Genomic DNA, 114,726 nt, shown 5'->3' with positions numbered 1-114,726 from the left:
GTCGGTTCGCGAAACGCAGACCGATGATGTTGAGGACCGTCGTGCGACCGAGGAAGTGGTCGGTGCGGTGCACGCGCTCCTCGGGGACGAGCTTGAGGACCGTCTCGTTGAGGGCCCGGGCGCTGGCGACGTCGGTGCCGAACGGCTTCTCGAACGCGAGGGTGGTGCCCTCGGGGAGCTCCACCTGCTGCAGGGCCTCGCAGATGTCGGACGCGATCTGCGGCGGGAGCGCGAAGTAGAGGATCGGCTCCGACTCCGCGGCGTCGAGGAGCGCCTCGAGGTGCTCGGGGTCGGTGGGGTCGCCCTGGATGAAGCGGGTCGACTCGAGGGTCGCGTCGACCTCGGCGCCGTGCACGTCCTGCGAGGCGAAGGACTTCGTGACGACGTCCTTCCACTGCTCCTCGCTGCGGGCGCTGCGGCCGGTGCCGATCAGCTGGACGGGAACCGCTCGACCGCTCTGCAGGAACGTGCCGAGGCCCGGCAGCAGCAGGCGGGAGGCGAGGTCGCCCGTCGCGCCGAAGATGATGAGGGTGCGCTTGTCGGTCACCGGAGGTGACTCCTTTCGCTGGTGGGAGGGTCCGCTCGGGCTCAAGCCGCGTGCGGGCCGGTTGATTCCCGGGATACCCGGTCCGGACCGAGTGTTCGGTCGGGGTGGGGTACGGGTGCCGGGACGATGAGGGGTGCTCGACCTGCTCCGGACACACGTCGGGCGGCACCGGATGAGGTGCCGCCCGAGGGTGTCAGGTGCGCTGCAGCGTGGAGATCAGTGTCCGAAGTTGCCGCGGTAGTACTCGTAGACCCAGCCCACGAGGGTCACGGTGACCATGGCGAGCCCGATCGGGACGATCCACAGACCGGCCGCGAGACCGAGGAAGCACAGGGCAGTGGAACCGGCGAGCAGGATCGGCCACCACGACCACGGGCTGAAGTGCCCGAGCTCGGCGTCGCCGTCCTCGATGTTGGCGTCCGGACGGTCCTCGGGCAGCACGCCGCCCTGCGAGGACATGACCTTGCCGAGGTAGAACGCGATGAACGCGGACATGATCCCGGTGAGGCCGATCGCGACCGTGCCGACCCACTCCGGGCGACCGTAGTAGATCAGTGCCCAGATCGTGTACGCGGCGTCCGCGAGGATGAAGAACCCGAAGAGGATCCAGAACAGGTTGGTGTTGGCGCGCATCGGCTTACTTCACCTCGCCCTTCGCGGCGTCGTAGGTCGGAGCGTCCGGTGCGTCCTTCGCAGGACCCACACCGATCGGCACACCCGCTTCCGGGTGGTTCAGGTCGAAGGCCGGGGATTCGGAACGGATCCGCGGGATCGACGTGAAGTTGTGGCGGGGCGGCGGGCAGCTGGTCGCCCACTCGAGCGAGCGGCCGTAGCCCCAGGGGTCGTTCACCGCGACCTTCGGAGCGTTCCGAGCGGTCACGTAGACGTTGAAGATGAACGGCAGGAACGAGATCGCGAGGATCATCGAGCCGATCGTCGACAGCTGGTTCATCCAGGTGAAGCCGTCGTTCGGCAGGTAGGTCGCGTAGCGACGCGGCATGCCGATGACGCCCAGCCAGTGCTGGATGAGGAACGTCGTGTGGAAGCCGATGAACAGCAGCCAGAAGTGGATCTTGCCGAGACGCTCGTTGAGCATCTTGCCGGTCCACTTCGGCCACCAGAAGTAGAACCCGGAGAACATCGCGAACACGACGGTGCCGAAGACCACGTAGTGGAAGTGCGCGACGACGAAGTACGAGTCGGACACGTGGAAGTCGAGCGGCGGCGACGCCAGGATCACACCGGTGAGACCACCGAACGTGAAGGTGATGAGGAAGCCGAGGGCCCAGAGCAGCGGCGTCTCGAACGTGACCGAACCGCGCCACATGGTGCCGACCCAGTTGAAGATCTTCACGCCGGTCGGGACCGCGATGAGCATCGTCATGAGCGAGAACCACGGGAGCAGGACGCCACCGGTGACGTACATGTGGTGCGCCCACACCGTGACCGAGAGGGCCGCGATGGAGATGGTCGCGTAGACGAGGGTCTTGTACCCGAAGATCGGCTTGCGGCTGAAGACCGGGAAGACCTCGGAGACGATGCCGAAGAACGGCAGCGCGATGATGTAGACCTCGGGGTGCCCGAAGAACCAGAACAGGTGCTGCCAGAGCAGGGCACCGCCGTTGGCCGGGTTGTAGATCTGCGCGTCGAACACGCGGTCGAGGCCGAGGCCGAACAGCGCCGCGGCGAGGACCGGGAAGGCCATCAGCACGAGCAGCGACGTCACGAGGGTGTTCCACGTGAAGATCGACATGCGGAACATCGTCATGCCGGGGGCACGCATCGTGATGATCGTCGTGATGAAGTTCACCGCGCCGAGGATCGTCGAGAAGCCGGTCATGCCCAGGCCGAAGACCCAGAGCGTCCCACCGAGACCCGGCGTGAACGTCGTGTCACTCAGTGGCGCGTAGGCGAACCAGCCGAAGGACGCGGCACCCTGCGGGGTGAGGAAGCCACCGACGGCGATCAGCGAGCCGAACAGGTAGAGCCAGAAGGCGAACCCGTTCAGACGCGGGAACGCGACGTCCGGAGCACCGATCTGCAGCGGCATGATCGCGTTCGCGAAGCCCGAGAACAGCGGCGTCGCGAACATCAGCAGCATGATCGTGCCGTGCATGGTGAACAGCTGGTTGTACTGCTCCTTCGTGGCGACGACCTGCAGGCCGGGCTCGAAGAGCTGTGCGCGGATCACGAGCGCCATCACACCTGCGAGCAGGAAGAAGACGAACGAGGCGATCAGGTACATGTACCCGATGGTCTTGTGGTCGGTGGAGGTGATCCACCGGACGATGATGTTGCCCTTCCGACCGACCTTCGACGCCTGGAAGTCCGGCGTCGAGGGCCTGGTCGGCTGGCCGACGAGTGACGTTGTCATCTGACGAGCCCCTACTTCTTCGCGCTGGACGCCTCTGCCGGCGCCTGGTTGTTCGGTTCGTTCGTGTTGGTGTCGTACTCGTTGCCGAGCAGACCGACCTTGCCCTGGTCGCGGAGCGTCTCGAGGTAGGCCTTGTAGTCGGAGTCCGACACGACCTTGACCTGGAAGAGCATCAGCGAGTGGTACTCACCGCAGAGCTCGGCGCACTTGCCCTGGTACGTGCCGATCTTCTGCGGGACGAAGTACTCGTAGTTCGTCTTGCCCGGGAGCATGTCCTTCTTGTAGAGGAAGTCGATGACCCAGAAGGAGTGGTCGACGTCGCGGGACGACAGCTCGATCTTGACCTTCTTGTCGACCGGCAGGTAGAGCGTCGGCAGCTGCGACTCGTCGATCGCGCCCTTGCCGTTCTCTTCTTCCTGCGCCTGGATGCCCTGGTAGTAGACGCTGTCCTCGGGGTTGGACTGGTCGATGTAGTTGAAGTCCCACGCCCAGCGCTTGCCGTACACGTGCACGGTGGCGTCCGGGTTCTCGAAGGGCTTCTCGATGGCCGACTGGTCCTTGGCGGTGAAGGCGAAGAAGCCCAGCACCAGGATGAGCGGCACGATCGTGTAGAAGATCTCGAGCGGCATGTTGTACCGCATCTGCACCGGGAGGCCGGTCTGGCCCTTGCGGCGGCGGTAGACGATCGCGGCCCAGATGATGAGGCCCCAGACGATGAGACCCACCGCGAGGAGGACGATCCAGCTGGTGGTCCACAGGCCGACGATGCGGCTCGTGTGGTTCGTGACGTCCTTCGTCTGCTCCGTGCCGGGGAGCCATCCGTTCATCTGCTGCTGCGTGCAGCCAGCCAGTGCGATGACCAGACCGACGGCCACCGGGACGGCCGCCCAACGTATACGGCGATTCGAACGCACTGTTACCTCTCGGAAGACGTGGCAGGGAGCCGGCGGCACGAAGGCCGCACATTGCTGGCTCCCAGCTTGGTTGGAACACTCCTAGCTTACTCGCAGCTCACCGACACTCGCGCACACGACCCCCGGTTCGGGTCGGTCCACGCGTCGGTTCCCGCCCTCGAGCGGGGCGGAGGACGAGCCTTTCCCCCGGTCGTGCGGGTCCGCCGACGACGAGGAGTCGGACGGACGACGAGCGGGGAGCGGCCAGATCGGCCGCTCCCCGCTCGCGTGTCGGTCGGGTCCGTGCAACGGACGCCGTGCGCTCCCCCGTGGCGGAGCGCTCGCTCCTAGTGGAAGCTGTCGCCGCAGGCGCAGCTGCCCTGCGCGTTCGGGTTGTCGATCGTGAAGCCCTGCTTCTGGATCGTGTCCTCGAAGTCGATCGTCGCGCCGTCCAGGTACGGGACGCTCATCTTGTCGACGACGACCTCGACGCCGCTGCCGAACTCGGCCGTGGCGTCGCCGTCCATCAGACGCTCGTCGAAGTAGAGCTGGTAGATGAGGCCGGAGCATCCGCCGGGCTGGACCGCCAGGCGCAGGCGCAGGTCGTCGCGGCCCTCCTGCTCGAGCAGGCTCGCCACCTTCGCCGCCGCGGTGTCGCTCAGTGCGACGCCGTGGGTACGGGCGTCCGTCGACGGTGCGTTGTCGGTGATGGTGTCGCTCATCCGCGCGTCTCCCTCCGGGCGGTGTCGATCACCGCGCCTGTCGTTGATTGTAAGCACTGCCGCCGACGGAGTGGGTGGTGCTCCACAGGAGACCGCGCTCCACGGGTGACCGCGCGCGCTGTGGGCGACCGCGCTCACAGCACGCGACCGCGCTCGCCCCAGGGGACCGTCGACGCGACGGGAGGCGCGGTGCCGACCGGCACCGCGCCTCCCGTCCGGATCGCGCCGTCAGGCGCGCGTCGCGAGCCGCGCGAGCAGGATCGCCTCGGCGGCGATCGCGCGGTGCAGCACGCCGAGGTGCTGCGACTCGTTCGGGCTGTGTGCGCGGGTGTCGGGGTCCTCGACGCCCGTGACGAGGATCTGCGCCTCGGGGAACTCGGCGGCCAGGTCGGAGACGAAGGGGATGGACCCGCCGATGCCCTGCTCGACCGCGGGGGCGCCCCAGCCCTCGTGCATGGCGGTGCGCGCCTCCTGGACGGCCCAGCCGGCGGTGTCGACCAGGAAACCGTCGCCGGTGTCGACCTCGGTGATCTCGAGCTGCGCACCGAACGGCACGTTCGCACGCAGGTGCCGCTCGACGGCGGCGTACGCATCGGTGGCCGACTGCCCGGGCGCGACGCGCACCGAGATGCGGGCCGCGACCGAGGGCAGCAGCGTGTTCGAGGCGTTCGCGACGCTCGGGACGTCCATGCCGGTCACCGTCAGCGACGGCTGGAACCACATGCGCGACAGCACCGGGCCGGTGCCGACCGGCCGGACCCCGGGCAGCAGCGCGGCGTCGGTCGCGAGCTCGGCCTCGGAGCGCTCGGGGACTTCGGCCTCGTACGCGGTGAGGCCCTCGACGGCCACCGACCCGTCGTCGTCGTGGAGCGACGCGAGCAGGCGGACCATCGGGATCATCGCGTCGGGGGCCGCGCCGCCGAACATGCCGCTGTGGCTGGCGTGCTCGAGCGTCGTCAGCGTCGCCTTGAACGTGACGTTGCCGCGGAGCGAGACCGTGATGGACGGGACGTCGACCGACCAGTTGTCGCTGTCCGCGACGACGATGACGTCGGCGGCGAGGTGCTCCTTCTGCTCGCGCAGGAACGTGCGGAACGAGCGGGAGCCGAACTCCTCCTCGCCCTCGACGAAGAGCACGACACCGAGGTCGAGGTCGTCGCCGAACTGCGCGTGCAGGGCCCGGAGCGAGGCGATGTGCGTCATCACGCCCGCCTTGTCGTCCGAGGCGCCACGGCCGTACAGCCGGTCGCCGCGGAGCGTCGGCTCGAAGGGCGGGGTCTCCCACAGCGCGTCGTCGCCCTGGGGCTGCACGTCGTGGTGGGCGTAGAGCATCACCGTCGGCTTGCCGTTGCGCGCCGGGCGGACCGCGAGGACGGCGGGCTGGCCGAGCTCGACCCCGGCGGCGGCCGCGGTGTCGGAGGGCGCGGCGTCCGTGGCCGCGGCGTCGCCGGACGGGGTGTCGCTGACCGCGGTGCCGGCGGCCGGGGCGTCGGTGGTCGGGGCGTCGGTGGCCGGGGTGTCGCCCTCGACCGCGGACCGGACGATGCGCACGGCATCGTCGGCGAAGACGCCGGTCGACCGGGCGAGGTCGGCGACGGCCTCGGCACTGGCCTGCACGTTCGCCGGGTCGAAGGCCGACCACGACACCGACGGCAACCGGACCAGGGCGGACAGGTCCGCGATCGTCGTCGGCAGCGCGCCCTGCACGTGTTCGCGCAGGGCGTCGAGGAGCGCGGGGTCGGTCGCGGGGCTGTGCTGGTCGGTGTCGGTCATGTCCCGTAATCTAGAGGACGATCCAGCACGCAACCGCAGTCAGGAACGCACCGTGGCGAAGGCAGCCCCCAAGACCAACACGACCGTGAACCCCTCCGAGGAAGAACTCCTCGAGCAGGGCAAGGGTCGTCCGACGCCGTCGCGTCGCGAGCGCGAGGCCGCCAACCGCCGCCCGCTCGTGGGCAACAGCCCGCAGGACAAGAAGGCCGCCCGCGCCCGTCTGACCACGGAGCGCGAGAAGGCCCGCGTGGGCATGGCGAACGGCGAGGAACGCTACCTCCCGGCCAAGGACAAGGGCGAGCAGCGCAAGTTCGTGCGCGACTGGATCGACGCCCGCTGGAACGTGGGCGAGGTCATGATGCCCGTCCTCGTCCTGTTCCTGGTCGTCGGGTTCGCCGCCGCGCAGACTCCCCTGGCCTCGTACTCGCTGCTCATGGTGTGGGCGTTCGTCGCGCTGTTCGTGCTCGACTGCGTGATCCTCTGGTTGTCGCTCCGCAAGAAGCTCACCGCGAAGTTCGGGAGCACGCAGCGCGGGACCTTCCTCTACATCCTGACCCGGGCGTGGCAGCTGCGCTTCCTGCGCCTGCCGAAGCCGCAGGTCCGGCGCGGGCAGTACCCGACGCTGTAGGGCCCGCTCCAGTCCCTCGAAGCGCCACCCGGCTCGCCGGGTGGCGCTTCGTCGTTCCTGGTGGCGGCGCGGCGCGAGGGCCGCGCGCGGGCGCGGGCCGCGCGCGGGCGCGGGCCGTGCGCGGGCGCGGGCCGGGCGCGGGCGCGGCCTCGCGCGGAGTCGCGAGCGGGCAGGACGCGCCGCGTGCGGAGCGCCGAGGGAGCACGATCCGTCACGCTCGCGCGCCCGGAACGACAGGAACGGCCCACTCGGCGTCAGCATCCGGGCGCGCCGTCCGGGGCGCCCGCCCGCCGGACGGGAGGCACGGTGCCAGCGGGAGCCGCGCCTCCCGTCCGACGCTTCCTCAGTCCGGCCCGCGCACCACCGGCGGCCAAGCGCGGACCAGACAGGGGCGCGACCTGCCCGCGCACAAGGGAAAGCACGTCGCACCGCGGCGAACCGCGGCGCGACGTGCCCGCGGTGGTGCGGAGGACGGGAGGCACGGTGCCAGCGGGAGCTACACCTCCGTCCGACGCTTCCTCAGTCCGGCCCGCGCACCACGGGCGGCCAAGCGCAGACCAGGCGCGGCGCAACGTGCCCTCGCACAAGCGGAAGCGCGTCGCGCCACGGCGAAGCGTGGCGCGACGTGCTCATGGTTGGGCGGAGGACGGGAGGACGGGAGGCACGGTGCCAGCGGGAGGCGCGCCTCCCTTCCCGCGGTCCCGCCGGCCCGGCGGCCGCCGCCGCGGCGGTACCGCGGCGTCGCCGAGGCACGACCTGCCCCCGCACAACGGAAAGCACGTCGCACCACGGCGAACCGCGGCGCGAGGTGCCTCGCGTTGTGCGCCGCCACGACACCGCCGCATCAACCGCCGACGCAACAGGCACCGCGTCGACCGCCGACGCAACAGGCGCCGCGTCAACGCCGGCGCGACAGCACCAACGTCACTGCTCGGCCGGCGAGGTCAGCGCGCTGCGCGCCGCAGACGCCGCCGCCGCAGCCGGTTGATCCGCGTTGCCCAGGTCGGCCCCTCGTAGAGGAACGCGGTGTAGCCCTGCACGAGCGTCGCACCCGCGTCGATGCGGTCCTGGACGTCCTGCTCCGAGGTCACTCCCCCGACGGCCACGACGCAGAAGTCGTCGGGCACGGCAGCACGGACGCGGCGCAGGACCTCGAGGGACCGCTCCGCGACCGGCGCACCGGAGAGTCCGCCTGCGCCCATCGCCTCGACCTCGGCGGCCGGGGTCCGCAGTCCGGTCCGCGCGATCGTCGTGTTGTTCGCGATGATTCCGGACAGCCCGAGGTCGACCGCGAGCCCGGCGATCGCGTCGATCTGCTCGTCGGTCAGGTCCGGGGCGATCTTCACGAGCACGGGCGTCCGTCCGGCGGCGTCCCGCACGGCCGACAGCAGCGGACGCAGCTGGTCCAGCTCCTGCAGTCCGCGGAGTCCGGGCGTGTTCGGCGAACTGACGTTGACCGCCAGGTAGTCGGCGAACGGCGCGAGCAGCCGCGTGGACTCGAGGTAGTCGTCGACGGCGTCCTCGACCGCGACGACCCGGCTCTTGCCGATGTTGACGCCGATCACCGGGCGACCCGGGTTGCGGCGCGCACGTTCGAGGCGACGTGCGGCTCGGGCGGCACCGTGGTTGTTGAAGCCCATGCGGTTGATCAGTGCCCGGTCGGCGATGAGGCGGAACAGACGCGGACGTTCGTTGCCCGGCTGCGGCTTCGCGGTGATCGTCCCGACCTCGACGTGTCCGAAGCCGAGGAGCCCGAGCCCCGCGATGCCGCGCGCGTCCTTGTCGAACCCGGCGGCCAGGCCGAAGCGCGAGGGGAAGTGGATGCCCATGGTCGTGACGCCGTCCTCGGCGGCCGGGCGGGAGTACCGCTCGACCGCGCCGCCGAGGACCGGGACCTTCGGGAGCGCGCGGATCACGGCGAAGGCGATGTGGTGCGCCCGCTCCGGGTCCATGTTCGCGAACACCGACCGGAACACGACCGCGTACCCGGCGCGGACGAGCCGCTCGGCGACGCCGCTCATGCGCCCGAGCCCGAGGCGCCGGAACCGGAAGAGCCAGAACCGGAGGAGCCCGACCCCGAGGAGCCCGAACCGGCGGTGCCCGACCCCGAGGAGCCCGAACCGGCGGTACCCGACCCCGAGGCGCCAGCCCCGGCCGTGACCGTCCCGGCTGCCTGCGCAGCGTCCCGGTGGTCGATCCGCAGCTGACCGATGGCGTCCTCGAAGTCCTCGAGCGACTCGAACGCCTGGTACACGCTCGCGAAGCGCAGGAACGCCACCTCGTCGAGCTCGCGCAGCGGCGCCAGGATCGCCAGGCCGATGTCGTTCGCGTCGATCTGGCTCGACCCCGAGGAACGGACCGTCTCCTCGACCCGCTGGGCCAGCACGGCGAGGTCGCCGTCGGTCACCGGCCGGCCCTGGCACGCCTTGCGCACACCGGAGACGATCTTGTCGCGGCTGAACGGCTCGGTGACGCCGTTGCGCTTCACGACGTTCAGCGAGGCGGTCTCGGTCGTCGAGAACCGCCGTCCGCAGTTCGGGCACTGACGACGGCGACGGATCGAGGTCCCGTCGTCACTGGTGCGGGAGTCGACGACGCGGGAGTCCGGGTGGCGGCAGAAGGGGCAGAACATGGCCGTCCCAGGCTACCGGCTCCCGCCTGCCGTCAGGCCCGGCCGGTGCGTTCCGTCACCGCGGCGGCGTGACCGGGGAGCTGCTCCTCGGTCGCCAGCGCCACGATGTGCGGAGCGACCTCGGCCAACGCTGTCGGCGAGTACCGGATCACCTGCTGCGGGCGGAGGAACGTGGACGCCGACAACCCGGACCCGAAGCGCGCCTGACCCCCTGTCGGCAGGACGTGGTTCGACCCCGCCAGGTAGTCCCCGAGGCTCACGGGCGTGCTCGGTCCGACGAAGACGGCACCGGCCGCGTCGATGTCGGCGAGGACCGCGTCGTCGTCGGCGGTCTGCACCTCGAGGTGCTCCGGCCCGTACGCGTTGCTCACGGTCGCGGCGTCGGCGAGCGAGTCCACGAGCACGACCGCCGACTGCGGTCCGTCCAGGGCGGTCTGGAGGCGCGCAGCCGTCCCGAGCGCAGCCACCCGTTCCGGGATGGCCGCCTCCACGGCGTCGGCGAACGCCTCGGACGTCGTCACGAGCACGCTGCCGGCCTGCTCGTCGTGCTCGGCCTGGCTCACCAGGTCGGCGGCGACGAAGCCCGGGTCGGCGGTGTCGTCGGCGATCACGAGGATCTCGGTCGCCCCGGCCTCGGAGTCGATGCCGACGACGCCGCGCACGAGGCGCTTGGCCGCGGCGACGTAGTTGTTGCCCGGACCGGTGACGAGGTCGACCGGCTCGAGGCCGATCGACGCGACGCCGTACGCGAGGGCACCGACCGCGCCGGCACCGCCCATGGCGTAGACCTCGTCGATGCCGAGCAGCCCCGCCGCGGCGAGGATCGTCGGGTGGACCCGGCCGCCGTGGTCGCGCTGGGGCGGCGACACGAGCGCGATGGAGCCGACGCCGGCGACCTGGGCCGGGACGACGTTCATCACGACGCTCGACGGGTAGACGGCCTTGCCGCCGGGGACGTAGAGCCCGACGCGGCGCATCGGCTGCCAGCGCTGGTGCACCTCGGCGCCGTCGGCGAGGGTCGTCACCGATCCGGCGGGCACCTGCGCGGCACTCGCGGCACGGACGCGGCGGATGGCCTCGTCGAGCGCGGCCCGGAGCTCCGGCGTGAGTCCCGCGACGGCCGCGGCGATCTCGGCGGCGGGCACCCGCACGTGCTCGGGCGCTCCCCCGTCGAACCGCTCGGCCTGGTCGCGCAGTGCGTCGGCTCCCTGGTGTCGGACCGCGTCGACGAGCTCGCGCGCGGACGCCACGGCGGACGAGACGTCACCGGCGGCGCGCGGCATGAGACGGAGGAGTTCGGCACGGGCGGGCAGACCGCCGCGGAGGTCGATTCGCTGCATCATGAGGGGTCCAGCGTACCGGCGGCACCCGACAGGAGCGCGTCGACGACGGGCCCGTGCCGGGCGGTCGATCCGGCGTCCCAGGCGCCGAGCAGGTGCAGCGTGACGACCCGGAACGCGAGCGCACGGACGAGCAGCTGCGGCCACTCGGGCGCGGCGGCGAGTTCCCCGAGCGGCCCGAGCCGTCGGAGCGGGACACCGTGCCAGCAGACCGCGTCCACGGCGGCGACCGCGGCACCGTACCCCGCCGGTCGCCAGTAGGGCGCCCAGTCGAACACCGCGGGCGGCTGCCCCGGCGCGAACAGCACGTTGCCGAGCAGGTCGCCGTGCACCGGCTGCTCGGGCGTCCGGACGGGCCGGAACGATCCGGCCAGGCGGCGCAGCAGCGGATCGGTGCGGAGCAGCCGGTCGGTGCGCGGTGCGCGGTCCCCCGGGGCGTCGGGCCGTGCTGGCCCGGCCTCCCACACCACGCGGTCGGCGCGGCTCCACGGGTCGTCGACCAGGTCGAGGAACGCGGGCCGGTCGAGACCCGCCAGGGCTGCCTCGAACGCCGACCCGGCGCGGACGACGTCCTCGACGCGCGCCGGGTCCGTCGCACCGTCGAGCCACTCCCACGCCTCCCACCCGTCGACGAACCAGGGACCGGCCGACCGCACGTCGCCCGACCCGGGTTCGACGGGCCTCGGGTCGACGGGCCCCAGTTCGACGGGCCTCGGGTCGACGGGCCCCAGTTCGACGGGCTCCGGGTCGACGGGCTCCGGGTCGACCGGCCCCGGGTCGACGGCCCGGCGGTCGACGCCCGCGGGGCCGACTGCGACGGCCCCGGTGCCCACGGACCTGCCTCCGCCGACCGCAGCCGCGACCGGGCGGGGCGTCCGGAACGCGGCCGTGTGCGGGAGCCGGGCCAGCGTGTCGGACCGCCACCGCGCCTCCCGGACGTCACCGTGCGGACGCAGGACGACGTCACCGGCGCGCCACGTCTCCCCGCGCCCACCGTCGAGGCGGACCGGCGTGCGGCCACCGGCCCCGAACGCCCGGAGCACCGCGGCCGACGGCCGTGGTGCTCCGGGGGCGGTCACGCCGTGCCTAGACCAGACAGCGCGGGCCGAGCAGGCTCTTCAGCTCGCCGAACAGGTCTGGCGTGAGGTTCACCGGCATCGGCAGCTCGAACGTGCGCGCCACGGAGTCCTTCACGAGCTTGAGCCGCACCTCGGTCTCGCCACTGTGCCGGCCGAGCACCGCGGCCAGCTCCGTGACGATCTCGGTGGTCGCCTGACGCTCCGGCACCGACAGCGTCAGCGGGCCGGAGCCCATCGCGTCGCCGACGTTCGGCTGGAACATGCTCACCGCGTGCAGCGCCTTGCCGTCGTCGCGGACGTTCACCCGGCCGCGCAGCACGACGATCGAGTCGGCGACGAGGGACGGGCCGAACTCCTGGTACGTCTTGCCGAGGAACATGACCCCGATCTCGCCGCCGAAGTCCTCGATCTGGACGATGCCGTACGGGTTGCCGCTCGACTTCGCGACGCGGTGCTGCACGCTCGTGAGCAGGCCCGCCACCGTGACGGTCTCGCCCTCGATCGAGTCGTCGGCGCTGAGCAGGTCGGCGATGGTGATCGACTGGTGCTTCGCGAGCTCGATCTCGAGGCCGGCCAGCGGGTGGTCGGACACGTAGAGGCCGAGCATGTCGCGCTCGAACGCCAGCTTGTCGCGCTTGGACCACTCCGGACGGTCCGGGACCTGCGACACCGGGGCCGAGGACGGCTGCTCCTCGGCGACCTCGGCGAACAGCGAGTCGAAGTCGAAGCCGACGTTGCCGTGGGCCTCGTCGCGCTTGACCTTGACCGCGCCCTCGACCGCGCCCTCGTGGATCTCGACCAGGGCGCGACGGGTGTCGCCGAACTCGTCGAACGCACCGGCCTTGATGAGCGACTCGACGGTCCGCTTGTTCGCCGACGAGATCGGGATCTTGCGCAGGAAGTCGTGGAACGACTCGAACGCGCCCTTCTCGGTGCGCGCCTGCACGATGTCGTCGACGACGTTGAAGCCGACGTTGCGGATCGCGCCCATGCCGAAGCGGATGTCGTCCCCGACGGCCGCGAAGAAGCCGATCGACTCGTTGACGTCCGGGGGCATGACCTTGATGCCCATGCGTCGGCACTCGTTGAGGTACAGCGCGAGCTTGTCGCGGGCGTCACCGACGCTCGTGAGCAGCGCCGCCATGTACTCGGCCGGGTAGTGGGCCTTGAGGTACGCGGTCCAGAACGACACGACGCCGTACGCGGCGGAGTGCGCCTTGTTGAACGCGTAGTCGGAGAACGGCAGCAGGATGTCCCAGAGCGTCTTGATGGCAGCGGCCGAGTAGCCGTTGTCCTGCATGCCCTTCTGGAAGCCCGCGTACTGCTTGTCGAGCTCGGACTTCTTCTTCTTGCCCATCGCGCGGCGGAGGATGTCCGCCTGGCCGAGGGAGAAGCCCGCGACCTTCTGCGCGATGGCCATGACCTGCTCCTGGTAGATGATCAGGCCGTAGGTCGTGCCGATGATGTCCTGGAGCGGTTCCTCGAGCTCCGGGTGGATCGGCGTGATCGGCTGCTCGCCGTTCTTGCGGAGCGCGTAGTTCGTGTGCGAGTTCGCACCCATGGGGCCCGGACGGTACAGGGCGATGAGCGCGGAGATGTCCTCGAAGTTGTCCGGCTTCATCAGGCGGAGCAGACCGCGCATCGGGCCGCCGTCGAGCTGGAACACGCCGAGGGTGTCGCCGCGCTGCAGGAGCGCGTAGGCCTCTTCGTCCTCGAGCCCCATCGTCTCGAGGTCGAGGTCGATGCCGCGGTTGCTCTTGATGTTGTCGAGGGCGTCGCTGATGATCGTGAGGTTCCGGAGCCCCAGGAAGTCCATCTTGATCAGGCCGAGCGACTCCGCGGCCGGGTAGTCGAACTGCGTGACGATCTGGCCGTCCTGCTCGCGCTTCATCACGGGGATGATGTCGATGAGCGGCTCGCTCGACATGATGACGCCGGCGGCGTGGACGCCCCACTGGCGCTTCAGCCCCTCGAGCCCGAGCGCGGTGTCGAACACCGTCTTCGCCTCGGGGTCGGTCTCGACGACCGTGCGGACGTCGACGGCTTCCTTGTACCGCGGGTGGTCCTTGTCGAAGATCCCGGTCAGCGGGATGTCCTTGCCCATCACGGGCGGCGGCATCGCCTTCGTGAGCTTCTCGCCCATGCCGAAGGGGAAGCCGAGCACGCGGGAGGAGTCCTTGAGCGCCTGCTTCGCCTTGATGGTGCCGTACGTGACGATCTGGGCGACGCGCTCCGACCCGTACTTCTCGGTGACGTACTTGATCGCCTCACCACGGCGCCGGTCGTCGAAGTCGACGTCGAAGTCGGGCATCGAGACGCGGTCCGGGTTGAGGAATCGCTCGAAGATGAGGCCGTGACGGATCGGGTCGAGGTCGGTGATGCGCATCGCGTACGCGACCATCGAGCCGGCACCGGAACCACGGCCCGGTCCGACGCGGATGCCGTTGTTCTTCGACCAGTTGATGAAGTCGGCGACGACGAGGAAGTACCCCGGGAAGCCCATCTGGTTGATGATCCCGACCTCGTAGTCGGCGCGCTCCTGGACCTCGCGCGAGATGCCCTCCGGGTACCGGTACTCCAGACCCTTCGCGACTTCCTTCTCGAACCACGAGTGCTCGGTCTCGCCCTCGGGCACCGGGAACTTCGGCATGTAGTTCGCCGCGGTGTCGAACTCGACCTCGCACCGCTCGGCGATGAGGAGCGTGTTGTCGCAGGCCTCGGGGTGGTCGCGGAAGACGTGGCGCATCTGCTGCGGGGTCTTCAGGTAGAACTCGTCGGCGTCGAACTTGAAGCGGTTCGGGTCGTTCAGCGTCGACCCGGACTGCACGCAGAGCAGCGCCGCGTGCGACTTCGCGTCGTGCGCGTGGGTGTAGTGCAGGTCGTTCGTCCCGATGAGCGGGATGCCGAGGTCCTTCGAGATGCGGACGACGTCCTCGATCACGCGGCGCTCGATCTCGAGGCCGTGGTCCATGATCTCGGCGAAGTAGTTGTCCTTGCCGAAGATGTCTCGGTAGTCGGCGGCGGCCTTGAGCGCTTCGTCGTACTGGCCGAGACGGAGTCGGGTCTGGATCTCGCCCGAGGGGCAGCCCGTCGTCGCGATGATGCCGTCGTGGTACTGGTCGAGGAGCTCGATGTCCATGCGGGGCTTGAAGTAGTAGCCCTCGATCGAGGCGCGGGACGACAGCCGGAACAGGTTGTGCATGCCCGCGGTGTTCTCGGCGAACATCGTCATGTGCGTGTACGCACCCGAGCCCGAGACGTCGTCGCCCCCGCCGTCGCCCCAGCGCACACGCGTCTTGTCGGTGCGGTGCGTGCGCGGCGTGATGTACGCCTCGGTCCCGATGATCGGCTTGACGCCGCCGGCCTTCGCGGCCTTCCAGAACTCGAACGCGCCGAACATGTTGCCGTGGTCGGTGACGGCCACCGCCGGCATCCCCTGCGCGGCGGTCTCGGCGACGAGGTCGGTGAGTCGCGCGGCGCCGTCGAGCATCGAGTACTCGCTGTGCACGTGCAGGTGGACGAAGGAGTCGGTGTCCGACACGGTACCTCCGGTTCGACGGTCTGCTGCGGGGCGGGAACAGCCTAACCGCGACCGGCGACGTTCCCGCGCGTGTCCGACGTGACCGCAGACGTTCCCGCGCGTGTCCGACGCGAGCGCAGACCGGCGTCCGGCGCTGCCCGCCCCGCGAGCGGGCAGGACACGCCACGGGCGTTGCGCCGATCGGGCGGTTCGCGTCGCTCGATGCCGCCCACCGTGACGGAGAAGGCCCGCTCGGCTCGCCGGGCGGGCCGGCCTCGCCGCTCGGCTCGCCGGGCGAGCCGGCCCTGCCGAGCGGACAGGACATGCCGCGCGCGTTCCGCGGAGCGGGCGGTACACGTCGCCTGATGGCGCCGATCGAGACGGAACGTGCGCGCTCGGGGGCCGACGGTGGACGTGACCCGGTGCCGGACGGGAGGCGCGTGGCGGCGCCGCAACGCGCCTCCCGTCCGGGCGTGGACTGGCTCGGCGCCGAACGAACGCGCGGGACACGCCGCGCGGTGTTCGCCGAGCGGATGCGGACCGTCGGGCGGACGCACCGAGTGGGACGGATCGGGCCCGCTCGGCCAGGGCGGCGCCGCCACGCACCACGCGCCGCCCGCCCGGCGCCGCCCGCCCGGCGGCGCGTGGCCCGGCGGCGGTCGCCCTCAGGCGGACGCGGCCCGGATCCGGTCGAGCGCGACCTGCAGGTCCTCGGGGTAGGACGCCTCGAACGACACCCACTCCCCCGTGCGCGGGTGCGCGAAGCCGAGCCGGACCGCGTCGAGCCACTGCCGCGTCAGCCCGAGCTCCCCGGCGAGCACCGGGTCGGCGCCGTACGTGGTGTCCCCGACGAGCGGGTGACGGGTGGCAGCCATGTGCACGCGGATCTGGTGGGTGCGCCCGGTCTCCAGGTGCACCTCGAGCAGCGACGCGGCTCGGAACGCCTCGAGGGTCTCGTAGTGCGTCACGCTCGGCTTGCCGTCCGCGGTGACCGCGAACTTCCAGTCGCTCGACGGGTGCCGTCCGATGGGCGCGTCGATCGTGCCGGAGCTCGGGTCGGGGTGCCCCTGCGCGAGCGCGTGGTAGACCTTCTCGACGGTCCGCTCCTTGAACGCCCGCTTCAGGTGCGTGTACGCGGTCTCGGTCTTCGCGACGACCATGAGCCCGGACGTCCCGACGTCGAGCCGGTGCACGATGCCCGCGCGCTCGGCGGCGCCGGAGGTCGCGATCGTGAAGCCCGCGGCGGCGAGCCCCCCGGGGACGGTCGGGCCGTCCCACCCGGGCGACGGGTGCGCGGCGACACCGACTGGCTTGTCGACGACGACGATGTCCTCGTCGTCGTGGACGATCGTCATGCCCGGCACCTCGACCGGGACGATCCGCGGCGGCTCCTTGGGCGACCACGACACCTCGAGCCAGGAGTCGGCGTGCAGCCGGTCGGACTTGCCGACCGTCACGCCGTCGACGCTGACGCCGCCAGCGGCGACGACGTCGGCCGCGAACGACCGGCTGAAGCCGAGCAGCTTCGCGAGGGCGGCGTCGACGCGCTCGCCCGCGAGCCCGTCCGGCACGGGCAGGGACCGGGACTCGACGCTCACGTCGCGTCGTGTCCGAGCGCGTCGCGGAGGTCGTGCGGCCCGCGCGGGTCCGTGGTGCGGTCGGCCGGCCGGGAGGCGCGACCCGCGTCCGCAGCGTCGGCCGCGGTCGTCGGGACGGCTGCGTCACGGGCGGCGGTCCCGTCGTCCGCGACGCGGTGCGCGGAGCGCTCGACGTCGTCGGACGACGTGGCGGTGGCGGCCGCGTCGGCGCGCTGCTGCTTCGCCGACGGCGTGCGCGTCCCGTCGAGGTTGACCCCGAACACGACGAGCAGCACGAACACGACCATGCTGACGCAGATGAACGCGTCCGCGATGTTGTAGATCGCCGGCATCATCCACGGCGTGGAGATGAAGTCGACCACGTGCCCGCGACCGAAGCCGGGCTCTCGGAAGAGCCGGTCGAGCAGGTTGCCGAGCGCGCCGCCGAGCAGCATGCCCAGGACGAGCGCCCACCACATCGACCGGATGCGCCGCGCGAAGACGATGATCGCCACGACCACGGCCGTCGACACGATCGAGAACACCCACGTCATGTTGACCGCGAACGAGAACGCGGCGCCGGGGTTCCGCACGTAGAAGAACTGCAGGGCGTCCCCGAGGACGGCGACGGGCTGGCCGTACGGCAGGTTCGCGACGACGAGGGCCTTCACGCCCTGGTCGAGCGCCACCACGACGACAGCGGCGAAGGCCAGTGCCGCGATAGCGCGGACACTGACCTTCGCCGATGGTGCTGGTCGGACCAACGTCAGTTGCCGAAGCCCTGCGCCGATGCCGGCGCGGGGGTGAGGCCGGACTGCTCGGAGCCCGAACCGTCGAGCTCGGCGAGCTGCCCCTGGATGTAGCTCTTGAGCTGCGCACGGTAGTCGCGCTCGAACGTCCGGAGCTCGTCGATCTTGCCCTCGAGCTGGCGCTGCTCCTGCTCGAGCACCTGCACGCGCTGGCGGCTGGTGTTCTCGGTGTCCGCGATGATCTGGCGCTGCTTCGCCTCGGCCTCGGAGACCAGGCGGGCGGCCTGCGCGGTGCCCTCGGCGATGAGCGCGTCACGCTTCTCGACGCCCTCGCGGACGTGCTCCTCGTGCAGACGACGAGCGAGCGTGAGGAGGTTCGTGGTGCCCTCGGTGTCCTCGTCGGCGGGGACCGTCGACGGGGCCGGCGCGGCGGCGGCGACCGGAGCGGGCTCCGGTGCTGCGGCGACGGGGGCCGGGGTGGGCTCGGGCTCCGGAGCGGAGGCCGGTGCCGACTGCTCGTCCTTCGCCAGCTTCGGCGCGGACTCGGCCGACTGCAGGCGCTGGCGCAGCTCGTCGTTCTCGGCCGTCAGACGACGGAGCTCGACGACGACCTCGTCCAGGAAGTCGTCGACCTCGTCCTGGTCGTAGCCCTCACGGAACTTCGTCGGCTGGAACCGCTTGTTGACTACGTCTTCCGGCGTCAAAGCCATTGCCGTCACCTCGATAGAACTGCTGAACGTGTGGAACCACTTGCGTCACGACCGAACCTACCAGCCGTGCCGAGTGGTGCGGAGGCCTGCCGGAGCGGGCCTCGATCCCGACCACCGTACACCGACACCGTGCCCGGAACGGTGTCCGGGCCCCGGCGTGGCGCGTGTCGGGACCGATCCGGTCAGAACGACCGGGCGAGCGTGCCGACGATCACCCGGAGGATGATCACGACGAGCATGACGATGGTCCACCCGAAGTCGAGTGCGACCGGCCCCATCCGCAACGGCGGGAGGAGCTTGCGCACGGCCCGGATCGGCGGGTCGGTCACGGTGTACACGAACTCCGAGAGCACGAGCACGCCGCCCCGGGGACGCCACGACCGGTTGTACGCCTGCACGATGTCGAGCGCGAACCGGCCCCACATCACGAAGAAGTAGAGGAGGAGGGCGAAGGACAGGATCCCGAAGACCAGTGACACGATGGGGCTCGCTCGGCTCGGGTGCGCCCGTCAGACCGACGGCCGCACGGGGGCGGGTGAACCGGGGGCCGGCTCAGGACTGGGCGAAGAAGGACGCCTCGATGTCGGACTCTACCTCAGCCGGCTCGCCGCTCACCGCGACGTGGGCGGGCGACAGCAGGAAGACCTTGTTGGTCACGCGCTCGATCTTGCCGTACAGCCCGAGGGACAGCCCCGACGCGAAGTCGATCATGCGACGGGCGTCGGTCTCGGTCATCTGCGAGAGGTTGATGATGACGGGGATCCCGTCGCGGAAGCTCTCGGCGATGGACTGGGCGTCCTTGTACTCGCGCGGGTGGACGGTGAGGATCTCGTTCATTTCCTGGACCGGGGTCGCCTTCTGTGCGGTCGTGTGCGAGCGGCGGAGCGGGGTGACCTGGGCGCCGCGCTGGTGGGTGTGCGTCTTGGGCTCCGCGGGTGCCGCTGCCGGAGCGGCCGCGGGTGCCGGGGTCTCCTGCACGGGCGCCACCGACGGGGCTGCGGCGGGGGCGGGAGCGGCGTGCTGCCGCTGCTGCGCGGGAGCTTCCTGCTGCTCGTCCTCGTACAGTTCCTCGTCGGCGAGGCCGAGGTAGACCATCGTCTTCTTGAGCGGGTTGGCCATGGTTCCTCCGGTCGTGCTTGCTCGTGGGTGCCCTGCCACGAGGCTAGGGCGCGACCGGTCGGTTTCCCGTGATTGCGGTCCCGATCCGCAGGTGTGTCGCGCCCTCGGCGATCGCCTCGGCGTGGTCGCCGCTCATCCCCGCGGAGATGTCGGTCGCGCCGGGCGCCAGCGACGCCACCCGCTCCGAGATCGTCCGCAGTCGGGCGAACGCGGCGCGGGGCGACCCCTCGAGCGGCGCGACCGCCATCACACCGCGCAGGCGGACGGTCCCGGTCGCGAGCACCCGCTCGACCATCGCCTCGACGGCGTCGGGCTGCACGCCGCCACGGCCCGGGTCGTCGGTGAGGTTCACCTGCACGAAACCCTCGACGACGCGCGGGTCGGGCTCGGCCTCGGTGGGCGCGAAGGCGTCGACGACGGAGTCCCGGTCGAGCGAGTGCACGACGTCGGCGTAGCGGCGGACCTGCCGCGCCTTCTTCGACTGGAGCTGGCCGACGAAGTGCCAGGTCAGCCCGAGGTCGGCGAGCTCCGCGGCCTTCGCCTGCGCCTCCTGGTGGCGGTTCTCCCCCACGTCGGTGACGCCGAGTGCCGCCAGGTCGCGGACGAGCGACGCCGGGTGGTACTTCGTGACGACGACGAGCGTCAGCTCGTCGACGCTGCGTCCCGCGACACGTGCCGCGTCGGCGATGCTGCCGCGCACCGTCGCGAGCCGCGTCGCGAGCGCGTCGTCACCACCGGACGCAGCACGCGCCTCCCGTCCGTCGTCGGGTGACGAGGCGGACGGGAGGCGCGTGTCGGCTGCCATCGTTCCTTACTTGAGGAAGTCGGGGACGTCGAGCTCGTCGTCACCGTCGAAGGCCGGGTCGGCGGCGCGCTGCGCCGGCGCCTCGTGCTGCTGCGAGGCCCACGACGGCGTGCTGGTCGCGGTGTCCTCGATCGAACCGGTCGCACCGCTGGACGCGGGAGCGGACGAGCCGCCCTCGGGGTCGACCCAGCTCGAGCGACGCTCCTTCTGCTGTGCGCTCGGCTCGCCGCCGTCGAAGCCGGCGGCGATGACGGTCACGCGGACCTCGTCGCCGAGGGTGTCGTCGATGACGGCACCGAAGATGATGTTGGCCTCGGGGTGGACCGCTTCCTGCACCAGGCGCGCGGCGTCGTTGATCTCGAAGATGCCGAGGTTCGACCCACCCTGGATCGAGAGCAGCACACCGTGCGCACCGTCGATCGAGGCCTCGAGCAGGGGCGAGGCCACGGCGAGCTCGGCGGCCTTGATCGCCCGGTCGGCCCCGCGGGACGAACCGATGCCCATGAGCGCGGAACCGGCGCCCTGCATGACCGACTTGACGTCGGCGAAGTCGAGGTTGATCAGACCCGGGGTCGTGATGAGGTCGGTGATGCCCTGCACGCCGGCGAGCAGCACCTGGTCGGCGGTCGCGAAGGCCTCGACCATGGAGATGCCGCGGTCGGAGATCTCGAGCAGGCGGTCGTTCGGGACGACGATGAGCGTGTCGACCTCGTCCTTGAGTCCGGCGACGCCGTTCTCGGCCTGGGACTGGCGACGCTTGCCCTCGAAGCTGAACGGCTTCGTGACGACGCCGATGGTGAGCGCGCCGATCGACTTCGCGATGCGCGCGACGACCGGCGCACCACCCGTACCGGTGCCGCCGCCCTCGCCTGCGGTGACGAAGACCATGTCGGCGCCCGCGAGGGCTTCCTCGATCTCCTCGGCGTGGTCCTCGGCGGCACGACGGCCGACCTCGGGGTCCGCGCCGGCACCGAGGCCGCGCGTGATCTCACGACCCACGTCGAGCTTCACGTCGGCGTCGCTGAGCAGGAGCGCCTGGGCGTCGGTGTTGATCGCGATGAACTCGACGCCGCGGAGGCCGAGCTCGATCATGCGGTTCACGGCGTTCACGCCGCCGCCGCCGACGCCGACGACCTTGATGACGGCGAGGTAGTTGTGGTTCGTGGTCACGTCAGTCGGGCCTCCGGTCGAAACCCTCAACCTCTACTTGAAGTTCAGGGGTCTTGCTGGTAGATGTGGTGCTCCGACGACGCTACGGGTGCCCCGGGAGCCCTGTCGCCCCGCCACGCCGCGTGTCGTCATTCGGGTTCCGCAATTCCGGCACCCGGACCAGCCGCCAGCGGTCGGTCCGCCGCACGCCCCGACACCCGGGCCGTGCGGCCCGGCGCACTGCTCCGCGCGGACGATCCCGTCGCCCGGCTCACTGCTCCGCGCGGACGATCCCGTCGCCCGGCTCACTGCTTCGCGCGGACGATCCCGTTGTCCGGCGCGGACACGTCGTACTCGACCGGCGTCCCCGGGGCGCGGCCCTCGTGGTCCTTGACGAGCGCGGCGAGCAGCGCCGCCTTCGCCTCGGAGTCCTCCGGGCTCCCCCACACGACGTTCGACCCGTCGCGCAGCGTGAGCGTCACGTCGTCGGCCGTCGAGGCGCGCAGGTCGGTCACCTGCGACCGCACCGCCGACGGCAGCGCGAGCACCACCTCGGTCATCGTGCGGAACACCGGCGACCCGAGCTTCGCGCGCGACACGTCGGCGAGCGGCACCCCGTCCGGCCGCGAGGGCGACGACTGCACGACGATGCCGGCCGGGTCCACCAGGTCGAACGCGCTGCCGGACTGCACCGCGACGACGGGCGTGCGCTCGGTCACCGTCACCACGAGCGTGTGCGGCGGGACCTCCTCGGTCACGTAGCTCTCGATGAGCGGGAACCCGGCGACCTCGCGCTTGACCTCGCCGAGGTCGAGGCGGGCGAGCGGCGTGCCGAGCTGCGCGGACAGCGCCTGGCGCAGCGCGGTCTCGTCGACGCGGTTCGTCCCCTTGATCTCGATCGTCTGCAACGCCATCAGCGGCGAGTAGACCGCCACGAGCAACGAGGCGCCGAAGACCACGACGACCGCGGCCGCCGTGGTCCAGGCGGCGCGGCGGTGCCGGGAGCGCCGGGTGAACCGGCGCACCTCGTTGCGCTCGAGCAGCCGGCGCCGACGCTTCGCGACGCGCGCCTCGCGCGCCGTCTCGGCGGCACGGACACCGGCACCGATCGGGGTCGCGTGGTCCTCGTGGTCGTCGGACGGCCGGGAGGCGCGGTGCGCGTCGAGCACGTCGGTGACGGTCGCGACGTGGTCGCGTCCCCCGTCGCCCCGGTCGTCGTCGGCGTGCTCGGCACGGCCGGACCCAGCGGGACGGTGCTCCTCGTCGGGAGCGTACCCGCGGAGTCGTTCGGCGACCGAGGACAGCCCGGCGCCGAGCCGGCGGCCGGCGACGCCCGCGGCGGCACCGGCGCGGTCCCGCACCGACCCGCCGTCGGCCGACGCCTGCTCGTCGTGCCCGGCGTCGGGTGCGGCACCGGGCGGTCGACCCGCCGTCTCGGGGACCGCGGCTGACGGGGCGGGAGCGGGCTGCGCCTCCCGGCCGTCCGCCGGCACCGCGCGGGACGCACGCCGCGGGATCCGGGGACCACGACGCTGCCGTGGCGCGTCGGCACCGTCGGCCGGGGCGTCCGGGTGGTCCGGACGCTCGTCGAAGCCCTCGGGACGCTTCACTTGCCGAGCGCCTCGAGCACCTGGGGGATGATCCGGTACACGTCGCCGCAGCTGAGCGTCATGATGATGTCGCCGTCACGGGCGACCGCGGCGGCACGGGCCGCCGCCTCGTCCCAGTCGGGCAGGAACTCGACGCGCGACTGGTCGGCGAAGCGCTCCTGCACGAGGGCACCGGTGACGCCGGGCTCCGGGTCCTCGCGGGCGCCGTACACGTCGAGCACGACCGTGTGGTCGGCGAGCTCCTCGTAGACCCGCGCGAAGTCGCCGGCCATCAGGCGGGTGCGGGAGTACAGGTGCGGCTGGTGGATCGCGATGATCCGGCCGTCGCCCACGACGTTGCGCGCGGCACGGAGGGCCGCGGCGACCTCGGTCGGGTGGTGCGCGTAGTCGTCGTACACCGACACGCCGCGCTCGACACCGTGCAGCTCGAAGCGCCGCTCGGTCCCGCCGAACGCCTCGATGCCGCGGATCGCGTCGGCCGGAGCCACCCCGAGTCCGGTGAGCACCGCGAAGGCGCCGACCGCGTTCACGGCGTTGTGGCGACCCGGCACGCGGAGCGTCAGGTGGTGGCTCCGGCCGTCGGCACGGAGGTCCACCTCCACGCTCGCGGCCTCGACGATGCGTTCGATCCGGACGTCGGCGTCGGCGGCCTCGCCGAACGTGACGACCTCGGGGGCGTGCTCGAGCGCTCGGACACCCTCGGTGACCCGCTTCGCGCCCGCATCGTCGCTCGACACGACGATGCGCTCGCGCGCCTTGCCCGCGAAGGTGACGAAGGCCTCGATGAAGGCCTCCTCGCTGCCGTAGTGGTCGAGGTGGTCCGCGTCGACGTTCGTGATGAGCGCGACCGCGACGTCGTAGAGCAGGAAGGAGCCGTCCGACTCGTCGGCCTCGACCACGAACAGGTCGCTGCTGCCCGGAGCGGAGCTCGTGCCGAGCGACTGGATGACCCCGCCGTTGACGAAGCTCGGGTCGAGGCCGAGCTCGACGAGCGCGGTCACGATCATCCCCGTCGAGGTGGTCTTGCCGTGCGCACCCGCGACGGCGACGAGGCGGTGCTCGGCGATCAGCGCCGCGAGGGCCTGCGACCGGTGCAGCACCGGCAGGCCGCGACGCTGCGCCTCGAGCAGCTCGGGGTTGTCCGGCCAGAGCGCACTCGTGACGACGATCGTGTCGGCAGCGCCGACGTTCGCCGCGTCGTGGCCGATGTGCACCTCGGCGCCGAGGTCGCGCATCGTGGCCGTCGTCGCGGTCTCGCGGGAGTCGCTGCCCGTCACGCGGTGCCCGGCGGCCAGGAACATGCGGGCGATGCCGCTCATGCCGGAGCCACCGATGCCCACGAAGTGGACCGTACCGAGGTCGTCCGGGATCGGCTGGGTCAGGTCCGGCTTGATGGTCATCGTTCCTCCGTGGTGCTGGTGGTGCTCGGGGCGCGCTCGGCGTCCCGGACGAGGTCGGTCATCCGGTCGGCACCGTCGCGGTGTCCGACGCTGCCCGCGCGGACCGCCATGTCGGCGATCCGTGCGCGGTCCTGCAGGATGCCGAGCAGCTGGAACGTCACCCAGTCCTCGTCGAATTCCCCGTCCGCGACGAGCACCGCTCCCCCGGCCCCGACGACGTCGGCCGCGTTGTGCCGCTGCTCGCCGTTGCCGACCGGGTACGGCACCAGGACGCTCGGCAGGCCGACCGCGGTGAGCTCGCACACCATCCCGGCACCGGCGCGCGAGACGACGAAGTCCGCCGCGGCGTACGCCAGGTCCATCCGGTCGCAGTACGGCAGCACGTGGTAGCCGTCGAGGTCGCTCGGCCCGATGTCCGACTTCCCACCGACGACGTGCAGCACCTGCCACCCGGCGCCGACGATCGTCGCCGCCGACCGGTTGACCGTCTGGTTGATGCTCCGCGCCCCGGAGGACCCGCCCGTGACGAGCAGGACCGGGCGGGCCGGGTCGAGGCCGAACTCGGCGAGGCCCTCGTCGCGCCGCGCCCGTCGGTCCAGCGACTCGATCTCGCGGCGGAGCGGCATGCCGACGACCCGGCCGTGCCGGAGCCGGGTGTTCGAGAAGGTGAGCCCGACGTGCGACGTCAGGAAGGCCGCGAGGCGGTTCGCCAGGCCGGGCTTGGCGTTCTGCTCGTGCACGACGATCGGGGTGCCGGTGCGCTTGGCCGCGACGTACGCGGGGGCGGCCGCGTACCCGCCGACACCGAGGACCACGTCGACCCCGTGCTCGCGGATGTAGCGCTCGGTCTGCCGCACGGCCGCGGCGAACCGGCCCGGGAAGCGCAGCGCCGCGGCGTTCGGCTTCCGCGGGAACGGCAGGCGCGGGATCGTGAGCAGCTCGTAGCCGCGCATCGGGACGAGCCGCGACTCGAGGCCCTCGGCGGTCCCGAGCACGAGCACGCGGGCGTCCGGGTCGCGCTCGGTCAGGCGGTCGGCCACGGCGAGCAGCGGGTTGACGTGCCCGGCGGTGCCGCCGCCGGCGAAGAGGTAGGTGCTCACCGGAGCGTTCCGTTCTGTGGTGCGAAGCCGTTCGACGGCAGGGAGCGGTCGGTGCCGCTCGCCCCGGTGCCACGGCCCTTGCCGGGCAGGTCCCGCGCGAACGACAGCACGACGCCGATGGCGACGAGCGTCATGATGAGCGCCGACCCACCGGCCGAGATGAGTGGGAGTGGCACGCCGAGCACGGGGAGCAGCCCGAGCACGACGGCGATGTTGACGAGCGCCTGGCCGATGATCCACGCGACGATCGCACCCGTCACCGTCCGGACGAAGGGGTCGTTCGACTGGCGGATGACCTTGACCATGCTCACCGCGAGCACCACGAACAGGGCCAGCACGACGACCGCGCCGACGAGCCCGAGTTCCTCGCCGATGATCGCGAAGATGTAGTCGTTGTCCGCCTCGGGCAGCCAGGACCACTTCGCCTTCGAGTTGCCGAGCCCGACGCCGAAGACGCCACCGGAGGCGAGCGCCCACATGCCGTGGACGGGCTGCCAGCACAGGTCCTGGTACTGGTTCGAGTCGGTGCAGCCGGAGAGCCACGCGCTGATGCGGGTCTGGCGCGAGGCCGACGCCATCGTGACGAACGGCAGCACGACCGCGATCGAGCCGAGGATCACGAGCAGGTGCCGCGCACGGGCGCCGCCGATGTAGAGGCCACCGAGCACCAGGATGAGCATGATCATCGCCGTGCCCTGGTCGCCGCCGAGCAGGACCATGCCGAGCGGCAGCACCGTGGCGATGCCGACCGGGACGAAGATCTCCTTCCAGTCCTCGAGCTTGTCGCGCTTGACGTACATGATCGCGCCGATGCCGAGGGCCAGCGCGAGCTTGATCGCCTCGGAGGGCTGCGCGGTGAACGAGCCGAAGCCCACCCAGTTCCGGTTGCCCTGCACCTCGATGCCGAGGGGCGTGTACACGAGCAGCTGCAGGGCGAGCGCGGCGCCGAGGATGCGCATCGCCCACTTCCGCCACAACCGGGCCGGGACCCTGCTGGCGACGAGCATGAGGGGGACGCCGAGCACCGCGTACAGGCCCTGGCGCGAGGCCGCCCCGAAGAAGTCGTGCGTCTTGGCGTACTGCTCGACGCTCGACGAGGACAGCACCATCACGACGCCGAAGACGACCAGGAAGAGCGTGATGCCGAGGATCGTGTAGAAGGTGCTCGACTCGGCGACGAAGACGTTCTTGACCGCGACGACCGCGCCGTTCGGGCGCCGGGACGCACCGGTACCCGCGGGCCGGGACGCACCCGTCCCCGTGGCCCGACCGGTCGTGCCCGGCGTCGTCGTCTGCCGGCCGCTACGCCCGTTCGGGAGATCCGTGGTCGCCATCGGCTGTGCCTCCCAGGTGTTCGTGGACCGCCGCCGCGAATCGGCGCCCTCGGTCGGCGTACGACTCGAACTGGTCGAACGACGCCGCAGCCGGGGCGAGGAGGACCGTGTCGCCCGGTCGCGCGACCGATGCGGCATGCCGGACCGCCTCGGGCATGACCTGATCAGTGTCCGTCGCCTGGACCTGCAGGACCGGGACCGCGGGCGCGTGTCGCGCGAATGCCTCCAGCACGGGGGTCCGGTCGGTGCCGATCACGACGACCGCACGGACGTCGGGGCCGAAGCGCTCGACGAGCCCGTCGACGTCGACGCCCTTGAACAGACCGCCGACGACCCACACGACGGTGTCGAACGACGCGAGCGACGCGGTGGCCGCGTGCGGGTTCGTCGCCTTCGAGTCGTCGACCCACGTGACGCCGTCCGCGGTCGCGACGTGCTCGGTGCGGTGGTGGTCGGCGTGGAAACCCTGCACCGCGGCCCGGATGTGCGCCGGCTCGACCGAGGCCGCGCGGGCCAGGGCCGCCGCGGCGAGCACGTTCATGGTCATGTGCGGGCTCGCGAGTCCGGCGGCCTCGAGGTCGGCGACGGTCGCCAGCTCGAGCGCGCTGTTCCGCCGGTCCTCGGTGAAGGCCCGGTCGCAGAGCACGTCGTCGACGATGCCCACGTCGCCGGCTGCGGGGAGCCCGGGCGTGAAGCCGACCGCACGGCAGCCCTCGACCACGTCGGCCTCCTCGACCATGCGACGGGTCGCGGCGTCCGCGGTGTTGTAGACGCACGCCATCACGGAGCGCTCGTAGACCTTGGCCTTCGCCGCGCGGTAGGCCTCGGCGGAGCCGTGCCACTCGAGGTGGTCGTCGGCGATGTTCAGGCAGGCGCTCGCGAGCGGGACGACCGCGCCGTCACCGGTCGTCGGCATGTAGTGCAGCTGGTGGCTCGACAGCTCGACCACCAGGACGTCGAAGCCCTCGGGGTCGCGCACGACGTCGAGCACCGGCACCCCGATGTTCCCGCACGCGACCGCGCGCAGCCCGGCGGCCTGGAACATCGCGGTCGTGAGCTGCGTCGTCGTGGTCTTGCCGTTCGTGCCCGTGATGGTCACCCACGGCGCGGCGATCGGACCGCGGACGACCTTGTCGCGCACGCGCCAGGCGAGCTCGACGTCGCCCCAGACCGTGCTGTGCTCGACGGCCCACCGGACGGTGGCGTTGTGCGGCGGCAGGCCCGGCGAGACGACGACCAGGTCCGGCGCCTGCTGCTCGAGCGCGGCGGGCACGGCGTCGAGCGGGGTGCGCTCGAAGCGCGCCCCGATCACGTCGAGCAGCTCGACCGTGTCGGCGGGACCGTCCGGCGCGTAGACCGTCACGGCACTGCCGAGCTCGACGAGCGTGTCCGCGACCGAGAAGCCCGTGGCGCCGAGCCCGAGGACCGCGACCCGCAGGCCCTTCCACCCCTCGGCGTACCAGCTGTCGAGACCTTCCGTACGGGCGTCAACCAACTCGTGCGATCCATTCCAGGTAGAAGAGTCCGACCCCGGCCGCGACGCACAGCCCCGCGATGATCCAGAAGCGGACGACGACGGTGACCTCGGCCCAGCCCTTGAGCTCGAAGTGGTGGTGCAGGGGGCTCATCCGGAAGATGCGCTTGCCGTGCGTGATCTTGAAGTACGCGCGCTGCAGGATGACCGATCCGGTGACGATGAAGAACAGACCGCCGATGAGGACGAGCAGGAGCTCGGTGCGGCTGAGGATCGCGAGCCCGGCAAGGGCACCGCCGAGGCCGAGCGAGCCGGTGTCACCGAGGAAGATCTGCGCGGGCGAGGTGTTGTACCAGAGGAAGCCGATCAGGCCTCCGCACACGGCCGCCGCGACGACCGCGAGGTCGAGCGGGTCCGAGGTGCTGTAGCAGGCGGCGCGCGTCGTCTCGTCGAGCCGGATGCCGCCGCAGATCTGGTTCGACTGCCAGAACCCGATGATGACGTAGGACCCGATCGCGAGGATGCTCGACCCGGTCGCCAGGCCGTCGAGCCCGTCGGCGACGTTGACGCCGTTCGAGGTCGACACGGTCAGCAGGACGATCCACGCGAGGAACAGGATCGTGCCGATCACGGTGCCGAGCGCCATGAAGTCGAGCCACGGGACGTCCCGGATCGCGGAGATCATCGTGGACGCCGGGGGCTTGCCGTTGCCGGTCGGGACGACGAGCGCGATCGTCGCGAACACGACGCCGACGATCACCTGCCCGAGGACCTTCGCCCAGCCACCGAGCCCGAGGCTGCGCTGACGGCGGACCTTGAGGAAGTCGTCGATGAACCCGACGAACCCGAGCCCGACCATGAGGAACAGCACGAGCAGCCCGGACAGCGTGACCGAGTCACGGCCGACGAGGTGCCCGACGAAGTAGCCGAGCACCGCGCCGAGGATCAGGACGATGCCGCCCATGGTCGCGGTGCCGCGCTTGGTGTGGTGCGACTGCGGGCCGTCGTCGCGGATGAACTGCCCCCACCCGAGACGGTGGAACAGCTTGATGAACAACGGCGTGAGCAGCAGTGTGAACACCAGCGACACGGCGCCGGCGATCAGGAGCGCGATCATTCGGTGACACCTCCGAGGCGGTCGCCGAGGAATCGCAGTTCCGCGGACTTCGAGGACTTGACCAGGACGACGTCACCGGGACGCAGCATGTCCTGCAGGGTGCGGACGGCCTCGTCGACGTCCTCGGCGTACACGGACTCGCCGTCCCACGATCCCTCGAGGGTGGCGGCCTGGTGGATGGGCAGCGCGCCGCGGCCGACGACCACGAGCTGGCCGATGCCGAGCCGCACGACGAGCCGACCGATGCGGTCGTGCTCCTCGACGGAGAACTCGCCGAGCTCGGCCATCTCGCCGAGCACGGCGACGGAGCGCTCCCCCGGTCGCACGACCTGCGCGAGGGTCCGCAGTGCAGCCGCCGTCGAGTCGGGCGACGCGTTGTAGGCGTCGTTGATGACGGTCACGCCCTCGGGGCCGCCCTGGAGCAGCTCCATGCGCCAGCGCTCGGCGCGCGTCATCGACGCGAGCGCCGCAGCACCCTCGGCGAGCGGCACGCCCCACAGGTGCGCGACGGTCAGGGCGGCGGACGCGTTCATCGCGTGGTGCTCGCCCAGGATCGCGAGGCGGACGTCGACGGTCTCGGGGACCGGCGCCGTGTCCGCCGCGTGGTCTGCCGCGGCCTCCGACGGGACGGGAGGCGCGGTGAGCGTGAAACGGGTGCCGCTGCGGTCCGTCTCGATGCCGCCGATGCGGTAGTCCGCGCCGGCGGAGGTCCCGAAGCCGACCACACGGGCGTCCGTGACGGCGCACATGGACGCGACACGGTCGTCGTCGACGTTGAGCAGGGCCGTCGCGGTGGCCGGTAGGTCGGTGACCATCTCCGACTTGGCGCGCTGGGTCGCCTCGATGCCGCCGAACTCACCGGCGTGCGCGAGTCCGACCTTGAGGACGACCCCGACGTCGGGCTCGGCGATCGTCACGAGCTTCGCGATGTGGCCCTTGCCGCTCGCGCCCATCTCGACCACGAGGAAGCGCGTGTCGTGCGTGATCCCGAGCATCGAGATCGGCGCGCCGACGTGGTTGTTGAACGACCCCTGCGGCGCGACCGTCTCGCCCTGGGTGGCGAGGATCGTGCGGAGCATGTTCTTCGTGCTCGTCTTGCCGTTCGAACCGGTGATCCCGACCACGCGGAGCGGTGCCGGGGCGCCGTGCTCGTCGGTCCGGTCGGCGCTCGAGGCGCGCACGCGGGCGACGACCTCGTGCGCGAGCGCGGCGAGGGCGGCGTAGCCGTCGGCCACGACGACCTGGGCGGTGTCGGAGCCCTCGGGCAGCTCGACGGCGCGCTCGGTGACGACGAGGGCGGCACCGGCGGTCGCGGCGGCGGGGACGAAGCGGTGGCCGTCGGTCTCCTCGCCGAGCAGCGCGAAGAACACGCTGCCCGGTCCGACCAGGCGGGAGTCGGTCTCGACGCTGCCGTCGACGACCTGCTCCGGGGCACCGCTGACGAGCTCGCCGCCGATCGCGGCGGCGATCTCGGCGAGGGTCAGGGCGATCATCGGATCTCCTCCGAGGGGCCGCTGTTCGGCTCCCAGCCGGCCTCGCGGAGCGCCTGGCGGGCCTCGTCGCGGGCGGAGTACGGCGTGCGGACGCCCTGGATGTCGCGGTAGTCCTGGTGGCCGGGTCCGGCCCACAGGATCGAGTCGCCCTCGCCGAGCAGGCTCACGGCCTTGCGGATCGCGGCCTCGGGCGGGCTGACCTCGTAGGTCTCGTGGTCGGGGAACGCCTCGCGTGCGGCGTCGACCAGGGTCTTGCGGATGCTCGCGGCGTCCTCGAAGCGCGGGTGGTGGTCGGTGACGACCAGGATGTCCGACCCGGCTGCGGCGACGCGGGCCATGGCGGCGCGCTTCGTCGTGTCGCGGTCGCCGTCGGCGCCGAACAGCATCAGGACCCGGCCGGGGGTGAACTGCCGGACGGCCGCGAGGGTGTTCTCGAAGGCGTCGGGCGAGTGCCCGAAGTCGACGTACACGCTCGGGCCGTGCTCACCCGAGACGCGCTCGGTGCGGCCCGGCAGGTAGCACTCGATCGCGCTGACGCGGGGGCCGTCCTCGGTCTCGTCCGGGTAGCGGCGGTGGCCCGACTCGAGCGCCTGGGCGATCGCCCCGAGCTCGAAGCCGCCCTCGACCAGCATGACGATCGCGAGCGCCGCGTTGGCGGCCATGTGCCAGCCGATGAGCGGCACCCGCGTGGTGAGCGCGCGGCCCTCGGGCCCGGTCAGGCGGAACTCGGTGTACGCGGCCTGCGCCGAGACGATGTCGACGTGCCACTCGGCCTCGACGTCCGGGTGCACCGTGATCGTGGTGACCGGGATGCGGGAGTCCTGCACCACGCGGCGGCCCCAGTCGGTGTCCAGCGAGACGACGCCGCGACGGGCGTGCTCGGGCTGGAACAGCGGGAGCTTCGCTTGGTAGTACTCCTCCATGTCGGCGTAGTCGTCGAGGTGGTCGTGCGACAGGTTGGTGAACCCGGCGACGTCGAAGACGATGCCGTCGACGCGGTGCCGGCTGAGGGCCTGGGCGCTCACCTCGACGGCGACCGCGCGGACCTCGGACTCGCGCATCCGGGCGAGCAGGGCGTGCATCTCGCTCGCCTCGGGCGTGGTCAGCCGGCTCGTCACGCTGAGCGACCCGATGTGGCGCTCCGCGGTCGAGCTCAGGCCGGACACGAGGCCGAGCTGCTTGAGGATGCCCTCGAGGATGTACGACGTGCTCGTCTTGCCGTTCGTGCCGGTCGTGGCGAACAGCTGCGGCAGGTCGGTGGCCTCGTCCGGGTGGGTGCGGTAGACCCAGGCCGAGACGTCGCCGAGTGCGGCACGGGGATCCTCGACCACGAGCACCGGCAGGCCCGCGGGCTCGGCCAGTGCCACGCCCTCGGCGTCGGTCAGGACGGCGACGGCACCGCGCTCGGCGGCCTCGGCGGCGAACTGCGCGCCGTGCCGGTTCGCACCGTGCACACCGACGAACAGGTCACCCGGCTGCACCTCGGCGGCGCTCAGGGTGACGCCCGTCGCCTCGACGGCGTCGACCGTGCCGACGACGCGCATGCCGAACGCGTTCGCGAGTTCGGCCACGCTCCTCGGGGTCGGGTGTTCGGGTCGGAGGACCGGGGGGATCCGTGCGGACAAGTGCTCCTTCTTCCTCACCACGTGGACGGGTACAGCTGCGCCTCGGCCGTGGAGGGGGCTACTCGGTACTTCTCGAGCACCTGGGACATGAGAGTTCGGAACGCCGGAGCCGCTCCGCTGGACCACTTGTTGGTCTGCGGCTTCGTGAACGTCACCGTGACAACATACTGGGGGTCCTCGGCGGGTGCCATTCCGGCCACCGACGTGATGCGCTGACCGCCGTAGCCCTTCGAGCCCTCGGCGACCTCGGCCGTACCGGTCTTCGCGGCCACGTTGTAGCCCGAGATCGGCTTCATGCCGACGAGCGTGCCGCCCGTGACGACGCTCTGCAGCATCTTGACGGTCTGGTTCGCGGCCGCGGGCGAGACGACTTGCTGGCCCTGCACGTCGGGCGCGTCGATGGTCTTGCCGTCGGCCGTCTGGCAGCCCTTGACCATGTGCAGCGGGATCCGGACCCCGTTGTTCGCGAGCGTCTGGAACACGCTCGCCACCTGGACCGCGGTCGTCGAGATGCCCTGGCCGAACATCGAGTTGATGTTCGTCTGGCTGCTCCAGTCCGGGCTCGCGCCGTACTGCATGGACGGCTGGCCCGGGTACTGGATGGCCGACTCGGGCTCGAACAGCCCGAACTTCTTCATGTACTCGTAGCGCTGCTGCTGCGACAGGCGCTCACCGAGCTCGGTGATGCCGACGTTCGACGAGTTCTGCAGGATGCCGGTGAGCGTCAGGTTCTCGGTGGGGTGGAACTCCGAGTCCTGGATCTTGCCGCCCCACGGGAACGAACGCGAGTAGGGGACGACCGCACGGTCGGTCGGGCTCGACTTGCCCTCGTTGATGAGCGCCGCGGCGATCGCGGCCTTGATGGTCGATCCCGGTTCGTACGTGGCGGTCAGCGCGCGGGAGCCGTACGCCCCCGTGTCCTTCGTCGCGTCGACGTCGTTCGGGTCCACCGTCGGGTAGTCGGCGACGGCGAGCAGCTCGCCGGTCTTCACGCTCGTGACGGTCGCGGTCGCCGACTCGGCCTGCAGGTCCTTGGCGGCGGACGCGATCGTCTGCTGGGCCATGTACTGCAGGTCACTGTCGATCGTGGTCTGCAGCGTGCCGCCGTCCTTGGCCTGCGTCTTCGTCACGGTGCTGCCGGGCAGCTGGACGCCGTCCTCACCGCGCTCGTAGGTCTCGGAGCCGTTGCGCCCCGCGAGGCACGCGTTGTAGGAGTACTCGAGCCCGGCCTGGGCGCCGTCGGTCCCCATGAACCCGGTCAGGGCACCGGCCGTCGCGCCGGTCGGGTAGATGCGGGCCGACTGCTGCTCCGGGTAGACCCAGGGCACCTCGAGCTCGCGCACCGCCTCGTACCGCTTCACGTCGAGGCCCTTGACCAGGTAGGCGAAGTCGGACCGCGGGTCGGCCGCGACGTTCTTCTGCATGGTCGCGACGTCGCCGCCGGACGCCTTCGCGATCGCGCGCAGGGCCTCGTCGACCGTGACGTCCTTGACGCGGGTGCCGCCGAGGGTCCCCCGGAAGTCCTTGACGAGCCGCGGCGCGGTCGTGATGTTGTAGCGGTTCACGCTGTCGGCCAGCTCGACGCCGTTGCGGTCGACGATCTCGCCACGCGTGCCGTAGATGGTCACCGGGATGCTGCGCTTGGCCTTCGACTGCTCGTTGAGGTCGGCGGCCTGGACCACCTGGATGTCGACCAGCCGGATCACGAAGACCGCCACGAGGGCGATGACGGCGATCATCACGACGCTGTAGCGCAGTCGTCGGCTGCGGATCGTCTTGGTCACGCGGTGCGGTCCTTCCCGTGTGGTGCGTCAGGGTGCCCGGGGTCCACGTCACGGCGTGTCCCGGGCCGCAGGTCACCGCGTCGAGGGCGCCTGGAGCTGGTTCGGGTCGGACTCTACGTCGGGCGCGGACGATGCCCCGCCCGACGCGCTGGCGCCTGCGGTCTTCCCAGCGGCACCGCTCGTGGCGCCGGGGCCGGAGGCGGTCCCGGCGGCGGAGCCCGTGGTGCCCGTCGACGCGGTGTCGGTCGGCGCCGGTGCGGCGTCGCCGTTCTCCTTGCTCGTGGCGGTGTCGCCCTTGCCCGCGGCGAGCGGCACCGGGTCGAGCAGTGCGTTCGGCACCTGGTTCGCCGTGCTCGCGGTCGCCTCGTCGGGGGCGGCCGGGGTCGGCGTCCCGTAGACCTGCCCGGTCTTCGGGTCGAGGTACACCGGCGTGGAGTTCGCGATCATCCCGAGGGCCTGCGCGTTGCGGGCGAGGTTCTGCGGCGAGTCGAGCACCCGGAGGTCCTCGGACAGCGACTGCTGCGTCCGCGAGAGCTTCGTCTGCTCGGCGCCGAGCGAGGACAACGTGTAGGCGCCCTGGCTGAGCACCATGCTGATGCCGAGCTGCGCGAGCAGCAGGATGCCGAGCGACGCCACCGCGACCACGGCGTACGCGATGCGCGGCCGTGCCCGGCGCTGGGCCTTCGTGGGCGCGACCTCGACCAGTTCCGGCCGGTCGTGGCGGGACGGGCGCGGGGCACGCGACGGGGCGACGACAGGGTCGACGAGTGCGAGGTTCGTGCTCATGTCACTTCCGGATCCGCTCGGCCGCACGCAGGCGCACGGGGATGGCACGGGGGTTGGCGGCGCGTTCGGCCTCGTCGGCCAGTTCCGCGCCCTTGACGACCAGGGAGAAGGTGGGGGCGTGCTCGGGGAGCTCGACCGGCAGGTCGGCCGGCGCGCTCGAGGTGGTGCGGGCGACGAGCGCTCGCTTCACCAGGCGGTCCTCGAGCGACTGGTACGACTCGACGACGATCCGACCACCGACCGCGATCGTGTCGAGCGCCGCCGGGATCGCCCGCTCGAGCACGGCCAGTTCGGCGTTCACCTCGATGCGGAGCGCCTGGAAGACGCGCTTGGCCGGGTGTCCCTGGCGCTGCACGGCCACCGGGGTGGCGTCGTGCAGGACTTGGACGAGGTCACCGGACATCTCGAACGGCCGCTCGGCTCGACGGGCGACGATCGCCTTGGCGTACCGCCCGGCGAGCTTCTCCTCGCCGTAGCGCTGGAAGATGCGGCGCAGCTCGCCCTCGTCGTAGGTCGCCAGGACGTCGGCGGCGGTCTGCCCCTCGGTCCGGTCCATGCGCATGTCGAGCGGTGCGTCCTGGCTGTAGGCGAAGCCGCGCTCCGCCCGGTCGAGCTGGAGCGACGAGACGCCGAGGTCGAACAGCACGCCGTCGACCTCGCGGAACCCCTCGCCCTCGACCGCGTCGACGATGCCGTCGTAGACCGTGTGCACGAGGCGCACGCGGTCGCCGAAGCGGGCGAGCCGCTCCCCCGCGATGCCGAGGGCGTCGGTGTCGCGGTCGAGCCCGATCAGGGTCAGCTCCGGGAAGCGCTCGAGGAGCGCCTCGGAGTGTCCGCCCATGCCGAGCGTGGCGTCGACGACGACCTTGCCCGGCCCCTCGAGGGTCGGTGTGAACAGGTCGACGATGCGCTGCAGCATCACCGGCGTGTGCGGGAACTTCGGCTGGTCTTCGACCATGTGCAGCCCCTCGGCCTCCTGGGCCACGCACCCGGATCCCCATCCATGCGACCTGACACCGGGGAAGGTGTGTCAGGGCACCACGGCTGGGAGTCCCGATCCGCGGATCAGAAGATCCCCGGGATCACCTCCTCGTCGTTGTCGGCGAAGCCCTCTTCGACCTCTGCGTAGTAGGCCTCCCACGCGGGGGTCGACCAGATCTCGGCACGGTCACCGCTGCCGATGACCGTGAGGTCCCGCTCGAGCCCCGCGTACTCGCGGAGGTTCTGCGGGATCGTGACGCGGTTCTGCTTGTCCGGGGTCTCCGCGCTCGCTCCGGAGAGGAACAGGCGCATGTAGTCCCGGGTGCGCTTCGACGTCATCGGTGCGGTGCGGATCCGTTCGTGCAGCTGCTCGAACGTGTCCGCGCTGTAGACGACGACGCAACGCTCCTGTCCACGGGTCATCACGAGCCCGCCGGACAGTTCGTCCCGGAACTTGGCGGGGAGGATCACGCGACCCTTCTCGTCGAGCTTCGGGGCATGGGTACCGAGCAACACGTCGGGGCCTCCCCTCCGCTCCACCGGACCGTCGTGTTCCCCACTTTACTCCACTTCGCTCCCCGCGGAACGGTCAGGGCTCCCCGATCTGCCCGGATCCCCCGTTCTGGGGGCCCCTGGAGCGCCCATGATGTCGGGACGGGCGGCACCGATCCGCGCAGACACGGCGATCGGGCGCGCGGTGGCGCGCGTGGAGGGAAGTGGAGGACTTCCACAGGTCGGTGGCGGTCGGAGGGCGCGCCGGACGGGAGGCGCGGGTCGGCCCCGCCCGCGCCTCCCGTCCGTCACCCCACCCCCGGGAACGACGAACGGGGCCGGTCCCGAAGGACCGGCCCCGTGGAGGCGTGTGGAGGAGCGGCTACTGCTGCCCGGGATCGTTGCGCTTGTCCCAGCGCTCGTTGAGCCGGTCCATGAAGGACCCGCCCGACGATGCGGGACGCGCGGGGCGACCCGGCGCGGAGGACCCGGCGCGGGGCGCCCCGGCACCGGTCTTCGGCATGCGCATGCCCGGACGCAGCGCGTAGAGCACGCCGGCGAGCATCACGACGAAGCCGGGCAGACCGAGCAACGGCTGCTTGAGGACGAGCGCGAGGACGAGGACGGCGATCCCGACGAGGGCACCGAGCACCCCGATGGTGATCGTCGTGTAGCTCGGACGGCCCTGGCGACGCGTGACGCGCGCCACGAAGTCGGAGTCGTTCTGGTAGAGGCTGCGCTCCATCTCCTCGAGGAGGCGCTGCTCTTGCTCCGAGAGTGGCATCTTGTTTCCCTCTGTTCCTGGGGATGCTGTCCTGGTGACCGCGGGTCGTGCTCGCACCGGTCGTGACGGGCACTGGTTGCTCCGGCTCGACCGAGGTCACGGCCCGTTCGTGCGGGTCGGTGGAGTCAGGTCGGCACCACCGCCGGAAGTGGACCGAGTCTACGTCTCAGCCGCTCCACTAGGGTAGGGACCGTGGCTGAGAGTACGCGATTAGTGGACCTCGTTTCGGCACGGGTGGAACGGGCCCTCGACGAGCAGCGTGAGCGGCTCCTCGCGATCAGCCCGGACCTCGCGCCGTTCGACCGGTACGCGCGGGACCTGCTGTCCGGCGGCAAGCGCTTCCGGGCGCTGTTCTGCTACTGGGGATGGCAGTCGGTCGCGGGCCGGTCGGGCTCGTTCGACCCCCTGGCCGAGGGGTCCCGGCAGACCACCGCCGAGGCGATCGTCACCGTCGCCGCCGCGCTCGAGGTCTTCCACGCCGCAGCTCTCGTGCACGACGACATCATGGACCGCTCCGACACCCGTCGCGGGCGCCCCGCGGCGCACCGCCGGTTCGAGTCACTGCACGCCGAGTCCGGCTGGGCCGGTGACCGTTCCCTCTACGGCACGAACTCCGCGCTCCTGCTCGGCGACCTGCTGCTCTCCCTGAGCGACGCGGTCTTCGACGAGGGCCTGGCCCTGCTCGACCCCGCCCGTGCCCGGATCGTGCGGCGAGAGTTCCACGCGATGCGGCTCGACGTTACCGCCGGTCAGTACCTCGACGTCCACGAGGAGACCGCCTGGCCGTCGATCGACGAGTCCGAGCACCTCGTCCGCGCCCAACGCGTCATCGTCTTCAAGTCGGCGAAGTACTCGATCGAGGCCCCGCTCGTGATCGGCGCCCTGGTCGCCGGTGCGTCCGAGGCCCAGCTCGAGGGCCTCCGCTCGTTCGGCCTCCCCCTCGGCGTCGCGTACCAGCTGCGGGACGACCTGCTCGGCGTCTTCGGTGACCCCGAGGTGACCGGCAAGCCCGCGGGCGACGACCTCCGCGAGGGCAAGCGCACCGTCCTCATCGCCTCGGCCCGCAAGGCGCTGTCCCCCGGCCCGCGGCAGCTCCTCGACGAGCTCCTCGGCGACCCGGAGCTCGACGAGGCGCAGGTGCAGATGCTCCGCGCGACGCTCACCGAGTCCGGCGCGGTCGCCGCGGTCGAGCGTTCGATCGAGCGGCACGTGCACCGCGCGAAGACCGCGCTCGAGGCGACCCCGCTCACGCCGTCCGCGCGCGACCAGCTCCTCGCGCTGGCCGACACGGTCAGCCGCCGGGTCGCCTAGCGACGCACGCGCAGCCCGGGACGCGACCCACCGACGGACGGGAGGCGCGTGGCGAGGTCGCCACGCGCCTCCCGTCCGTCTTCGGTCGGTCCGTCAGGGCAGCGACTGCCCGTCAGGGCAGCGACTGCCCGTCAGGGCAGCGACTGCCTGTCAGAGCAGCGACTGTCCCTCAGAGCAGCGACTGGGCGACGCGGCGCACCTCGGCCTTGCGGCCGGCGCGCAGCGCCGCGATCGGCGAGGTCCCCAGGGCGGGCTCCTCGGACAGCATCCAGCGCACGGCCTCGTCGTCGGTGAAGCCGTTGTCGCCGAGGACGACGAGCGTCCCGCGCAGCTCGGGCAGGGGCTCGCGGCCGTCCAGGAACTCGCTCGGGACCCGGAGGACACCACCGACCCGGGCGGCGAGCAGGGTCTTCTGCTCGAACAGGCGGTGGATGCGCCCCGGGCTGGTGCTCAGCATGTCCACCAGGTCGGGGACCGTCAGCCAGCGCTCGGAGAGGGTCGTGTCGTCGATCGGTGCAGCACTCACGGACCCATCGTGCCAGAGGAGACGCCCGGTGCCGTCGGTCTCGTTCGTCACACGAGTCACATGCACCCCACTCGACTCTCTGGTTGACTTGGGAATCACGCCATGCCAGCGTGGAGTCACCTGTGAGTGCTCGCACGCGCGAGGACGGCTCACCCCAGACAGGAGAAACCCGTGGACAACGCTGCAGACGAAGTCGCCCGGCGCGCACGATCCGCCCGGTTCGCCACCATGCCCATCGTCCTCGCGGGCACGATCGCGGTGACGGCCGGCCTCACCGGTCCGATCGCCCACGCCGAGCCCCGGCACGACGACGACTCCGCGAAGAAGCGGCAGGTCGACCAGGACCGCAACGTCGGGGACCGCCCGGTCTTCGGCACCGCGGTCGCGCGCCCCGGCCAGGCCACCGTCACCACGGTCGCGTCGGTGTCGGCGGCGCCGACCACGTACACGGTCCGCCAGGGCGACACCATCTCCGGCATCGCGTCCCGCTTCGGGCTGTCCGCGCAGGACGTCCTCGTGCGCAACGGCCTCGGCTGGAACACGATCATCCACCCGGGCCAGACCCTGCACCTGGCGTCGCAGCCCGCGGCCCCGGCAGCAGCGCCGGCCCGCCCGGCGTCCACCGCGACCGCGAGCGCCACGGGCAGCTACCACGTCAAGCAGGGCGACACGGTGTCCGCGATCGCCGCGCGCGTGGGGGTCTCCACCTCGGCGCTGCTCAGCGCGAACAACCTGTCGCAGCGCTCCACGATCTACCCCGGCCAGACCCTGACCGTCCCGGGCGCGTCCGCCCCGGCGCCGGTCTCGGCCACCCCGGCTCCGGCGGCGACCGCAGCACCGGCCGCCGCGAGCGCTCCGGCGCGGGCCGGCAGCGTCCAGATCCGGACCGGCGACACCATCGCCGCGATCGCCACGGCGAACGGGGTGTCGGTGAAGGCGCTCCTGTCGGCGAACGGCCTGACCTACACGAGCACGATCTACGCGGGCAAGACCCTCGTGCTCCCGGCGTCCACCGTGACGGCGTCCGCGCCGACGACCGTCGCCGTCGCCGGCCCCGTCCAGTCCAGCGTCAACGGGGTCGCGCTCTCCGCCGAGCAGCGCGCGAACGCGGCCACGATCGTCTCGGTCGGTCGGTCCATGGGGGTGCCGGAGCGCGGGATCGTCATCGCCCTCGCCGCCGCGCTCCAGGAGTCGAGCCTGCGCAACCTGCCGAACGGCGACCGCGACTCGGTCGGCCTCTTCCAGCAGCGTCCGAGCCAGGGCTGGGGCGACAAGGCCACGCTGCAGGACCCGGCTTCGGCCACGCGCCTCTTCTTCAAGGGCAACCCGGGCAAGACCCGCGGCCTGCTCGCGATCCCGAACTGGTCGGGCATGGCCCTGACCGACGCGGCGCAGGCCGTGCAGGTCTCCGCGTACCCGGGCGAGTACGCGAAGTGGGAGCAGACCGCGAAGTCGCTCCTGGCCACGCTCTGACCCCGACGTCCGTAGCGGACACGCGCAGCCGGTCGGTCGGCCGACCCGACTCATCCTCGAGATCGAGATCGGGTAACGACCGGTGCGTCAGCGCGGGCCCGACCAGGACGGCTTCGTAGAATGCCGCCGATGACCACCAACGCCACGGACCCCATGATCGGTCGCATGATCGACCAGCGGTACCGCGTGCGCTCGCGGATCGCCCGCGGCGGCATGGCCACGGTGTACCTCGCGACCGACGTCCGGCTCGAGCGCCGGGTCGCGATCAAGATCATGCACGGACACCTGGCCGACGACCAGGCGTTCCGGGAGCGCTTCATCCAGGAGGCCCGGTCGGCCGCCCGGCTCTCCCACCCGAACCTCGTCGGCGTCTACGACCAGGGTGCCGAGGACGACACCGCGTACATCGTCATGGAGTACATCCCGGGCATCACGCTCCGGGACCTCCTGCAGGAGCACCACGCGCTCACGCCCGAGCAGGCGACCGACATCCTCCGGGCCGTCCTCGCCGGTCTCGCCTCGGCGCACCGCGCCGGGATCGTGCACCGCGACCTCAAGCCCGAGAACGTCCTGCTCGCCGACGACGGGCGCATCAAGCTCGGCGACTTCGGGCTCGCCCGTGCGACGACCGCGAACACCGCGACCGGCGCGGCGCTCCTCGGCACCATCGCCTACCTCTCCCCCGAGCTCGTCACCCGCGGGTCCGCCGACTCGCGCAGCGACATCTACGCGCTCGGCATCATGCTCTACGAGATGCTCACCGGCGAGCAGCCCTACAAGGGCGACCAGCCGATGCAGATCGCCTACCAGCACGCCAACGACACCGTGCCGGCCCCGAGCGCGTCGACGCCCGGGATCCCGCCGGAGCTCGACGACCTCGTGGCCTGGTCGACGGCCCGCGACCCCGAGGACCGACCCCGCGACGCCCGCGAGATGCTCGACCACATGTCGGGCGTCCAGCAGCGCGCGACCGGGCAGTACCGCACGGCCGTGCTGCGCCCCGAGAACGCGACCGCGATCCTCCCGGCCGGTGCCGTCTCGCCGTCCTCGATCGGCTCCGCGCCGGACTCGGGCGACGCGACGAGCGTCATCCCCCGCGCCACCGCCGACGCCCCGTCCGCCCCGTCCGCCCCGGTCCGTCGCGGTGCTCCCGGCCCCCGCCGCACCGGCTCCCAGCCCGGCGCGCTCTCCCCCGCAGGACAGCGCCTCGCCGACAAGTCCGCCAAGCGTCGACGCCGCGGGTGGATCGTCCTCACGATCGTCGTCGTCCTCGCGGTCCTGGCCGGCGTCGTCGGCTGGGCGTTCGGCCCCGGCCCGTGGGGCAACGTCCGCATCCCCGAGGTCGCGGGCAAGTCCGTCTCCCAGGCCCGGCAGCTGCTCGAGGCGCAGGGCCTCCGGACCGCAGCGGCCACCGCGAGCCGGTTCGACGCGGTCGTCACGCGCGGCCAGGTCTCGACGACGAAGCCCGCAGCAGCACGCGAGGTCCGCAAGGGCACCTCGGTGCAGATCGTCGTCTCGGACGGCCCGCGGATGATCACCCTGCCGGCGATCGTCGGCCAACCGGTGTCCACCGTGACCGCGGCGCTCGACGACGACTTCCAGCTGCAGGACGACCGCTACGAGTTCGCGGCCGACGCGCCGAAGGACACCGTCATCGCCGCCACCGGGGTGGGGACCGACGGCCAGACCGTCGACCTCGCCCAGGTGCCCGAGTACGGGGAGCGCGGCCCGGTGACCCTCACGGTCTCGCTCGGCCCGGTGCCGGACGTCCGGGGCAAGACCGTCGCCGACGCGTCGACGACGCTCGAGAGCGTGGGACTGACCCTCGGCGAGCAGACCCAACGGTACGACGACTCGGTGCCGAAGGGGCAGGTGATCTCGGCCGAGGCCGAGGGCTCCCCCGTCGTGCAGGGCAGCGCGGTGAACGTCGTCGTCTCGCGCGGTCCGACCCCGATCACGCTGCCGAACGTCGCCGGAAAGACGATCGACGAGGCCACCGCCACGCTCGAGAACCTCGGGCTCGAGGTCTCGGTCCCGGAGTGCACCAACCTGCTCTGCCGCATCGGCGACTGGAAGTCGGTCCTGCCGGTGTCCTCCACCGACCCGGTGCAGGGCACGACCGTGCACCGCGGCGACACCATCACGCTCCGCTACGACCTCTAGCCACCGGCTCGCGCGGGGCGCGGCGTCGGGCGCCGCAGCGTGGCGCGGGTGCGCCGCCGTGCGGCGCGGGGTGCGCCGCCGTGCGGCGCGGGGTGCGCCGCCGTGCGGCGCGGGGTGCGCCGCCGTGCGGCGCGGGTGCGCCGCCGGGCGGCGCGGGTGCGCCGCACGGCGGCGCGGGTGCGCCGCACGGCGGCGCGGGTGCGCCGCACGGCGGCGCGGGTGCGACGGCGCGCCGCTCGACCGTGCTGCGAAGGCGACAGTCCTCGTCCGCCCGGCGCCGACGTGTCCGCGGAAGCGACAGATCACCGCGGACCATCCGCGGTGATCTGTCGCTTTCGCGAACAGGCGGGCGGGGTGGGCCTGGCGGGCGAGGTGGGGCGGGCGGGCCGACGGCCGACGCGTGGGGCGTGACCACGTGACGGACGGGAGGCGCGGTGCCGGCTGGCACCGCGCCTCCCGTCCGTCATCGGGTCGCGTCGGGACTACGCGCGCACGTACGGGTGCGCGCCGAGCTCCTCGGCCACGAGGAACGCGAGCTCGAGCGACTGCATGTGGTTCAGGCGCGGGTCGCACAGCGACTCGTAGCGGGTCGCCAGGGTCGCCTCGTCGATCTGCTCCGAGCCGCCGAGGCACTCGGTGACGTCGTCACCCGTGAGCTCGACGTGCATGCCTCCCGGGTACGTGCCCACCTGTCGGTGCGCCTCGAAGAAGCCGAGGACCTCGTCCACGACGTCGTCGAACCGGCGGGTCTTGTAGCCCGTCGGGGTGGTCAGACCGTTGCCGTGCATCGGGTCGGTGACCCAGAGCGGGTTGGCGTCCATGCCCTTGATCGCCTCGAGCAGCTTCGGGAGCTCGTCACGGATCTTGCCGGCGCCCATGCGGGTGATGAACGTCAGGCGCCCGGGCTCGCGCTCGGGGTCGAGCTTCTCGACGAGGGCCTGCATGTCGGCGACCGAGGTGGTGGGGCCGAGCTTCACGCCGATCGGGTTCCGGACACGGGACAGGAAGTCGACGTGTGCGCCGTCCAGGTCGCGCGTGCGCTCCCCGATCCAGATGAAGTGGCCGGAGGTGTCGTACGCCTGGCCGGAGCGGGAGTCGATCCGGGTCATCGGGCGCTCGTAGTCCATGAGCAGACCCTCGTGCGAGGCGTAGAACTCGGTGTGCTTGAGCGCCTCGAAGTCGGCACCGCAGGCGTCCATGAAGCGGATCGCGCGGTCGATCTCCTTCGCCAGGTGCTCGTACCGGGCGTTGGCCGGGTTCGACGCGAAGCCCTTGTTCCAGGAGTGCACCTGGCGCAGGTCGGCGAACCCGCCCTGCGTGAAGGCGCGGACGAGGTTCAGGGTCGACGCGGCGGTGTGGTACCCCTGCACGAGGCGGCGCGGGTCGGCGCGGCGGCTCTCCGGCGTGAAGTCGTAGCCGTTGACGATGTCGCCGCGGTAGGCGGGCAGCGTGACGTCGCCGCGGGTCTCGAAGTCGCTCGACCGGGGCTTGGCGAACTGTCCCGCCATCCGGCCCATCTTGATGACCGGCATCGAGGCGCCGTACGTCAGCACGACCGCCATCTGCAGGATCGTCTTCACGCGGTCGCGGATCGAGTCGGCGGTGGCACCGGCGAAGGTCTCGGCGCAGTCGCCGCCCTGGAGCAGGAACGCCCGGCCCTGGGCCGCGGCGGCGAGCCGGTCGCGCAGCTTGTCGACCTCGCCCGCGAAGACGAGCGGCGGGAGCGTGGCGATCTCGGCCGAGGCGGCCTCGGCCTCGGCGGCGTCCGGCCACGTCGGCTGCTGCTTGATCGGCAGGGTGCGCCAGTGGTCGAGGCCCTCGATGACGTCCGGATCGTGCAGGGCGACGGGGTCGAGCGTCTCGGGCAAGGCGGTACCTCGGAGTTCTGGGTTCCAGACCTGGTGGGACAGGTCGTCCGGCGGGTGCCGGGGTCCTCAGATCCTAGCGGGCGGCCGGACCCCGACGGGTCTGCATGACCTGCTCGCGTGCGGAGCTCGCGCGCTCCTTGACGCTCGTGGCGTAGACGTCGACGTACTCCTGGCGGCTCAGGCCGGCGAGCTCGTGCATGACCTCGTCGGTGACGCTGCGCAGGATGAAGCGGTCGGTCTCGAACCCCTCGAAGCGCGAGAAGTCGAGCGGCTTGCCGAACACGACGCCGACGCGCTTCGGCTTCGGGAACCGCTGCCCGATCTGCTGGACCTCGCGGGTGCCGATCATCGCGACCGGGACGACCGTGACGCGGCCCTCGAGGATCATCCGCGCGATGCCGGTGCGCCCGCGGTAGAGCTTGCCGTCGGGGCTGCGCGTGCCCTCGGGGTAGATGCCGAGCTGCTCACCCCGGGCGAGCACCTGGAGGCCGGTGTGCAGCGACGCCTCGGACGCCTTGCCGCCGGACCGGTCGATGGGCAGCTGACCGATGGCGTTGAAGAACGTCTTCGTGGCCCAGCCCTTGAAGCCGCGGCCGGTGAAGTAGTCGCTCTTCGCCAGGAACGAGATGCGCCGGTCGAGCACCGCGGGCAGGACCACCGAGTCGATGAACGAGATGTGGTTCGACGCGAAGATCACGGGCCCCTTCGCGGGGACGTGCTCGCGGCCGATCACCCACGGGCGGAAGAGGGTGAGGATGAGCGGGCCGAGCAGGAAGTTCTTCAGCAGCCAGTAGGTCATCATCGACTCCAGTTCGCGACGGACGTGCCGGTGGGACCCTACGCCGTGCGGGCGTGGATGCGGGCGAGGTCGGCGGCACCGACGACGCCGGCGTCGTTGACCAGCTCGGCGATGACGAAGTCGGGCTCCGGGTGGTACCCGCGGGCCGGGAGGTTCGCGAGGTACGCCTGCTTGATCGGCTCGAGCAGCCGGTCCCCCGCGCTCGCGACGCCGCCGCCGAACACGAAGAGCTGCGGGTCGAGGACGGCGGAGAGCGAGGCGCACGCCTCGCCCAGGTGCCGGCCGAGGCGGCGCAGGGCAGCGAGGGCGCCCGGGTCGTCGGCGAGGATGAGGTCCCCGACGATGCCGCCGTCGAGCTGCCCGCCGTTCTGCTCGCGGGCGTCGGCGAGGGCCGAGCCGATGCCGCCGGCGTCGGCGACGTCGTTCGCCATGCGCTGCAGGGCACGACCGGAGCCGTACTGCTCGATGCAGCCGCGCGCACCGCAGCCGCAGGGCAGGCCGTTCGGCACGATCCGGAGGTGACCGATCTCGCCGCCGGTGCCGAATCCACCGCGGAACAGGCGGTCCTCGGTGACGATGGCCCCGCCGACACCGGTGCCGATCGTGAGCATGGTCATGTCCGACACGAGCCGACCGGCGCCGAAGCGGAACTCCGCCCAGCCCGCCGCGTTGGCGTCGTTGTCGACCGTGATGTGCAGGTCGCCGAGCCGCTCCTGCAGCTTCTGCCGCAGGGGCTCGTTCCGCCACCGGATGTTGGGCGTGTAGTAGACGATCGACTGCGAGGCGTCGATGAAGCCCGGCGCCGCGACGCCGACCGCTCCCACGTCGTGGGCGGCGCGGAGACGCGTGACCATCGTCACCACGTCGTCCAGCATGGCGTCCGGGTCAGCCGCGTTGGTGGCGACGCGGTCCTCGGCGAGGATCTCGCCGAGCTCCGTGACGACCGCTCCCGCGATCTTGGTGCCCCCGATGTCGATTCCGATGGCATGCACGAGCACCGAGCCTACCGCCTCCCTGCACCCGACCGGGACGGCGGCGGACCGGGCCGCCGGGCTCCACGGCGACCACCCGCCCGGTTCGCACCGGATCCCCGGCTGCTCGCCATATGCTGATCGGGACACCTCGTCGCTGAGGCGTCCTCGAATCGAACCGGCCGACAAGGGAGTCAACCGTGAACGATCAGCGGCAGCCCGCACCCACCTCCGCACCCGACCACGGGTCCGCGGCCCGCCTGCTCTCGGAGCGGGCCCGTCGCACGCCCGACCGGCACATCCTGGCCGAGCGCCACGGCGACACCTGGACGCCGATCACCGCGGCGGACGTGCTCGCACGCGTGCGCGGCATCGCCAAGGGCTTCGTCGCCGCCGGCCTGCAGCCCGGGTCGCACGTCGCGATCCTGTCCCGCACGCGGCTGGAGTGGACCCTCGTCGACTTCGCGGTGTGGACCGCCGGCCTCGTGTCGGTCCCGGTCTACGAGACGAGTTCGCCCGACCAGGTGCGCTGGATCCTGTCCGACTCCGAGACCGTCGCGATCGTGGTCGAGCAGGAGGAGCACGCGCGCCGGGTCGCCTCGATCGCGCCGGACCTGCCGCACCTCGGCCAGCACTGGACGATCGACGGCGGCGGACTCGACGACCTCGTGCGGCTCGGCGAGACCGTCACCGACGCCGAGCTCGACGCCCGCACCGCCGACGTGCACGGCCACGACGACGCGACGATCATCTACACGTCGGGCACCACCGGGCGGCCCAAGGGCTGCGTCCTGCGGCACGACAACTTCACCGCGACCGTCGAGGGCGCCACCGAGGCCATGCCCGAGGTCGTCGCCGAGGGCTCGTCGACGCTGCTGTTCATCCCCCTGGCACACGTCTTCGCGCGCTTCATCGCGGTGATGTCGGTGCACACCGGGGTCCTCGTCGGCCACGAACCGGACACGCGCGACCTCATGCAGGCGGTGTCGACGTTCCGCCCGACGTTCCTGCTGGCGGTCCCGCGCGTGTTCGAGAAGATCTACAACTCGGCCGAGCAGAAGGCCGACCTCGGCGGCAAGGGAAAGGTCTTCCGCGCGGCCGCCGCGGTCGCGGTCGCGCACTCCGAGGCGGTGGCCGCCGGCCGCGTGCCGTTCGGCCTCCGCGCCCGCTACGCGCTGTTCGACAAGCTCGTCTTCTCGAAGCTCCGCGCGGCGATCGGCGGACGGGTCGAGTACGCGATCAGTGGTTCCGCGCCGCTCTCCCCGCGGCTGTCGCACTTCTTCCGGTCGATCGGCGTGAACATCCTCGAGGGCTACGGACTGACGGAGACCACCGCGCCCGCCACGGTCAACCGTGCCGCCGAACTCCGGATCGGCACCGTCGGACGGGCCCTGCCGGGCGTCGAGGTGCGGATCGCCGACGACGGCGAGATCCTCATCCGCGGCGTCGACGTCTTCGACCGGTACTGGCACAACGAGGAGGCCACCGCGAAGGCGTTCGCCGACGGCTGGTTCCGCACCGGCGACCTCGGACGACTCGACGCCGACGGCGTGCTCACGGTCACGGGTCGGGCCAAGGAGCTCATCGTCACCGCGAGCGGCAAGAACGTCGCCCCCGCCCCGCTCGAGGACGGCATCCGCGAGCACCCGCTGGTCGGCCAGGTGGTCGTGGTCGGCGAGGGCAAGCCGTTCGTCGCCGCCCTCGTCACCCTCGACCGGGAGATGCTGCCCGGCTGGTGCCGCTCGCGCGGCATCGACCCCGTGCTCACCGCGCGCGAGGCCGCGTACGACGAGCGTGTCCACCAGGCCGTGCAGGAGGCGATCGACGCCGCGAACCAGCGCGTGTCGCGCGCCGAGTCGGTCCGGTCGTTCACCGTGGTGGACACCGAGCTCACCGAGGCGTCCGGGCACCTCACGCCCAAGCTGACGATCAAGCGCGCGGTCGTGATGAAGGACTTCGCCGCGGAGGTCGAGCACATCTACTCGGGGTCTGCGGTGCAGACCACCGCGACGCCGGTCGTGACCTCGCGGCGGCGACGCGGCTGACGGCCCGTCAGGGCCGGGGCGACCGCCTGGAGGCCCGGTGCCGGTCCGTCGGGCCGGCACCGGGCCTCCAGGCCGTCACCAGCACGACCGGCGGCCGGTCCCGGGACCGGCACCGGGTCGCGCGGGCGGTCCCGCGGACGACCGGCGGCCGGTCCCGGGCCGGCACCGGGTCGTGCGGTCGGTCAGGCGGACGACCGGCGGCCGGTCCCGGGACCGGCACCGCGCCTCCCGGCCTGCGCCCGGACGGGCTGCCGGACGGCAGCGGACCCGGTGCCGCTCGTGGGAGGGGCACCGGGTCCGGTCCGTGCTGGGCTGTCCGCGGGGCACGACCCGCGCGGGGTCAGCGCTGCGGCTCCTGCGACGCGTCGGCGACGTCGAGGACGGCGATCGAGGAGGTCGCCACCGGGGTGGGGTCTGGGCGACGGTTGGTGCGGGTGCGGTGCGAGCTGAGCTCGTCGTTCTGAACGGTCATGCGGGGTGTCCTGATGGGGGTGGGGTGACGCGTCGGTGGGTGCCGACGCGGACACCGTACCTCGCGTCGGGCCCCCCGTGGCAATCCCGCGAAGGGGTGTCACGGTTCCCCGCACGCGAACGTGCGGTGTCGGTGCGCCCTCGGCTCCGCCGGGTCACCGGCACGCGGTCAGTGGAACCAGTCCTGCGACCGGATGTCCCGCAGCGCCTGCCGTCGGAGCTCGGGGTCGAGCGTCATCACGTAGACCGTGCCGTCGAGGTGGTCGACCTCGTGCTGCAGCGCCTCCGCCATGAGGCCGTCGCCCTCGAGCACGACCGGCTGGCCGTCGACGTCGACGCCCTCCACGCGGGCGTGCGGGTGGCGCCGGGTCGGGTAGGCGAGGCCGGGCACCGACAGGCAGCCCTCGTCCATCAGCTCGGGCTCGCCGGAGACTGCGACCACCTCGGGGTTCAGGACGTACCCCACCACGCCGTCGACGTTGTACGAGAACGCCCGGAGCCCGACGCCGATCTGCGGCGCCGCGACACCGGCCCGACCGGGCTCGCGCACGGTGTCGAGGAGGTCCTGGACGAGGTCGCGGATGCCCTGCGAGCCGAGCGCGGCCGGCGCGATCGGGTCGGCGGGCGAACGGAGGACGGGATCACCGAACAGGCGGATGGGACGGACGGTCACGTTGCTGCAGCACCACCAGGAGGTCGTCGACGGGCGCGCACGGCACCGTCGGGGTCGCGGGACGGCCGTCGGTACCGGTCGGCGGCCGCGTGTTCCTTCACCTCGACCACGCCCGGACGGACCGGTCCGTCGGTGGCCGTCGGGACCCGGTGCAGACCCTGCCGGACGGCGGCCGGGACGGCGATCCGCCCTCCGTCGCGCGACGGGGAACCTGCTGGACTCGACGACCCTCCCAGCGCGGGTTGAGGTGTCACAACCCTAGTGGCGGTAACGTGGCTCACCGTGCATGTACTCAGCGTGAGCTCCCTCAAGGGTGGTGTCGGCAAGACGACGGTGACGCTCGGCCTGACTTCGGCCGCGTTCGCCAGGGGACTGCGCACGCTGGTGGTGGACCTCGACCCGCAGTCCGACGTCTCGACCGGCCTCGACATCGACATCTCCGGCCACCTCAACGTCGCCGACGTCCTCGAGAACCCGAAGGAGAAGATCGTCCGTCAGGCGATCGCACCGTCGGGGTGGACGAAGGGCTCGCAGGGCAAGGTCGACGTCCTCGTGGGCTCCCCCTCGGCGATCAACTTCGACGGGCCGCACCCGTCGATCCGCGACATCTGGAAGCTCGAGGAGGCACTCGCCAACGTCGAGCAGGACTACGAGCTCGTCCTCATCGACTGCGCGCCGTCGCTCAACGCCCTCACGCGCACCGCGTGGGCCGCGTCCGACCGCGTGACCGTCGTCACCGAGCCGGGCCTGTTCTCCGTTGCCGCCGCCGACCGTGCCCTCCGCGCGATCGAGGAGATCCGCCGCGGTCTCTCCCCCCGCCTGCAGCCGCTCGGCATCATCGTGAACCGTGCCCGCGTGCAGTCGCTCGAGCACCAGTTCCGCATCAAGGAGCTGCGCGACATGTTCGGGCCGCTCGTGCTCTCCCCGCAGCTGCCGGAGCGCACGTCGCTGCAGCAGGCGCAGGGTGCCGCGAAGCCGCTGCACGTCTGGCCCGGCGAGTCGGCGCAGGAGATGGCGCGGAACTTCGACCAGCTGCTCGAGCGCATCATGCGCACGGGCAAGATCGGTCCCTACGCCGACGGTGGCGGGGCCGGGGCTGCCGCGGGGGCCGTCACGGCGTAGGGCGCGCGGGGGCGGCCTGTCGGCCGTCCTGCGGTCGTCTGGCCGGCTTGCCGGTCGGCGTCGGTCGACAGCGCCGAGCGGGCATCTTCCGTCACGCTCGCGGCCCGCGGGCGACGTACCGCGCCCGCGGCACGACACGCACACGGCACGTCGTGCTCGCTCGTGCCCGACGGCGGACGACGGCCGGGGCCCAGCTGAACGAGCCGTTCCTGTCACGCTCGCGGCCCGGCAGCGACGCGAACCGCCCACGCGACGACGCGCACGCGGCACGTCCTGCTCGCTCGCGCTCGACGGTGCGTCCGGGAGGCACGACCTCCGTTGCGACGGCGGGTCACGACCGCGGGTGCTCGGCTCGCAACCGGGTCGCCTCGATCGCCCGGCTCACCACCGGGACGCCTCGATCGCCCGGGTCGCGTTCCGGCTCGCCCGGGCGGCGTCACTGGCTGATCCAGCTCGCCCGGGCGGCGTCACTCACTGATCCGGCCCCCAAGGTCCTGGACCCCGATCCCGACCGCGTACTGCCAACGCCGTCGAGCGAGCAGGACGCGCCGCACGGGTTCCGTTGAGCGCGCGGAATCCGGCGCGTGCGCACGTCCAGGGTGACGGATGTGGCCCGCTCAGGAACGTGCGTGCGTCCAGGGTGACGAATATGGCCCGCTCAGGAACGTGCGTGCGTCCAGGGTGACGGACGTGGCGCGCTCAGGAACGTGCGCGCTTCGGGCGCAACGGACGTGGCACTCGCGGACGGGCGCGGGGCGGGTGACCCGGTCGGGTCAGGAAGCGCGCGATGCCCGGCGGGCGGCGAGCTCGTCGTCGGGGTCGGCAGCCGGGGTCGCGTCGAGCTCGACGAGCGAGCTCTCGACCTCGCGCAGGACCTTGCCGACGGCGATGCCGAACACGCCCTGCCCGCGCGAGACCAGGTCGATGACCTCGTCGTCCGACGTGCACAGGTACACCGAGGCGCCGTCGGACATGAGCGTCGTCTGGGCCAGGTCGGAGACACCGGACTCACGGAGCTGGTTCACGGCGGTGCGGATCTGCTGGAGCGAGATGCCGGTGTCGAGCAGTCGCTTGACGAGCTTGAGGACGAGGATGTCGCGGAACCCGTAGAGCCGCTGCGAACCCGACCCAGCGGCACCGCGGATGGTGGGCTGCACGAGCTCGGTCCGGGCCCAGTAGTCGAGCTGGCGGTACGAGATGCCGGCGGCTCGGGCGGCGACGGTGCCGCGGTAGCCGTTCTGCTCGTCGTGCTCGGGGAGACCGTCGGTGAAGAGCAGACCGAGGTCGTACCGAGTCATGTCGGACTCGGTACCGGGGGTGTCAGTCCCACTCATGTGCATGCCTTCCACGACGTTCGAGCTCCCACCCGAAGGTTCAACGACGGGTTGAGAGTTGTTCCGGGGTCCACGGTAGCGACTCGGGTGCTCCGCACGCGGCACATCCGGCTCGGCGCGTCCGGCGTGTCGAGGATACGCCCCGACCACCGACCGCCGACAGGGGCGGGAGCAGTCACGACCGGCGCGGATCCGCTGCTCATGCGTCGAGACGACCGATGGCCGACCGGATGAGACTCGACCGGATCACCTCGAGCTGCGCGGCGATCTCGCGGGCCATCTCGGTCGCCTTGGCGCGCGACGTGGCGTCCCCGCGGCGGGAGACCGGCATGAGTGCCGACTCGATGAGCCCGACCTCGCGCTCCGCGACGCCACGCATGCTGCGCAGGTGGCGCGGTTCGATCCCGGTGCGCTGGAGGTCGACGAGCGCCTTGAGCACCGCGACGGCGTCGTCCGTGTAGGTGTCGGCCGCGGGCAGCAGCGACGCGGAGACGGCGTCGGAGAGCAGCATCGGCGACGCCCCGGCGGCACGGACGGTCTCGTCGCGGGTGTACCGACGCTCGCGGCCCAGGATCGAGGGCTTCGGTGCGTCTCCACCGCCCGGCAGCACCGGGTCGCGCCCGGCGTCGAGGTCGGCCAGGTAGTCCTTGATGACCTTGAGCGGCAGGTAGTGGTCACGCTGCAGCCCGAGGACGATCCGCAGCCGGTCGACGTCGGCCGCCGAGAACTTGCGGTACCCGCTCGCCGTGCGGACGGGCGTGACGAGCTCGCGCTCCTCGAGGAAGCGCAGCTTGGAGCTCGACAGGTCGGGGAACTCGGGCTTGAGGCGAGCGAGGACCTGCCCGATGGTGAGCAGGTCCGGGACCGCGGCACCGGAGAGGGCCGCGGCGGACCGCCCGGCCACTACGCGTTCGCCAGGCGCGCCAGGTCGACCCGTGATGCGTAGAACGTGAGGCGGAACTTGCCGACCTGGACCTCGGCCCCGTCGGTCAGCAGCGCTTCGTCGATCCGGACACCGTCGAAGTACGTGCCGTTGAGCGAGCCGTTGTCCTTGACGCTGAAGGCGGTGCCGTGGCGGAGGAACTCGGCGTGCTTGCGGGACACCGTGACGTCGTCGAGGAAGATGTCGGCGTCGGGGTGCCGACCGACCGTCGTGACGTCGGAGTCGAGGAGGAACCGCGCACCCACGTTCGGACCGCGTCGGACCACCAGCAGGGCGGAGCCGGAGGGCAACGCGTTGATCGCGTCGCGTTCCTCGACCGACACCCCGGACTCGGGGGTGAGTGCCGCCCCCATGTCCATGCTGAAGGTCAGGGTGGTGTCGACCAGCCGCTGCTCTGGGGTCTTCTGACCGCCGTGCTGCGGGACCACTGGATCTGGCATCGTGGACCTCCTCCTCTTGGCGCCCCAGCGTATCGGAAACCGGTGACCGTGCGGGAGCCCCGAACGAGGCTGTGGAGAAAGCGACAGCCGACGCCCAGGGAACGCATCGAAGATGCCCGCCCCGCACACCGACGACGGACAGGTACCCGCCCGCTCCGACCGGTCGGTCAGCGCCCCCGCGCGAGCAACCAGAGCAGGTACGGCGCGCCGACGACCCCGGTCACGACGCCCACGGGCAGCGCGTTGCCCGGGATCGCGAACTGCGCCACGAGGTCGCTCGCGAGCGTGACCACGGCGCCGACGGCCGCGATCGGCCCGAGGGCGACCCGACCGTTGCCGACGAGCCGCCGGGCGATCGGCGCGGCCATGAGCGCGACGAAGGACACCGGCCCTGCGGTCGCGACCGCCCCCGCCGTCAGGCACACGGCGGTGAGCAGGAGGAGCACCTTCGCGCGGTCCGGCCGCAGCCCGAGCGCGGCGGCGACGTCGTCCCCGAGCGCGAGCACCGTGAGCCGGGGGGACTGCAGCAGGGCCGCCGTGAGCAGGACGACCACCGTGACCGCGAGCACGCCGACGAGCGTCCGGTCGACGGCGTTGAGGCTGCCCGAGAGCCAGAGGAGCGCGGTCCCGGCCTGCTGCACGGACCCGGAGGTGAGCAGCCAGCCGGTGACGCTCAGGCAGACCGCGGCGACGCCGATGCCGACGAGGACCACCCGGTTGCCGGTGATCCCCCGCCGCCAGGACAGCGCGGCGATGACGACCGCGACGAGCACGGCCCCGACCACGACGGCCGCGAACAGGGTGCCGCCGCTCGCACCGAACAGCACGATCGCGGTCAGCCCGGCGGCGCTCGCCCCGGACGTCACCCCGATGACGTCGGGGCTCGCGATCGGGTTCCGCACGACGCTCTGCACGATGCCGCCCGCGACGCCGAGCGCCGCGCCGACGAGGACCGCACCGGCGACCCGGGGCCCACGGAGCTGCCCGACGACGAAGTCCGACACGGTGTCGCCGTGCCCGACGAGCGCTCCGGCGACCTGGAGCGGGGACAGCGGGATCTCCCCGACGCCGAGACCGACGAGCACGAGGGCCACTAGGAGCAGGAGGACCCCGCCGAGGACGGCGACCTCGCGACGGACGGCGGTCACAGGCCGGTCACCACCCGGGAGCGCACGAGCCAGATGAACACCGGGGCACCGATGAGCGCGGTCACGATGCCGACCTGCAGCTCCCCCGGGTACGCCACGAGACGGCCCACGACGTCGGCGACGAGCAGGGGCGCGGGCGCGACCAGGGCGGACAGGAGGATCGTCCAGCGCTGGTCGGATCCACTCAGCCGACGGACGGCGTGCGGCACGGCGAGGCCGACGAACGCGATCGGCCCCGCGGCGGCGACCGCCGACCCCGCCAGCAGGACCGTCACGACGCCGCCGACGACGCGGACGAGCACCACACGCTGTCCGAGCGACGCCGCGAGCTCGTCGCCGAGCGCGAGGGTGTTCAACGAGCGCCCGAGTGCGGCGGCGACGACGAGTCCGACGAGCACCGGCACGGCGATCACCCCGGCGGTCCCGAGGTCCTTGCCCGCGAGCGCCCCGACCTGCCAGAACCGCAGCTGGTCGAGCAGGCTCTGGCTCGTCACGAGCACCGCGGTGGTGACCGAGGACAGGGCGGCCGCGACGACGGCCCCGGCGAGCGCGAGGCCCACGGGCGACAGGCCCCTTCGGGCGACCGCGGCCACGCCGTACACGAGCAGCGCGGCGAGCCCGGCGCCGACGAACGCGAAGGGCAGGTAGGCGGCGGTCCCGCTGATCCCGAGCACCGCGATGCCGACGACGACGGCGAGTGCTGCACCGGCGTTGATGCCGAGCACGCTGGGGTCGGCGAGCGGGTTCCGCGTGACGCCCTGCATGACGGCGCCGGCGACCCCGAGCGCGGCACCGGCGAGCAGCCCGACGACGGTGCGGGGGACGCGGTTGCCGAGGACGATCAGCCCGACCTCGTCCTGCCTGCCGGGGTGCAGCAGGGTGTCGACCACGGTCCCGAGCGGGATCGGACGGGACCCGAGGGCGACCGACAGTGCGACGGCGACCAGCAGCACGACCACGGCGAGCACGGTGGCGAGGACGAGACGACTGCGCGACGCCGGTGCGGATCGCGGGCGGCGTGCGGGGGTTCGGGAGGAGGACGTGCGCATGGGCGGTGTCGTCAGCCTAACCGCGGCCGCCGAGCCGGACCGGTGGGGCGGGTCCCCCGACCGCGCGGGCACGGACGACGACGGCCGGGGACGAGGTGCCCGCACGGTCGTCGCCGCGTGCGGCCTCCTCGTGGCGAGCGCGGAGGTCACACGTGGCTCGCTCATAGGGTCGTCATGGGTTCGGCTCCTGTACTTGCTCCATCGACACCCGCCCGGGTCGTCGAGGACGGATCGACACCGGCGGCGCGAGCCCCGGGTCGGCGACGGACCACCGGAGAGCACCGATGAACGAGACCACGAACCCCGCACCGGCCGACGACCAGCACGGCCTCGGTCAGCACGACGCCGACCGCTCCGCGACCGCACAGCCGGCCCCCGGTGCGGCGGGCGGACCGTGGTCCGGACCGGAGGCGCCGCACGCCGACCGGGCCTCGCTCCGCTCGGCGTACGCGTTCGACGGCAGCGGCCCGTGGCTGTACGGCCAGGACGGCTCCGGCCCCTACGCCTACGCGTCGGACGGCCGCGGTCCCTTCCTCGTCGGGAGCACGGCGCTCGGCGGCGTCGGCGGGCCCGGTACGGCCGGCTCCGGGACCACGACGCCCGGCACGGCCGCGGGCTCCACGTCCGCGGGGTGGGCGACGGCGGCCGCGAGCGCGGACCACGCCTCCCCCGCGTGGGGCGGCACCGCGGACCGGCGTGGCCGGAGGCGCCGCCTCGGCCTGGCGATCGGCTCGGGCGTCGCGGCCCTCGCGATCGTCGGTGCGGCCGGCGGCACGGCGTTCGGCCTGTCCTCGCAGCACACCACGACCACCTCGAGCCAGTCGCAGGGGTCGACGACCCTGCCCGGCACCGGCTCCGGCACGAACGGCTTCACCGTCCCCGGGGGCGGGAGCGGCACGGGCGGCAGCTCCGGCACCGGTGGCAGCACCGGCAGCGGGACCGGCACCGAGTCCGCCGCGACCCCGGCCACCGCGGCGCAGCAGCGCGGCGTCGTCACGATCGACACCGTCGTCGGGTACGACGACTCGTCCCGCGCGGCCGGCACGGGCATGGTGCTGACGGCGGACGGCACGGTCCTGACGAACAACCACGTCGTGCAGGGCGCGACGAGCATCACGGCCACCGACGAGACGACCGGGAAGCAGTACACCGCCCAGGTGGTCGGGACCGACGCCACGCACGACGTCGCCGTGCTCCGGTTGCAGGGCGCCTCCGGCCTGTCGACGGTGACGCTCGACGACGACGGCGAGCCGCGGACCGGCGACACCGTGACCGACGTGGGCAACGCGGGTGGGACCGGTGACCTCGTCGCCGCGCAGGGCACCGTGACCGCACTCGGTCAGGACATCCAGGTGCAGAGCGAGTCCGGCACCGGGACCGAGTCGCTGCAGGGCCTCATCGAGGTCGCCGCGGACATCGTGCCCGGCGACTCCGGCGGCCCGGTCGTCGACGCCGAGGGCGAGGTCGTCGGCATGGCCACGGCCGCGTCCTCCGGCTCGGCCGACGTCACCGGCTACGCCATCCCGATCGCGACCGCCAAGGCGATCGCCTCGCAGATCCTGTCCGGCGAGGCGTCCGACACCGTCACCATCGGCCTGCCGGCGTTCCTCGGCGTCGAGGTGTCCTCGGCGCAGGGCACGGGGACGGGCGTCGCAGTGGCGGGCACCGTCGAGGGCTCCGGCGCGGCCGCTGCCGGTCTCGTCGCGGGCGACACGGTGACGAGCCTCGACGGCACCGCCGTGACGAGCAGCGACGCCCTCACCGCCGCGGTCCGCACCCACGCCGTCGGTGACCGCGTCCAGGTCGGCTACACCGACGCCACCGGTGCGGCGAAGACCGTGACGGTGACCCTGACGGCCGGCCCCGCCGCCTGATCCCAGAGCGACGGCCGCCCCGGACCGGGACGACCGCCGCCGACCCGGTCAGGGCGTCAGGCGGTCAGGACCGCGCGCACCACGCTCCGGTACACGTTCGCCGGGGAGTCCGTCCGGAAGGCGGTCTCCCCGGCGACCGTGCGTCCGACGCGCGCGAAGCCGTGACCGGCAGCGTGCACGATCGTCACGGGCTCCGGGCGGCCGGGACGGCGCAGGTGCGACACGGTCCACGGAGCGGCCCAGAAGCGGGCGAGGCGGGGGTCGCCGTCGGCGACCGCCGGCGGCAGGTCCGGCACGTCGGGTCCGCCGCCCGCCCTGCGGGCGAGCAGGTCGGCCCGGAGCGACCCCGTGCGGAACGGGAAGGTCCACGTCGGACCGATGCCGAGCCTCCCGGCCAGGAGCGCGACCGTCCGCTCGGGCGGCAGGGACGCGACCACGACGTCGTCGGCACCGTCGACGACGGTGTCGGACCAGGCCTGGAGGCGCGTCCTGCGCCCGTCGGGCAGCTGCTGTTCCAGGGTGACCGGCTCGGTGCCGTCCTGCCAGGGCACGAGGAGCGCCTGCGTCGGCTCCGGCAGGGTGCCGAGCCGGCCGACCAGGCCGGCCTCGACGAGTTCGCGGCCCGCCTCGGTGCGGAGGACGGTCGGGTTCCAGCGTCGGCCGACGAGCCCCTGGAGCGTCCCGAGCGCGGCCGCGCTGATGCGCGGACCGGCGAGGGGCGGCTCGGGCGGGGCCTCCGGGAGCGGTTCGAGCTCCCGCTGCGGTCGTGCCGGAGCGGGCTCGGTGGCCCGCACGCCGTCGAGGACCGCGAAGACGAGGTCGTCGGTCGCGAGCAGGCGCGCGAGCGGGCGCTCGACCGTGACGTCGACGCGGTGCCGACCGGTGACGAACAGCAGGTGGGCCCCGGCGACGTCGCGCTCGTCGTCCGGGCGCACGTACTCGACGAGGCGCGCGGGGGCACCGGCGGCCGTCCAGGCGTCGCAGCCGACCAGGCGGAGGCCCTCGACCGAGCCCGGGAGCCGCTCGAGCAGACCGGTGTGCTCCTCGGCGATGGTGCGCTCGCTCGGGCGGGACCGCACGGTGAGCACGACGTCGTCGCCGGTGAGGCGGAGGTCCGCCTGCGGGTGCTCCTCGCGGCGCCAGTGGTCGGGGCGGCGGAGGGTCAGCCGGGCGGTCCGGTCCTCGGTGCCGAGGGGGACGGGAGCGGGCATGCCCCGAGGCTACGGGTGGGGTGCTGCGCGGACGGACGCGGCTCGCCGGGAGCGTCCGGGACACGAGGTCGGGCGGTGGTGGCTCACGGTGCCCGGCGGGGTCGGCGCTCGGGTGGCGGTGGCACGGGCTTCGCGGCCACGACGTCGTCGAGCGGGACCTCGACCGGGCCTCGGCGGTTGTCGACCGTGACGGTCGACGCCGTCCGGGCCGTCAGCACCCCGAGGGCGTCCCGGGCGCCGTCACCGTGCCGGGCGCGCACGACGAGCCGGTCGCCGAGGGCCGCGGCGCGGAGCACCGCGAGGGCGCGGGACCGGGCGAGGGCGTCCTGGTCGGTCGCCGCCGGGGGTGCGACGGGACCGGTCGGTGCCGGCGGGCGGGACGCGGCGTGGTCGACCCCGCCGCCCGTCGCGCCGCCCGTCGTGCCGCCGGTCGTGTGGTCGCTCGGGTGGTCCTGCACGCTCCGACGGTAGCGGGCGCGGTCCGGGTCGCGCCGGGTCGGCACGCCTAGGGTGGACGGATGGACAAGGCACGCGTCGACAGCTGGATCTGGGCGGTGCGGATCACGAAGACCCGCTCCGCGGCGACCGCGGCGTGCAAGGCCGGCCACGTCCGGGTGAACGGCGAACGCGCGAAGCCGGCGCAGACGGTCGGTCCGGGCGACGAGGTGCGCGTGCGCCAGGCCGGGTTCGACCGGATCGTCGTCGTGACGGGGATCATCCTCAAGCGCACGAGCGCGCCCGAGGCCGCGAAGCACTTCGAGGACCGCACGCCGCCGCGGCTCCCCCGTGAGGAGGCCGGGTTCGTCCCGATGCGCGACCCCGGGACCGGGCGGCCGAGCAAGCGGGAGCGCCGCGACCTCGAGAAGCTCCGCGGGTACTGAACCCCCGCAGTCCGGTCAGCGTAGCCCGGTCGGTCCGGTCCGGTCGGTCAGACGAAGCGGACGGTCTGCTGCATCCGGTCGCGGACGTCGAACACGTCGACGCTGCCCTCGGGCGACCACACGCCGCTGAGCACCTGACCGAGTGCGCTGCGCCGGACCACGAACGCCGTGGGCTTCCGCGGGGAGCCGACGACCTGCACGTCCTCGTCGACGGCGCCGTCGGGGACGACCAGGAGACGCCCGGTGAAGCGGACCCGCGTCTGCTTCTGCACGGCTCGGGCCGCGCGTACGAGTTCCTTGACCGGCCGCTCCCCCGGTGCGAGCGTCTCGCCGACGACCTCGCCGTGCTCGATGCGCACCGGACCGCCCCAGTCGATCGACTCGACGGCCCAGAGCCCGCTCGGGGTGAGCACCGCGTGGTCGAGCTTGCCCTCGGCCCCGGCGTCGAGGTCGTGCCACACCGTCACGCCGATGCCCATGCCGGCGACGATCGCGGCGGTGGCCTCCTCTGCCAGGGCCTCGCCGAGGAGGCGCCGGACGTGCCGCGGGGCGGAGCGGACGAGCGCGGGGTCGTACGGGTCCTCGATCGGGTCGCCGAGGCCGACCCACTCCCGCTCGGCCTGCAGGAACACCTCGCGCGACCGACCGCCGGGGTGTCCGTGGGACCGCGCCCGGGGGCGGGAGTCGCGACGCGCTGCCGGAGGTGCGTACTCGTCGCGACCGGAGCCGTCCCTCCAGACCGAGGAGCCCGACGGACCGGACGCGCCCTGCCCGCTCGTGGCGCGCGATCCCGCGTCGTAGGCCCGGCGTGCCGCGGGCGTGCCGATGCGTTCCCAGGCGAGCTGCACCTGGCGGAAGCGTCGGGGGTCGCCGCCGAGGTCGGGGTGGGACTCGCGGGCGGCGCGACGGTACGCGCGGCGCAGGTCGTCGTCGTCGGCGGTCGCGGGGACGCCGAGGACCTCGTAGGGGGTGGTGTTGGCCGGGCTGTCGGTCATGGCCCTGCGACAGTACCCGAGGCGGGGTCGGAGCCGGCCGCGTGCGGGCTGCACGGCGGCTGGACGCCTGCCGCCGGTCAGGGCGCGGTGACGGCGTCCCGGATCGCGTCGGCGTTCGCCTCGAGGTACGCCACGTCGGCGCGGTAGAGCTCCGCGTGCCCGTGTTCCAGGTCGCTGACGAACTTCGGGTTGCCGGCGGCGGCCTCGGTCTCCATCGTCGTGACGAGGGCGACGAGGGACGCCGTCATCGTGTCGACGAGGACACCGCGCGACCGGTCGTCCAGGCCGTAGGCGCGGCAGAACTCCGCGGCGCGGGCGAGCCGCTCGCCCAGGGACGGTGCGGTGCTCCCCTCGACGACGCCCGTCGTGAAGGGGGCGAACCGGTAGACGGCGCTCGCGACGTCCCAGACCCGCGGGCCGGGGTGCGCGGTGTCGAAGTCGATGAGGCCGCTCGCGGCGATGCCGTCGTAGACGCAGTTGTAGGGGGCGAAGTCGCCGTGCACGATCGTCTCGACCGGCAGCCGCTCGGCCTGCGACCACACGTCGGCGGCGCTGCGCGGGTACGTGGCGGCGGCGTCGTGGTACTGCCGGAGCAGCCGGGCCGAGGTGACGAGCGCGGCCTCGCTCGCGATCTCCGCGGTCCACGGGTAGTTGCCCGCGGTGCCCGGGACGAAGGTCACCGTCTCGAGGACGTCGCCGAGGGCGATCGGTTCCGGTGCGGCGACGAAGCCCTGCTCGTGCAGGTGCGCGAGCAGGTGGTGCACGGTCGGTGTCCACGGCCCCGCAGGACGGTGGACACGGTCGTCGGCTCTCGTGACGCGTTCCATCGTGGACCTCCTGTCGGCACGTCTCCGTCGACGTGGGGGCCAGCGTACCGGCGACGGGGCCCCGGTGGGCGATCTGGTCGCGATCCGCGGACAGGGCGTCGCGGGAGCACCCTGCTGCCCCCGCCCGCGATCGCGGTCAGGGCGTCGTCGGAGCGCCCTCGTGGTCCTGCTCGCGGAACCACCCGGGGCCGCGCACCTCGGCACCGAGCGCCTCGACGCGGGACCGCAGGCCACGGTCCGCCGTGACCACGACGACGGGCGCGTCGCCCGCGTCGACGGCGGCTCCGGCGGCCGCCACGATCGCGTCGTCCCCTGACCCCTCGGCACGCACGACCTCGACCGTGCCCGCGGCGTCGGCAGCGGCACGGGCCTCGCCCTCGAGGACCACGGTCCACCCCGGCCACCACCGGGTGAACCCGAGCCCGAGCGACGACGCCGGCAGCCCGGCCGCGGCGAGCGCCGTCACGGTGTCGAGCAGCCGTCCGGCCGCGCCCGCCCGGTCGCGCCACCACCCGTCCGGCACGCTGCCGACGACGTTCGCGGCGTCGACGACGACGTGCGGGGTGGTCGGCACCGCGGCGCGGAGCGCGGGCCAGGAGGCGCCGAACCCGGGGTGGAGCGGCAGGTCGTCGACCTCGTCGACGGGCACCCAGGACAGCGCGAGGCTCTCGCGGTCGGCGATCACCGGTTCGAAGGGCCGGGAGGCGCGCCCCACGACGGTCGTGTAGGTCCAGAACCCCAGGTCGAGCACGGACGTGTGCCGCAGGGTGACGCCGTCGGCCGGCACGCCGGCCTCCTCGGCGGACTCGCGGAGCGCCGCGCGCACGGGGTCCTCGCCCTGGTGGCGGGCGCCGCCCGGGATCCCCCAGGTGCCGCCGTGGTGGCTCCACTCGACGCGGTGCTGCAGGAGCACCCGTCCGGCGCCGTCGTCGACGAGCAACCCGGCGGCGCCGAAGCGGCCCCAGGCCTTGGTGCCGTCGGGTCCGACCGCCCAGGCGTCCCCGGGGTCGCGGGGGCCGGGTGGCGGTCCGGGAGGCGTTGCGCGCTGCACCCGTCAACCCTGGCACAGGGTCCCCCGGGTCCGTCCGGCGAGGTCGCTGGACGTCACCGGGCGGCCCGTCCCCCGACCGGAGGACCGGGCGAGGACCGGGCGGCGGGCCGGGCGGCGGGCCGGACCACGGGCCGGGTGCCGGACCGGTGGTGGACGCTCGCCGACGCCCCTCCCGCAGGGCCCCGGAGCTCGTGTACGGTGACGCTCGAGACACGGGGTGCCGCCACCGGGCGGCTGAGATCACACCCGTCGAACCTGCTCGAGCTCGTACTCGCGAAGGGATCGTCCATGGAGAACGCTGCGCCCTCCCCTGCCTGGGCACACCGCACCGCCGAACTGCTCGAGGCCGTCCGCGCCCGGGCACCGCTCGTGCAGTGCATCACGAACACGGTGGTGCAGAACGTGACCGCGAACGTGCTGCTCGCGCTCGGCGCCTCGGCCGCGATGGTCGACGTGCCGACCGAGGCCGGGCCGTTCGCCCGCGTCGCGGACGCCCTGCTCGTGAACACGGGCACGCCGCACGCGGAGCCGCGGGTCGCGTCCGTCGAGGCCGCCACCGCCGCCGTCGACGCCGGCACCCCCTGGGTGCTCGACCCGGTCGCGGTCGGCTCGCTCCCGGTGCGCACCGCGCTCGCCCGCGAGCTCCTCGCGCTCCGTCCCACGGTGCTGCGCGGCAACGCCTCCGAGGTCCTCGCCGTGCTCGGCGCCTCGGCCGGCGGGCGCGGCGTGGACAGCACGGTCGGCCCCGACGACGCGCTCGCGGCCGCCGTCGCCGCGTCGGACGGGAGGACCGTGGGCGCGCTGGCCGTGTCGGGTCCGGTCGACCTGCTGGTCGCGCCCGGCACCGGGACGGTGCGCGTCGCGAACGGCACGGAACTGCTCACGCGGATCACGGGCGGCGGGTGCGCCCTCGGCGCCGTCGTCGCCGCCTTCACCGCGGTCGCCCCGGACGACCCCGGCGCGGCCGCCGTCGCGGCCACCGTGGTGCACACGGTCGCGGCCGAGCTCGCCGCCCGGGACGCCGGCGGTCCGGGCACGTTCCAGCCGCTCTTCCTCGACCGGCTGGCCGCGCTCACCCCGGACGACGTCGTCCGCGAGGCCCGCGTCACGGTCACGGCCGCCCCGGTCGGTGCCGGCACGACGGACGGCGTCCGGTCGTGACCGCCGACCTCGGCGTGTACCTGGTCACCGACGGGGCGCTCTGCGACCGGCACGGCGTCGGCGTGCTCGGCGTCGTCCGCGCCGCGGTACAGGCCGGCGTCCGGACCGTGCAGGTGCGCGACAAGACGGCCTCGGCACGGGACCTGCTCGCGCTGACCGCGGCCGTCGCCGACGCGGTGGGCGACCGTGCCACGGTGGTGGTCGACGACCGCCTCGACGTCGCGCTCGCCGCCCGGGTCGCCGGACACCGGGTCGCCGGGGTGCACCTCGGACAGTCCGACCTGCCCGTGACGGCCGCGCGGGCGCTCCTCGGCCCGGACGCCCACGTCGGCCTCACCGCGAACACGCCGGCGCACCTGGCCGCCGTCGACCGGCTGCCCCGCGGCACCGTCGACCTGCTCGGCGTCGGGGTCGTGCACCCCACCTCGACGAAGCCCGACCACCCGGCACCGCTCGGCCACGCGGGGGTCGCGCGGATCGCGGCCGCCACCGACGTGCCGTGCGTGGCGATCGGCGGCGTGGGCCTCGACGACGTCCCGGCGCTCCGCGCGGCCGGCGTCGCCGGGGTGGCCGTGGTGTCCGGGATCTGCGCGGCGGCCGACCCCGGCGCGGCGGCGGTCGCGTACCTGGCGGCGTGGGCCGGCGTCGCCGACCTCCGCGACGGGGTCGGAGCCGTCCACGGGACGGAGCCGGACCCGACCGCGGGCGGCGATCCGCGCCTCCAGGCCGGTGCCGTGCCGGACGGGGGCCGACGGTGACCCGGCCGACGGTCGCGGGCGGGGACCCGCGTCCGGTCGTGCCGCGCGTGCTGGCGATCGCGGGGACCGACCCGACCGGCGGCGCCGGGCTGCAGGCCGACCTCAAGGCGATCGCGGCGCACGACGGCTACGGGATGGGCGTGGTGACCGCGCTCGTGGCGCAGAACACGCACGGCGTGCGGTCGGTGCACGTGCCCGACGTGCGGTTCCTGCGGGAGCAGCTCGACGCCGTGTCCGACGACGTCGAGGTCGACGCCGTGAAGGTCGGGATGCTCGGCACCGCGGCCGTGGTGCGCGAGGTGACCGCGTGGCTCCGCGAGCACCGGCCGCCGGTGGTCGTCGTCGACCCGGTGATGGTGGCCACGAGCGGCGACCGGCTGCTCGACGAGGACGCCACCGACGCGGTGCGCGCGCTGCTCGGCCTCGCCGACCTCGTGACGCCGAACCGACCGGAGCTCGCCGTGCTGGCGGAGCTCGCCGGGGACGCCGACGCCGCGGACCCGGCGCTCCTCGTCGCGCGGACCTGGGACGTCCGGGTGCTGGCGAAGGGCGGGCACGACGACGGACCGACCGCGGACGACGAGCTCGTGTCGCCGTCCGGCGAGCGGCGGACCTTCTCGGCGCCGCGGGTCGCGACGACGAACACGCACGGGACGGGGTGCTCGCTGTCGAGCGCGGTCGCGACGCTCGCGGCCGCCTCGGGCGACTGGGAGCTCGCGGTCGGCGAGGCGAAGGACTGGCTCGGGCAGGCGCTCGGCGGGGCGGACGCGCTGCGGGTCGGGAGCGGGAACGGGAACGGACCCGTCGACCACGGCGCCGCCGTGCGCGCGCTGCTGCCGGAGCGGCGGTGGACGGACCGCTGGTGGGCCGACGTGGCGGGGGTGCTTCAAGAGACGCTCGCGACGCCGTTCCTGGTCGGGCTGCGGGACGGGTCGCTGCCGGCGGACGTGTTCGCGGGGTACCTGGCGCAGGACGTGCACTACCTGCGGGCGTACCAGGGGCACCTCGAGGCGCTGGCGCGGGCGGCGGGCGGGGACGGGTCGGGGGCGGGGTCGGGGCTGGAGCCGGTGGGGTCGGCGGGCTCGGCCGGGTCCGGGGTGTCGGCGGAGTCGGAGTCCGCCTTCTGGGCGGCTGCGGCGCAGGGCTGCGCGGACGAGGCGCGGGACCTGCACCACCGTCGGCTCGCCGGCACGCACGCCGACGACCCGGTGCACCCCGTGTGCGCCGGGTACCTCGCACACCTGCAGCGGGCGGCCGACACCGGCTCGGCGGCGGTGCTGGCCGCCGCGGTCCTGCCGTGCTTCCGGGTCTACGCCTGGGTCGGGACGCAGCTCGGCCGGGCGCCGGAGGGGCACCCGTTCGCCGACTGGCTCGGAGCGTACGGCGACCCGGGGTTCGCGGCGGCCTCGGCGGAGGCGACGGACCGGGTCGAGCGGCACGCGGTCGCGGCGAGCGCCGAGGAGCGCGGCCGCATGGCCCGGGCGTTCCGGGTGTCGACGGCGTGGGAGCTCGCGTTCTTCCGGATGCCGACGGGCTGATCCGTCGGCGGCGTCAGCGCGGCGGCAGCCGCACGAGCTCGACGGACAGGTCGGCGCCGGACACCGTGCCCCGCATCCACGTGTGGTGCGGCTGCCGGCGCCGGTCGGTCGGCGACCCGGGGTTGAGCAGCCGCATCCCCGACGGGGCGACGGTGTCCCACGGGATGTGCGAGTGACCGAAGACGAGCACGTCGGTGTCCGGGTACGCCGCGTCCGCCCGGCGCTCCCGGCCCGTCGACGTGCCGGTCTCGTGCACGAGGGCCCAGCGCAGGTCCTCGACCGCGAAGCGCGCCACGAGGGGCAGGCGGTCGTCGAACTCCGGGCCGTCGTTGTTGCCGCGGACGCCCGCGAACCGCCGCGCACGCCCCTGCACCGCGTCGAGGGTCGCCAGGTCGACCCAGTCCCCCGCGTGCACCACGAGGTCGGCGGCGTCCACGTCCGCCCAGAGGCCCGGGGGCAGGTCCTTGGCGCGCTTCGGCAGGTGGGTGTCTGAGAGCAGGACGAACGACGTCGTCACCGGCGGCTCACGACTCCGCGCGTCCGGGCATCGGCAGCCCGGCCTCGTCCGCGGCGCCGAGCCGTTCGAGCAGGCCGGCGAGCAGTGCGACGTCGTCGTCGGACCACTCGGCGAGCCGCTCCTCGAGTGCGTCGCGGTGCAGGCGCACCGACCGTTCGAGGGCATTCCGTCCGGCCTCGGTGGCCTCGAGCGGCTTGGCGTTGCCCGAGCCGCCGTCGGTGGTCCGCACGAGCCCGGCCGCGAGGAGCCCGGAGAGCTGCCGCGAGATCGTCGACCGGTTCAGGCGCAGGTAGCGGGCGATGTCGATCGCCATGCACCCGGGGTGCTGGACGACGAAGTCGACGAGGGACTGGTCGACGATGCTGAGGACCTCGTCGTCACCGCGCGCCCGGATGCTCGCGCGTCGGGTGATGCGCGAGAGCTCGGTGTACGCGCGGCCGATCGAGGCGTCTCGGAGGTCGGGCCCGGGGCTGCTCATCGCCGTCTCCAGCCTGTCGCTGACGGCGCCGGCCGCTCGGCGCCGTTCGGTCCCGTCACCCTACCGGCGACCATCTCCGACGATCCCTCAGCGACCCGCCGCCGCGGCCTGCAGCGCGGGGATGTCGAGCTTCACCATGTCGCGCATCGCGGCGAACACCCGGGCGTTCGCCTCCGGGTCACCGTTCCCGGTCATCAGGTCGCCCATCATCGACGGCGTGACCTGCCACGACAGACCCCACCGGTCGACGAGCCACCCGCACGCGACCGGCTTCCCGCCGTCCGCGAGCAGGGCGTCCCAGACGCGGTCGAGCTCCTCCTGGGTGTCGACGTCGACCTGGAAGGACACCGCGTCGGTGTGCGGGTGCCCGGGGCCGCCGTTCATCGCGCGGTAGGGCTGGCCGAGCAGCGTGAACTCGACGACGAGCGCGGTGCCGTCGGGCGTCCGGGCGACGCTGTCGACCCGACTGTCCGGGAACAGGCTCGTGTAGCTCTCCGCGGCCTCCTCGGCCTGGTCGTCGTACCAGAGGAACGGGGTGATGGACGGCATCGTCGCCTCCAGGTCGGGCTCAGTCCGCGGCACCGCGGCTGAGCAGGGGTGCCTTGTCGGGGTGCTCGTCGAACCACTTGCCGACGAACCAGCACATCGGGACGATGCGCTTCGTGGTGCGGCGCTCGACGTCGGCCACGGCGTGCTCGACGAGCTCCGCCGCGTAGCCGTGTCCGCGGTGCGCCGGCACCGTGTACGTGTGCGGGAACGACACCGCGTCCTCGCCGACCCGGTAGTCGAGCACGCTCACGAGCACGCCGTCGACGTACATCGCGTAGCGGTCGCGGTCGGTCTCGTCGCGGAACTCGTGGGCCATGCGGCCATCATGCCCCTCGTCCCGCCGTCGGTGTCGCAGCGTCGGCGACCGGCAAGCCCCACCGACCGCCGCGGCCCGCCGGCGGGAATGGCCGGGCGCCGCTCTGGTTGCACACCGCATGACAGTCATCGGCATCATCGGAGCAGGCAACATCGGATCCCAGCTCGCACGCCTCGCGGTGCAGCACGGCCACCAGGTCGTCATCGCGAACTCGCGCGGACCGGAGACGCTGCAGGACCTCGTGGCGGAGCTCGGCGACGGCGCTCGCGCGGCCACCCGCGACGAGGCGGCGTCGGCCGGCGAGGTCGTCGTGGTCACCACCCCGCTCGCGGCGATCGAGACCATCCCCGTCGAACCGCTCGTCGGCAAGGTCGTCATCGACACGAACAACTACTACCCGCAGCGCGACGGACACATCGCGCAGCTCGACGACGAGACCACGACGACCGCCGAGCTCCTGCAGGACCACCTGCGCGGCGCGCACGTCGTCAAGGCGTTCAACCACATCGGAGCCGACGCGCTCACCGGCGACGCCTCACCGGCCGGCACCCCGGACCGTCGTGCCCTCGTGGTCGCCGGTGACGACGAGGACGCCAAGCGCACCGTGGCCGCGATCATCGACGAGTTCGGCTTCGACGTCGTCGACGCCGGGCCGCTCGCCGAGGGCTGGCGCATCCAGCGGGACACCCCCGGCTACGGCCCCCGCTTCACGGCGGACGAGCTCCGCGGCAAGCTCGCCGAGGCGAAGCGCTACCGGGACCAGTAGCCGGCCCGGCACCGCACACCGAGGGCGGTCCTCCCCAGCGTCACGGCGCGGCGGAGGGCCGCCCTCGTGCGTCCCGGCGCGGCGGAGGACCGCCCTCGTGCGTCCCGGCATCGCCGACGACCCCGGAACTGGGGCTCGTCCGAGACCATGCGTCCGGATAGAACTGACGATGGATCAGACAACGCGAAGGAGCACGAGTGGCGTCGCACCGCATGTCGGACCGGGACCGGCCCCGCCGCCCGGTCCCCGCCTGGGTCACTGCTCCGCCCCTCGACGAGGTCGCGTCCGGCACGTCCCCGGCACCCGGCCTGGAGGCCCGCCCCACCCCCGGTGGACCGGCCCGCCCCTCCGGTGCCCTCGCGGTGACCGCCGTCGTCACCACCGCCCCGGCCGTCACGTCCGGCGCCCCGGTCGACGCCCCGGCCCGCGACGGTTCCGCGCCGCACGCCGTGCTGTCCGGTCCCGCGCACACCGCTCCTGCCCTGGCCGGCACGGTCCCGGCCGGCGCCGCCGTCTCCGCGCACCTGCCGTCCGGCACCGGTCCGTCCGTCGAGCACGCCGTGCCGACCGCGATCGACGCAGCGGACGGTCCCGCCGCTCCGCACGGGACGGTCGCGTCGAGCGGATGGCCGGTCCCCGGCGCCTCCGAGGCGTCCGTCCGGGGCGCCGGTCCGGCCAGCCCGGCGAGCGACCTGGCTGCCCTCGCCGGAGCGGCGCCGGGTGCGCTGCCCTCGGCCGATGACGTGGTCGTCCCGGACTTCCCGCCGCAGCAGGACCTCCTGCCGCCGGCCCCGACCTCGCCCGCGGTGCGGGTCCCGCCCACCGACAGCGTCCCGGTCGCACCGGGTCCGGCACGGGAGCGCTCGGCACCGGCTCGTGCGGCGACGGCGGCACCGGTCCCGGTCGCCGTGCCCGACAGCGGGCTCGACCCCGCGGTCGGTCGACCGCGGTTCTCGGTCCCCGGCCTCGAGCACGTCCTCGTGGAGGGCACCGAACCGGAGCCGACCGGGCCGATCGGCTACCGCACCCCCGCACGCTTCGCCCGACAGCAGGCCCCCATCGCGCCGCAGGCCCCGCGCGACCAGCAGCAGTCGGCGCCGTCCTTCGAGGCCGTCCTCGCTCCCCCGACGAGCACCCCGACCACGGCCGACACCGCACCCGACGGCGGCGCGGCGCACCGGAGCGTGCCGCACACGGACGCGTCCGGTGCCCTCGGAGCGGCGGTCCCCGGCGACGAGGACGGCCTCTCCGTCGCGACGATGCCCCTCGAGACGATCGACCTGCCCGAGAGCGAACGTGCGGCGCGGTCCGCTCGACCCCGACGAGGGCGTGGACGGTCCGGGCCACGGGCCGGCCGGACGTCCGCTCCCGAGGCGCGCAGCCGGGCCCTCGGTGCGCGCGCGGGAGCGGGCGAGCGTCCGAGCACCGGTGACCACGCGAGCACCGGTGACCGTCCCGGCCACGCGGGCCGGACCGACGGACGTGCACCGCGCCTCCCGGCCGGTTCCGCGACCACGCGCACCGACCGGCGGCCCGCGGTCTCGCCGACCACGGGCGGCCTGCTCGGTGCCCTGACCGGCGGCGCGACCCTCGCGCTCGCCGCGTGGTGGTTCACCGCGCCGGCGACCGTGCACGCGACGGGGATCGCCCTCGGGATCGTCGCGCTCGTGCTGTCGACGACCGTCCTGCGGGACCCGACCACGACGTGGCAGCGGCCGCTCGCGCTCCTCGGTGCCGTGCTCGGCGGGGTCGGGACGCTCGTGCTGCTCTGGGCCCTCGCGGCGGCGCTGGTCGGTGCTGGTGGGATCGCGCTGCCGGACGTGACCGGGACCGGCGTCGTGCCGGGCGTCGCCCCGTAGGGCGGAGCGCCCGCCGTCAGACCGCGCGGACGACCCCGCGCGAGGTGATCGCGTTCGTCAGGGCCTCGATCGGCTCCCGCTGCACCGTCGGGTTCGCGATGAGCACGTAGTCGACGGCCGGCAGGTCCGGCAGCGCGAGCCGCTGCGAGACCTTCACCAGGTCGGCGGGGATGAGCGAGTGCGGGAACACCGCCACCCCGATCCCTGCCCGGACCGCGGCCAGGACGCCGTTCACGTCACGCGTGTTGCAGGTGATCCGCCAGGTGCGACCGGCCGCCTCGAGGGCGTCGATCGCCATCTGCCGGCTGATGCTCGGGGCCTGGTACGCGATGAGCGGGACCGGTTCGCCGGGCTCGAGCGCGATGCCGTCCTGCGCCATCCACACCATCTGGTCGGTCGCGACGCGGGTGCCCTCGGCCGACTCCCCCGCGGTCTGCTTGATGAACACGAGGTCGAGCTGCCCGGCGTGCAACCGGCGCAGGAGCGGGGCGGACTGGTTCACCGTGAGCTCGAGGTTCACCTGCGGGTGCAGGCGCCGGAAGTCCCGGAGGATCCGCGGGAGCTGCGTGATCGCGAGGTCGTCGGCCGCGCCGAACCGGAGCCGACCGCGGGTGGCCGCCCCCGAGAAGTACGCGTCGGCCGTCGCGTGGGCCGCGAGGATCGTCCGGGCGAAGCCCGCCATCGCGTCGCCATTGTCGGTGAGGGCGACCCCACGGGTGTCCCGGGCGACGAGGGTGCGCGACACCGCGGTCTCGAGCCGCCGCACGTGCTGGGAGACGGTCGGCTGGCTGATGCCGAGGCGCTGACCGGCGACCGTGAAGCTCCCGGTCTCGGCGACCGCGAGGAAGGTCTGCAGCAGGACGGGGTCGAGCACGGGGGCTCCATCTGGTCGGGAGGGTGGGTCGAGGTCGCTCCGGTCGGGCGGCGCGGGTCGGCGGTGCGCCGGTCGTTGCGTTCCGCGATGGCCGGCGCTGGTCGACGCTGCGCCGGTCGTTGCGTTCCGCGATGGCCGGCGCTGGTCGACGCTGCGCCGGTCATTGCGTTCCGCAATGGACTGATAGTCACCATACGGGGATCGAATGGGCCGCGGTGACGTAGTTTCGAACGGGTACGAATCCGCCCCCGACGATCCGGAGCCCCACCACCGTGAGTGCGTCACCGACGACCCTCCCTCCCCCCACCGAACCCCTCCCGATCCAGGCCGAACGGCCGCCGTGGCGCCACACCCTCATCGCGCTCTCCGTCCCGAACTTCCGCCTGTTCACGGCGACGAACCTCGTGGCGATGACCGCGGGGTGGATGCAGCGCATCGCGCAGGACTGGCTCGTGCTCCAGCTCACCGGGTCGGTCGCGCAGGTCGGCATCACGGTCGCGTGCCAGTTCGCGCCGATGCTGTTCTTCGGGCTCTGGGGCGGCGTGCTCGTCGACCGGTTCTCGAAGCGTGCGCTGATGATGATCACGCAGGGGGCGTTCGCGGTGCTGTCCGCCCTGCTCGCCGTGCTCACCCTGACCGGGGTGGTGGAGGCGTGGCACATCTGGGTGATCGCGTTCCTCGTCGGCATGGTGACCGTGATCGACAACCCCGCGCGCCAGGTGTTCGTCACCGAGATCGTGGGGCACCAGCACCTCCGCAACGCCATCAGCGTCAACTCGAGCGTGTTCCAGCTCGGCGGCATGATCGGGCCGGCGCTGTCCGGCGCCCTGCTCGTCGCGGTCGGGGCCGGGTGGTCGTTCGGCGTCAACGCGATCGCGTGCGTCGCCGTGGTGGTGACGCTCGGGTTCCTGCGGGTGTCCGAACTGCACCGGACACCGCCGGCTCCCCGCACGAAGGGACAGCTCGTCGAGGGGCTCCGCTACGCCGTGCGGAAGCCGACCATCCTGGTGCCCGTCGTGCTCATGGTGTTCTTCTCGGTGTTCGCCCTGACCATGCCCGTGCTGCTGTCGGCGTTCGCGTCGAAGGTCTACGACGTCGGCGCCGCGGGCTACGGCGCGTTCAACTCGGCCGTCGCGGTCGGTGCCCTGGTCGGTGCGCTGCTGTCGACCCGTCGAGCGGTGGTGCGGCTCCGCACGATCGTCGGCGGGGTGTTCTGGACCGGGGTCCTGCTCGTGGTGTCCGGCTCGATCCCGGTGATCGCGCCGTTCACGGTCGCGCTCGTCGCGGTCGGGATGTCGCAGCTGCTGTTCATGACCGCCTCGAACTCGCTCGTGCAGCTGTCCTCGAACGTGGCGATCCGCGGCCGAGTGATGTCGCTGTACGTCCTCGTGCTGCTCGGCGGGCAGGCGATCGGCGGCCCGCTGATGGGCCAGGTCGTGGACCACTTCGGCGCCCACGTCGGCATGGTCGTCGCCGGGGGCGTCCCGGCAGCGGCGGCGGTCGTCGTGGGGCTCGTCCTCGCCCGGCGGGGCGGTCTGCACCTCGCCGTGCGGATGCGCCACCACCTGCCGATGCCCGCGATCGTCGGGCAGCGGTAGGGCGGCGCGCGGTCGCGGCGGGCGGCGCGGCGCCGCAGGCGCGCGATCGCCGCGCGCGGTCGCGCTGGCCGGGGCGGGCGCACAACGGGAAGCACGTCGCACCACGGGATCACGTGGCGCGACGTGCTTTGCGTTGTGCGGGAGCAGCCCGCACCACACGTCGGACGGGAGGCACGTGGCCGGGCCGCCACGGGCCTCCCGGCGGACGCGGGACGGACCGACCGGCCGCGCGAGCGGGCGCGGCGCAGCCGCCGTGCGCGCGGCGCACAACCGGAGGCGCGTCGCACCACGGAATCACGTGGCGCGACGTGCTTTGCGTTGTGCGGGAGCAGCCCGCACCACACGTCGGCCGGGAGGCCCGTGGCCGGGCCGCCACGGGCCTCCCGTCCGACGCGCGCCTCCCGGCCGACACGGGGCGGCCCGACCGGCCGCGCGAGCGGGCGCGGCGCAGCCGCCGTGCGAGCGGGCGCGGCGCAGCCGCCGTGCACACGACGCACAACCAGGAGCACGTCGCACCACGGAATCACGTGGCGCGACGTGCCTCCCGTTGTGCGGGAACAGCACGCACCACACGGCGGACGGGAGGCGCGCGGCCGGACCGCCACGCGCCTCCCGGCCGACACGAAGCGGCCCGACCACGAAGAGCACGCCGCACCACGCTGATGCGTGGTGCGGCGTGCTCTCGACTGTGCGCGGGCGCTGCGCGCCACGGTTTCCCGCGGCGCGCCGTGCCTCAGTACGCGACGCCGAAGCGGGCGCGGTGGTGCGCCGGGCGCTCGACCTCGTCGACGATCGCGATGGCGTAGTCCTCGCCGGAGATGTCCGAGTTGCCGTCGGCGTCGGTGAGCAGCAGGTCGTCCGTGGTGCGGTAGGTGCCCTTCCGCTCGCCGGGGTTCCAGCTGCCGAACGCCGCCGCCGGGCTCACGTAGAACCAGTCGACGTCGCCCGTGTAGGCGCCCGACCGCAGCCCCTCGAGGATCTTGCCGTGGCTCTTCGCCTCCGGCTTGACCTCGTCCGGGAACTCGGCGGTGTCGACCAGCGCCGGGCCACCCTCCGCGACGAGCAGCGAGCCGGCGCCGCCGACGATGCCGAGGCGTGCGCCGGCAGCCGCGGCCGCGTCGACGAAGTGCTGGAACTTGTCCTTGAGCTCGCTGCCGTCGGCCTGGACCGCCTGCAGCGAGACGATGACGACGTCGGCGCCCTTCGTCACGTCCGCGACGAAGTCGGCGTCGAAGGCGTCGCCCTGCGCGAGGGTCAGGCCCTCGGCGGCGTCGAGCTTCGAGGTGTCGCGCGCGACGGCGGTGACGGCGATCCCGCGGGACAGGGCCTCGCGGACGATGGCGGAGCCGGCGTAGCCGGTGCCGCCGAAGACGACGATGTTGGTCATGAGTGTCCTTCCGTGACTGGTGACCCCGACCGTACTCGCGTTACTCTCTTCTGGGAAGTAGGCACCTGATGGTGCGTAACGGAGGATGCGATGTCAGCGCTCGAGTACAGCCCCTACGCCGCGGACTGCCCGTCGCGGCAGCTCCTCGACCGGATCGGCGACCGGTGGAGCGTGCTCACGATCGGGTCCCTCGTGGACGGTCCCCAGCGGTACTCGACGCTCGCGGCGCGGGTGCAGGGCGTGTCGCAGAAGATGCTGACGCAGACCCTCCGTGCGCTCGAGCGGGACGGCCTCGTCACCCGGACGGTGTTCCCCGAGATCCCGCCGCGGGTGGAGTACGAGCTCACCGAACGCGGCCGTTCCCTCCGCACGGTGCTCGCACCGCTCGAGGACTGGGCGACCGACCACATGGCCGACGTGCAGGAGTCACGCGACGAGTACGACGCGCGCACCCCGCGCTGAACGGCACCGGTCGCGCGCCGCACGGAACGGCGCGCGACCAGCCGCGCACCGGCGCACCGGCGCACCGGCACACCGCGCTGAACGCCACCGGGAAGACCCCGCACCCCGCGGTGGTTGCCTGGACACATGCGATCCATCGTCTACACGAAGCCCGGTGACAGCAGCGTCCTCGACCTGGTCGACCGCGAGGTCCCCCAGCCCGGCCCCGGCGAGGTCCGCGTCCGCGTCGTCGTCTCCGGCGTCAACCCCACCGACTGGAAGGCCCGCGCCGGCGGCACGTACGGCGACGGCCTGCCCTTCCCCGAGATCACCCCGAACCAGGACGGCGCCGGCGTGGTCGACGCCGTGGGCGAGGGCGTCGAGGACCTCGCCGAGGGCGACCGCGTCTGGCTGTACATGGCCGCCGCGAGCCGCCCGACCGGCACCGCGCAGGAGTACACGGTCGTCCCCGCCGCACGGGCCGTCCGGCTGCCCGAGGGCACGAGCTTCGACGTCGGCGCCTCGCTCGGCGTCCCCGCGATGACCGCGCACCGCGCCCTCACCACGCACGAGCACGGCCCCTCGCGGCTGTCCCCCGGTGCGCTCGCGGGCCGCACGGTCCTCGTCGCCGGTGGCGCCGGAGCCGTCGGGCACGCCGCCGTGCAGCTCGCACGCTGGGCCGGGGCGACCGTCGTCACGACGATCAGCTCCGACGCCAAGGCCGCCCTCGCGACCGCCGCCGGCGCCCACCACACGGTGAACTACCGCGACGAGGACGCCGCCGCCCGCATCCGCGAGATCGCCCCCGACGGCGTCGACATCGTCGTCGAGGTGTCCATCCCGCAGAACGCCGACCTGGTCGCGGACGTCCTGGCGAACCACGGCGTCGTCTCGATCTACGCGAACAACGGCGGCGACCACGCGACCCTGCCGATCCGTCCGAACATGAGCGTGAACGCCCGCTACCAGTTCCTGCTGCTCTACACGATCGGCGACGACGCGCTGACGGCAGCCGCCGAGGACGTCGCCGCGGCCCTCCGCGACGGTGTGCTCCCCGTCGGCGAGGACGCCGGCCTGCCGCTCGTGCGCTTCGCGCTCGAGGACACCGCCGCCGCCCACGACGCGGTCGAGGGCGACGCGGTCGGCAAGGTCCTCATCGACGTCGCGTCGGACTGACCCCGCACCTCTCGCGAGACGGGGTCGGTCCGCGCCGGACCGGCGGTGACGGGTCGGCCGAGCCGACACCGGACGGACGGGAGGATCGTGGCGGGCCCGCCACGATCCTCCCGTCCGTCCTTCCCCCACCTGGTAAGCAGGTCGCATGAGCGAACTCGCCACCCCAGCCCCCGGTACCCGCGCACTCGTCCTGGGCGGTGGCGGCGTCGCCGGCATCGCGTGGGAGGTCGGGGTCCTGTCCGCGCTGCAGGAGGCCGGGGTCGACCTCGACGCGGCGGACCTGGTGGTCGGGTCGAGCGCCGGCAGTGTCGTCGGGACGTTCGTCCGGTACGGCGCGGTCGCGCCCGCGTACGAGCAGCTGCACGCGCCGGTGCCCTCCACCTACGAGGAGCCGGCGCCGATCGCGGGCGAGGACTTCCAGGAGCGCCTCGCGCAGGTGCTGGCCGGCTCGACCTCGGAGCAGGACGCCCGCGCCCGGCTCGGCGCCGTCGCGCAGCAGGTCGTCACCGGGCAGACCGACGAGGAGCGCATCGCGACCTTCGCCGAGACCCTGCCCGGGACCGAGTGGCCGGAGAAGCCGCTCGGGGTCACGACGATCGACGCCACCGACGGCACGTTCAAGGTGCTCACCGCAACGACCGGCGTGCCCCTGACGCGTGCCGTGGCGGCGAGCTGCTCGGTGCCGTTCGTGTGGTCGCCCGTGCACATCGACGGGGTGCCGCACATCGACGGCGGGCTCCGCTCGGCCACGAACGCCGACGTCGCCGCCGGGCACGAGCGCGTGCTCGTCGTGGCGTGCGGACCCGAGGGCGCATCGCCGCTCGGACCGTGGCTCGACGTCGCGGTCGAGTCCCTGCGCGCGGGCGGCAGCTCGGTCGAGGTGATCGTCGCGGACAGTGCGTCGCAGCACGCGTTCGGCGCGAACTCGTTGTCGCTGTCGACCCAGGCACCGGCGTCCGTCGAGGGGCGGCGGCAGGGGGCGGGGGTCGCGGAGGCGATCGCGGCATTCTGGGCGTGAGCTACGGGCGGGGGTAGCGGGCCGGGCGGGGTAGCGGGCGGTGTCGCGTGGTGGGGTGCCGCTGCGGAACGACATCGCCGCTGTCGTACGACGTCCACGATGACGCCTCCGCCGCTCGGGCTTCCGTGCGCGCGCATGATGCGACATCGCGGCTGTCGTACGACGTCGGAGATGACGCACGCAGCGCCCGGCGGTCGGTGCGGGCACATGATGCGACATCGCCGCTGTCGTACGACAGCGGCGATGTCGCCCGGCAGCGGCGGACGTGAGACGCACCCGCCCCGCTACACGAACGCGGCCTGGCCCGTGATCGCCCGGCCCACGATGAGCGTGTTCACCTCGCGCGTGCCCTCGTACGAGTAGATCGCCTCGGCGTCGGCGAAGAACCGCGCGACGCCCTTGTCGAGGACGATGCCGTTGCCGCCCTGGACCTCGCGGCACCAGCCGACGGTCTCCCGCATCCGAGCGGTCGCGAACGCCTTCGCCATCGCGGAGTGCTCGTCGCCGCCGATGCCCTCGTCCTGCATCTGCGACGCGCGCGTGCACAGGGCGATCGACGCGGTGATGTTCGCGAGGGACTTCACGAGGAGGTCCTGCACCATCTGGTGGGACGCGATGGGCTTCCCGAACTGGACGCGCTCGCGGGCGTAGTCGAGCGCCGCCTCGTAGGCGCCGACCGCGATGCCGATCGCCTGCCAGGCCACCTCGGTGCGGGTGAGGCGCAGGACCTCGGCGGTCGCCCGGAACGAGTTCGCGCGCTGGAGCCGGCGCGACTCGGGCACCCGCACGCCCTGCATGACGATGTCGGCGTTCTGCACCCCGCGCAGGGCGATCTTGTCCTCGATCTTCGTCGCGGTGAAGCCTGGGGTGTCCGTGGTGACGAGGAAGCCCTTGACCTGCTCGTCGGCGACGTCCTTCGCCCAGATCACGACGACGTCCGCGAAGGTCGCGTTGCCGATCCAGCGCTTCTCGCCGTCGAGGACCCACGTGTCGCCCTCGCGTCGCGCGGTCGTGCGGAGCCCGCGGGCGGAGTCGCTGCCGGAGAGCGGTTCGGTCAGGCCGAAGGCACCGACGACCTCGCCGGTGGCCATGCGCGGCAGCCACTCGCGCTGCTGCTCGTCACTGCCGCCGACCGCGATCGAGTTCATCGCCAGACCGGACTGCACGCCGATGAACGTCGCGACGCTGGCGTCCACGCGCCCGAGCTCGAGTGCCGCCCAGCCGCGGTACACGGCCGAGTTCTCGAACTGCCGCACGAGCGGGATGCTCGGGCCGTACATGCCGAGTTCCGCGAGCGGCGCGATGGTCTGCCGCGGGAACTCCGCTCGGGCCCAGTACTCGTCGGCGATCGGACGGACCTCGGCCTCGAGGTACGCACGGAGCTCACCGAGCGAGGCGCGCTCACGCTCCGTCAGGCCGTCCTGGAACCGGTAGAAGTCGGATTCGAGGAGGGGGGTCACCACGGACGTCGTTGACATACCTCCGAGCGTGCATCATTCTCGAAAACGTTGCAAGGGAGGATCGTGCCTTCACAGGAACGCACAGCACACGACACGGCAGCGCTCGGGGCGGCGCTCGTCCCGAGCGCGCTCACCATCAGACTGGAGGCCCACCCCGAGTCACGACGCGCGTTCCGTTCCGCGCGGCGCACCTTCATCGCCGGCTCACGGATCGACATGGGGTCGCTGGCGTCCTCGCTCGGGGTCGACCGCACGTCGTTGTTCCGCTGGGTCGGCAACCGCGACCAGCTCCTCTCGGAGATCCTGTGGTCCCTCGCCGTCCCCACGCTCGACGCGGCGTCCCGCGCGGCGACCGACCTGACCGGGGCCGCCAGGATCGCGGCCGTGCTCGACCACTTCACGGCGGACCTGATCGAGGCGCCCTACTTCCGGACCTTCCTGACGCGCGAGCCCGCGCGGGCGCTCCGACTGCTCACCACCACGGACAGCGACGTGCAGCGGCGGTTCGTCGCCGTCGTCACCGCGCTCGTGCAGGAGGAGCACGACCACGGGGCGTTCGACCCCGCGCCGCTGACGGCCGAGGAACTCGCACGGCTGCTCGTCCGCATCTCGGAGTCGTTCACGTACGCCGACCTGATCAGCGGCGACCGACCCGACCCCCGCCGGGCACGCACGACCTTCGAGTACGTGCTGCGCCCGTGAGCCCGATCGGTCCGACGCGCCCACGAGGTCCTTCGCCCACACCGAGGTCGGCGCGAGAGGATGGCAGACGAAGGAACGGAGTTCGATGACCCTCGACGAGTACCCCTTCCACCGCACCTACCCCACGCGGTGGAACGACAACGACATGTTCGGCCACGTCAACAACACGATCTACTACAGCGCGATGGACAACGCGTCGACGTACTGGTTCCGTGAGGAGGCCGGGCTCGACCCGTTCTCGTCGGACTGGATCGCGGTGCTCGTGACGTCCAGCTGCCACTTCGTCGAGTCCGCCGTCTGGCCGGACGTGATCGAGGTCGGCATGCGCTCGAAGCGCATCGGGAACACCAGCCTGACGTGGGAGTTCGGCCTGTTCCGGCTGTCCGACGGCACCCTGCTCGCCACCGGCGAGTTCGTGCACGTCATCATCGACCGCGAGGGGGCCCGCCGGCCGATGCCCGTGCCGCCGGAGCTCCGCACGCTCGTCGCGGACACGATGGCGGTCCCGGTCGACGCCTGAGCGCCGATGCGCGACACCCGGCGGGGACGCAGGCCGCGCCTCCCCTGCCGGGCGCCGGACGTCACTTCCGGGCGGCGAGCTCCAGGTTGATGTCGTCCGGGTCCTGCACGGACAGGATCACCATGCCGGCGTCGCCGAGGTCGGTCACCTCGCCGTGCTCGACCCCGGCGGCGTCGAGGCGCTCGGCGGCGGCGTGTAGCTCGTCGACCGAACCGACGACGAAGCTCACGTGGTCGAGCCCGACCGTGTCCGGGTCGAAGCGCTGGCCGCTCGGTGCGACCGGACGCAGGCCGAAGAGCTGCTCGCCGACCGGGAAGATGCACCCGCCGTACAGGCGCTCCCGGTCGTCGGCGATGCCGGGCTCGTCGATGTGCTCGCTGAAGTCCATCGCCGGCGCCGTGCCGAACAGCTGCTCGTAGAAGGCCTTGCTGCGGTGGATGTCGGTGACGGTGACCCGCACGTGGGCGAGGCCGAGGGGCTGGGCGATCTGGTCGGTCATGGTGCCGAGCCAACGCGCGGGCCCTGGGCGGCGGCGGGGTGAGCGCGGCTACCGGCCAACGGGCGACCCGTGCCGGATCAGGCGGCGGACGGCCTCGGCGCGGTGAGATCGAGGTTGATGTCGTCCGGGTCCTGGAGCGACAGGACGACGACGCCGAACGGTTCGAGGTCGGTCACTGCGCCGTGCTCGATCCCGGCGGCGTCGAGGCGTTCGACGGCCCGGTGCAGGTCGTCGACGCTCTGCACACGCAGGCTGAGGTGGTCGAGGCCGACGCGGTCCGGGTCGAACCGGTCCCCCGGAGCCGCGACGGGACGCAGGCCGAGTGTCTGCCCCTGGAAGGTGAACGAGCAGCCGCCGTACGTGCGCCACGGGTCGTCGTGGATCGTCGGGTCGTCGATCTGGTCGCTGAAGTCGCTCCCGGGCGGCCTGCCGAGGAGCTGTTCGTAGAAGGCCTTGCTCCGCCGGATGTCGGTCACGGTGAGCCGGACGTGCGCGAAGCCCTGCGGGTCGACGATGCCGTCCGTGCCCGCACCACCGGCGGCCGACGCCGTCCCGCTCACCGGAACCCGGCGCCGTCGAGCATGTGGTGCGGGACCCCGTGGCCGCCGCACCGGTCGCGGCGACGGGTGCCGCGCAGGACGTCGCGGACGTGGTCACCGCACCCGGTCCACGAGGTCTTGCCGCACACGGGGCACTGGACGGACTCGCACATGACGCCGACGGTACGCAGCCGTGGTCCGGACCGGTCCGGGAACGCGCGACCGGTACGGACAGTGGACAGTCGGGACGTCCGGACCTCGGTGGGACGGAACGGCAACGGCCCCCGACCGAGGTCGGGGGCCGTTGCCGGTCGGGCTCGTCGACCTAGATCAGGTCGTCGGTGAGGTGGTTCGGCGTCCCGAAGCGGTGCGCGGTGATCGACACCGCCTGCTCGCGGAGGAACGGCAGCAGTTCGATCCGACCGGCCTCGGTGACGGGTCCGCCGTACACGGCCACGTCGGGCCGACCGCCCACGGCACGGGTGAGTTCCGCGGCGTCCCCACCGACGAGCCGCACGCGCGTGGACGACCCGGCGGCGATGCGCTTCGCGAACGCGGCGTCGCTCACGCCCTCGGCCACGGACCGCACCACGGGGAGCGCCCGCACGGCTGCCGCGACCGCCGTGGGCAGACCACCGGCGACGGACACGTCGACGGTGGTCCCGGCCCGGAGCGCCGCCGCCACGACCCGCACGAGCGCGGGCACGTCGTCGTCGGCCAGGCGCACGTGGACGCCCGGGAAGGGCAGGTAGCGCGCGACGTTCCGCTCCGCCGAGAGCGCGGACACGTCGACCGCGGTGCCGAACAGCGTCGACCACGCGTGCTCGTCGGACGCGACGGCGCGCTCGAGCGAGGCGTCGTCCATGCCCGCAGCGCGGACGAACTCCTGCACGGCACGGCTCGCCGGGACCCCCGCGGAGGCCTCGGTCGGCGTCCAGGACCCGAGACCGAGCAGGTAGTTCAACCCGCCCGCCTTGGTCCCGGCACCGACCGCCGACTTCTTCCACCCGCCGAACGGCTGGCGCCGCACGATCGCGCCGGTGATGCCGCGGTTGACGTAGAGGTTGCCTGCCTCGATCCGGTCGAGCCAGGTGCCGATCTCACGGGTGTCGAGCGAGTGCAAGCCCGACGTCAGGCCGTAGTCGACCTCGTTCACGATCGCGATCGCCTCGTCGAGGGTCTTCGCCGTCATGATGCCGAGGATCGGACCGAAGTACTCGGTGCGGTGGAACGCCGAGCCGCGTGCCACGCCGTCGCGGACGCCCGGGCTCCAGAGCCGGCCGGTGTCGTCGAGCTTCCGCGGCGCGACCGCCCAGGACTCACCGGCGCCGAGCGTGGTCAGGCCCTCGAGGAGCTTGCCCGCGGCGGGCTCGATGACCGGGCCCATCTGCGTCGTCGGGTCGGTCGGGTAGCCGACGGTGAGCGACGACACGGCGTCGAGCAGCTGCGACCGGAACCGACGCGAGGTCGCGACCGAGCCGACGAGGACGACCAGGGACGCGGCGGAGCACTTCTGTCCGGCGTGCCCGAACGCCGACGCGACGACGTCCTTCACCGCCAGGTCGAGGTCGGCCGACGGCGTGACGATGATCGCGTTCTTGCCCGAGGTCTCGGCGAGCAGCGGCAGGTCGGGGCGGAACGACCGGAACAGCTCCGCCGTCTCGTAGGCGCCGGTGAGGATCACGCGGTCGACCTGCGGTGCCGTGATGAGCTGCTGACCGAGCTCGTCCTCCGCCACCTGCACGAACGCGAGGACGTCCGCGGGCGCACCGTGCGCGTCGAGCGCGGTCTCGATGATCGAGGCGAGCACCGCACCCGAACGTTCGGCGGGCGGCGCGGGCTTCAGCACGACGGCGGACCCGGCGGCCAGGGCGGCGAGCGTCGACCCCGCGGGGATCGCGACCGGGAAGTTCCACGGCGGCGTGACGAGCGTCAGCGCGGCCGGCGTGAACGCGGCACCGTCGACGGCGTCGAGCTGCGCCGCGAGTTCGCCGTAGAAGTGCGCGAAGTCGATCGCCTCGGAGACCTCGGGGTCGGCCTGGTCGATGGTCTTGCCGGCCTCGGCTGCCATGACCTCGACGAGTGCGGCCCGGTTCGCCTCGAGCGCGTCGCCGACGGCGTGCAGGACCGCGCCGCGGGCGGCACCGGACCAGCTCCCCCAGGCCGCCCCTGCGGTCCGGACGCGGTCGAGGACCGAGGTGAGCTGCTCGGCGGCGGTGATCCGGGCCTCCTGGACGCCGCGCTCGCCGAGCGTCGACGAGGCGACCCGGCCGGTGATGCCGGCGCCCCACTCGCGGATCGCGGCGACCGACGGGTCGCTGTCCGGCGTGTTCTCGAAGTGGCCCGGCCGGGGGCGCTCGACGGCCGCGTAGCGGTCGGCGACACGGTGCGGGGCAGGGGCGTCGAGGCCACCGGGCTCGCCGAGCGGGACGAGGGAGTCGCGGAAGCGGGACTCCTCGCGGGCGAAGAGCTCGGGCGAGGACGCGAGCGAGAACACCGCCGACATGAAGTTGTCGTGCGACGCGCCCTCCTCGAGGCGGCGGATGAGGTACGCGATCGCGACGTCGAACTCACCGGGGTGCACGACCGGCGTGTAGAGCAGCAGCGAGCCGACGGTCCGGCGGACGGCCTCGGCCTGCCCCTGGGCCATGCCGAGCAGCATCTCGAACTCGATGCCGTCGCGGACCCCGCGCGCACCGGCGAGCAGCCAGGCGTGGGCGACGTCGAACAGGTTGTGGCCCGCGACGCCGACCCGGACGTTCGCGATGCGCTCGGGCGTCAGCGCCCAGTCGAGCACCCGCTTGTAGTTCGTGTCGGAGTCCTGCTTGGTGTGCCAGGTCGCGAGGGGCCAGCCGTGCACGGACGCCTCGACCTGCTCCATCGGCAGGTTCGCGCCCTTGACGAGCCGGACCTTGATGTCGGCCCCGCCCCGGGCACGACGGGCGGCGGACCACTCCTGCAGGTGCTGCATCGCGGCGAGCGCGTCGGGCAGGTACGCCTGCAGGACGATGCCGGCCTCGAGCGCGGTGAACTCGGGCTCGTCGAGGAGCTTCGTGAAGACCGCGATCGTCAGGTCGAGGTCCTTGTACTCCTCCATGTCGAGGTTGATGAACTTCGCCGGGCTCGACGCGGCCGCACGGCGGAACAGCGGGCGGAGCTTGGCGATGATGTCCTCGACGGCGTGGTCGAAGGCCCACGGCGAGTGCGGGTGCACGGTCGACGAGACCTTGATCGACACGTAGTCGACGTCGTCGCGGGCGAGCAGGCGCTCGGTGCCCTCGAGCCGTCGGGCCGCCTCCTTCTCGCCGAGCACGGCCTCGCCGAGCAGGTTGACGTTGAGGCGGACGCCTTCGCGCTTGATCTTCGCGATCGCCGGCCCGAGCTTGGCGTCGGTGGCGTCGACGATGAGGTGCCCGACCATCTCGCGCAGCACGCGGCGGGCGATCGGCACGACGACGTTCGGCAGCACGGGCGCCATGCCGCCACCGAGCCGGACGAGCCCGCGGAGCGCTGCGGGCAGGAAGCCGGGGGCGTCGGGTGCGATGGCACGCAGCCGCCGGGCCGCGACGCCGAGGTCCTCGGGGCGGACGACACCGTCGACGAACCCGACCGCGAACGCCAGGCCCTTCGGGTCGGCGAGCACGCCGGCGAGCTGCTTGGCGGAGCCGTCGGCCGGGTATGTCTCGGCCTCGGCCAGCCACTGCCGGACGAGCGCGACGGACTGGTCGGCGAGCGCGTCGGCGGGGGCGTCCGGCGCGGACGGAGCGGGAGCTGCTTGCGCGTCGGTGCGCGGCTGGACGTCGGTCATGGCCTCAGTGTGGCCGCGCCGAACCGGTAGCGGAAGCAAAACGTTCTGACGGGTACCGTGAAGAAGAACTACTGTTCGATCATGCTCGACGTCCGGCGCCTGGTCCTCCTGCGGGAACTCTCGATCCGGGGCACGGTCGCCGCGGTGGCCGAGGCCCTGAACCTCACCCCGTCGGCGGTGTCCCAGCAGCTCGGGGTGCTCGAACGCGAGGCCGGCGTGCAGCTCCTCCGGAAGGTCGGACGGCGCCTGCAGCTCACTCCGCAGGCCGAGGTGCTCGTGCAGGCGGCCGGGCACGTGCTCGACGTCCTCGACACCGCACAGGCGCAGGTCGAGTCCTCGCTGCCGACCGTGCAGGGCCGTGTCCGGGTCGCCGTGTTCCAGTCCGCGGCGCTCGCCCTCATGCCGAACGCGCTGCGGGAGATGACGACGACGCACCCGGACGTCCGCATCGAGATGGTGCAGCACGAACCGGAGGCGGCGCTGCACGAGACGTGGGCGCGTGAGTTCGACATGGTGATCGCGGAGCAGTACCCCGCGCACGCGGCACCTCACCTGCCCGGGCTCGTCCGCTCCGACCTGACGACGGACGAGGTCCGTCTGGCGCTCCCCCCGGTCGACACCGCGCTCGCACCGGTGTCCAGCATCGAGGACGCCGAGGCGCTGCCGTGGGTGATGGAGCCGCGCGGGACCGCGTCCCGGCACTTCGCGGAGCAGGTCTGTCGCCGCTTCGGCTTCGAGCCGGACGTCCGCTACGAGACCGCCGACCTGCAGACGCAGATCCGACTGGTCGAGTCCGGCAACGCCGTGAGCCTCATGCCGGACCTGATGTGGACCGGGCGGACGACGACGTGCCGACTCGTCGACCTGCCCGAGCGACCACGGCGCACGATCTTCACGACCGTCCGCGCTGCCGGGTCGTCCGCGCCCGCGGTCCGGGCCCTCCGGGACGCACTCGAGCGGGCCGCGGAGACCGTGCACCGGGACCGCGAGGAAGCCGCCACCAGGACGTGACCGGCCCGTGGCCGATCGGGCGGCGCCGGGGCGCCCCGGCTTGCCCGGCGGCGACGGCCCCCGCTCGGCGTGACGGCCTGGAGGCGCGCCACGGCCCCGTCGCACCCCGCACGGTGCGACGGAGCCGGTCGCGGCCCCGACCGGTCCGGTCCGGCGTGGGTAGCGTGGGCCCATGCCCTCCCTGCTGCACATCGACTCGTCGGCCGACCTCGCGCACTCCCGCTCCCGCGACCTCACCGCGGCGTTCGCCGACGCCTGGCGTGCCCGCGGCCCCGAGTACACGGTCATTCGCCGGGACCTGCACACCGACCCGCTCCCGCACCTCGAGACCTCGGCGCTGCACTGGGCGGCCGCGGACCGTCGCCCGGACGAGGCCGTCGCTCCCGAGGCCGAGCGCCTGCGCCAGGAGGTCGTCGACGAGCTCATCGCGGCCGACGCCGTCGTCATCGGGGCGCCGCTGTACAACTACACCGTGCCGTCGACGCTCAAGGCCTGGATCGACCGCGTGCACGTCCCCGGGGTCCTCGCCGGGGCGGTGCAGCCACTCGCCGGTCGACCGGTCGTCACGGTGGTGAGCCGCGGGGCCACCTACGACGTCGGCACCCCGACGGAGACCTGGGACCACGGCTCCCCCGTGCTCGACATCGTCCTCGCGTCCGCGCTCGGCATGAAGCACTACCCGGTCACGGTGAGCGCGACGCTCGCCCACCGCGTCCCGGAGCTCGCACCGCTCGCCGACCACGCCGCCGCCGAGGTCGCCGACGCCCGCACGACGCTCGAACGACTCGCCGCGACGATCGTGTGACGCCGCGCCTGCCGGCGCCGCCGCCAGCAGGACGGTGCCAGCGGGCGCGGCGCTGACGGGCGGTGCGTCAGGCGGGGCGGACCTCGTCGCCGCGACCGAGCAGGTCCGCGTGGAACCGCGTCTGCGTCAGCGCGCTCGCGAGCAGGAACCCGGTCATCGAGCCGATCCCGCCGCTGAACGGCACGCGTGAGGCGACCTCGTACAGCGTGGGGTCGGTCCCCGCCCGGGCGTCGAGCGCCGCCGCGACGTGGCGGGTCCGCTCCTCCCGGTGCTGCACGAGGGTGCGTGCCCGGGTCACGACGTCGCGGAAGCGGTACTCGTGCCCGGGGCAGACCTCGAGGTCGGCGTACGGGTCGAGTCGTCGGAGCGACGCCAGGTAGTCGGCGAGCGGATTCGTCGCGGTGCGCCCGCCGAGCCCGATGCCCGGGTTGATCCGCGGCAGCACGTGGTCGCCGGTGAACAGCAGCCCGTCGGCCTCGTCGACGAAGCACAGGTGCCCGCCGGTGTGCCCCGGGGTCCCGAGCGCGGTGATCGTCCGTCCGGGCACGGGCAGCACGTCGCCGTCCCCGAGCAGGAGGTCGGCGTACGGCGGCTCCCCCGCGGAGCGACCGATCCGACGGCCGGTGCCCCACGCCGCGACCACCCCCATCTGCAGGTCCTCGGGCAGCCCCCACGTCGCGATGTCGGCATCGTTCGCGGCAGCGTCCGCCCGCTCGTGCTCGAGGGCGTGCACCTCGGCCGCGTGCATCGCGACCCGTGCGCCGGACGCCGCACGGACCGCAGCGGCGGCACCGAGGTGGTCGGCGTGCAGGTGCGTGACCGCGACGAGGGCGACGTGGTCGAGGGACCGGCCGATCGACCGCAGACCTGCGCGCAGCTCGGTGAGCGACCCGTCGCCGCTCCACCCCGGGTCGATGACCGTGAGGTCCCCCGCGGCGTCCTCGACCACGTACGCGAGCGTCGCCGCGGGCACCCCGCCGTGGAACGGCACCGCCAGGGTCCACACCCCCGGCCGGACCTCCTCGACGGGCGGCAGCTCGCCCGCGCGGAGGGCGGCGGCCTGCACGGGACTGGTCGGTTCCGGTGCCGGCGCTGCCGGCGGGGGCACGGTCGTCACGCGACCACCCTAGTGAGGCGCGACGACGCGACCGGCCGCACCGCGCCTCCCGGCCGCTCGTCGGGCGACCACCCCGCGACGCGCGCCGACCCGACCGGCCGCACCGCGCCTCCCGGCCGGTCGCACCGCGTCTGCTCCGCCCGCCCGGCCCGCCAGCCCGTGCCGGGTAGACAGGGCGCATGGAGATCGCACCGATGCTCGCCAAGGCGGTCGCCGCCGTCCCCGACCCGGACAGCGTGCGCGGCGGCCTGCGCTACGAACCGAAGTGGGACGGCTTCCGCGGGATCGTGACCGTCGACGGCGACGACGTCACGATCGGCAGCCGCGGCGCGAAGCCGCTGACCCGGTACTTCCCCGAGCTGGTCGAGGCGTTCCGCGCGCAGTTCGGCGGTCGCGACCACCCGGTCGTGCTCGACGGCGAGGTCGTGGTGCGCGCCGGCGAACCCGGGGCCGAACGCCTCGACTGGGAGGCCCTGTCGCAGCGCATCCACCCCGCCGCGTCACGCATCCGGACGCTCAGCGTCGCGACCCCGGCGCAGTTCGTCGCGTTCGACCTGCTCGCCGTCGACGGGTCCGAGCTGCTCGACCTGCCGTTCGACGAGCGGCGTGCCCGGCTCGAGGACCTCGGTGCCGACCTGGTGGACCCACTGTTCGTCACGCAGACGACCCTCGACGTCGCGCTCGCCCGCGAGTGGCTCACCACCTTCGAGGGAGCCGGCCTGGACGGTGTCGTCGCGAAGCCGCGCACGAAGCCCTACGAGCCGAACAAGCGCACCATGCTCAAGGTCAAGCACCACCGCACCGCCGACGTCGTCGCGATCGGGTACCGCGTGCACAAGAGCGGGACCGGGGTCGGCTCGCTCCTGGTCGGGTTGTACGACGACGACGGGGAGCTCCGGCAGGTGGGCGGCGTGTCCGCCTTCACCGACAGGACGCGGCTCGCGTTGGTCGAGGAGCTCGACCCCGTCGTGCTCCGCGATGCGGACGGGAGGCCCGTCACCGGTGACGGGGAACGGTCGCGGTTCTCGTCGGGTCACGACACGTCGTTCGTCCGGCTCGCGCCGGAGCGCGTGCTCGAGGTCCGGTACGACCAGATGGAGGGCGACCGGTTCCGCCACACGGTGCAGTTCGCGCGGTGGCGGCCGGACCGGGACGCGCGGTCGTGCGGGTTCGACCAGCTCGAGGTGCCGACGGCGTACGACCTGCGCGAGGTGCTGCGCTGAGGTCCGCCCGACTCCGCACGCCGTGCCCGGCGCGCCGCCCCGAACGGGGGACTGCGACTTCTGGCCAGTCCGCTTGCGAGGGTCGACGACCCCTCATATGCTGCGGGAGTAGTTAGGCTAACTAGTGACTTGGGAACGTGGCGGGGGACGCCACGGGACGGGAGCGGGACATGATCATCGACGGCATCAGCGACGCGAACCGCGGCACCTGGTCCCGCCTGACGCGCCTGCACACCGCGAGCGTCACGCTCCCGATGCACACTACGCGCGTGGTCGACCCCGACCGGCGCGAAGACCTCTCCGCCGTCTGAGACCGATCGGTCCGGTCGGTCGACCGGACCCGCTCCTGGGTCAGGACTTCCTCGCGCGGGACGGCTGCACCCGCGGCGGCTCCCCCGGCATCTTCGGGAAGTCCGGCGGGAAGGGCAGTTCGCCCAGCCCGGCCGCCAGGTCCCGCTCCCACCAACCGAGCAGCGTGGACAACTCCCCCGGCTCCTCGTGCATCGTCTCCCACGGGTCGCCGACCGTCCGGAGCCGCTCCGGCACGGACAGCACCGTGAAGCGCGTCGGGTCGACGTCGTCCAGCTCGTCCCAGGAGACGGGCGTCGAGACGCTCGCGTGCGCCAGGGCGCGGGGGCTGTAGGCACCGGCCATCGTCCGGTCGCGGTTCGCCTGGTTGAAGTCGACGAACACCCGCTGCCCGCGCTCCTCCTTCCACCACGCGGTCGTCACCCGGTCCGGCATCCGTCGCTCGAGTTCGCGGGCGGCGGCGATCACCGCGTGCCGCACGTCGAGGAACTCGTGTTCCGGGCGGATCGGCGCGAACACGTGCAGGCCGCGGTTGCCGCTCGTCTTGGCCCACGCGGTCAGGCCGGCCTCGGCGAGCACCTCGCGGAGCGCGTGCGCGATCGGGACGGCGTCGGCGAAGTCGGTGCCGGGCTGCGGGTCGAGGTCGATGCGGAGCTGGTCGGGGTGGTCGCTGTCCTCCGCACGGGAGGCCCACGGGTGGAACACCACGGTGTTCATCTGCGCCGCCCACACCGCGACCGCCGGCTCGTCGACCACGAGCTGCGGGTGCGACCGCCCGCTCGGGTAGGTCACCGTGACGTCGCGGACGTAGTCCGGCGCGCCCTTCGGCGGGTTCTTCGAGAAGAACGACTCCCCGTCGATGCCCGCGCCGAACCGCTGCAGCGAGATCGGCCGGTCGCCGTTCGCCCGGACGAAGGCGTCCCCGACGGCGACGAGGTACTCGGCGAGGTCGAGCTTCGTGATCCCGGCCCCGGGCCAGAGCACCCGGGACGGGCTGCTGATCCGGACCTCCCGGTCGCCGTGCGGCCCCGGGACCGTCAGCGTCGTCGCCTCGCTCGCCATGCAGCGGACCGTACACGGACCCGGCGGGACGAGGTCACATGACGCCCGGCAGCTCCCGCGACGCTCCCGCCCTTCCCGTGTCGGTGGAGCAGGAATCGTCGGGTGGGAGCCCTCGACCCGACATCGTCTGCTCCATCGGGGCACGCCACGCCTCCCGGGTGGGGACGGGAGCAGGAGGCACACGGTGCACGATGGGTGGGTGACCGCGTACCTCGGAGTGGACCTGGCGTGGGGCCTCGGCAGCGACCGGAAGCCCGCGAACGAGACCGGCCTCGTCGCGACCGACGCCGACGGCACGATCACCGACGCCGGGTGGGCCCGCGGCGTCGACGCCGTGACCGACTGGATCGCCGGACACCTCGGTCCGCGGACGCTCGTCGCCGTCGACGCCTCGCTCGTCGTGACGAACCCCACCGGCATCCGCGAGGCCGAACGGCAGGTCGGGCAGCGCTACGGCCGGTGGAAGGTCGCCGCGAACCCGACGAACCAGGCCTCCGCGGCGAGCGCCGGCACCGCGCTGCTCGCCCGGCTGACCGCGCTCGGCGTCGGGTACGTGTCCGACACCGATGGGATGCGGGCGCGCACCGGTCCGGCGGCGTTCGAGTGCTATCCGTACACGACGCTCGTCGGGGCCGAGGAGCTCGGCTACGACGACGAGCGTCCCCGGTACAAGCGGCTCGACCTGAAGGTCCCCGCCCCGCTGGCGCGTGCCCGCCGCGCCGAGGCGTTCGACGAACTCGTGCGCCGGCTCCGCTCGACCCCGCTCGATCCCCCGTTGCGCCTCGACTCGCACCCGCTGACGGCCGGGCTCGCCGAGCCCTCCGTGCTGCACGGGCCGACGCACAAGCACCGGGAGGACCTGCTGGACGGCGCCCTGTGCGCCTGGACGGCCGCGTTCTGGGAGCGGCACGGCGACCAGCGCGTGCAGGTGCTGGGAGGTGATCCGCGCCTCCCGTCCGACCCGGTGGACGAGGCGGGCCGGAGACCGGTTGTCGTCGCGCCAGCGCGCCCGTCCCAGCGGCGACCCGCTGGGTAGGCTTGGCCGGTGAGCACCACCACCGAACCCCTGCGCATCGGGCTGGTGTCGCTGCACACCTCCCCCGGCGACGAGCCCGGATCCGGCGAGGTCGGCGGCATGAACGTGGTCGTCCGCCACCAGGCCGAGGCCCTGGCCGACCGCGGTCACCAGGTCGACGTCATCACCAGGCGATCGGCCCCGACGCAGCCGGACAGCGTCTCGCTGCTCCCCGGCGTGTGCCTGCGGTTCCTGTCCGCCGGCCCCGCCCAGCCCGTGCCGAAGGGCGAGCACGACGCGTTCATCGCACCCTTCCGCGACGCCCTGGCCGACCTCGGGCCGTACGACGTGCTGCACTCGCACCACTGGTTCTCCGGGGCCGCCGCCCTGCCGATCGCACGCGAGCGCGGGATCCCGCACGTGCAGTCCTTCCACTCGATCGCGGCGAGCGCCGACACCCCGCTGTCCGAGGGCGAACGTCCGGAGTCGGCCGGCCGTGAGGCCGGCGAGCGTCTCCTGGCGCGTGACTCCGACGCCGTCGTCGTGGTCTCCGAGGCGGAGGCAGACACGGTGCGCACCCGCCTGGGCGGCGACCCGTCGCGCGTCTGGATCGTCCCGCCGGGCGTCGACGGGTCCGTCTTCCGTCCGGCGACCGCCGGCGCCCGCCGCGCGGCCGTCCCGTACGTCGTCGCCGCGGCGCGCGTGCAGCCGTTGAAGGGGCTCGACCTGGCGATCGAGGCGATCGCCGGCATCGGCCTGGAGGCACGCCCCACCCTCGTCATCGCCGGGGACGCCTCGAGCGAGGCGGGCGACCACCTCGCCGAACTGCGTCGGCTCGCGTCCGCGCACGGCGTGGCCGACCGGGTCACCTTCATCGGGCCGCAGTCGCGTGCCGACCTGGCGCTCCTGTTCCGCGGCGCGGCAGCCGTGCTCGTGCCGTCGCACTCCGAGACGTACGGCCTGGTGGCGCTCGAGGGCTCGGCGTCCGGGGTGCCCGTCGTGGCCGCCGCTGCCGGAGGTCTGCGCGAGGCCGTGGTCGACGGCGAGACCGGGGTCGTGCTCGAGTCCCGCGACCCGGCGGTGTGGGCAGCGGAGATCGAGCACATCCTGACCGACCCCGCGTACGCGTCCGGGCTCGCCGCGGCGGGGCGGGAGCACGCCGAGCGGTTGAGCTGGGAGCGGTCGGCGGGTGGACTCGAGGACGTCTACCGCCGGGTGCTCGGGCGGGGCTGATGGGCGGGGCTGCGTTCGACGGGTCCGGGGTCGGCCGGTCCGGGGCCGCCGGGTCCGGGGCCGGCGGGTCCGGGGCCGGCGGGTCCGGGTCCCCGTCCGGGTTCGACGGGTTCTGGGCTGCGCTCGACGCCGTCCCGGTGGCGGAGGACGCCGAGGCCCTGTACGACGTGTCGACCGCGGCGGGCCGACTGCGACGCGAGAACCTGTCCCGCTACCTGGCGCACGTCGGGCCCGCGGCGGACACCGTCCTGGTCGCCGAGGCCCCGGGCTGGCGGGGCATGACCAACACCGGCATCCCGTTCACGAGCATGCGGGAGCTCGGCTCGCTCGGGTTCGACGTGCTCGAGCCCGAGGAGCCGACCGCACCGTGGGAGGCCTCGTCCCGTGTGGTGCAGGCGGCGCTCCGGGACTGGTCGGGGCCGTTGCCGCTGACGTGGGCGATCTTCCCGCACCACCCGTTCGTGGCGCCGGACCGGCTGACGAACCGGACCCCACGGCCGGCCGAGGTGCGGGCGGGGGCACCGGTCGCGCTGGCGCTGCTCGATGCGCTCGGCGGCGGCGGTACCGGTGCTGTGGACGCGACCGGTGCGGGTGCCGCGCGGCCGGGGCTGCGGCCCGTCCGGGTCGTCGCGGTCGGACGGAAGGCGCAGGGGGCGCTCGCGCTCGCGGGCATCGACGCGGTGGCCGTGCGACACCCGGCCCAGGGCGGAGCGGCGCAGTTCACCGAGCAGGTGCGCGCGCTGCAACGGTAGCTGACCCCCGGGCGGACCTGCGGGGGCGCTTCGCACAACGGGAAGCACCTCGCGCCACGTCCTTCCGTGGTGCGAGGTGCCTTCGGTTGTGCGCGAGCATGCCGCACCGCGCTGGATCACCGCGCGCGGTGCGTCGGACCGTCATGCGGAGCGGACGTCGACGCCCTTCGCCGCGAGGCGCTCGGCGACGTGCGCGGGCAACGGTGCCGCGGCGTACACGACCGCGAGTTCCGGGAGGTCGAGCACGTCGTCCCAGTTCTGCGGGTCGAAGCGGTCGTCGGAGCCCTCCCACCCGGGGTGCACGTCCTGCAGCACCTCGAGGTCGGAGTCGACGGTCAGCTCCACCACCATCGCGAGCTGCGACGGCAGCAGGTCGATGTCGTCGTAGTACTCCCGCGCCCGGTCGTCCTGGCCCTCGACGTCGAGGTCCTCGTCGGACACCTCGTCGTCCGCGCCGGAGTACGGCTCGATCACGTCCAGGTCGTAGCAGAGGACGTCGAGCACCAGCAGCTTCGCGTTGAAGTCGGCGAACTCGACGGGCTCTTCGGTGGTCTCGGAATCCTCGTACATGCGTCGGAGCGTAGCGATGCCACCCGAGTGCGTCCGCACCGGCCAGGGCACAGCCGTGTTGCGGTCTTCGGGGAGGTTCCTGTGAAACCGGACAGCGACGTGTCCCCCGGGGTCAGGCTGACGGGCATGGCCACCACCGAGACGGACCGCCCCTCGCAGCAGCCGACGGAGCTGCGCCGGGTCATCGGTCCCAAGCTGCTGTTGCTCTTCATCGTCGGCGACATCCTGGGCACGGGCGTCTACGCGCTCACCGGGCAGGTCGCGGCCGAGGTCGGCGGGGCAGCGTGGCTCCCCTTCCTCATCGCGTTCGCGGTCGCGCTCCTCACGGCGTTCTCGTACCTGGAGCTCGTCACGAAGTACCCGCAGACGGCTGGGGCGGCGCTCTACGTGCACAAGGCCTTCGGCATCCACTTCGTCACGTTCATCGTCACGTTCATCGTGATGTGCTCCGGCATCACCTCGGCGTCGACGGCGTCCCGCGCGTTCGCTGCGAACCTCGGCGCGGGCTTCGGTCTCGAGCTGCCGAACGCCGTCGTGATGCTCATCGCGATGGGCTTCATGCTCGCGGTGATGGCGGTGAACTTCCGCGGCGTCAGCGAGAGCGTGAAGACCAACGTCGTCCTGACCCTCGTCGAGCTGTCCGGCCTGGTGATGGTGATCCTCATCGGGTTCTGGGCGATCGCCGGCGGCAATGCGGACTTCTCCCGCGTCGTGATGTTCGACACCCCCGAGGACAAGACCCTGCTGCTCTCGGTGTCGACCGCGACCTCGCTGGCGTTCTTCGCGATGGTCGGGTTCGAGGACTCGGTGAACATGGCCGAGGAGACGAAGGACCCCTCCCGCATCTTCCCGAAGGTGATGCTCACCGGGCTCGGGATCGCCGCCGTGATCTACGTGCTGGTGTCCATCTGCGCCGTCGCCGTCGTGCCGATCGGTGAGCTGGCCGGCAACGAGACCCCGCTCGTCACGGTCGTGCAGACCGCGGCGCCGGACTTCCCGATCGCCGATCTGCTGCCGTTCATCTCGATGTTCGCGGTCGCGAACACCGCGCTCATCAACATGATGATGGCGTCGCGGCTGCTGTACGGCATGAGCAAGCAGGGCGTGCTGCCGGGCTTCCTCGGCCGGGTGTCCCCGGCGCGCCGCACCCCGTCGACCGCGATCGTCTTCACCACGCTCATCTCGCTCGCGCTCATCGGCTGGGTCTCGCTCGACCCCGACTCCCCCATCGTCGTGGTCCTCGGTGGCACCACCTCGCTCCTGCTCCTGTCCGTGTTCGCCGTGGTGAACGCCGCCGTCCTCGTGCTCCGGCGCGACCGGGTGGACCACAAGCACTTCCGTGCCGGGGTCGTCGTGCCGGTGATCGGCGTCGTGACCTGCCTGTGGCTCGTCATGCCGTTCTCGTCCGGCCGCGACCCGCAGCAGTACCAGATCGCCGGTGCCCTGCTGGCGCTCGGCGTCCTGCTCTGGATCGTCACGTGGCTGACCCACGGCCGGAAGCACCCGGAGAAGGCCCCCACCGGCCTGGTCACCGAGCCGACCGCGGTCGTCCGGCCGGGAACGGGGACCGCCGGACACAGCGGCCACCACAGCGGCCACGGCGGCGGGGACCTCAACGGCTCCGACCCGCACGGCACCGGTGGCCCGCACGGCACCGGGGACCAGCACGGCTCGGGCTCGCGCGGCCCCGGTCGAGACGACGACCGGACGTCGTGATGGACGCCTCCGAGGTGATCTTCGCCGTCGCGATCGGCTCGATCGTGGTGTGTTCCCTCGCCGCCGCCGGCGTCTTCGGTCGTCGGGAGCGCTGACCGGGAGCCGACGGCACCCACCGCCCCGCCCCTCGTCCGGGCGGTGGTGCTTCCCAGCGGGTGACCGTAGGGTCGCTGTGCCCGACAGCCCGTCGACCACCCGCACGAGAGGACCCGCATGCGCCGCGCCGGCATCACGATCGCCTCGGTCTTCGGCGCCGGCGTCGTGGCGGCCGTGATCGGTGTGATCGTCGTGGTCGTCATCGCCGTGCACTCCCTCACCGGTGCCGCGAAGTCCGTCGAGGCAGCCCCGGCGTGCCCGGACGTTCCGACGAAGACCGTCGGCGGCATCGCGGTGCCGGCCGGGCCGATCGCCGGGTTCTGCCAGGACCGACTCGTCAACGCCGCATCCGTGATCCAGGCCGCCCAGGCGCAGGGCATCGGCCCCCACACGCAGGCGGTCGGGGTGATGACGGCGATCGGTGAGTCGAGCCTGGTGAACCTCGACCACGGTGACACCGCCGGCCCGGACAGCCGCGGACTGTTCCAGCAGCGGGACAACGGCGCGTGGGGCACCTACGACCAGCGGATGGACCCGTACACGGCGGCGACGATGTTCTACACGAAGCTCGTCAAGGTGCCCGGCTGGAAGACGATGACGCCGACGCAGATGGCGCACGCCGTGCAGATCAACTCGGACCCGGACCACTACGCGAAGTTCTGGCCCGAGGCGAAGACCATCGTCGAGGGCCTCACCGGCCAGACCGTCCCGGACACCGCCCCGCAGGGTTGACCACCGAGCGGACGCCGAGCGCGTCCGCACGGCTGCCCCCCCCCCCCCGAGCGGACGCCGAGCCCGCCCGAAGGGTGACGACCGGACGTGGGCCGGCCCACGAGCGGAGGCCGACCGCGCCCGCCGGGATGAGCGCCGGACCGGTGCCTTCCCCCGAGTGCGTCCGACGAGCTGGCTCACGCCGACTCCGGCAACTCGGCGTCGTGCAGCTCGATCATCGACGCGCCCCCGGTGTGCACGACGACCTGCCCGCGGAGCCGGACGGACCGTTCCGCGAACGCACACGCACAGGCGTCCACCCACTCCCAGTCGACCGGGAACAGCCGCGACTCCCCCGGGCGCTCCCAGACCACGACCACCTCGACCGCGGTGGTGTCCGCGCAGACCTCGGCGACGAGGGTGGCGAAGTCCTCGACGTGCTCGTCGGGCTCCCACGGCAGGTCGGACACCGGCAGCAGGAACGGCACCGGCAGCGCCCGTGCGTCGAGGAACAGCACCCAGCACTGTCGTCGGAGCGGCTTGCCCACCACCCCCTCGACGAGGGCGACCACGTCGGCGTCGGTACGGGCGGGGGTGGCGAAGAGGCGGTCGAGTTCGTCTGTTCCGGTCATGCCACGAGCCTCCCGTGGCGGGTCGCTCCGTCGTGGCCGCGCCCACGAACCTGTGGACAGCGCGGACTGCTGACCGCCCTGTGCAGGAACGAGCACCGATCGCGCCGCACAACGGAAAGCAGCTCGCGCCACGAGATTCCGTGGCGCGAGCTGCTTTCCCTTGTGCGAGAGACGCCGCGGCCGCCGCGCGGCCAAGGCGCCCAGCCCGGCCGCCCCCGCAGCCCCGCAGCCCCGCGGCCCCGCAGCCCCGCCTCAGCGCGACCGGCGCCCGGCGCCCCCGCGCGTCGACCAGAGCGCCCACGCGATGAGCACCGGCTGCCCGAACAGCCGGGCGACGCGCTTCTCGTCGGTGTCGAGCCCGAACGCGTCGCGCCGGTTGACCCACTGCGCGATGTTGCCCGGGAAGATCGCCGTGAAGAACAGCGCCGCGATGTTCCCGACCGTCCGGCGACGCCCCCGGGGTGCGAGCAGGAGCGCGCTGCCGAGCCCGATCTCGGCGACACCCGAGGCGAGCACCGTGGTGTCGACGTCGAGCGGCACGAAGTCCGGGACCTGTGCGCGGAAGTCACGGCGGGCGAAGGTGAGGTGGCTCGTCCCCGCGAAGACGAGCGCGAGGCCGAGGAGGACCCGGAAGAAGGAACGCATGCCTCCATGCTGCTCCTCCGACCGGCCGGTTCGCCAACCGCCACCCCGGTGCGGCCCGACCGCCGCGACGGACACCGGCGTGTCCCCTCGGTAGGTTCGAGCCATGGGAGCTGCGACGCGCGACCACGAGCCGCCCGCCGCCCCGGCCACCGCGGCCGTGCTCCTCGCCCCGTTGTCGCTGTGGATGGGGATCATCGTGCCCGCCGCCGGCATGGGGAGGCACGTGTTCCTCGGCCTCGTGTTCGGGGTCGTGTGCGTCCTGAGCGGGGTCCGGGCGCTCCGCATCGCCGGCCGCCGCCGCGCGGTCCGCGTGTGGGCCTGGGTCGGGATGCTCCTCGGGGCCGCGGGGCTCGCGATGCTCGCCTGGCAGTTGCTCACCTTCGCGACCGACGGCGCGTTCCCGCCGCCGTTCTGGTCCCCCTACGCGCGACGCTGACGACCGTCGGGCCACGGGACACGATGGGGAGGCGCACCCGACGCCCGCCCCGCCGCGCCCGCGAGCAGACCACGGGACGGGAGGCGCGCCACCCGCCCGCCGCTCCGGTCACGCCGACGGACGGTCAGGCCGGAGGCACGCGACCGGCGCCCAGCGCCGCCCGAGCGAGCAGACGAGCGGTCGGGAGGCGCGGCGACGGTCCGCCACGTCACGGACGCGGGCGGACGGTGCGGACGCACCGCGCGCCTCCCAGCACGCCACGTCGCGGAGGTGAGCCGACAGGCGGGCGCGAGCCGCGCCTCCAGGCACGCCACGTCGCGGAGGTGAGCCGACCGGCGGGCGCGAGCCGCGCCTCCAGGCCGGTCACGTGACCGACGCGGGCCGACCGGAGGAGGCGTGACGCGCCTCCCGGCCTCCTCCGATCGGACGACGCCCGTCACCAGCCGAAGGTGCCGGCCCCGCCCTTGAACGGCCCGACGATCGCCGAGGTGATCCACCCGCCGTAGAAGTCGCCCTCCTGCGCCCGGACGACCTCGCCACCGACCTCGCACGAGTCCATCGCCGACGGGTAGATCGCGACGCGGTCCCGCAGCTCCTCGTACCCCGGCTCCGGCGTCGGGTAGTTCCACGCGGCACGCGGCGCGACGACCCCGTCGCCGCCGACCACGTCGAAGTAGCGCGCACGCCCCTTGAACTCGCACATGCTCGACCCCGCGGCCGGGCGCAGGTCCATGCCCGCCATCGGCAGGTAGTACACCGGCGGGTGCGAGGTCTCGAGCACCCGCACGGCATCGGTCGTGTCCGCCACGACCGCACCGCCGAGCCGGACCACCACGCGCTCGCGGACCGCCTCGACGGCGGGCGGGCGAGGGTAGTCCCAGACGGACTCCTGACCGGGACCGGGGACGACTCGTTCGGGGCGACGCATGACCCGGGTCTACCACCGTCGCCGTCGGAGGAGCAGAGTGGTCGGGTGACGACGACGACGCAGGGAATCTTCCGACGGAAGCCGATCGACGCGATCGACGACGAGGCGGGCGAGGGCGAGGGCGGCCTGAAACGCCACCTCGGCCTCTGGCAGCTCACCGCGATCGGCATCGGCGGCATCATCGGCGCGGGCATCTTCACCCTCGCCGGCACGGTCGCGACCGGGGTGGCCGGGCCGGCCGTGCTCATCAGCTTCCTGGTCGCAGGGGTCGCGAGCGCCGCGGCCGCGCTGTCCTACGCCGAGTTCGCGGGGATGATCCCGAAGGCCGGCAGTGCCTACACGTACGGGTACGCCGTGCTCGGCGAGGTCGTGGCGTGGTTCATCGGCTGGGACCTGCTGCTCGAGTACACCGCGATCGTGGCGGTGGTCGCGATCGGCATCTCCGGCTACGTCGGCTTCCTGGTCGGGCAGTTCGGCGTCGACCTGCCCGCGTGGATGCTCGGGGCGCCCGGCACCGGCGACGGGCACGTGGTCGACGTGTTCGCGATCCTGCTCTGCCTGCTCACCGCGTTCGTGCTCACCCGCGGCATCCGCAGCGCCGCCCGGTTCGAGTTCGTCGCGGTCGGCATCAAGGTCGCGCTCGTGGTGCTCATCGTCGTGCTCGGGGTGTTCCACATCAACAGCGCCAACTACGACCCGTACTTCCCGTTCGGGTTCGGCGGCGTGATGACCGGTGCCGCGACCGTGTTCTTCGCCGTGTTCGGCTACGACGCGATGTCGACCGCGGCCGAGGAGTCCGTCGACGCCCGCAGGCACATGCCGAAGGCGATCCTGCTGTCCCTCGGCATCGCGATGGTCCTGTACGTCCTGGCGACCCTCGTGCTCACCGGCATGCAGAAGTACACCGAGATCGACCCGGCGTCGGGCTTCTCGTCGGCGTTCGCGTCGGTCGGGCTCGGCGGCGTCGCGAACGTCATCGCGATCGGGGCCATCGTCGGCATCGTGACCGTGCTCGTGACGTTCATGCTCGGCGCCTCGCGCGTCTGGTTCTCGATGAGCCGCGACGGCCTCATGCCGAAGTGGTTCGCCAAGACCGACCCGAAGCGGCACGTCCCCACCCGCGTCACGTGGATCCTCGGCGGGGCGTCGGCCGTCCTCGCGGGCGTGCTGCCGATCGGCATCGTCGCCGAGCTGACGAACATCGGCATCCTGCTCGCGTTCGTGGTGGTCTGCTCGGCGGTGATCGTGCTGCGCTACCGGCAGCCCGACCTCGACCGGCAGTTCCGGCTCCCGTTCATGCCCGTCGTCCCGGCCATCGGCGTGATCGCGTCGCTGTGGCTCGTCACGTTCCTGCAGTGGGAGACGTGGGTGCGGTTCGCGGTGTGGTTCGCGATCGGGCTCGGGGTGTACTTCGGGTACTCGCGGCGGCACAGCAAGCTGGCCGGATTCGGGGCTTCTACGCCTCCGCAGTCCGCAGCTGGTCCGCAGAAGCCGCCGACGAGCTCATGAGCGTCGCCGCGGCGACTCGCGTTCGGTCCGCGGCATCCGGCCACAGGTGGGCGTAGACCTCGAGCGTGATCGACGGTGAGCTGTGCCCCATGGCCTTCGCGACCGCGACCGGGTCAAGCCCGGCGCGGATGAGGCCCGACGCGTAGTGGTGCCGAAGATCATGGGGTGTCACGCCGGTCACGCCGGCGGCGCGGCACGCGTTGACGAAGTAGTGCCGGAGCGCGGTCGGCGACGGAGGGCTCCCGAACAGCCACCCCTCGTTCCCGTACACCCCGATCGTCTCGACGTGCCGCGAAAGCCGCAGCAGGAGCTCGTCGGGCACGGGAACGACTCGCTCCGATCCGTGCTTCGGCGCCACGACATCGAGGCGGCCGACGCGGTTCTGAACCTGGCGCTGCACATGAATGCTCCGTGACGGGAGGAACCCGACGTCCTTGAGCTGCAGGCCGGCGGCCTCTCCGATGCGGAGCCCGGCGTAGGCCATGACATCGACCAATGCACGGTGCGCGGGATCGAGGTGCTCTCGGATCGCACGCACCTCGGCGCCCGTCGGCACTCGCATGGAGTGCTCGGTCTTCCGGATCGCCGGGAGCTTCACGCCCTCGAGCGGGTCTTGCGCCAGGCGACGATCGAGCATCGCTGCGCGGAGCACGATGCGGACGTACGCGACCCGCGTCTTCACGGTCGACGGCGCGAGCGAGCTTGCCAGAGCCTTGACGTACGCCTCCCCGTGTGATCGCCGAAGCTTCCCGAACGGAATCGAAGCGAAGGAGCACCCGGCGAGGGCGCGATCGGCTGCCCGGCGAGTCCCCTCAGCCCAGAGCTGCTGCCCGACCCAGTCGGCGTAGAACTCGGCGAGCGTGCTGCGCTGCGCTGCCGGCGCGACGTACGTACCCGTGAGGCGGGACGAGGCGACCTCTTCGAGCCACGCCTGACCGTCGCGCTTCCGCTCGAAGTGTCGGGCGTGTTCGCGGCCGTCGTCGTCTCGGTAGCGGGCGCGCCAGGCGCCGTCGGGTCGCTGGCGGATGCTACTCACCAGAGTCCTCCCCGACTGCGTCATCTACCGAGATGGCCGCGACGGTTTCAACGAGCGATCGGATGGCATCACGTGCTTCGACCGTGCGACACCGCGTTGCGATGCTCCGCAGCACCCAGTTAGCCCGCAGCTCAGCTTCGATGGTGCTCATCAACTCTGGTGCCGTCGTGTCGAACGCGGCTGGGTTGCTCTCGATGAACCAGTCGATGCCATTCGCCTCGTCCGCCACTAAGCGGACCGCTTCCCCGGCAGCCATCAGAAGATCATCCAAACGCTTCCGGCGCTGGATGTACTCCTCCTCTGGTGGAGTCTCGTCACCGAGAAGGTCGAGTGAGAAGCCCATCTTCCGTGCGACTAACAGGGCCTCACTCAGACGCAGCGCACGAGTGCCCTTCTCGATGCGCGATATTGCGGACGCGTCGAGCGGTAGGCCGGCGGTGGTGAGCAAGTCGGCCAGGGCCTTCTGACTCATGTTGACCGACCTGCGCCGGTCAGCGACCTCGCGGCCGAACCGCTCTTCGAGGGTGGGAGTGGTGTGTTGCACGATCACATCCTATTGCGAGACGCGCATGGTTGTGTAATGCTGTTCCTGCACACAGTTGCAGCATCGCAATCCGGAGGAAATTCGAACATGCCCACACTCGAGACACCGCGACTCCGTCGGCTTCTCACGCTCGCCGAAGCGGCCGAAGCGCTTCGGAAGAACGAATCGCAGCTGCGATGGATGATCCAGAAGAAGACAGCACCACCGCACGCCAAGATCGGCGGTCGCGTGATGTTCGACGCAGACCGGTTGGCCGCCTGGCTCGACGAGCAGTTCGCGGAAGCGTCTTAAAGATGCGCCCCGTACCGAAAATCGCCCCCGAAGCCCTGGCCGGCTCCGGAGGCACCGTCCACAACATCCCCGCAGGAGACGCAATGAACAAGACAGTCATGACCGTAGCAGACGCCACCGACATCCACTGGTCCGACATCGACCAGGCCATCAACGCGGAGGACATCGTCGTCCTCGTCGACTGCCGTGAGCATGGATGCATGGCCGAGGGCACACCCCACCTGCTCGGCTGGGGCGACCTCGTGCAGCACAAGGCATTCGTCGCCAGCGAGGATGGACAACGCGTCGAGGTGATCAAGTTCGCCGAGTGCGACGAGGTGCCGGCCAGCGAGTCCCACTGGTACGTGGCGGGCTGGATCGAGGACGACGAGTTCAAGCTGACGCCCGAGCGCGTTGCCACGTTCGTCGCGAACTACAACAGCGCCGCTGCTCTCGCCGCAGAGCTGAACGGGGAGGCCCGCTGATGTCCACGATCTACGAGCACTCCGCCGGCCTCGTCAAGAACTGGGTCGGAACCTACGGCAACAGCGACATGCAGCAGATCTCCGACGACCTCGTCGAGGTCCTGCGCATCTGCCACGAGTACCGCAAGCCCGACGACAAGAAGGTGCCGGTCTACGACGCAGACGACCTCGGCGAAGCGATCTGCGCCTACATCAACGAGGTCTACTCGACGCCCGCGAACTTCGGCGACGCGTCCGACGGCGCCAAGCCGCAGCCAGGCAGCGTCAGCGAGGCAATCGACAAGATGCGGCCCGCGGCCGAGCTCGCAGCCGAAGCGTCCATGCCGCCCGAGCTCGACATCCCCGACCAGCACTGAACCACTCGCGGGCATCTGTAGCGACGTGCGCTACAGATGCCCGCCTTCACCCGAAGGAGAACGCATGAGCTGGACGAAGCTCGGCGACGAGTGGTGCCAGATGACTGCACTCGAGGACCTGTCGCACGCGGACCGTTGGCACTACCTCTGCCTGATCCAGTTCTGCTCCCGCACAGACAAGCGCGACGGCATCATGCGCGGCGTCGATGCCCGCCGGCAGTCGGACCACGCTGACCCAGCCTCCGCACTCGCCAACCTCGCCGCTGCCGACCTGCTCGCGATTGAGCCCGGTGACCGGTACCGGCTCGTCCGGATCGAGTCGGACGACCACCTGCCGTCCGACGCAACTCGCAAGCGCACCGAGGGCAACAAGCTGCGGCAGCAGCGCAAGCGCGCACACGACAAGGGCGACCACTCACTCTGCCGGGAGGACTCACCCTGTCACGCATCTGTCACGCGTGACGTCGGGACGGGACGGGACGGGACGGGCCGGGACAAGAGCACTAACTCAAAGCTAGTGACACCGACTTCGACGTGGCCCGTGGTCCACATCAGCAATGCGCCCGTCTGCGAGGTCTGCCTCATGCCGATGCAGAACACTTCACTGACGGTCTGCGCGACGGATGATGAGGCACACAACGACGCACGAATGAGGAGCGCATCATGACGCACGCAGACGACGCCGCACGGTTGGCGAAGAAGGTCGAGAAGGACAACCCCGCTATGGCCGGCATCATCCACGCTCTGCTCGCCCTCAGCGAAGCATCGAGCGCGTCGGACGGCTGGCACAAGCTGCAGGACTTCGATGACCTGCCAGACCAGCTCGAGCAGGACTACGTGTTCGAGTACGAGGACGGCAGCCAACAGAAGTGGCGGCTCAGCGCGGACAACGTCTCGAGCGTCGAGCAGTTCGTGCAGCCCGATCACCCGACGGTCTGGCGCGACTCGAACGACATCGTCGATCAGTGCGTCCGGTGGCGGTACGCATGAGCGCCCACCACCGGTCAGCGTCGTGGCGGTCGACCACGCGACAGCAGCGGCCCCTCATCGCGGCCTCCCTGCCCCGGCTGTGCGTCAACAGGTGCGGACACTCGGTGCTCCCCACTCAGGCGTGGGACGTCGGGCACATCGTCTCGGTCGAGCAGGGCAGGGCACGAGGGTGGACGACCGCGATGATCGATGCTCCGTCGAACCTGGGTCCTGCGCACGTGAAGTGCAATAGGTCCGACGGTGGCAAGGAAGGTCGCGCGAAGCAACTCGCGCGACACAAGTCAAGTAGGAGGCTCCTGCAGTGGTGATCACGCAGACCGAGAACATCGCTGATATGCAGGATTCCCGTTCTTTGAGCGGGGCCTTCGCTACCCCCCGCCTCGGCAGCAGCGATTTTCTATCCGGGACCTGGGATATCAGCCGTGACTCGGGCATCCCCCCGCTCCATCAGTCGAAGCTCAACGCGGATCCGGCTCTTCGTGAGGAGTTCCTCGAGGGCGCTCGGCTCATGGGGGTCTTCGGCGGCCGGAAGGAGCTCAAGCCGCAGCAGATGCGCCTCGCGGACGTCTGCAACGAGCCGGTGGACACTGTCGCGGTGCTGCTCCCGCGCCGGTCCACCAAGACGACGACGCTGTTCGCGCTCGCTCTGGGCCGGTGTGCCTCTCGGGAGGAGTACTTCGTCGGGTACACGACGTGCACGACGGGTACGAAGGCGCGGGACCGGTTCCGGAAGGACATCGTCCCGGTGCTCGAGCGGCTGTACCCGGACATGAAGGAGGCGCCGTTCAAGATCCGGAAGGCCGGCGGGTCGGAGCGCATCGAGTTCGACAACGGCAGCATCTTCCAGGTGCTCCCGCCACAGGGCGAGTCGTTCCGGTCGGACGCGTTCGACCTGATCATCCTCGACGAGGCGGGCGAGGCGTCGCCGGAGATGACCGAGGACCTCATGGCGGGCGCGCTCGCGACGATGGACACCCGCCCTGACGCGCAGCTGGTCGTCGCCGGCACCGCGGCGAAGTTCCGCGAGGGGAACCTCCTGTGGGAGACGCTTGTCGACGGGCGTGCGGGCGAAGCCGCGATCCTCGAGTACGCCGCACCCGACGACACCGACCTCGCCGCGATCGACAACACCGAACTCGAGAACTGGGAAACGGTGGAGCGGCTCGCCCTCGCGTCGCACCCGGGCATCGGCACGTTGACGACGACGGACGTGATCCGCAAGCGGTGGCTCAAGCTGACGACGCGGCAGTTCGCCGAGGAGTACCTGTCGATCTTCGGTCGCCTGGGCGCCGTCGAGACGTTCTTCGACATGGAGAAGTGGGCGACGTTCAAGGTCGGGAACGAGCTCCCGGCGATGCCGACGGACCGGTCGGTCGGGCTTGCAATCGCCGTGCACCCGGACCAGTCCTGCTCGGCGATCGTGGTCGCGTGGCGCGACGACGAGGGTCGCGGCTGCCTCGGCGTTGCTGACTACAGGAAGGGCACGAAGTGGCTTGCCCCGGCCGCCGCCACGCTCGCGGCGAAGCTCCGGACGCACATCGCGCACGACGTGCAGGGGCCGGTCGCGATCGTCGCCGAGGACCTCGGTCGCCTCCGCCCGCGACCTCGGCTGGCTCCGCAGAAGTGGCCTGACGTGCAGGCGTCGGCCGCACTGCTGAAGGCGGAGTTCGACGCCGGCAACCTCGCGCACTGGGATCAGCCGGACCTCACTGACGCGATGGCGCTCGTCACCCGCCGCGAGTCGACGAAGACGAAGGGTTGGGCGCTGGGCCGCGACGAGTGGGAGTCGTCGATTATCGCCGCCGAGGGCGCGGCCATGGCGCTGCGGTGGGTGGACCAGCACCCGTTCCGGAAGCGCGCCGAACCGTTCGCCGCCTAACGCCGGCACCACCACGCACCACTGTGCTACTATCTACAACAGAAGGGGCTGGTCGGTTGTAGGGAATCCACAACAACGGTGGTACGCTCCGGCTGTGGGACTCCTCTCCGCCCTCGGGCTCAAGCGCATCGAGCTCAAGCCCGTCGACTTGACGCTGGCCTCGCCCTGGCAGCCCGTCGGCGGGATGTCGCAGATCACGATCGCGGAGATCTGGGGAGCGGAGCTCGCGAACAACCTGCCCCTCGAGCGCAGTGTCGCGATGACAGTCCCAGCCATCGCCCGCGGCCGGAACCTGCTCGTCGGCGCGATCCAGCGGTTCCCGCTCGTGGTGCTCGACGAGAACGGGCCGCTCTCGACCCAGCCGACCTGGGCTTACCGCACCAGCGGCCCCGTCACGCCGCAGGAACGCATCGCGTGGACCGTCGATGACCTGATCTTCCACGGCGTCGCGCTCTGGCTCCGCGAGAACGGCTCGTCCGGGCAGCTCCTCGACGCCCGCTGGCACCCCCGCGCTGACTGGCGGATCACGGCGCTCGGCGTCGTCCAGGCCCGCGAAGCCAGCGACAGTGAGTGGGTCGACCTCGCCGACGACGACTACATCCTCATCAACGCACCGTGGGACGGCCTGCTCTCCGTCGGTGCACGCACGATCCGCGGCGCCCTCTCCACCGAGGAGGCGTGGGTCGGTCGCATGCGCAACCCGATCCCGCTCATCGAGCTAAAGGTCACCGACTACACCGAGCTCGACCCCGACGAGGTGAAGGGCCACGTCAAGACGTGGGCCGACGCGCGCACCGGCGTCAACGGCGCGGTGTCCTGGACGCCGCCGGGCATGGAGGTCGTCACACACGGCGAGGTCAAGGCGGACCTCTACACCGAGGCCCGGAACGCGATCCGCACCGACATCGGCTCGTTCCTCAACGTGCCGACGTCGATGATGGACGGCTCCCTCGCCGAGGCGTCCCTCACGTACTCGACGCAAGAGGGCAACCGGTCTCGCTTCCAGGATGAATCGATCCCGTTCTGGATCACCCCTATCGAGGCGGCCCTGTCGATGGACAGCGTCGTGCCCCGCGGGCAGCGTGTCCGCTTCGACCGATCCGAGGCGTTCTCGACGGTCGTCAACCCCACAGGCATCCCGGAGGCCGACTGACCATGACCGAAGTGATCATCGACGCTGGCACCCTCACCGCGTCCGACCAGGACCGCACCGTGACCGGTCTACTCGTCCCGTACGGCGAGGAGTGCCGATCCAACCTCGGCCGCTTCACCGTCGGCACCGGCGCGTTCACGCTGCCGGACCCGTCCGTCGTCGGCTTCAACGTCGAGCACGTCCGTGAGGACGTCATCGGCCGGGCTACCGACGTACGGGAGACCCCGGAGGGCGTCGTCGCGACGTTCTCCATCGCCCCGGGCGATGACGGCGACGCCGCCCTCGCCGACATCAAGGCCGGCAAGCGCAAGCACCTGTCCGCGGAGGTCGCGAACGTCGCGATCAAGGCAGGCAAGGCCGTCGGCGGAAAGCTCTTCGGAGGAGCGCTCGTGAAGACCCCCGCATTCCCCTCGGCGACGCTCCTCGCGGCGGCCGTCGACACCCCTGAACCCGTCGAGCCGGTCGCCCCGGACGACAAGGACGGCGAGACCGAGACGAAGACGGTGGTCAACGCCGACGGCTCGTCCACGGTCACGACCACCACCACGAAGACGGAGACCGCCGCCGACGGCACGGTCACCACCGTCAAGACCGTCTCGACCGAGACCATCGCCAAGCCCGCGGAAGAGCCCGCGGTCGAACCCAAGGAGGAGCCCGTGGGCGTCCCGAACACCCTCACGGCGTCGAAGAAGGGCGCCACCGAGAAGAAGGTCGGCAAGGCCGAGCTCTTCACCCTGCTCGCCGCGAACGACAAGGGCCAGGTGCACGGTCAGGACATGGTCGCACTCGCCAGCATGGCGAAGGCCACAGGCATGTTCGCCCTGTCCGACGTGAAGTACGACGGCACCGGCGGTGTGACGACCGGCATCCAGCTCCCCGAGTGGATCGGCGAGGTGTGGGACGGCCAGACCTACGCGCAGAAGTACCTGCCGCTGTTCGATCACGCCGACCTCACGAGCCTGCAGTACCAGGGCTTCCAGTGGGACGTGAAGCCCCACGGTGGCGACTGGGCCGGTAACAAGTCGAACGTGCCGTCGAACGTGCCGAAGTTCAAGTCGGTCACCGCGACCGCCGAGCGCTACGCGATGGCGCACGACATCGCGCGGGAGCTGCAGGACCTCCGCGTGTTCGGGGACACGAACTTCTTCGACATGTACTTCCAGGCCGGCGCGGAGGACTACGCACGCTGGGCAGACGGGAAGGTCTTCACCGCCCTCAAGGCCGCCGCGGAAGCGCACGTCGCCGACAACCCCGCCGGCCTCGACATCGGCCCCGCGATGTCCGCGATCATCGACGGCGCATCCGAGCTCGTCTCGAAGAACCTCGTCCCGCAGTTCGCCCTCGTCGGCACCGAGTACTACAAGCAGATCGGCAAGACGACGTCGAAGGACGCGCTCGCGTACCTGTCGGCTGCGATCGGCATCAAGGGCGAGGACGGGTCGCTTGAGGGCTTCCGCCTGGTGCCCTCGGCCGACATCGCCGGCACCGACGTGTACGTCGGCGTCTCGCAGGCGCTCACCGTCCGCGAGCTCTCCGGCAGCCCGCTCCGCGCTGACGCCCTCGACATCGCTCGAGGCGGCATCGACCACGGTCTGTTCGGGTACATCGGCGTCCAGGTCAACCGCGCCGACGCGATCGTCAAGGTCACCCCGTACACCGCTAGCTGACACACCGGCAGGGGTGCGCGAATCATGCACACCCCTGCCGCCCAACATGAGGGAGGCGACATGGCCGCGTTCATCCTCGGCGACACCCCGGTCGCCGACTTCGACTACGACGAGCCCGACGCCGTCGACGCCCCTGGTGCAACCGTCGCTGTGTCCGTCGCCGGGCAGACGATCGAAGCGCGGGCCACAGGCCGAGCGATCGAGGGCTCCTGGGACACGCTGACGCTGCCCGCGGCCGGTATCTACCCGGTCTACGTCGTCATCACCATCCCGGCGCCGCCCACCGTCGTCGACGGAGGCAACGCATCTTCCACGTTCACCAGCGTCCTCGACGGCGGGAACGCGTCAACCGTGTACGTCCCCAGCGCTCGGACGCAGCGTGTCCTCGTCGACTGGCTCGTGATCGTCGACCCCGAGGATCCCTGGCACGACGTCGTAACGGCCCGCCTCGAGTGGGACGGTGCCCCGAAGGCCGACGGGACGCTGCACCGCCTCCTCGACGTCGCCCGGGACCAGGTCGAGGCGTACGCGCCCGCCCTGGCCGCCGGGCAGCCGTTCCCGGAGCGCTACCGCGCCGGCCAGCTCATGCAGGCCCGGAACACGTGGAGCGCGTCTCTTTCGAACGGCGAGCAGCAGGTCGACGTCGGCGGCTTCACCGTCAACGTCCGCCCGCTCGACTGGGCCGTGAAGCAGCTCCTCCGCCCTGTCGGGAAGAAGGTGTTCGCCTGATGGGCCGCCAGAAGAACCCGGGCGAGCGGTACCGCGACTGGATCAAGGAGCAGCTTGCCCCGCTCCTGCCCCGCCGCTGGGACCTCGCCGTGTACACGCGCAAGCCCGACGACATCTCGCGGCCGACGGTGATCGTCACGCTGCAGAAGATCGAGCGGCTGCCGGAGTCCCCGCTCGGGTCGCAGCTCGTCACCTACCTCGTCACCGTGGTCGACCCCGCCGCCGACTGGTCGCAGGCCGACGCGCTCCTCGACGACGAGATCGTCGACCTGGTCAACGCGCTCGACGCGACGCGCAACGAGCGCGGTCTCCCGATCCTCCGCTGGACCAGCGCGGACCGGAACACCTGGTCCGACACGTACCTGGCGTTCGACATCACCGTCACCGCCGTCATCACCGCCACCCCGAAGGAGTAGCCGACATGGCTCAGATCACCACCCAGCCGATCCTGATGAACGCCGCCGTGCTGCTGCTCGGCACCGACAACTACGAGCTCACCGTGTCCAGCGCCGAGCTCGCGCCCACCACCCCGATGCAGCAGTTCAAGGGCGTCGGCGGGTCCGTCGTCCCGATCGTCGGCACCCCGTCGTGGCTGCTGAACCTCGCCTACGCGCAGGACTTCGCGACCGCGAAGAGCCTCGCAACGTACCTGCTGCAGAACGCCGGCAAGGTCGTCCCGTTCACGCTCCGGCCTGTGTCCGGCGGCCCGGGCTACAGCGGCAACGTCATGTGCCTCCCCGGCTCGATCGGCGGCGCTGTGGACGCAATCGCGTCGAGCTCGGTGTCGCTCCCGGTCTCCGGGCAGCCGACCGCTGCAGCGGCGGCCTGACGGATGGCGGGCAGCGGACGGATCTCAGTCCTCGTCTCCGACGAGCTGCAGACGCTGCTGTCCGCCCTCCGCACCGTCCCGAAAGACGTTCAGGGTCAGATCCGGAAGTTCACGAAGACCGATGCGCAACCGATCTGGCAGGACGAGATCCGGTCCCGCGTCTCAACGACCGTCGACGAGCGCGTCTTCGGGAAGACGGCCCGAGTCAGGGTGTCGAACCAGAACGTGAACCTCGAGGCCGCTCGGATCGGGAAGAGCCTCTCCGGCGGTGCGAAGCCGTCTGAGATCGCCCCCGGCCGGGAGTTCGGCCGGAACAGCGACCAGGCGGTCACCTACCAGACGCGGAGCCGCCTCGGTAAGTCGTACCGGGTCACCCGGCACACGAAGCGTCAGCTGCCCACCCGGAACACGAACGGCCGCGTCGTGTTCCCCTCGACTCGCAAGTCGATCCCCAGGTTCGCGTCCCTGTGGATCCAGACCGCGGCCCGCACCCTGTACGACGCATTCGACCAGAAGTGAGGTGACCCGTGCCCGGAGGATTCTCGGTCGCAATCGGCTCCGACACGCGGCTCTTCGAGCAGGGCGTGAAGACCGGCGTCATCGACCCCGTCGAGGACGCCCAGGAGGCCCTACAGGACCTGGCGCGGCAAGGTGAGCGCACCGGCGACGGGCTCGAGCGCGGCATGCGCGACGGAGAGCGGGCGCTCGACGACCTCGGCGACGCTGGGAAGGACGCCGGCCGCGATATCGAGTCCGGCCTCAAGGACGCCGACCGGGCACTCGACCGGGTCGGGGATGCCGGCAAGGAGGCTGGCAGCGACCTCGAGCGCAGCCTGAAGGACGCCCAGGGGCAGACCGGCAAGACGGCCGCCGAGTACGAGGAGATGGCCGAGAAGATCCGCGCGGAGACGGCCAAGATCAAGGCCAGCACGAAGGAAGGGTTCGAGGGCGCCGGCGGGGCCACGGGCGAGTTCAAGGACGAGGCGCTGTCGAACTTCTCCGAGATCACCTCGTCGTTCTCGGGCGACATGTCCTCGATCACCGACCTCGCGCAGGGCACGTTCGGTGGGCTCGCGTCCATGGGCGGGCCTGCCTCGCTCGCGTTCGGCGGCCTGGCAGTGGCCGTGGGCCTCATCGGGTCCGCACTCACCTCAGCCGGCGAGGAGTCCGACGAGTTCCAGGAGAAGATCCAGGACCTCGCGCAGACGAAGCTCGGCGAGCTCTTCGGCAAGTACGAGGACAGCGGTGACAGCCTGTCGCGGGGGCTCCGGAAGTGGGCCACGGACGCCGACTCGTTCGGCGGATCCCTCGACGACCTCCGCGAGCACACCCGGGAAGGCGGCCTCGAGTTCGGCAACTACGCCGAGGCGATCGCCACCCAGAGCGTCCCGAAGATGAAGGCCATGCGCAACGAGGTCGAGGCGCAGATCAAGACCCTGGACCAGCAGGCCGCCGCACAGCGCGGCGCCGGGGCTGGCACGTCGGCGCTCGCGAAGAAGTACGGCGAGCAGGCGGACGCGGCACGCGAGGTGAAGAAGCAGCTCGACGACAACCTCGCCGTCAACGACGAGTACGAGGAGAGCCTCCGGTCGGTCGCAGCGGCGATGGGGATGACCGTCGACGAGTACAAGCGCTCCCTCGACGCGGCTCAGGAGAACGAGAAGGCGCAGGAGGCCGCCAAGGAGGCCCAGGAGCAGCGCGTCGAGGAGCAGAAGGCGAAGCTGCAGGAGTGGGCCGACACGGTCGTGCAGGTCTACCAGCAGACCGCGGACTCCGAAGCCAAGGCGATCGACAATAGCGTGCTCAACGCGAGCGAGTACGCCGCCGGCCTCGAGCAGCGCACGGCCGCCGCCCGCCAGTTCGAGCAGAACATCCAGGCGATCGGCGAGCAGCTCCCCGCGGACCTCTTCAACTTCGTCCGCGACCAGGGACCGGGCTTCTCCGAGGAGATCGCGACCTACCTTTCCGCCTCGCCCGAGCAGAAGGCCCGGATTCAGGCTGGCTGGCAGGTGGCCGCGAAGGTCACTGCCGACACCACCGACGTCGACAAGGCCGCCGCGGACCAGGGCAAGAAGAAGGTCGACGGCCCGACGTCAGAGGTACGGGGCGACACGAAGGACCTCGACAAGAAGGTCGACGCGAAGGGCAAGGAGAAGCCCGACGGCCCGACCGCGCAGGTCCGCGCGGACACGTCGAAGGTCGACGAGGCGCTCAAGAAGCTCAACGGCCAGAAGGTCGCCGGCCCGACCATCGTCTACCAGGTCGACACGACCGCCGTGGACCGCGCGAACCGCCGCATCACCAGCAACCCGCTCACGCAGGTCGTGAACCAGCAGATCGGAACTCGGGTCCCCTGATGTCCTCCACCATCACCTCCGACCGCATCAGCCACACCTACGGGTACGCGTGGCTCGGCACCGCCGGCAAGTCCGCATCGACCCTCACCCGCGACGGCGTCGAGATCCGCCGCAACCTCTGCACGAACCCCGGCTTCGAGGTCGACACGTCCGGCTGGTCGACGTCCGGCACCTCCGCGACCACGTACGCGTGGACCGGGAGCGCCGGGGCGTCTACGTCGGTGCAGCGCGTGAACGGGACGGTGCGGCGCACGAATCGCGCGACCGTGCCGTCTGCCCTCTCGACGACGAACCCGTCCGCGGGTGGCGCGGGGTGGAATCCCCGTTGGTTCGGAGGTTCCGCGAACCAGGGCACCAACACCGTCGTCTCCGGCGCTTACGACGGGCCGGTGGCTGGGCTCACCTCCTATGCCCGCAAGACGTGGACCCAGATCAGCGGCGTCGCGTACGACTGCGCCTGGTCCCACACCGCCGGAGGCACCTCGGCACTCGCGGTGACCCCGGGAGCGCTGATCTCGATCTCCTCCTACATCCGCCCCTCGCGCAGCCAGTCAAGCTCGGGCACCGGGTACACGAACACCCGGATGGCGGTGCAGTGGCTCGACAGCACCGGCACCCAACTCAGCACGGCGCTGGGCCCGACGCCGGATGCGATGGTCGCCGGGCAGTGGACACGGTTCACGTACTCGGGGACCGTTCCCGCGGGCGCCGCGTACCTCTCCGTCTTCACGCAGGTCTACCTGGACCTGTGGCAGGTCGGCGACACGCTTGACGGCACAGGCCTCCTCATCGAGAACGCGGTGCTCGGGGCCTACTTCGACGGTGACACCCCGGGGGCGACACAGGGACTCGACGTGTTCCAGACGCCCCTCGCATCCCACTCCGGTCTCGCGTCGATGCAGGTCCGCTGGCGCAACCAGGTCGGGTCGCCGATGTACGCGGCCACCCAGGTCGGCGGGCTCGTCCCCGACACCGACTACACCGCTTCGCTCTGGGTGTCGATCCCTCGGCGGCTCTCCAAGCCCCTCACGGTCTCCGTGGTGACGAACGGCTACGACCTTGTCGGCCCCAACCCGATCACGCTGCAGGAGGCAACCGTCGGCTGGCAGCGGATCGTGATGCCCTTCCGCACCGCGACCGGCCGCACCTCCGCGGACATCTGGCTCGTGGACCCGAACAGCTACACCGGCGGGACCGTCAGCCAGAGCATCTACATCGACGACGTGCTCGTCGAGACGGGCGGGACGACGCTGCCCTACTTCGACGGGTCCACCCTCGGGTACGTCGAGTTCGAGAACACCAGGCCCCTGCTCGTGAACGGGTGGGAGGAGGAAGCCGACAGCCTCAACGTCGTCAACGCCGTCATCGGCGGCGGCTTCGACGTCACGCTGCGCGACGCGTCCCTCCGGAAGGGCGCGTTCGAGCTCGTGTATCCGGTGGACGACGAGGCTGCAGCCGCCGCGGCGTTCGCGATGCACCGACGGCCGACGACGCTCACGATCAGCGACTCCGACCGGCCGTCGATCGCGATGACCTACGTCGTCAACGGTCGCATCAGCCGGACCCTCGATCCGGACCGTATGTACTGGCTCATCCGCGTTGAGTACCAGGAGGTGTGACCGTGGCGATCCTCACCGCGCAGACCTTCATCCTCACCGTCTCCGGCACCCGCCTCGACGCCGTCGACGACCAGGTGCGCGTCGTCATGGACGAGGGCAACTCGCCCTGGCTCACGGCGACCGCGATCATCCAGCGCCCCGCCGACGCGACGATGGCGCTCCTCGACCCGGACCGCGCCGGCACGGTGGTCCTCCGCCTCGTGGCCCCGGCGACCCTGACGCTCACGCTCCGGGTGCAGGGGCGCACGTACGACCCGGAGCAGGACCTCGTCGGGCTGACGCTCGTGTCAGACGAGTTCCCGCTCC

At 72.4% G+C, this 114,726-nt stretch carries 110 protein-coding genes, 1 pseudogene and 1 riboswitch (2 of these 112 running past the window's edge); of the genes and pseudogenes, 45 read left to right on the top strand and 66 right to left on the bottom strand.

Annotated features, from left to right (window positions below):
• The 6 genes from QOL16_RS07015 to QOL16_RS06990 form a co-directional block, all read right to left on the bottom strand.
• Positions 1-547 carry the 5' end (the start) of a glucose-6-phosphate dehydrogenase gene (locus QOL16_RS07015; RefSeq protein ID WP_071284912.1) on the bottom strand. Its footprint begins 827 nt before the window's first position, so 547 of the gene's 1,374 nt are visible here — the first part of the coding sequence; its start codon is at positions 545-547; the stop codon falls past the left edge of the window.
• A gap of 216 nt (positions 548-763) precedes the next feature.
• Positions 764-1,180, bottom strand: coding sequence for a cytochrome c oxidase subunit 4 (locus QOL16_RS07010; protein ID WP_065960907.1), 417 nt, complete (start codon positions 1,178-1,180; stop codon positions 764-766).
• 4 nt (positions 1,181-1,184) lie between these two features.
• On the bottom strand, positions 1,185-2,921 hold the full coding sequence (gene ctaD, locus QOL16_RS07005; RefSeq protein WP_065960904.1) for a cytochrome c oxidase subunit I: 1,737 nt from the start codon (positions 2,919-2,921) through the stop codon (positions 1,185-1,187).
• 11 nt (positions 2,922-2,932) lie between these two features.
• Positions 2,933-3,835: a cytochrome c oxidase subunit II gene (gene coxB / locus QOL16_RS07000; protein ID WP_065960903.1), complete on the bottom strand. Its 903-nt coding sequence runs from the start codon at positions 3,833-3,835 to the stop codon at positions 2,933-2,935.
• A 326-nt stretch (positions 3,836-4,161) separates the two neighbouring features.
• Entirely contained in the window at positions 4,162-4,536 is a 375-nt protein-coding gene (locus QOL16_RS06995) for an iron-sulfur cluster assembly accessory protein (protein WP_065960895.1), read from the bottom strand.
• 228 nt (positions 4,537-4,764) lie between these two features.
• Complete coding sequence (locus tag QOL16_RS06990; RefSeq protein WP_139266447.1) at positions 4,765-6,309, bottom strand: dipeptidase; 1,545 nt, start codon at positions 6,307-6,309, stop codon at positions 4,765-4,767.
• Positions 6,310-6,361: 52 nt separating this feature from the next.
• Here QOL16_RS06990 and QOL16_RS06985 point away from each other — a divergent pair, with 52 nt between their 5' ends.
• Positions 6,362-6,937 (top strand): DUF3043 domain-containing protein, encoded by a 576-nt coding sequence (locus tag QOL16_RS06985; RefSeq protein WP_071284913.1) that lies wholly within the window; start codon positions 6,362-6,364, stop codon positions 6,935-6,937.
• Between the two features lie 944 nt (positions 6,938-7,881).
• Here the strand turns inward: QOL16_RS06985 and QOL16_RS06980 are convergent.
• The 25 genes and pseudogenes from QOL16_RS06980 to QOL16_RS06860 all read right to left on the bottom strand — a co-directional run bounded on the left by QOL16_RS06980 (position 7,882) and on the right by QOL16_RS06860 (position 37,597).
• Positions 7,882-8,958, bottom strand: a complete 1,077-nt coding sequence (locus QOL16_RS06980; RefSeq protein WP_065960885.1) for a quinone-dependent dihydroorotate dehydrogenase — start codon at positions 8,956-8,958, stop codon at positions 7,882-7,884.
• Between the two features lie 167 nt (positions 8,959-9,125).
• A pseudogene (nrdR, locus tag QOL16_RS06975) lies at positions 9,126-9,569 on the bottom strand (transcriptional regulator NrdR); the annotation flags it as partial.
• Between the two features lie 32 nt (positions 9,570-9,601).
• On the bottom strand, positions 9,602-10,912 hold the full coding sequence (gene hisD, locus QOL16_RS06970) for a histidinol dehydrogenase (RefSeq protein ID WP_065960880.1): 1,311 nt from the start codon (positions 10,910-10,912) through the stop codon (positions 9,602-9,604).
• Complete coding sequence (locus QOL16_RS06965; RefSeq protein WP_175473109.1) at positions 10,909-11,988, bottom strand: hypothetical protein; 1,080 nt, start codon at positions 11,986-11,988, stop codon at positions 10,909-10,911. The genes hisD and QOL16_RS06965 overlap by 4 nt, the downstream gene beginning before the upstream one ends.
• 7 nt (positions 11,989-11,995) lie before the next feature.
• Positions 11,996-15,478, bottom strand: coding sequence for a DNA polymerase III subunit alpha (gene dnaE / locus QOL16_RS06960; RefSeq protein WP_071284929.1), 3,483 nt, complete (start codon positions 15,476-15,478; stop codon positions 11,996-11,998).
• A gap of 695 nt (positions 15,479-16,173) precedes the next feature.
• Positions 16,174-17,106 carry an RluA family pseudouridine synthase gene (locus QOL16_RS06955; RefSeq protein WP_065960878.1) on the bottom strand — a complete coding sequence of 311 codons (933 nt, stop codon included), beginning with the start codon at positions 17,104-17,106 and terminating at the stop codon, positions 16,174-16,176.
• Positions 17,103-17,849 carry a signal peptidase II gene (gene lspA, locus QOL16_RS06950; protein WP_254780289.1) on the bottom strand — a complete coding sequence of 249 codons (747 nt, stop codon included), beginning with the start codon at positions 17,847-17,849 and terminating at the stop codon, positions 17,103-17,105. The genes QOL16_RS06955 and lspA overlap by 4 nt, the downstream gene beginning before the upstream one ends.
• 2 nt (positions 17,850-17,851) lie before the next feature.
• A complete protein-coding gene (locus QOL16_RS06945; RefSeq protein ID WP_071284914.1) occupies positions 17,852-18,544 on the bottom strand; it encodes a DivIVA domain-containing protein in 693 nt (230 codons plus the stop codon).
• A 182-nt stretch (positions 18,545-18,726) separates the two neighbouring features.
• Entirely contained in the window at positions 18,727-19,023 is a 297-nt protein-coding gene (locus tag QOL16_RS06940) for a YggT family protein (protein ID WP_253181573.1), read from the bottom strand.
• A gap of 73 nt (positions 19,024-19,096) precedes the next feature.
• Positions 19,097-19,663 (bottom strand): cell division protein SepF, encoded by a 567-nt coding sequence (locus QOL16_RS06935; protein ID WP_065960868.1) that lies wholly within the window; start codon positions 19,661-19,663, stop codon positions 19,097-19,099.
• A 43-nt stretch (positions 19,664-19,706) separates the two neighbouring features.
• Entirely contained in the window at positions 19,707-20,468 is a 762-nt protein-coding gene (locus QOL16_RS06930; protein WP_083395074.1) for a YggS family pyridoxal phosphate-dependent enzyme, read from the bottom strand.
• A gap of 6 nt (positions 20,469-20,474) precedes the next feature.
• The gene (ftsZ, locus tag QOL16_RS06925) at positions 20,475-21,638 is read right to left on the bottom strand and encodes a cell division protein FtsZ (RefSeq protein WP_065960866.1); all 1,164 of its coding nucleotides are present in this window, start codon (positions 21,636-21,638) and stop codon (positions 20,475-20,477) included.
• 284 nt (positions 21,639-21,922) lie between these two features.
• Positions 21,923-23,227: an FtsQ-type POTRA domain-containing protein gene (locus tag QOL16_RS06920; protein WP_139197485.1), complete on the bottom strand. Its 1,305-nt coding sequence runs from the start codon at positions 23,225-23,227 to the stop codon at positions 21,923-21,925.
• Positions 23,224-24,627, bottom strand: a complete 1,404-nt coding sequence (murC, locus tag QOL16_RS06915; protein ID WP_071284915.1) for a UDP-N-acetylmuramate--L-alanine ligase — start codon at positions 24,625-24,627, stop codon at positions 23,224-23,226. The genes QOL16_RS06920 and murC overlap by 4 nt, the downstream gene beginning before the upstream one ends.
• Complete coding sequence (locus QOL16_RS06910) at positions 24,624-25,727, bottom strand: glycosyltransferase (protein WP_071247380.1); 1,104 nt, start codon at positions 25,725-25,727, stop codon at positions 24,624-24,626. Before QOL16_RS06910 ends, murC begins: the two co-directional genes overlap by 4 nt.
• Positions 25,724-27,061, bottom strand: coding sequence for a putative lipid II flippase FtsW (gene ftsW / locus QOL16_RS06905; protein ID WP_083395076.1), 1,338 nt, complete (start codon positions 27,059-27,061; stop codon positions 25,724-25,726). Before ftsW ends, QOL16_RS06910 begins: the two co-directional genes overlap by 4 nt.
• Positions 27,030-28,556 carry a UDP-N-acetylmuramoyl-L-alanine--D-glutamate ligase gene (gene murD / locus QOL16_RS06900; protein WP_071284916.1) on the bottom strand — a complete coding sequence of 509 codons (1,527 nt, stop codon included), beginning with the start codon at positions 28,554-28,556 and terminating at the stop codon, positions 27,030-27,032. Before murD ends, ftsW begins: the two co-directional genes overlap by 32 nt.
• Positions 28,549-29,652, bottom strand: a complete 1,104-nt coding sequence (gene mraY / locus QOL16_RS06895; RefSeq protein WP_065960856.1) for a phospho-N-acetylmuramoyl-pentapeptide-transferase — start codon at positions 29,650-29,652, stop codon at positions 28,549-28,551. Before mraY ends, murD begins: the two co-directional genes overlap by 8 nt.
• The gene (gene murF, locus QOL16_RS06890; protein WP_071284917.1) at positions 29,649-31,145 is read right to left on the bottom strand and encodes a UDP-N-acetylmuramoyl-tripeptide--D-alanyl-D-alanine ligase; all 1,497 of its coding nucleotides are present in this window, start codon (positions 31,143-31,145) and stop codon (positions 29,649-29,651) included. Before murF ends, mraY begins: the two co-directional genes overlap by 4 nt.
• Positions 31,142-32,770 carry a Mur ligase family protein gene (locus QOL16_RS06885; RefSeq protein ID WP_071284931.1) on the bottom strand — a complete coding sequence of 543 codons (1,629 nt, stop codon included), beginning with the start codon at positions 32,768-32,770 and terminating at the stop codon, positions 31,142-31,144. Before QOL16_RS06885 ends, murF begins: the two co-directional genes overlap by 4 nt.
• A gap of 14 nt (positions 32,771-32,784) precedes the next feature.
• Positions 32,785-34,554: a penicillin-binding protein 2 gene (locus QOL16_RS06880; protein ID WP_083230083.1), complete on the bottom strand. Its 1,770-nt coding sequence runs from the start codon at positions 34,552-34,554 to the stop codon at positions 32,785-32,787.
• A 72-nt stretch (positions 34,555-34,626) separates the two neighbouring features.
• Positions 34,627-35,340, bottom strand: coding sequence for a hypothetical protein (locus QOL16_RS06875; protein ID WP_071284918.1), 714 nt, complete (start codon positions 35,338-35,340; stop codon positions 34,627-34,629).
• Position 35,341: 1 nt separating this feature from the next.
• Positions 35,342-36,298: a 16S rRNA (cytosine(1402)-N(4))-methyltransferase RsmH gene (gene rsmH, locus QOL16_RS06870; protein ID WP_071284932.1), complete on the bottom strand. Its 957-nt coding sequence runs from the start codon at positions 36,296-36,298 to the stop codon at positions 35,342-35,344.
• Between the two features lie 107 nt (positions 36,299-36,405).
• Positions 36,406-36,837 carry a division/cell wall cluster transcriptional repressor MraZ gene (gene mraZ, locus QOL16_RS06865; RefSeq protein ID WP_065960850.1) on the bottom strand — a complete coding sequence of 144 codons (432 nt, stop codon included), beginning with the start codon at positions 36,835-36,837 and terminating at the stop codon, positions 36,406-36,408.
• Positions 36,838-37,195: 358 nt separating this feature from the next.
• Positions 37,196-37,597, bottom strand: coding sequence for a DUF3040 domain-containing protein (locus QOL16_RS06860; RefSeq protein WP_071284919.1), 402 nt, complete (start codon positions 37,595-37,597; stop codon positions 37,196-37,198).
• A gap of 192 nt (positions 37,598-37,789) precedes the next feature.
• On the opposite strand from QOL16_RS06860, the gene QOL16_RS06855 reads away from it, so the two are divergent.
• On the top strand, positions 37,790-38,908 hold the full coding sequence (locus QOL16_RS06855; RefSeq protein ID WP_071247390.1) for a polyprenyl synthetase family protein: 1,119 nt from the start codon (positions 37,790-37,792) through the stop codon (positions 38,906-38,908).
• Positions 38,909-39,077: 169 nt separating this feature from the next.
• Here the strand turns inward: QOL16_RS06855 and QOL16_RS06850 are convergent, their stop codons facing one another.
• Positions 39,078-39,434, bottom strand: coding sequence for an Rv2175c family DNA-binding protein (locus QOL16_RS06850; protein ID WP_253181572.1), 357 nt, complete (start codon positions 39,432-39,434; stop codon positions 39,078-39,080).
• Between the two features lie 171 nt (positions 39,435-39,605).
• Between QOL16_RS06850 and QOL16_RS06845 the strand changes: the two genes are divergently transcribed.
• Both QOL16_RS06845 and pknB read left to right on the top strand, forming a co-directional pair.
• Positions 39,606-40,907: a LysM peptidoglycan-binding domain-containing protein gene (locus tag QOL16_RS06845; RefSeq protein WP_254780290.1), complete on the top strand. Its 1,302-nt coding sequence runs from the start codon at positions 39,606-39,608 to the stop codon at positions 40,905-40,907.
• A gap of 129 nt (positions 40,908-41,036) precedes the next feature.
• Positions 41,037-43,070, top strand: a complete 2,034-nt coding sequence (gene pknB, locus QOL16_RS06840) for a Stk1 family PASTA domain-containing Ser/Thr kinase (RefSeq protein ID WP_071284920.1) — start codon at positions 41,037-41,039, stop codon at positions 43,068-43,070.
• 482 nt (positions 43,071-43,552) lie between these two features.
• Here the strand turns inward: pknB and QOL16_RS06835 are convergent, their stop codons facing one another.
• The 3 genes from QOL16_RS06835 to QOL16_RS06825 all read right to left on the bottom strand — a co-directional run bounded on the left by QOL16_RS06835 (position 43,553) and on the right by QOL16_RS06825 (position 46,729).
• Positions 43,553-44,938, bottom strand: a complete 1,386-nt coding sequence (locus QOL16_RS06835; RefSeq protein WP_071285082.1) for a class II 3-deoxy-7-phosphoheptulonate synthase — start codon at positions 44,936-44,938, stop codon at positions 43,553-43,555.
• Between the two features lie 73 nt (positions 44,939-45,011).
• The gene (locus tag QOL16_RS06830) at positions 45,012-45,737 is read right to left on the bottom strand and encodes a 1-acyl-sn-glycerol-3-phosphate acyltransferase (protein WP_071285081.1); all 726 of its coding nucleotides are present in this window, start codon (positions 45,735-45,737) and stop codon (positions 45,012-45,014) included.
• Between the two features lie 38 nt (positions 45,738-45,775).
• Entirely contained in the window at positions 45,776-46,729 is a 954-nt protein-coding gene (locus tag QOL16_RS06825) for an ROK family protein (protein ID WP_065964879.1), read from the bottom strand.
• Positions 46,730-46,908: 179 nt separating this feature from the next.
• Here QOL16_RS06825 and QOL16_RS06820 point away from each other — a divergent pair, with 179 nt between their 5' ends.
• Complete coding sequence (locus QOL16_RS06820) at positions 46,909-48,753, top strand: long-chain fatty acid--CoA ligase (RefSeq protein ID WP_071285080.1); 1,845 nt, start codon at positions 46,909-46,911, stop codon at positions 48,751-48,753.
• 340 nt (positions 48,754-49,093) lie between these two features.
• Here QOL16_RS06820 and QOL16_RS06815 read toward each other — a convergent pair whose 3' ends face one another.
• Both QOL16_RS06815 and QOL16_RS06810 read right to left on the bottom strand, forming a co-directional pair.
• Complete coding sequence (locus QOL16_RS06815; RefSeq protein ID WP_290439187.1) at positions 49,094-49,225, bottom strand: hypothetical protein; 132 nt, start codon at positions 49,223-49,225, stop codon at positions 49,094-49,096.
• Between the two features lie 168 nt (positions 49,226-49,393).
• Positions 49,394-49,897: a peptide deformylase gene (locus tag QOL16_RS06810; RefSeq protein ID WP_065964877.1), complete on the bottom strand. Its 504-nt coding sequence runs from the start codon at positions 49,895-49,897 to the stop codon at positions 49,394-49,396.
• Between the two features lie 282 nt (positions 49,898-50,179).
• On the opposite strand from QOL16_RS06810, the gene QOL16_RS06805 reads away from it, so the two are divergent.
• Positions 50,180-51,019 (top strand): ParA family protein, encoded by an 840-nt coding sequence (locus QOL16_RS06805; protein WP_071247497.1) that lies wholly within the window; start codon positions 50,180-50,182, stop codon positions 51,017-51,019.
• Positions 51,020-51,792: 773 nt separating this feature from the next.
• Here QOL16_RS06805 and QOL16_RS06800 read toward each other — a convergent pair.
• From QOL16_RS06800 to QOL16_RS06780, 5 genes are all read right to left on the bottom strand, one after another.
• The gene (locus QOL16_RS06800) at positions 51,793-52,353 is read right to left on the bottom strand and encodes a MerR family transcriptional regulator (protein WP_065964365.1); all 561 of its coding nucleotides are present in this window, start codon (positions 52,351-52,353) and stop codon (positions 51,793-51,795) included.
• Between the two features lie 199 nt (positions 52,354-52,552).
• Positions 52,553-53,257: a MerR family transcriptional regulator gene (locus tag QOL16_RS06795; protein WP_071285079.1), complete on the bottom strand. Its 705-nt coding sequence runs from the start codon at positions 53,255-53,257 to the stop codon at positions 52,553-52,555.
• Positions 53,257-53,736 carry an FHA domain-containing protein gene (locus QOL16_RS06790; RefSeq protein WP_071285078.1) on the bottom strand — a complete coding sequence of 160 codons (480 nt, stop codon included), beginning with the start codon at positions 53,734-53,736 and terminating at the stop codon, positions 53,257-53,259. The genes QOL16_RS06795 and QOL16_RS06790 overlap by 1 nt, the downstream gene beginning before the upstream one ends.
• Before the next feature lie 167 nt (positions 53,737-53,903).
• Positions 53,904-54,884: an iron chelate uptake ABC transporter family permease subunit gene (locus tag QOL16_RS06785; RefSeq protein WP_071247399.1), complete on the bottom strand. Its 981-nt coding sequence runs from the start codon at positions 54,882-54,884 to the stop codon at positions 53,904-53,906.
• Positions 54,881-55,933, bottom strand: a complete 1,053-nt coding sequence (locus QOL16_RS06780) for an iron ABC transporter permease (protein WP_071285077.1) — start codon at positions 55,931-55,933, stop codon at positions 54,881-54,883. Before QOL16_RS06780 ends, QOL16_RS06785 begins: the two co-directional genes overlap by 4 nt.
• 284 nt (positions 55,934-56,217) lie before the next feature.
• Between QOL16_RS06780 and QOL16_RS06775 the strand changes: the two genes are divergently transcribed.
• Positions 56,218-57,807, top strand: coding sequence for a S1C family serine protease (locus QOL16_RS06775; protein ID WP_139266474.1), 1,590 nt, complete (start codon positions 56,218-56,220; stop codon positions 57,805-57,807).
• Between the two features lie 56 nt (positions 57,808-57,863).
• On the opposite strand, the gene QOL16_RS06770 is transcribed toward QOL16_RS06775, so the two are convergent.
• Positions 57,864-59,018, bottom strand: coding sequence for a hypothetical protein (locus QOL16_RS06770; protein WP_071285076.1), 1,155 nt, complete (start codon positions 59,016-59,018; stop codon positions 57,864-57,866).
• 83 nt (positions 59,019-59,101) lie between these two features.
• Entirely contained in the window at positions 59,102-59,476 is a 375-nt protein-coding gene (locus QOL16_RS06765) for a hypothetical protein (protein ID WP_254780300.1), read from the bottom strand.
• A gap of 60 nt (positions 59,477-59,536) precedes the next feature.
• Between QOL16_RS06765 and QOL16_RS06760 the strand changes: the two genes are divergently transcribed.
• On the top strand, positions 59,537-59,899 hold the full coding sequence (locus QOL16_RS06760; RefSeq protein ID WP_065964352.1) for an RNA-binding S4 domain-containing protein: 363 nt from the start codon (positions 59,537-59,539) through the stop codon (positions 59,897-59,899).
• Positions 59,900-59,946: 47 nt separating this feature from the next.
• On the opposite strand, the gene QOL16_RS06755 is transcribed toward QOL16_RS06760, so the two are convergent.
• From QOL16_RS06755 to QOL16_RS06745, 3 genes are all read right to left on the bottom strand, one after another.
• Positions 59,947-60,894 (bottom strand): nuclease-related domain-containing protein, encoded by a 948-nt coding sequence (locus QOL16_RS06755; RefSeq protein WP_071285075.1) that lies wholly within the window; start codon positions 60,892-60,894, stop codon positions 59,947-59,949.
• A 77-nt stretch (positions 60,895-60,971) separates the two neighbouring features.
• Positions 60,972-61,721 (bottom strand): phosphotransferase enzyme family protein, encoded by a 750-nt coding sequence (locus QOL16_RS06750; RefSeq protein ID WP_065964356.1) that lies wholly within the window; start codon positions 61,719-61,721, stop codon positions 60,972-60,974.
• Positions 61,722-61,857: 136 nt separating this feature from the next.
• Complete coding sequence (locus QOL16_RS06745; protein WP_071285074.1) at positions 61,858-62,772, bottom strand: NUDIX domain-containing protein; 915 nt, start codon at positions 62,770-62,772, stop codon at positions 61,858-61,860.
• Between the two features lie 203 nt (positions 62,773-62,975).
• A riboswitch (TPP riboswitch) is annotated at positions 62,976-63,072 on the top strand.
• Between QOL16_RS06745 and thiM the strand changes: the two genes are divergently transcribed.
• From thiM to thiD, 3 genes are all read left to right on the top strand, one after another.
• On the top strand, positions 63,061-63,933 hold the full coding sequence (gene thiM, locus QOL16_RS06740) for a hydroxyethylthiazole kinase (RefSeq protein WP_071247410.1): 873 nt from the start codon (positions 63,061-63,063) through the stop codon (positions 63,931-63,933). It overlaps the preceding riboswitch by 12 nt.
• Entirely contained in the window at positions 63,930-64,691 is a 762-nt protein-coding gene (thiE, locus tag QOL16_RS06735; protein WP_083395113.1) for a thiamine phosphate synthase, read from the top strand. Before thiM ends, thiE begins: the two co-directional genes overlap by 4 nt.
• Positions 64,688-66,229 (top strand): bifunctional hydroxymethylpyrimidine kinase/phosphomethylpyrimidine kinase, encoded by a 1,542-nt coding sequence (gene thiD, locus QOL16_RS06730; protein WP_071285073.1) that lies wholly within the window; start codon positions 64,688-64,690, stop codon positions 66,227-66,229. The genes thiE and thiD overlap by 4 nt, the downstream gene beginning before the upstream one ends.
• Before the next feature lie 13 nt (positions 66,230-66,242).
• Here thiD and QOL16_RS06725 read toward each other — a convergent pair whose 3' ends face one another.
• From QOL16_RS06725 to QOL16_RS06710, 4 genes are all read right to left on the bottom strand, one after another.
• Entirely contained in the window at positions 66,243-66,746 is a 504-nt protein-coding gene (locus QOL16_RS06725; RefSeq protein ID WP_071285072.1) for a metallophosphoesterase, read from the bottom strand.
• A 7-nt stretch (positions 66,747-66,753) separates the two neighbouring features.
• Positions 66,754-67,224 (bottom strand): MarR family winged helix-turn-helix transcriptional regulator, encoded by a 471-nt coding sequence (locus tag QOL16_RS06720; RefSeq protein WP_071285071.1) that lies wholly within the window; start codon positions 67,222-67,224, stop codon positions 66,754-66,756.
• Between the two features lie 87 nt (positions 67,225-67,311).
• Positions 67,312-67,773 (bottom strand): VOC family protein, encoded by a 462-nt coding sequence (locus QOL16_RS06715; protein WP_071285083.1) that lies wholly within the window; start codon positions 67,771-67,773, stop codon positions 67,312-67,314.
• Between the two features lie 19 nt (positions 67,774-67,792).
• Positions 67,793-68,089: a GNAT family N-acetyltransferase gene (locus QOL16_RS06710; protein ID WP_071285070.1), complete on the bottom strand. Its 297-nt coding sequence runs from the start codon at positions 68,087-68,089 to the stop codon at positions 67,793-67,795.
• Here QOL16_RS06710 and QOL16_RS06705 point away from each other — a divergent pair.
• Entirely contained in the window at positions 68,088-68,855 is a 768-nt protein-coding gene (locus QOL16_RS06705; protein WP_139266473.1) for an NADPH-dependent F420 reductase, read from the top strand. The two genes, QOL16_RS06710 and QOL16_RS06705, sit on opposite strands and share 2 nt — an antisense overlap.
• A gap of 197 nt (positions 68,856-69,052) precedes the next feature.
• The gene (locus QOL16_RS06700) at positions 69,053-70,714 is read left to right on the top strand and encodes a hypothetical protein (protein WP_071285069.1); all 1,662 of its coding nucleotides are present in this window, start codon (positions 69,053-69,055) and stop codon (positions 70,712-70,714) included.
• Between the two features lie 16 nt (positions 70,715-70,730).
• On the opposite strand, the gene QOL16_RS06695 is transcribed toward QOL16_RS06700, so the two are convergent.
• Positions 70,731-71,588, bottom strand: a complete 858-nt coding sequence (locus QOL16_RS06695) for a LysR substrate-binding domain-containing protein (RefSeq protein ID WP_071285068.1) — start codon at positions 71,586-71,588, stop codon at positions 70,731-70,733.
• Between the two features lie 272 nt (positions 71,589-71,860).
• Here QOL16_RS06695 and QOL16_RS06690 point away from each other — a divergent pair, with 272 nt between their 5' ends.
• The gene (locus tag QOL16_RS06690) at positions 71,861-73,186 is read left to right on the top strand and encodes an MFS transporter (RefSeq protein WP_071285067.1); all 1,326 of its coding nucleotides are present in this window, start codon (positions 71,861-71,863) and stop codon (positions 73,184-73,186) included.
• 733 nt (positions 73,187-73,919) lie between these two features.
• Here QOL16_RS06690 and QOL16_RS06685 read toward each other — a convergent pair.
• A complete protein-coding gene (locus QOL16_RS06685) occupies positions 73,920-74,573 on the bottom strand; it encodes an NAD(P)-dependent oxidoreductase (protein WP_065965039.1) in 654 nt (217 codons plus the stop codon).
• 90 nt (positions 74,574-74,663) lie between these two features.
• Here QOL16_RS06685 and QOL16_RS06680 point away from each other — a divergent pair, with 90 nt between their 5' ends.
• The 3 genes from QOL16_RS06680 (at position 74,664) to QOL16_RS06670 (ending at position 77,208) form a co-directional block, all read left to right on the top strand.
• A complete protein-coding gene (locus tag QOL16_RS06680; RefSeq protein WP_065965037.1) occupies positions 74,664-75,035 on the top strand; it encodes a helix-turn-helix domain-containing protein in 372 nt (123 codons plus the stop codon).
• A 126-nt stretch (positions 75,036-75,161) separates the two neighbouring features.
• The gene (locus QOL16_RS06675) at positions 75,162-76,190 is read left to right on the top strand and encodes an NADPH:quinone reductase (RefSeq protein ID WP_071285066.1); all 1,029 of its coding nucleotides are present in this window, start codon (positions 75,162-75,164) and stop codon (positions 76,188-76,190) included.
• A 145-nt stretch (positions 76,191-76,335) separates the two neighbouring features.
• Complete coding sequence (locus QOL16_RS06670) at positions 76,336-77,208, top strand: patatin-like phospholipase family protein (RefSeq protein ID WP_071247429.1); 873 nt, start codon at positions 76,336-76,338, stop codon at positions 77,206-77,208.
• 284 nt (positions 77,209-77,492) lie between these two features.
• On the opposite strand, the gene QOL16_RS06665 is transcribed toward QOL16_RS06670, so the two are convergent.
• Positions 77,493-78,686 (bottom strand): acyl-CoA dehydrogenase family protein, encoded by a 1,194-nt coding sequence (locus QOL16_RS06665; protein WP_071247432.1) that lies wholly within the window; start codon positions 78,684-78,686, stop codon positions 77,493-77,495.
• 45 nt (positions 78,687-78,731) lie between these two features.
• On the opposite strand from QOL16_RS06665, the gene QOL16_RS06660 reads away from it, so the two are divergent.
• Complete coding sequence (locus tag QOL16_RS06660) at positions 78,732-79,370, top strand: QsdR family transcriptional regulator (protein WP_175473140.1); 639 nt, start codon at positions 78,732-78,734, stop codon at positions 79,368-79,370.
• 85 nt (positions 79,371-79,455) lie between these two features.
• Positions 79,456-79,890: a thioesterase family protein gene (locus QOL16_RS06655; protein WP_071285288.1), complete on the top strand. Its 435-nt coding sequence runs from the start codon at positions 79,456-79,458 to the stop codon at positions 79,888-79,890.
• Between the two features lie 61 nt (positions 79,891-79,951).
• On the opposite strand, the gene QOL16_RS06650 is transcribed toward QOL16_RS06655, so the two are convergent.
• The 4 genes from QOL16_RS06650 to QOL16_RS06635 all read right to left on the bottom strand — a co-directional run bounded on the left by QOL16_RS06650 (position 79,952) and on the right by QOL16_RS06635 (position 84,736).
• Entirely contained in the window at positions 79,952-80,389 is a 438-nt protein-coding gene (locus QOL16_RS06650; protein WP_071285290.1) for a VOC family protein, read from the bottom strand.
• A 77-nt stretch (positions 80,390-80,466) separates the two neighbouring features.
• Positions 80,467-80,949, bottom strand: coding sequence for a VOC family protein (locus QOL16_RS06645; protein WP_254780322.1), 483 nt, complete (start codon positions 80,947-80,949; stop codon positions 80,467-80,469).
• A complete protein-coding gene (locus QOL16_RS06640) occupies positions 80,946-81,101 on the bottom strand; it encodes a hypothetical protein (protein WP_171898817.1) in 156 nt (51 codons plus the stop codon). Before QOL16_RS06640 ends, QOL16_RS06645 begins: the two co-directional genes overlap by 4 nt.
• A 152-nt stretch (positions 81,102-81,253) precedes the next feature.
• Entirely contained in the window at positions 81,254-84,736 is a 3,483-nt protein-coding gene (locus QOL16_RS06635; protein ID WP_071285292.1) for a proline dehydrogenase family protein, read from the bottom strand.
• A gap of 81 nt (positions 84,737-84,817) precedes the next feature.
• Here QOL16_RS06635 and QOL16_RS06630 point away from each other — a divergent pair, with 81 nt between their 5' ends.
• Positions 84,818-85,747 carry a LysR family transcriptional regulator gene (locus tag QOL16_RS06630; protein ID WP_071285352.1) on the top strand — a complete coding sequence of 310 codons (930 nt, stop codon included), beginning with the start codon at positions 84,818-84,820 and terminating at the stop codon, positions 85,745-85,747.
• Positions 85,748-85,919: 172 nt separating this feature from the next.
• The gene (locus QOL16_RS06625; RefSeq protein WP_071285294.1) at positions 85,920-86,552 is read left to right on the top strand and encodes an FMN-dependent NADH-azoreductase; all 633 of its coding nucleotides are present in this window, start codon (positions 85,920-85,922) and stop codon (positions 86,550-86,552) included.
• A gap of 67 nt (positions 86,553-86,619) precedes the next feature.
• Here the strand turns inward: QOL16_RS06625 and QOL16_RS06620 are convergent, their stop codons facing one another.
• The gene (locus QOL16_RS06620; RefSeq protein ID WP_083395160.1) at positions 86,620-87,669 is read right to left on the bottom strand and encodes an MBL fold metallo-hydrolase; all 1,050 of its coding nucleotides are present in this window, start codon (positions 87,667-87,669) and stop codon (positions 86,620-86,622) included.
• Positions 87,670-87,848: 179 nt separating this feature from the next.
• On the opposite strand from QOL16_RS06620, the gene QOL16_RS06615 reads away from it, so the two are divergent.
• Together QOL16_RS06615 and QOL16_RS06610 are read left to right on the top strand one after the other, a co-directional pair.
• On the top strand, positions 87,849-88,892 hold the full coding sequence (locus QOL16_RS06615) for an ATP-dependent DNA ligase (protein ID WP_071285296.1): 1,044 nt from the start codon (positions 87,849-87,851) through the stop codon (positions 88,890-88,892).
• A 170-nt stretch (positions 88,893-89,062) separates the two neighbouring features.
• A complete protein-coding gene (locus QOL16_RS06610) occupies positions 89,063-89,203 on the top strand; it encodes a hypothetical protein (protein ID WP_175473141.1) in 141 nt (46 codons plus the stop codon).
• Positions 89,204-89,243: 40 nt separating this feature from the next.
• Here QOL16_RS06610 and ligD read toward each other — a convergent pair whose 3' ends face one another.
• Complete coding sequence (gene ligD / locus QOL16_RS06605; RefSeq protein WP_065964121.1) at positions 89,244-90,263, bottom strand: non-homologous end-joining DNA ligase; 1,020 nt, start codon at positions 90,261-90,263, stop codon at positions 89,244-89,246.
• Between the two features lie 199 nt (positions 90,264-90,462).
• Here ligD and QOL16_RS06600 point away from each other — a divergent pair, with 199 nt between their 5' ends.
• The 3 genes from QOL16_RS06600 to QOL16_RS06590 are packed head-to-tail and all read left to right on the top strand — an operon-like array spanning position 90,463 to position 93,263.
• Positions 90,463-91,299 (top strand): DUF429 domain-containing protein, encoded by an 837-nt coding sequence (locus tag QOL16_RS06600; protein ID WP_071285298.1) that lies wholly within the window; start codon positions 90,463-90,465, stop codon positions 91,297-91,299.
• 9 nt (positions 91,300-91,308) lie between these two features.
• A complete protein-coding gene (locus QOL16_RS06595; RefSeq protein WP_071247461.1) occupies positions 91,309-92,511 on the top strand; it encodes a glycosyltransferase in 1,203 nt (400 codons plus the stop codon).
• Positions 92,511-93,263, top strand: coding sequence for a uracil-DNA glycosylase (locus QOL16_RS06590; RefSeq protein ID WP_305411494.1), 753 nt, complete (start codon positions 92,511-92,513; stop codon positions 93,261-93,263). Before QOL16_RS06595 ends, QOL16_RS06590 begins: the two co-directional genes overlap by 1 nt.
• Before the next feature lie 141 nt (positions 93,264-93,404).
• Here QOL16_RS06590 and QOL16_RS06585 read toward each other — a convergent pair whose 3' ends face one another.
• Positions 93,405-93,833 (bottom strand): hypothetical protein, encoded by a 429-nt coding sequence (locus tag QOL16_RS06585; protein ID WP_065964778.1) that lies wholly within the window; start codon positions 93,831-93,833, stop codon positions 93,405-93,407.
• A 126-nt stretch (positions 93,834-93,959) separates the two neighbouring features.
• On the opposite strand from QOL16_RS06585, the gene QOL16_RS06580 reads away from it, so the two are divergent.
• Both QOL16_RS06580 and QOL16_RS06575 read left to right on the top strand, forming a co-directional pair.
• On the top strand, positions 93,960-95,549 hold the full coding sequence (locus QOL16_RS06580) for an APC family permease (protein WP_254780324.1): 1,590 nt from the start codon (positions 93,960-93,962) through the stop codon (positions 95,547-95,549).
• A 213-nt stretch (positions 95,550-95,762) separates the two neighbouring features.
• On the top strand, positions 95,763-96,377 hold the full coding sequence (locus tag QOL16_RS06575; RefSeq protein WP_071285300.1) for a hypothetical protein: 615 nt from the start codon (positions 95,763-95,765) through the stop codon (positions 96,375-96,377).
• Positions 96,378-96,553: 176 nt separating this feature from the next.
• Here QOL16_RS06575 and QOL16_RS06570 read toward each other — a convergent pair whose 3' ends face one another.
• A complete protein-coding gene (locus QOL16_RS06570) occupies positions 96,554-96,988 on the bottom strand; it encodes a hypothetical protein (protein WP_065964780.1) in 435 nt (144 codons plus the stop codon).
• Positions 96,989-97,240: 252 nt separating this feature from the next.
• Positions 97,241-97,633 carry a hypothetical protein gene (locus QOL16_RS06565; protein ID WP_071285305.1) on the bottom strand — a complete coding sequence of 131 codons (393 nt, stop codon included), beginning with the start codon at positions 97,631-97,633 and terminating at the stop codon, positions 97,241-97,243.
• A 103-nt stretch (positions 97,634-97,736) separates the two neighbouring features.
• On the opposite strand from QOL16_RS06565, the gene QOL16_RS06560 reads away from it, so the two are divergent.
• Positions 97,737-98,069: a hypothetical protein gene (locus QOL16_RS06560; RefSeq protein ID WP_071285307.1), complete on the top strand. Its 333-nt coding sequence runs from the start codon at positions 97,737-97,739 to the stop codon at positions 98,067-98,069.
• Between the two features lie 436 nt (positions 98,070-98,505).
• On the opposite strand, the gene QOL16_RS06555 is transcribed toward QOL16_RS06560, so the two are convergent.
• Positions 98,506-98,997 carry a DUF427 domain-containing protein gene (locus QOL16_RS06555; RefSeq protein WP_065964783.1) on the bottom strand — a complete coding sequence of 164 codons (492 nt, stop codon included), beginning with the start codon at positions 98,995-98,997 and terminating at the stop codon, positions 98,506-98,508.
• A gap of 45 nt (positions 98,998-99,042) precedes the next feature.
• Here QOL16_RS06555 and QOL16_RS06550 point away from each other — a divergent pair, with 45 nt between their 5' ends.
• The gene (locus QOL16_RS06550) at positions 99,043-100,506 is read left to right on the top strand and encodes an amino acid permease (RefSeq protein WP_071285309.1); all 1,464 of its coding nucleotides are present in this window, start codon (positions 99,043-99,045) and stop codon (positions 100,504-100,506) included.
• Here QOL16_RS06550 and QOL16_RS06545 read toward each other — a convergent pair.
• Both QOL16_RS06545 and QOL16_RS06540 read right to left on the bottom strand, forming a co-directional pair.
• A complete protein-coding gene (locus tag QOL16_RS06545) occupies positions 100,454-101,542 on the bottom strand; it encodes a site-specific integrase (protein WP_071285359.1) in 1,089 nt (362 codons plus the stop codon). The genes QOL16_RS06550 and QOL16_RS06545 overlap by 53 nt on opposite strands.
• Positions 101,535-102,086 carry a helix-turn-helix domain-containing protein gene (locus QOL16_RS06540; RefSeq protein ID WP_139266500.1) on the bottom strand — a complete coding sequence of 184 codons (552 nt, stop codon included), beginning with the start codon at positions 102,084-102,086 and terminating at the stop codon, positions 101,535-101,537. Before QOL16_RS06540 ends, QOL16_RS06545 begins: the two co-directional genes overlap by 8 nt.
• 36 nt (positions 102,087-102,122) lie before the next feature.
• Here QOL16_RS06540 and QOL16_RS06535 point away from each other — a divergent pair, with 36 nt between their 5' ends.
• The 15 genes from QOL16_RS06535 to QOL16_RS06465 form a co-directional block, all read left to right on the top strand.
• The gene (locus QOL16_RS06535; protein WP_254780325.1) at positions 102,123-102,377 is read left to right on the top strand and encodes an AlpA family transcriptional regulator; all 255 of its coding nucleotides are present in this window, start codon (positions 102,123-102,125) and stop codon (positions 102,375-102,377) included.
• A gap of 83 nt (positions 102,378-102,460) precedes the next feature.
• Positions 102,461-102,841 (top strand): hypothetical protein, encoded by a 381-nt coding sequence (locus QOL16_RS06530; protein WP_071285315.1) that lies wholly within the window; start codon positions 102,461-102,463, stop codon positions 102,839-102,841.
• Positions 102,841-103,197: a hypothetical protein gene (locus QOL16_RS06525; RefSeq protein ID WP_071285317.1), complete on the top strand. Its 357-nt coding sequence runs from the start codon at positions 102,841-102,843 to the stop codon at positions 103,195-103,197. Before QOL16_RS06530 ends, QOL16_RS06525 begins: the two co-directional genes overlap by 1 nt.
• A gap of 64 nt (positions 103,198-103,261) precedes the next feature.
• On the top strand, positions 103,262-103,864 hold the full coding sequence (locus tag QOL16_RS06520; RefSeq protein WP_071285319.1) for a hypothetical protein: 603 nt from the start codon (positions 103,262-103,264) through the stop codon (positions 103,862-103,864).
• Positions 103,861-104,187 carry a hypothetical protein gene (locus QOL16_RS06515; protein WP_071285321.1) on the top strand — a complete coding sequence of 109 codons (327 nt, stop codon included), beginning with the start codon at positions 103,861-103,863 and terminating at the stop codon, positions 104,185-104,187. Before QOL16_RS06520 ends, QOL16_RS06515 begins: the two co-directional genes overlap by 4 nt.
• A gap of 301 nt (positions 104,188-104,488) precedes the next feature.
• Complete coding sequence (locus tag QOL16_RS06510; protein WP_139266501.1) at positions 104,489-106,066, top strand: hypothetical protein; 1,578 nt, start codon at positions 104,489-104,491, stop codon at positions 106,064-106,066.
• A 94-nt stretch (positions 106,067-106,160) separates the two neighbouring features.
• Entirely contained in the window at positions 106,161-107,219 is a 1,059-nt protein-coding gene (locus tag QOL16_RS06505) for a phage portal protein (RefSeq protein ID WP_071285325.1), read from the top strand.
• A gap of 2 nt (positions 107,220-107,221) precedes the next feature.
• Positions 107,222-108,886, top strand: a complete 1,665-nt coding sequence (locus QOL16_RS06500; RefSeq protein WP_071285328.1) for a hypothetical protein — start codon at positions 107,222-107,224, stop codon at positions 108,884-108,886.
• Between the two features lie 60 nt (positions 108,887-108,946).
• Positions 108,947-109,615: a hypothetical protein gene (locus QOL16_RS06495; protein ID WP_071285330.1), complete on the top strand. Its 669-nt coding sequence runs from the start codon at positions 108,947-108,949 to the stop codon at positions 109,613-109,615.
• Positions 109,615-110,031, top strand: a complete 417-nt coding sequence (locus tag QOL16_RS06490; protein WP_071285333.1) for a hypothetical protein — start codon at positions 109,615-109,617, stop codon at positions 110,029-110,031. Before QOL16_RS06495 ends, QOL16_RS06490 begins: the two co-directional genes overlap by 1 nt.
• A gap of 5 nt (positions 110,032-110,036) precedes the next feature.
• Complete coding sequence (locus QOL16_RS06485) at positions 110,037-110,444, top strand: hypothetical protein (protein WP_071285335.1); 408 nt, start codon at positions 110,037-110,039, stop codon at positions 110,442-110,444.
• Positions 110,445-110,447: 3 nt separating this feature from the next.
• Positions 110,448-110,963: a hypothetical protein gene (locus tag QOL16_RS06480; protein WP_071285337.1), complete on the top strand. Its 516-nt coding sequence runs from the start codon at positions 110,448-110,450 to the stop codon at positions 110,961-110,963.
• Positions 110,964-110,971: 8 nt separating this feature from the next.
• Positions 110,972-112,801 (top strand): hypothetical protein, encoded by a 1,830-nt coding sequence (locus QOL16_RS06475; protein ID WP_071285339.1) that lies wholly within the window; start codon positions 110,972-110,974, stop codon positions 112,799-112,801.
• A complete protein-coding gene (locus QOL16_RS06470) occupies positions 112,801-114,420 on the top strand; it encodes a hypothetical protein (protein ID WP_071285341.1) in 1,620 nt (539 codons plus the stop codon). The genes QOL16_RS06475 and QOL16_RS06470 overlap by 1 nt, the downstream gene beginning before the upstream one ends.
• A gap of 2 nt (positions 114,421-114,422) precedes the next feature.
• On the top strand, positions 114,423-114,726 hold the start of the coding sequence (locus tag QOL16_RS06465; RefSeq protein WP_139266502.1) for a hypothetical protein. The gene runs 1,421 nt beyond the window's last position; the window shows 304 of its 1,725 coding nt (coding positions 1-304); the start codon lies at positions 114,423-114,425; the stop codon falls past the right edge of the window.

It is taken from the genome of Curtobacterium sp. MCBA15_004 (genome assembly GCF_001865055.2).
In the GTDB taxonomy this organism is placed as follows: domain Bacteria; phylum Actinomycetota; class Actinomycetes; order Actinomycetales; family Microbacteriaceae; genus Curtobacterium.
Note: the sequence above shows the minus strand (reverse complement) of the source record. Positions and strands in the feature narration are given on the sequence as shown.

Coding starts and splice junctions, on each gene's coding strand:
- QOL16_RS07010 (WP_065960907.1), bottom strand. CDS start 1,180: ATGCGCGCCAACACCAACCTGTTCTGGATCCTCTTCGGGTTCTTCATC.
- ctaD (WP_065960904.1), bottom strand. CDS start 2,921: ATGACAACGTCACTCGTCGGCCAGCCGACCAGGCCCTCGACGCCGGAC.
- QOL16_RS06995 (WP_065960895.1), bottom strand. CDS start 4,536: ATGAGCGACACCATCACCGACAACGCACCGTCGACGGACGCCCGTACC.
- QOL16_RS06990 (WP_139266447.1), bottom strand. CDS start 6,309: ATGACCGACACCGACCAGCACAGCCCCGCGACCGACCCCGCGCTCCTC.
- QOL16_RS06980 (WP_065960885.1), bottom strand. CDS start 8,958: ATGAGCGGCGTCGCCGAGCGGCTCGTCCGCGCCGGGTACGCGGTCGTG.
- hisD (WP_065960880.1), bottom strand. CDS start 10,912: ATGATGCAGCGAATCGACCTCCGCGGCGGTCTGCCCGCCCGTGCCGAA.
- dnaE (WP_071284929.1), bottom strand. CDS start 15,478: ATGCTCGACGGCGCCGCGCGACTCACCGACCTCGTCGCCGAGACCGCC.
- QOL16_RS06945 (WP_071284914.1), bottom strand. CDS start 18,544: ATGGCTTTGACGCCGGAAGACGTAGTCAACAAGCGGTTCCAGCCGACG.
- QOL16_RS06935 (WP_065960868.1), bottom strand. CDS start 19,663: ATGGCCAACCCGCTCAAGAAGACGATGGTCTACCTCGGCCTCGCCGAC.
- QOL16_RS06930 (WP_083395074.1), bottom strand. CDS start 20,468: ATGGCAGCCGACACGCGCCTCCCGTCCGCCTCGTCACCCGACGACGGA.
- murC (WP_071284915.1), bottom strand. CDS start 24,627: ATGACCATCAAGCCGGACCTGACCCAGCCGATCCCGGACGACCTCGGT.
- ftsW (WP_083395076.1), bottom strand. CDS start 27,061: ATGGCGACCACGGATCTCCCGAACGGGCGTAGCGGCCGGCAGACGACG.
- mraY (WP_065960856.1), bottom strand. CDS start 29,652: ATGATCGCGCTCCTGATCGCCGGCGCCGTGTCGCTGGTGTTCACACTG.
- murF (WP_071284917.1), bottom strand. CDS start 31,145: ATGATCGCCCTGACCCTCGCCGAGATCGCCGCCGCGATCGGCGGCGAG.
- QOL16_RS06875 (WP_071284918.1), bottom strand. CDS start 35,340: ATGAGCACGAACCTCGCACTCGTCGACCCTGTCGTCGCCCCGTCGCGT.
- rsmH (WP_071284932.1), bottom strand. CDS start 36,298: ATGGTCGAAGACCAGCCGAAGTTCCCGCACACGCCGGTGATGCTGCAG.
- QOL16_RS06860 (WP_071284919.1), bottom strand. CDS start 37,597: ATGCCACTCTCGGAGCAAGAGCAGCGCCTCCTCGAGGAGATGGAGCGC.
- pknB (WP_071284920.1), top strand. CDS start 41,037: ATGACCACCAACGCCACGGACCCCATGATCGGTCGCATGATCGACCAG.
- QOL16_RS06830 (WP_071285081.1), bottom strand. CDS start 45,737: ATGACCTACTGGCTGCTGAAGAACTTCCTGCTCGGCCCGCTCATCCTC.
- QOL16_RS06815 (WP_290439187.1), bottom strand. CDS start 49,225: ATGACCGTTCAGAACGACGAGCTCAGCTCGCACCGCACCCGCACCAAC.
- QOL16_RS06800 (WP_065964365.1), bottom strand. CDS start 52,353: ATGAGTGGGACTGACACCCCCGGTACCGAGTCCGACATGACTCGGTAC.
- QOL16_RS06790 (WP_071285078.1), bottom strand. CDS start 53,736: ATGCCAGATCCAGTGGTCCCGCAGCACGGCGGTCAGAAGACCCCAGAG.
- QOL16_RS06780 (WP_071285077.1), bottom strand. CDS start 55,933: ATGCGCACGTCCTCCTCCCGAACCCCCGCACGCCGCCCGCGATCCGCA.
- QOL16_RS06775 (WP_139266474.1), top strand. CDS start 56,218: ATGAACGAGACCACGAACCCCGCACCGGCCGACGACCAGCACGGCCTC.
- QOL16_RS06770 (WP_071285076.1), bottom strand. CDS start 59,018: ATGCCCGCTCCCGTCCCCCTCGGCACCGAGGACCGGACCGCCCGGCTG.
- QOL16_RS06760 (WP_065964352.1), top strand. CDS start 59,537: ATGGACAAGGCACGCGTCGACAGCTGGATCTGGGCGGTGCGGATCACG.
- QOL16_RS06755 (WP_071285075.1), bottom strand. CDS start 60,894: ATGACCGACAGCCCGGCCAACACCACCCCCTACGAGGTCCTCGGCGTC.
- QOL16_RS06750 (WP_065964356.1), bottom strand. CDS start 61,721: ATGGAACGCGTCACGAGAGCCGACGACCGTGTCCACCGTCCTGCGGGG.
- thiM (WP_071247410.1), top strand. CDS start 63,061: ATGGAGAACGCTGCGCCCTCCCCTGCCTGGGCACACCGCACCGCCGAA.
- QOL16_RS06720 (WP_071285071.1), bottom strand. CDS start 67,224: ATGAGCAGCCCCGGGCCCGACCTCCGAGACGCCTCGATCGGCCGCGCG.
- QOL16_RS06715 (WP_071285083.1), bottom strand. CDS start 67,773: ATGCCGTCCATCACCCCGTTCCTCTGGTACGACGACCAGGCCGAGGAG.
- QOL16_RS06705 (WP_139266473.1), top strand. CDS start 68,088: ATGCGGCCATCATGCCCCTCGTCCCGCCGTCGGTGTCGCAGCGTCGGC.
- QOL16_RS06710 (WP_071285070.1), bottom strand. CDS start 68,089: ATGGCCCACGAGTTCCGCGACGAGACCGACCGCGACCGCTACGCGATG.
- QOL16_RS06685 (WP_065965039.1), bottom strand. CDS start 74,573: ATGACCAACATCGTCGTCTTCGGCGGCACCGGCTACGCCGGCTCCGCC.
- QOL16_RS06680 (WP_065965037.1), top strand. CDS start 74,664: ATGTCAGCGCTCGAGTACAGCCCCTACGCCGCGGACTGCCCGTCGCGG.
- QOL16_RS06675 (WP_071285066.1), top strand. CDS start 75,162: ATGCGATCCATCGTCTACACGAAGCCCGGTGACAGCAGCGTCCTCGAC.
- QOL16_RS06670 (WP_071247429.1), top strand. CDS start 76,336: ATGAGCGAACTCGCCACCCCAGCCCCCGGTACCCGCGCACTCGTCCTG.
- QOL16_RS06665 (WP_071247432.1), bottom strand. CDS start 78,686: ATGTCAACGACGTCCGTGGTGACCCCCCTCCTCGAATCCGACTTCTAC.
- QOL16_RS06655 (WP_071285288.1), top strand. CDS start 79,456: ATGACCCTCGACGAGTACCCCTTCCACCGCACCTACCCCACGCGGTGG.
- QOL16_RS06650 (WP_071285290.1), bottom strand. CDS start 80,389: ATGACCGACCAGATCGCCCAGCCCCTCGGCCTCGCCCACGTGCGGGTC.
- QOL16_RS06640 (WP_171898817.1), bottom strand. CDS start 81,101: ATGTGCGAGTCCGTCCAGTGCCCCGTGTGCGGCAAGACCTCGTGGACC.
- QOL16_RS06635 (WP_071285292.1), bottom strand. CDS start 84,736: ATGACCGACGTCCAGCCGCGCACCGACGCGCAAGCAGCTCCCGCTCCG.
- QOL16_RS06630 (WP_071285352.1), top strand. CDS start 84,818: ATGCTCGACGTCCGGCGCCTGGTCCTCCTGCGGGAACTCTCGATCCGG.
- QOL16_RS06625 (WP_071285294.1), top strand. CDS start 85,920: ATGCCCTCCCTGCTGCACATCGACTCGTCGGCCGACCTCGCGCACTCC.
- QOL16_RS06615 (WP_071285296.1), top strand. CDS start 87,849: ATGGAGATCGCACCGATGCTCGCCAAGGCGGTCGCCGCCGTCCCCGAC.
- QOL16_RS06610 (WP_175473141.1), top strand. CDS start 89,063: ATGATCATCGACGGCATCAGCGACGCGAACCGCGGCACCTGGTCCCGC.
- ligD (WP_065964121.1), bottom strand. CDS start 90,263: ATGGCGAGCGAGGCGACGACGCTGACGGTCCCGGGGCCGCACGGCGAC.
- QOL16_RS06590 (WP_305411494.1), top strand. CDS start 92,511: ATGGGCGGGGCTGCGTTCGACGGGTCCGGGGTCGGCCGGTCCGGGGCC.
- QOL16_RS06585 (WP_065964778.1), bottom strand. CDS start 93,833: ATGTACGAGGATTCCGAGACCACCGAAGAGCCCGTCGAGTTCGCCGAC.
- QOL16_RS06580 (WP_254780324.1), top strand. CDS start 93,960: ATGGCCACCACCGAGACGGACCGCCCCTCGCAGCAGCCGACGGAGCTG.
- QOL16_RS06575 (WP_071285300.1), top strand. CDS start 95,763: ATGCGCCGCGCCGGCATCACGATCGCCTCGGTCTTCGGCGCCGGCGTC.
- QOL16_RS06570 (WP_065964780.1), bottom strand. CDS start 96,988: ATGACCGGAACAGACGAACTCGACCGCCTCTTCGCCACCCCCGCCCGT.
- QOL16_RS06565 (WP_071285305.1), bottom strand. CDS start 97,633: ATGCGTTCCTTCTTCCGGGTCCTCCTCGGCCTCGCGCTCGTCTTCGCG.
- QOL16_RS06560 (WP_071285307.1), top strand. CDS start 97,737: ATGGGAGCTGCGACGCGCGACCACGAGCCGCCCGCCGCCCCGGCCACC.
- QOL16_RS06555 (WP_065964783.1), bottom strand. CDS start 98,997: ATGCGTCGCCCCGAACGAGTCGTCCCCGGTCCCGGTCAGGAGTCCGTC.
- QOL16_RS06535 (WP_254780325.1), top strand. CDS start 102,123: ATGCTGTTCCTGCACACAGTTGCAGCATCGCAATCCGGAGGAAATTCG.
- QOL16_RS06530 (WP_071285315.1), top strand. CDS start 102,461: ATGAACAAGACAGTCATGACCGTAGCAGACGCCACCGACATCCACTGG.
- QOL16_RS06525 (WP_071285317.1), top strand. CDS start 102,841: ATGTCCACGATCTACGAGCACTCCGCCGGCCTCGTCAAGAACTGGGTC.
- QOL16_RS06520 (WP_071285319.1), top strand. CDS start 103,262: ATGAGCTGGACGAAGCTCGGCGACGAGTGGTGCCAGATGACTGCACTC.
- QOL16_RS06515 (WP_071285321.1), top strand. CDS start 103,861: ATGACGCACGCAGACGACGCCGCACGGTTGGCGAAGAAGGTCGAGAAG.
- QOL16_RS06500 (WP_071285328.1), top strand. CDS start 107,222: ATGACCGAAGTGATCATCGACGCTGGCACCCTCACCGCGTCCGACCAG.
- QOL16_RS06495 (WP_071285330.1), top strand. CDS start 108,947: ATGGCCGCGTTCATCCTCGGCGACACCCCGGTCGCCGACTTCGACTAC.
- QOL16_RS06490 (WP_071285333.1), top strand. CDS start 109,615: ATGGGCCGCCAGAAGAACCCGGGCGAGCGGTACCGCGACTGGATCAAG.
- QOL16_RS06485 (WP_071285335.1), top strand. CDS start 110,037: ATGGCTCAGATCACCACCCAGCCGATCCTGATGAACGCCGCCGTGCTG.
- QOL16_RS06480 (WP_071285337.1), top strand. CDS start 110,448: ATGGCGGGCAGCGGACGGATCTCAGTCCTCGTCTCCGACGAGCTGCAG.
- QOL16_RS06470 (WP_071285341.1), top strand. CDS start 112,801: ATGTCCTCCACCATCACCTCCGACCGCATCAGCCACACCTACGGGTAC.